At 62.0% G+C, this 115343-nt stretch carries 102 protein-coding genes, 1 tRNA gene, 1 other RNA gene and 3 pseudogenes (2 of these 107 cut by a window edge); 61 read left to right on the forward strand and 46 right to left on the reverse strand.

Annotated elements, in window-relative coordinates:
* From fumC to ssrA, 3 genes are all read right to left on the reverse strand, one after another.
* Positions 1-186, reverse strand: the 5' end (the start) of a protein-coding gene (fumC, locus tag AC0L27_RS11945) for a class II fumarate hydratase (protein ID WP_473319289.1). 1287 nt of this gene lie to the left of the window's left edge; 186 of the gene's 1473 nt are visible here — the first part of the coding sequence; it begins with the start codon at positions 184-186; the stop codon falls past the left edge of the window.
* Between the two features lie 87 nt (positions 187-273).
* On the reverse strand, positions 274-789 hold the full coding sequence (locus AC0L27_RS11950; RefSeq protein WP_275173488.1) for an SspB family protein: 516 nt from the start codon (positions 787-789) through the stop codon (positions 274-276).
* A gap of 114 nt (positions 790-903) precedes the next feature.
* Positions 904-1269: a transfer-messenger RNA gene (ssrA, locus tag AC0L27_RS11955) on the reverse strand.
* A gap of 84 nt (positions 1270-1353) precedes the next feature.
* Between ssrA and AC0L27_RS11960 the strand changes: the two genes are divergently transcribed.
* The 11 genes from AC0L27_RS11960 (at position 1354) to AC0L27_RS12010 (ending at position 11051) form a co-directional block, all read left to right on the forward strand.
* Entirely contained in the window at positions 1354-1971 is a 618-nt protein-coding gene (locus tag AC0L27_RS11960; protein ID WP_473319121.1) for a chromate transporter, read from the forward strand.
* Positions 1968-2498, forward strand: a complete 531-nt coding sequence (locus AC0L27_RS11965) for a chromate transporter (RefSeq protein ID WP_354205459.1) — start codon at positions 1968-1970, stop codon at positions 2496-2498. The genes AC0L27_RS11960 and AC0L27_RS11965 overlap by 4 nt, the downstream gene beginning before the upstream one ends.
* A 95-nt stretch (positions 2499-2593) precedes the next feature.
* The gene (locus AC0L27_RS11970; RefSeq protein WP_354205461.1) at positions 2594-3355 is read left to right on the forward strand and encodes a tripartite tricarboxylate transporter TctB family protein; all 762 of its coding nucleotides are present in this window, start codon (positions 2594-2596) and stop codon (positions 3353-3355) included.
* A gap of 7 nt (positions 3356-3362) precedes the next feature.
* Complete coding sequence (locus AC0L27_RS11975) at positions 3363-4928, forward strand: tripartite tricarboxylate transporter permease (protein ID WP_275173492.1); 1566 nt, start codon at positions 3363-3365, stop codon at positions 4926-4928.
* A 223-nt stretch (positions 4929-5151) separates the two neighbouring features.
* Positions 5152-5946: a thymidylate synthase gene (locus AC0L27_RS11980; protein WP_473319124.1), complete on the forward strand. Its 795-nt coding sequence runs from the start codon at positions 5152-5154 to the stop codon at positions 5944-5946.
* A gap of 5 nt (positions 5947-5951) precedes the next feature.
* The gene (locus tag AC0L27_RS11985) at positions 5952-6437 is read left to right on the forward strand and encodes a GNAT family N-acetyltransferase (protein WP_275173493.1); all 486 of its coding nucleotides are present in this window, start codon (positions 5952-5954) and stop codon (positions 6435-6437) included.
* Positions 6437-6946 (forward strand): dihydrofolate reductase, encoded by a 510-nt coding sequence (locus AC0L27_RS11990; protein WP_354060671.1) that lies wholly within the window; start codon positions 6437-6439, stop codon positions 6944-6946. The genes AC0L27_RS11985 and AC0L27_RS11990 overlap by 1 nt, the downstream gene beginning before the upstream one ends.
* A gap of 153 nt (positions 6947-7099) precedes the next feature.
* A complete protein-coding gene (hflK, locus tag AC0L27_RS11995; RefSeq protein ID WP_275173495.1) occupies positions 7100-8236 on the forward strand; it encodes an FtsH protease activity modulator HflK in 1137 nt (378 codons plus the stop codon).
* On the forward strand, positions 8233-9129 hold the full coding sequence (gene hflC / locus AC0L27_RS12000; protein WP_275173496.1) for a protease modulator HflC: 897 nt from the start codon (positions 8233-8235) through the stop codon (positions 9127-9129). Before hflK ends, hflC begins: the two co-directional genes overlap by 4 nt.
* A 71-nt stretch (positions 9130-9200) precedes the next feature.
* Entirely contained in the window at positions 9201-9407 is a 207-nt protein-coding gene (locus tag AC0L27_RS12005) for a DUF2065 domain-containing protein (RefSeq protein ID WP_275173497.1), read from the forward strand.
* A 144-nt stretch (positions 9408-9551) separates the two neighbouring features.
* Entirely contained in the window at positions 9552-11051 is a 1500-nt protein-coding gene (locus tag AC0L27_RS12010) for a Do family serine endopeptidase (RefSeq protein ID WP_473319129.1), read from the forward strand.
* 122 nt (positions 11052-11173) lie between these two features.
* Here the strand turns inward: AC0L27_RS12010 and serB are convergent, their stop codons facing one another.
* Positions 11174-12079, reverse strand: a complete 906-nt coding sequence (gene serB / locus AC0L27_RS12015; RefSeq protein WP_473319131.1) for a phosphoserine phosphatase SerB — start codon at positions 12077-12079, stop codon at positions 11174-11176.
* Positions 12080-12090: 11 nt separating this feature from the next.
* Here serB and miaA point away from each other — a divergent pair, with 11 nt between their 5' ends.
* The 11 genes from miaA to AC0L27_RS12070 all read left to right on the forward strand — a co-directional run bounded on the left by miaA (position 12091) and on the right by AC0L27_RS12070 (position 23905).
* The gene (miaA, locus tag AC0L27_RS12020; protein WP_473319133.1) at positions 12091-13047 is read left to right on the forward strand and encodes a tRNA (adenosine(37)-N6)-dimethylallyltransferase MiaA; all 957 of its coding nucleotides are present in this window, start codon (positions 12091-12093) and stop codon (positions 13045-13047) included.
* 330 nt (positions 13048-13377) lie between these two features.
* Positions 13378-15153, forward strand: coding sequence for an acetolactate synthase 3 large subunit (locus AC0L27_RS12025; RefSeq protein ID WP_027570800.1), 1776 nt, complete (start codon positions 13378-13380; stop codon positions 15151-15153).
* 152 nt (positions 15154-15305) lie between these two features.
* Entirely contained in the window at positions 15306-16289 is a 984-nt protein-coding gene (locus AC0L27_RS12030) for a threonine dehydratase (protein WP_473319134.1), read from the forward strand.
* Positions 16290-16312: 23 nt separating this feature from the next.
* Entirely contained in the window at positions 16313-16855 is a 543-nt protein-coding gene (gene ilvN / locus AC0L27_RS12035; protein ID WP_027519532.1) for an acetolactate synthase small subunit, read from the forward strand.
* Positions 16856-16858: 3 nt separating this feature from the next.
* The gene (locus AC0L27_RS12040) at positions 16859-17548 is read left to right on the forward strand and encodes a class I SAM-dependent methyltransferase (protein WP_473319136.1); all 690 of its coding nucleotides are present in this window, start codon (positions 16859-16861) and stop codon (positions 17546-17548) included.
* A 66-nt stretch (positions 17549-17614) separates the two neighbouring features.
* Complete coding sequence (locus AC0L27_RS12045; protein WP_473319137.1) at positions 17615-18505, forward strand: EamA family transporter; 891 nt, start codon at positions 17615-17617, stop codon at positions 18503-18505.
* 7 nt (positions 18506-18512) lie between these two features.
* Complete coding sequence (locus AC0L27_RS12050; RefSeq protein ID WP_473319138.1) at positions 18513-19115, forward strand: LysE family translocator; 603 nt, start codon at positions 18513-18515, stop codon at positions 19113-19115.
* 147 nt (positions 19116-19262) lie between these two features.
* Positions 19263-20282, forward strand: coding sequence for a ketol-acid reductoisomerase (ilvC, locus tag AC0L27_RS12055; RefSeq protein WP_148740630.1), 1020 nt, complete (start codon positions 19263-19265; stop codon positions 20280-20282).
* 473 nt (positions 20283-20755) lie between these two features.
* Positions 20756-21607 (forward strand): SDR family oxidoreductase, encoded by an 852-nt coding sequence (locus AC0L27_RS12060; RefSeq protein WP_473319140.1) that lies wholly within the window; start codon positions 20756-20758, stop codon positions 21605-21607.
* Between the two features lie 62 nt (positions 21608-21669).
* Positions 21670-21960: a DUF1330 domain-containing protein gene (locus AC0L27_RS12065; RefSeq protein ID WP_018454346.1), complete on the forward strand. Its 291-nt coding sequence runs from the start codon at positions 21670-21672 to the stop codon at positions 21958-21960.
* A gap of 232 nt (positions 21961-22192) precedes the next feature.
* Complete coding sequence (locus AC0L27_RS12070; RefSeq protein ID WP_275173505.1) at positions 22193-23905, forward strand: sulfatase-like hydrolase/transferase; 1713 nt, start codon at positions 22193-22195, stop codon at positions 23903-23905.
* Positions 23906-24076: 171 nt separating this feature from the next.
* Here the strand turns inward: AC0L27_RS12070 and AC0L27_RS12075 are convergent, their stop codons facing one another.
* Complete coding sequence (locus AC0L27_RS12075; protein ID WP_473319141.1) at positions 24077-25636, reverse strand: glycine betaine ABC transporter substrate-binding protein; 1560 nt, start codon at positions 25634-25636, stop codon at positions 24077-24079.
* Positions 25633-26415 (reverse strand): ATP-binding cassette domain-containing protein, encoded by a 783-nt coding sequence (locus AC0L27_RS12080; protein ID WP_473319143.1) that lies wholly within the window; start codon positions 26413-26415, stop codon positions 25633-25635. Before AC0L27_RS12080 ends, AC0L27_RS12075 begins: the two co-directional genes overlap by 4 nt.
* A 132-nt stretch (positions 26416-26547) precedes the next feature.
* Here AC0L27_RS12080 and AC0L27_RS12085 point away from each other — a divergent pair, with 132 nt between their 5' ends.
* Positions 26548-27366, forward strand: coding sequence for an ABC transporter ATP-binding protein (locus AC0L27_RS12085; RefSeq protein ID WP_354205489.1), 819 nt, complete (start codon positions 26548-26550; stop codon positions 27364-27366).
* Entirely contained in the window at positions 27366-28151 is a 786-nt protein-coding gene (locus AC0L27_RS12090) for an ABC transporter permease (protein ID WP_473302147.1), read from the forward strand. The genes AC0L27_RS12085 and AC0L27_RS12090 overlap by 1 nt, the downstream gene beginning before the upstream one ends.
* Positions 28152-28190: 39 nt before the next feature.
* On the opposite strand, the gene AC0L27_RS12095 is transcribed toward AC0L27_RS12090, so the two are convergent.
* The gene (locus AC0L27_RS12095; RefSeq protein WP_247288096.1) at positions 28191-28640 is read right to left on the reverse strand and encodes a cupin domain-containing protein; all 450 of its coding nucleotides are present in this window, start codon (positions 28638-28640) and stop codon (positions 28191-28193) included.
* 137 nt (positions 28641-28777) lie between these two features.
* Here AC0L27_RS12095 and AC0L27_RS12100 point away from each other — a divergent pair, with 137 nt between their 5' ends.
* The 9 genes from AC0L27_RS12100 to AC0L27_RS12140 all read left to right on the forward strand — a co-directional run bounded on the left by AC0L27_RS12100 (position 28778) and on the right by AC0L27_RS12140 (position 39544).
* The gene (locus AC0L27_RS12100; protein ID WP_275173510.1) at positions 28778-29803 is read left to right on the forward strand and encodes an ABC transporter substrate-binding protein; all 1026 of its coding nucleotides are present in this window, start codon (positions 28778-28780) and stop codon (positions 29801-29803) included.
* A gap of 29 nt (positions 29804-29832) precedes the next feature.
* Positions 29833-30537 carry an NUDIX hydrolase gene (locus tag AC0L27_RS12105; protein ID WP_473319145.1) on the forward strand — a complete coding sequence of 235 codons (705 nt, stop codon included), beginning with the start codon at positions 29833-29835 and terminating at the stop codon, positions 30535-30537.
* A gap of 95 nt (positions 30538-30632) precedes the next feature.
* Positions 30633-31943: an ABC transporter substrate-binding protein gene (locus tag AC0L27_RS12110; RefSeq protein WP_473319147.1), complete on the forward strand. Its 1311-nt coding sequence runs from the start codon at positions 30633-30635 to the stop codon at positions 31941-31943.
* Between the two features lie 31 nt (positions 31944-31974).
* On the forward strand, positions 31975-32745 hold the full coding sequence (locus tag AC0L27_RS12115; RefSeq protein WP_275173513.1) for an ABC transporter ATP-binding protein: 771 nt from the start codon (positions 31975-31977) through the stop codon (positions 32743-32745).
* The gene (locus tag AC0L27_RS12120; protein ID WP_473319148.1) at positions 32745-33449 is read left to right on the forward strand and encodes an ABC transporter ATP-binding protein; all 705 of its coding nucleotides are present in this window, start codon (positions 32745-32747) and stop codon (positions 33447-33449) included. The genes AC0L27_RS12115 and AC0L27_RS12120 overlap by 1 nt, the downstream gene beginning before the upstream one ends.
* A gap of 13 nt (positions 33450-33462) precedes the next feature.
* Positions 33463-34344: a branched-chain amino acid ABC transporter permease gene (locus tag AC0L27_RS12125; RefSeq protein ID WP_354205495.1), complete on the forward strand. Its 882-nt coding sequence runs from the start codon at positions 33463-33465 to the stop codon at positions 34342-34344.
* Positions 34341-35360, forward strand: a complete 1020-nt coding sequence (locus tag AC0L27_RS12130; protein WP_473319291.1) for a branched-chain amino acid ABC transporter permease — start codon at positions 34341-34343, stop codon at positions 35358-35360. The genes AC0L27_RS12125 and AC0L27_RS12130 overlap by 4 nt, the downstream gene beginning before the upstream one ends.
* The gene (locus AC0L27_RS12135) at positions 35320-36270 is read left to right on the forward strand and encodes a polyphosphate kinase 2 family protein (protein WP_473319150.1); all 951 of its coding nucleotides are present in this window, start codon (positions 35320-35322) and stop codon (positions 36268-36270) included. The genes AC0L27_RS12130 and AC0L27_RS12135 overlap by 41 nt, the downstream gene beginning before the upstream one ends.
* Positions 36271-37213: 943 nt before the next feature.
* Positions 37214-39544, forward strand: coding sequence for a mechanosensitive ion channel domain-containing protein (locus AC0L27_RS12140; protein WP_473319151.1), 2331 nt, complete (start codon positions 37214-37216; stop codon positions 39542-39544).
* A 675-nt stretch (positions 39545-40219) separates the two neighbouring features.
* Here the strand turns inward: AC0L27_RS12140 and AC0L27_RS12145 are convergent.
* Positions 40220-40537, reverse strand: coding sequence for a hypothetical protein (locus tag AC0L27_RS12145; protein WP_275173519.1), 318 nt, complete (start codon positions 40535-40537; stop codon positions 40220-40222).
* Positions 40538-40869: 332 nt separating this feature from the next.
* On the opposite strand from AC0L27_RS12145, the gene AC0L27_RS12150 reads away from it, so the two are divergent.
* From AC0L27_RS12150 to AC0L27_RS12165, 4 genes are all read left to right on the forward strand, one after another.
* Complete coding sequence (locus tag AC0L27_RS12150) at positions 40870-41868, forward strand: Bug family tripartite tricarboxylate transporter substrate binding protein (RefSeq protein WP_354060717.1); 999 nt, start codon at positions 40870-40872, stop codon at positions 41866-41868.
* A gap of 266 nt (positions 41869-42134) precedes the next feature.
* Positions 42135-43787, forward strand: coding sequence for an NAD-dependent malic enzyme (locus tag AC0L27_RS12155; protein ID WP_473319153.1), 1653 nt, complete (start codon positions 42135-42137; stop codon positions 43785-43787).
* Positions 43788-44026: 239 nt separating this feature from the next.
* Positions 44027-44542: a septal ring lytic transglycosylase RlpA family protein gene (locus tag AC0L27_RS12160; protein ID WP_473319154.1), complete on the forward strand. Its 516-nt coding sequence runs from the start codon at positions 44027-44029 to the stop codon at positions 44540-44542.
* A 113-nt stretch (positions 44543-44655) separates the two neighbouring features.
* Complete coding sequence (locus AC0L27_RS12165) at positions 44656-44811, forward strand: hypothetical protein (RefSeq protein ID WP_167358282.1); 156 nt, start codon at positions 44656-44658, stop codon at positions 44809-44811.
* 21 nt (positions 44812-44832) lie between these two features.
* On the opposite strand, the gene AC0L27_RS12170 is transcribed toward AC0L27_RS12165, so the two are convergent.
* The 3 genes from AC0L27_RS12170 to AC0L27_RS12180 form a co-directional block, all read right to left on the reverse strand.
* A complete protein-coding gene (locus AC0L27_RS12170; protein ID WP_247358856.1) occupies positions 44833-45138 on the reverse strand; it encodes a hypothetical protein in 306 nt (101 codons plus the stop codon).
* Between the two features lie 89 nt (positions 45139-45227).
* Entirely contained in the window at positions 45228-45500 is a 273-nt protein-coding gene (locus AC0L27_RS12175; protein ID WP_106946928.1) for a hypothetical protein, read from the reverse strand.
* 129 nt (positions 45501-45629) lie between these two features.
* A complete protein-coding gene (locus AC0L27_RS12180) occupies positions 45630-48320 on the reverse strand; it encodes a flavin-containing monooxygenase (RefSeq protein ID WP_473319156.1) in 2691 nt (896 codons plus the stop codon).
* A 226-nt stretch (positions 48321-48546) separates the two neighbouring features.
* On the opposite strand from AC0L27_RS12180, the gene AC0L27_RS12185 reads away from it, so the two are divergent.
* Together AC0L27_RS12185 and AC0L27_RS12190 are read left to right on the forward strand one after the other, a co-directional pair.
* Positions 48547-48756, forward strand: coding sequence for a hypothetical protein (locus AC0L27_RS12185; protein ID WP_275173525.1), 210 nt, complete (start codon positions 48547-48549; stop codon positions 48754-48756).
* A gap of 80 nt (positions 48757-48836) precedes the next feature.
* A complete protein-coding gene (locus tag AC0L27_RS12190; RefSeq protein ID WP_473319157.1) occupies positions 48837-50294 on the forward strand; it encodes a carboxylesterase/lipase family protein in 1458 nt (485 codons plus the stop codon).
* 17 nt (positions 50295-50311) lie between these two features.
* On the opposite strand, the gene AC0L27_RS12195 is transcribed toward AC0L27_RS12190, so the two are convergent.
* A complete protein-coding gene (locus AC0L27_RS12195; RefSeq protein ID WP_027519499.1) occupies positions 50312-50491 on the reverse strand; it encodes a hypothetical protein in 180 nt (59 codons plus the stop codon).
* A 156-nt stretch (positions 50492-50647) separates the two neighbouring features.
* On the opposite strand from AC0L27_RS12195, the gene AC0L27_RS12200 reads away from it, so the two are divergent.
* Entirely contained in the window at positions 50648-51445 is a 798-nt protein-coding gene (locus AC0L27_RS12200; protein WP_473319159.1) for a DODA-type extradiol aromatic ring-opening family dioxygenase, read from the forward strand.
* 157 nt (positions 51446-51602) lie between these two features.
* Here the strand turns inward: AC0L27_RS12200 and AC0L27_RS12205 are convergent, their stop codons facing one another.
* The 3 genes from AC0L27_RS12205 to glgC are packed head-to-tail and all read right to left on the reverse strand — an operon-like array spanning position 51603 to position 54613.
* On the reverse strand, positions 51603-51851 hold the full coding sequence (locus AC0L27_RS12205) for a SemiSWEET transporter (protein ID WP_473319160.1): 249 nt from the start codon (positions 51849-51851) through the stop codon (positions 51603-51605).
* Positions 51852-51869: 18 nt separating this feature from the next.
* Positions 51870-53354: a glycogen synthase GlgA gene (gene glgA, locus AC0L27_RS12210; RefSeq protein WP_473319162.1), complete on the reverse strand. Its 1485-nt coding sequence runs from the start codon at positions 53352-53354 to the stop codon at positions 51870-51872.
* A complete protein-coding gene (glgC, locus tag AC0L27_RS12215; protein WP_275173549.1) occupies positions 53351-54613 on the reverse strand; it encodes a glucose-1-phosphate adenylyltransferase in 1263 nt (420 codons plus the stop codon). The genes glgA and glgC overlap by 4 nt, the downstream gene beginning before the upstream one ends.
* 345 nt (positions 54614-54958) lie before the next feature.
* On the opposite strand from glgC, the gene AC0L27_RS12220 reads away from it, so the two are divergent.
* Positions 54959-55429, forward strand: coding sequence for a hypothetical protein (locus AC0L27_RS12220; RefSeq protein ID WP_473319165.1), 471 nt, complete (start codon positions 54959-54961; stop codon positions 55427-55429).
* Between the two features lie 204 nt (positions 55430-55633).
* On the opposite strand, the gene AC0L27_RS12225 is transcribed toward AC0L27_RS12220, so the two are convergent.
* Positions 55634-55813 carry a hypothetical protein gene (locus AC0L27_RS12225; protein WP_473319167.1) on the reverse strand — a complete coding sequence of 60 codons (180 nt, stop codon included), beginning with the start codon at positions 55811-55813 and terminating at the stop codon, positions 55634-55636.
* Between the two features lie 199 nt (positions 55814-56012).
* Here AC0L27_RS12225 and AC0L27_RS12230 point away from each other — a divergent pair, with 199 nt between their 5' ends.
* Complete coding sequence (locus tag AC0L27_RS12230; RefSeq protein ID WP_473319170.1) at positions 56013-59084, forward strand: ATP-binding protein; 3072 nt, start codon at positions 56013-56015, stop codon at positions 59082-59084.
* A gap of 5 nt (positions 59085-59089) precedes the next feature.
* Here AC0L27_RS12230 and AC0L27_RS12235 read toward each other — a convergent pair whose 3' ends face one another.
* Complete coding sequence (locus tag AC0L27_RS12235; protein ID WP_473319173.1) at positions 59090-60184, reverse strand: catalase family protein; 1095 nt, start codon at positions 60182-60184, stop codon at positions 59090-59092.
* A 440-nt stretch (positions 60185-60624) separates the two neighbouring features.
* Between AC0L27_RS12235 and AC0L27_RS12240 the strand changes: the two genes are divergently transcribed.
* From AC0L27_RS12240 to AC0L27_RS12250, 3 genes are all read left to right on the forward strand, one after another.
* Complete coding sequence (locus AC0L27_RS12240; protein ID WP_473319177.1) at positions 60625-61467, forward strand: CmcJ/NvfI family oxidoreductase; 843 nt, start codon at positions 60625-60627, stop codon at positions 61465-61467.
* Between the two features lie 106 nt (positions 61468-61573).
* Positions 61574-61885: a septal ring lytic transglycosylase RlpA family protein gene (locus tag AC0L27_RS12245; RefSeq protein ID WP_085350223.1), complete on the forward strand. Its 312-nt coding sequence runs from the start codon at positions 61574-61576 to the stop codon at positions 61883-61885.
* Positions 61886-61934: 49 nt separating this feature from the next.
* Entirely contained in the window at positions 61935-63104 is a 1170-nt protein-coding gene (locus AC0L27_RS12250) for a Gfo/Idh/MocA family protein (RefSeq protein ID WP_473319179.1), read from the forward strand.
* Positions 63105-63320: 216 nt separating this feature from the next.
* On the opposite strand, the gene AC0L27_RS12255 is transcribed toward AC0L27_RS12250, so the two are convergent.
* From AC0L27_RS12255 to AC0L27_RS12300, 10 genes are all read right to left on the reverse strand, one after another.
* On the reverse strand, positions 63321-64631 hold the full coding sequence (locus tag AC0L27_RS12255; RefSeq protein ID WP_106945503.1) for an ABC transporter substrate-binding protein: 1311 nt from the start codon (positions 64629-64631) through the stop codon (positions 63321-63323).
* 156 nt (positions 64632-64787) lie between these two features.
* Positions 64788-67304 carry an excinuclease ABC subunit UvrA gene (gene uvrA / locus AC0L27_RS12260; protein ID WP_473319180.1) on the reverse strand — a complete coding sequence of 839 codons (2517 nt, stop codon included), beginning with the start codon at positions 67302-67304 and terminating at the stop codon, positions 64788-64790.
* A 172-nt stretch (positions 67305-67476) separates the two neighbouring features.
* On the reverse strand, positions 67477-68718 hold the full coding sequence (locus AC0L27_RS12265; protein WP_473319182.1) for an ABC transporter substrate-binding protein: 1242 nt from the start codon (positions 68716-68718) through the stop codon (positions 67477-67479).
* A 40-nt stretch (positions 68719-68758) separates the two neighbouring features.
* A complete protein-coding gene (locus AC0L27_RS12270) occupies positions 68759-70240 on the reverse strand; it encodes an ATP-binding cassette domain-containing protein (protein WP_473319184.1) in 1482 nt (493 codons plus the stop codon).
* A complete protein-coding gene (locus AC0L27_RS12275) occupies positions 70240-71166 on the reverse strand; it encodes a branched-chain amino acid ABC transporter permease (protein WP_219683503.1) in 927 nt (308 codons plus the stop codon). Before AC0L27_RS12275 ends, AC0L27_RS12270 begins: the two co-directional genes overlap by 1 nt.
* A gap of 1 nt (position 71167) precedes the next feature.
* Entirely contained in the window at positions 71168-72043 is an 876-nt protein-coding gene (locus AC0L27_RS12280) for a branched-chain amino acid ABC transporter permease (protein WP_027570854.1), read from the reverse strand.
* A 104-nt stretch (positions 72044-72147) separates the two neighbouring features.
* Entirely contained in the window at positions 72148-73389 is a 1242-nt protein-coding gene (locus AC0L27_RS12285; RefSeq protein WP_354060756.1) for an ABC transporter substrate-binding protein, read from the reverse strand.
* 252 nt (positions 73390-73641) lie between these two features.
* Complete coding sequence (locus tag AC0L27_RS12290) at positions 73642-74661, reverse strand: NAD(P)/FAD-dependent oxidoreductase (RefSeq protein ID WP_473319188.1); 1020 nt, start codon at positions 74659-74661, stop codon at positions 73642-73644.
* 92 nt (positions 74662-74753) lie between these two features.
* Entirely contained in the window at positions 74754-75938 is a 1185-nt protein-coding gene (locus AC0L27_RS12295; protein ID WP_473319189.1) for a calcium-binding protein, read from the reverse strand.
* 212 nt (positions 75939-76150) lie between these two features.
* Positions 76151-77374 carry an SMP-30/gluconolactonase/LRE family protein gene (locus AC0L27_RS12300; RefSeq protein ID WP_275173756.1) on the reverse strand — a complete coding sequence of 408 codons (1224 nt, stop codon included), beginning with the start codon at positions 77372-77374 and terminating at the stop codon, positions 76151-76153.
* 278 nt (positions 77375-77652) lie between these two features.
* On the opposite strand from AC0L27_RS12300, the gene AC0L27_RS12305 reads away from it, so the two are divergent.
* The 5 genes from AC0L27_RS12305 (at position 77653) to AC0L27_RS12325 (ending at position 82234) form a co-directional block, all read left to right on the forward strand.
* Positions 77653-77913, forward strand: a complete 261-nt coding sequence (locus tag AC0L27_RS12305) for a hypothetical protein (RefSeq protein WP_473319191.1) — start codon at positions 77653-77655, stop codon at positions 77911-77913.
* 437 nt (positions 77914-78350) lie between these two features.
* Complete coding sequence (locus tag AC0L27_RS12310) at positions 78351-79913, forward strand: 2-isopropylmalate synthase (protein ID WP_354060765.1); 1563 nt, start codon at positions 78351-78353, stop codon at positions 79911-79913.
* A 223-nt stretch (positions 79914-80136) separates the two neighbouring features.
* Complete coding sequence (locus AC0L27_RS12315; RefSeq protein WP_275173760.1) at positions 80137-81141, forward strand: TRAP transporter substrate-binding protein; 1005 nt, start codon at positions 80137-80139, stop codon at positions 81139-81141.
* A 192-nt stretch (positions 81142-81333) separates the two neighbouring features.
* Positions 81334-81969, forward strand: a complete 636-nt coding sequence (locus tag AC0L27_RS12320; protein ID WP_473319194.1) for a Spy/CpxP family protein refolding chaperone — start codon at positions 81334-81336, stop codon at positions 81967-81969.
* A gap of 189 nt (positions 81970-82158) precedes the next feature.
* Positions 82159-82234, forward strand: a tRNA-Lys gene (locus AC0L27_RS12325).
* A gap of 261 nt (positions 82235-82495) precedes the next feature.
* On the opposite strand, the pseudogene AC0L27_RS12330 reads toward AC0L27_RS12325, so the two are convergent.
* A pseudogene (locus AC0L27_RS12330) lies at positions 82496-82651 on the reverse strand (transcriptional regulator); the annotation flags it as partial.
* Positions 82652-83165: 514 nt separating this feature from the next.
* Between AC0L27_RS12330 and AC0L27_RS12335 the strand changes: the two are divergent.
* On the forward strand, positions 83166-84893 hold the full coding sequence (locus tag AC0L27_RS12335; RefSeq protein WP_473319195.1) for a cache domain-containing protein: 1728 nt from the start codon (positions 83166-83168) through the stop codon (positions 84891-84893).
* A gap of 168 nt (positions 84894-85061) precedes the next feature.
* Complete coding sequence (locus tag AC0L27_RS12340; RefSeq protein WP_354060771.1) at positions 85062-86015, forward strand: ABC transporter substrate-binding protein; 954 nt, start codon at positions 85062-85064, stop codon at positions 86013-86015.
* A 285-nt stretch (positions 86016-86300) separates the two neighbouring features.
* On the opposite strand, the pseudogene AC0L27_RS12345 reads toward AC0L27_RS12340, so the two are convergent.
* The 5 genes and pseudogenes from AC0L27_RS12345 to AC0L27_RS12365 all read right to left on the reverse strand — a co-directional run.
* Positions 86301-86644, reverse strand: a pseudogene (locus AC0L27_RS12345) (SAM-dependent methyltransferase); the annotation flags it as partial.
* Positions 86645-87813: 1169 nt separating this feature from the next.
* Positions 87814-88026 carry a hypothetical protein gene (locus tag AC0L27_RS12350; RefSeq protein WP_275173764.1) on the reverse strand — a complete coding sequence of 71 codons (213 nt, stop codon included), beginning with the start codon at positions 88024-88026 and terminating at the stop codon, positions 87814-87816.
* A gap of 3300 nt (positions 88027-91326) precedes the next feature.
* Positions 91327-91536 (reverse strand): hypothetical protein, encoded by a 210-nt coding sequence (locus AC0L27_RS12355; protein WP_275173765.1) that lies wholly within the window; start codon positions 91534-91536, stop codon positions 91327-91329.
* Positions 91537-91749: 213 nt separating this feature from the next.
* A pseudogene (locus AC0L27_RS12360) lies at positions 91750-92103 on the reverse strand (SOS response-associated peptidase); the annotation flags it as partial.
* A 168-nt stretch (positions 92104-92271) separates the two neighbouring features.
* On the reverse strand, positions 92272-92604 hold the full coding sequence (locus tag AC0L27_RS12365) for a hypothetical protein (RefSeq protein ID WP_473319197.1): 333 nt from the start codon (positions 92602-92604) through the stop codon (positions 92272-92274).
* 110 nt (positions 92605-92714) lie between these two features.
* On the opposite strand from AC0L27_RS12365, the gene AC0L27_RS12370 reads away from it, so the two are divergent.
* Genes AC0L27_RS12370 through AC0L27_RS12380 form a run of 3 tightly spaced genes read left to right on the forward strand, consistent with a single transcriptional unit; the run spans position 92715 to position 93813 of the window.
* Positions 92715-92930: a hypothetical protein gene (locus AC0L27_RS12370; RefSeq protein WP_275173767.1), complete on the forward strand. Its 216-nt coding sequence runs from the start codon at positions 92715-92717 to the stop codon at positions 92928-92930.
* A complete protein-coding gene (locus AC0L27_RS12375) occupies positions 92930-93355 on the forward strand; it encodes an NUDIX domain-containing protein (protein WP_473319198.1) in 426 nt (141 codons plus the stop codon). Before AC0L27_RS12370 ends, AC0L27_RS12375 begins: the two co-directional genes overlap by 1 nt.
* Positions 93352-93813, forward strand: a complete 462-nt coding sequence (locus AC0L27_RS12380) for an arsenate-mycothiol transferase ArsC (RefSeq protein WP_275173769.1) — start codon at positions 93352-93354, stop codon at positions 93811-93813. Before AC0L27_RS12375 ends, AC0L27_RS12380 begins: the two co-directional genes overlap by 4 nt.
* 380 nt (positions 93814-94193) lie before the next feature.
* Here AC0L27_RS12380 and AC0L27_RS12385 read toward each other — a convergent pair whose 3' ends face one another.
* Positions 94194-94352: a hypothetical protein gene (locus tag AC0L27_RS12385; RefSeq protein ID WP_275173770.1), complete on the reverse strand. Its 159-nt coding sequence runs from the start codon at positions 94350-94352 to the stop codon at positions 94194-94196.
* A gap of 181 nt (positions 94353-94533) precedes the next feature.
* Here AC0L27_RS12385 and AC0L27_RS12390 point away from each other — a divergent pair, with 181 nt between their 5' ends.
* Positions 94534-95064, forward strand: coding sequence for a hypothetical protein (locus tag AC0L27_RS12390; protein ID WP_275173771.1), 531 nt, complete (start codon positions 94534-94536; stop codon positions 95062-95064).
* 191 nt (positions 95065-95255) lie between these two features.
* Here the strand turns inward: AC0L27_RS12390 and AC0L27_RS12395 are convergent, their stop codons facing one another.
* The 8 genes from AC0L27_RS12395 to AC0L27_RS12430 form a co-directional block, all read right to left on the reverse strand.
* Entirely contained in the window at positions 95256-95543 is a 288-nt protein-coding gene (locus tag AC0L27_RS12395; RefSeq protein WP_473319200.1) for a DUF7662 domain-containing protein, read from the reverse strand.
* A gap of 135 nt (positions 95544-95678) precedes the next feature.
* Positions 95679-95975 carry a hypothetical protein gene (locus tag AC0L27_RS12400; protein ID WP_354208751.1) on the reverse strand — a complete coding sequence of 99 codons (297 nt, stop codon included), beginning with the start codon at positions 95973-95975 and terminating at the stop codon, positions 95679-95681.
* Between the two features lie 484 nt (positions 95976-96459).
* Entirely contained in the window at positions 96460-97053 is a 594-nt protein-coding gene (locus tag AC0L27_RS12405; RefSeq protein ID WP_473319202.1) for a DsrE family protein, read from the reverse strand.
* Positions 97054-97087: 34 nt separating this feature from the next.
* The gene (locus AC0L27_RS12410) at positions 97088-97648 is read right to left on the reverse strand and encodes a hypothetical protein (RefSeq protein ID WP_473319204.1); all 561 of its coding nucleotides are present in this window, start codon (positions 97646-97648) and stop codon (positions 97088-97090) included.
* A complete protein-coding gene (locus tag AC0L27_RS12415) occupies positions 97645-98664 on the reverse strand; it encodes a TAXI family TRAP transporter solute-binding subunit (RefSeq protein ID WP_473319205.1) in 1020 nt (339 codons plus the stop codon). The genes AC0L27_RS12410 and AC0L27_RS12415 overlap by 4 nt, the downstream gene beginning before the upstream one ends.
* 124 nt (positions 98665-98788) lie before the next feature.
* Entirely contained in the window at positions 98789-100246 is a 1458-nt protein-coding gene (locus AC0L27_RS12420) for a coiled-coil domain-containing protein (RefSeq protein ID WP_473319207.1), read from the reverse strand.
* Positions 100247-101619: 1373 nt separating this feature from the next.
* Positions 101620-101913 (reverse strand): hypothetical protein, encoded by a 294-nt coding sequence (locus tag AC0L27_RS12425; RefSeq protein WP_473319209.1) that lies wholly within the window; start codon positions 101911-101913, stop codon positions 101620-101622.
* A 679-nt stretch (positions 101914-102592) separates the two neighbouring features.
* The gene (locus AC0L27_RS12430) at positions 102593-102808 is read right to left on the reverse strand and encodes a hypothetical protein (RefSeq protein ID WP_473319210.1); all 216 of its coding nucleotides are present in this window, start codon (positions 102806-102808) and stop codon (positions 102593-102595) included.
* Positions 102809-103959: 1151 nt separating this feature from the next.
* Here AC0L27_RS12430 and AC0L27_RS12435 point away from each other — a divergent pair.
* Positions 103960-105081 (forward strand): serine/threonine protein kinase, encoded by a 1122-nt coding sequence (locus AC0L27_RS12435; protein ID WP_473319212.1) that lies wholly within the window; start codon positions 103960-103962, stop codon positions 105079-105081.
* Complete coding sequence (locus tag AC0L27_RS12440; protein WP_473319214.1) at positions 105068-106147, forward strand: nucleotidyltransferase family protein; 1080 nt, start codon at positions 105068-105070, stop codon at positions 106145-106147. Before AC0L27_RS12435 ends, AC0L27_RS12440 begins: the two co-directional genes overlap by 14 nt.
* A 133-nt stretch (positions 106148-106280) precedes the next feature.
* Here AC0L27_RS12440 and AC0L27_RS12445 read toward each other — a convergent pair whose 3' ends face one another.
* Positions 106281-106667: an H-NS histone family protein gene (locus AC0L27_RS12445; protein WP_473319216.1), complete on the reverse strand. Its 387-nt coding sequence runs from the start codon at positions 106665-106667 to the stop codon at positions 106281-106283.
* 710 nt (positions 106668-107377) lie between these two features.
* Between AC0L27_RS12445 and AC0L27_RS12450 the strand changes: the two genes are divergently transcribed.
* Entirely contained in the window at positions 107378-107746 is a 369-nt protein-coding gene (locus AC0L27_RS12450) for an H-NS histone family protein (RefSeq protein ID WP_473319218.1), read from the forward strand.
* Between the two features lie 69 nt (positions 107747-107815).
* On the opposite strand, the gene AC0L27_RS12455 is transcribed toward AC0L27_RS12450, so the two are convergent.
* The 3 genes from AC0L27_RS12455 to AC0L27_RS12465 form a co-directional block, all read right to left on the reverse strand.
* Positions 107816-109285, reverse strand: a complete 1470-nt coding sequence (locus tag AC0L27_RS12455) for an exopolysaccharide biosynthesis polyprenyl glycosylphosphotransferase (RefSeq protein ID WP_473319221.1) — start codon at positions 109283-109285, stop codon at positions 107816-107818.
* 105 nt (positions 109286-109390) lie between these two features.
* Positions 109391-111427, reverse strand: a complete 2037-nt coding sequence (locus tag AC0L27_RS12460; RefSeq protein WP_473319223.1) for a hypothetical protein — start codon at positions 111425-111427, stop codon at positions 109391-109393.
* 47 nt (positions 111428-111474) lie between these two features.
* Entirely contained in the window at positions 111475-113808 is a 2334-nt protein-coding gene (locus AC0L27_RS12465) for an AAA family ATPase (protein WP_473319292.1), read from the reverse strand.
* Between the two features lie 348 nt (positions 113809-114156).
* On the opposite strand from AC0L27_RS12465, the gene rfbC reads away from it, so the two are divergent.
* Positions 114157-114714: a dTDP-4-dehydrorhamnose 3,5-epimerase gene (rfbC, locus tag AC0L27_RS12470; RefSeq protein WP_473319226.1), complete on the forward strand. Its 558-nt coding sequence runs from the start codon at positions 114157-114159 to the stop codon at positions 114712-114714.
* A gap of 14 nt (positions 114715-114728) precedes the next feature.
* Positions 114729-115343: the 5' portion of a dTDP-glucose 4,6-dehydratase gene (rfbB, locus tag AC0L27_RS12475; protein ID WP_473319228.1), read on the forward strand. Its footprint extends 444 nt past the window's final position; 615 of the gene's 1059 nt are visible here — the first part of the coding sequence; it begins with the start codon at positions 114729-114731; the stop codon falls past the right edge of the window.

Consider the following 115343-nt stretch of genomic DNA (forward strand, 5'->3'; position numbering starts at 1 on the left):
GATGCGAAAATTCTGCCGCGAGCGTTCGGTCTGCGCCCCCCAATAACGATCGGCGAGGACCTCGATGGGGCCGAAGCTGTCGGTCTCGGTGCGGGTCGCCGGGCGTGAGGAGCTGTCGGTCTTCGAGCGGGCGGCCTTCGAGCGGGAAGTCTTCGAGAGTGAAGTTTTGGCCATGAGCACATCCATTCCGCCGCGCGAAATGCCACGCGGCCTCTTCATGTGCCTCTATATAGGGAGTTTGGCCGCCTGCGACGGGCGCCAGTCCGATCTAGATCATTTCTTGCGGAAACGATCCAAGCGCACGACTTCGGCGCCGCCCTGGTTCGGAGCCGCCGGCTCTTCGGCGCCTTCCGCAGGTTCAGTGGCAGGGGGCACCGCGACCGCTGACGGGGCGGGAGCGGCCGGCAATGTCTCGGCCGAGAGGTCGGCGACATCGGAGGTGTCGAACTGGAGGCCGAATTTCACGGACGGATCGAGGAAGCTCTTGATGGCGCTGAACGGCACGATCAGCCGCTCCGGAATGCCGCCGAAGGACAGGCCGACCTCGAAGCGGTCCTCGAGCACGGTCAAATCCCAGAACTGGTGCTGCAGGATGATCGTCATCTCTTCCGGGTATTGGGCCAGCAGCCGTGAGGACAATTTCACGCCGTCGGCCTTCGACACGAAGGTGATGAAGAAATGATGCTCGCCGGGCAGTCCTTGGGACGCGGCGTCGGTCAGCACCTTGCGCAACACGCCGCGCAGTGCGTCGCGGGCCAGCACATCGTATCGGATATGATCGGTCGCCATGGTGGTCCTGTTGCATTCCAGGAGCTGGGCCCTGTCGGCCCGACTCGCCAAGCCGCAATAGTACCGCGCCTGACGGGTCAGCAGGAGTCCCCGCGGGGTAGGAAATAAGAGGTAAGTGGAGGCTTCTGTTGCCAGGTGCCTCCGAACCCCGCCTAACGGAGCTTAACCCGTTAGGACTTCAGAATGGTCTTTCAAACTGCGTTACGCAGCCTGAGCAACCGGAGCAAAGTTGTCGTTGGCAACTATTGCATAGCCCGATAACGGCGGAACAATACCGAGAAAAAGAACGCCCTTTACGCCCTCGTCGATCCTATTTCGCCCCCGCCAAAGCCCGCCTCAGGGCCAGCCCGCTGGTGGGCTTTGGTGGAGGCGCCGGGTACCGCCCCCGGGTCCGAATGGTTTATTGCGACGACCGTTTATTTCCATAGCCGGCGAACCGGCACTCCCAATATAGGGGGCAAAGGTTTCAAATAACAGGTGTTTCGAGCGATCATTCCGAGGTTCCCTTTGGATAGGTTCCCGACAGGCTTGGCCGCGCGTCGGCCGGCGTTCTAAGCTCCTGACATGTCCGAGGATTCCGCACCGGCCGCCCAACAACCAGTTCAAGAGCCGGACTGTCCAGCCACCAGCGCCGTTCCGCCGGGCTTGCTCGCGCTGTTCTTGGCCTTTGCCAGGATGTCGCTGGCGGGCTTCGGCGGGGTTTTGGTGTTCGCCAGGCAGGCCATCGTCGAGCAGCACCGCTGGATGACGGCGGACGAGTTCAACGAGACTTTTGCGCTCTGCCATTTCCTGCCCGGGCCCAATATCGTCAATCTGTCCATGGTGTTCGGCGCGCGGCTGCGCGGGATCGCCGGAGGCATTGCCGCCTTCGCAGGGCTGTTGCTGCCGCCCACGCTGATCATGACGGTGCTCGCGATCATCTACGCCCGGTTCGGCGATGTGGAGGTGCTGCGCCGCATCCTCGCGGGCATTTCCTGTGCGGCCGTCGGCCTCTTGATCGCGGTGGTCTTCCGGATGGCGACGCCGTTGCTCAAGCGGCTGGACGCCGTCGCGCTCATCCTGATGCTGGGCGTATTCCTCGCCATCGGCGTCCTTCGCCTGCCGCTCCAGATCGTGCTTTTGGTCGCGATTCCCGTCAGTATCGGCACTGCCTTTCTGATGGGGCGGAAGGTAGCAGCATGAACGCGGAGAACCCGATCTGGGCGCTGATCTCGACCTTCGGCCTGATGTCGCTGTTCGCGGTCGGCGGCGCCGCGGCGGCGGTACCCGAGATGCACCGCATCGCGGTCGATGTGCATCACTGGATGACCGATAAGCAGTTCGCCGACGCCTATGCGATCGCGCAGCTGTCACCAGGTCCGAACGTGCTTATCGTCACGTTAATCGGCTATGCCGTCGCCGGCATCCCCGGCGCGCTGGCGGCGACCTTGGCCATGTGCCTGCCCACCGCGCTGCTTGCCTATTATGTCAGCCGGCTCCTCAATCGGCCGAGCCAATCGCGCTGGCCGGGGCTGATCCAGGCTGCACTGGTTCCGCTCTCGATCGGCTTGATGGCGGCGAGCGCCCTGATCCTGGCCCAGTCGACCGATCGCACGCTTGCTGCGCTGCTTCTGACCGCGACGGTTGCAGTGGTCGCATCCATCTCGCGCATCAATCCACTATGGATTTTGCTGGTCGGGGGCTTGTTGGGTTTTGCTGGCATTGTGTAATGAAAATGGCTAGGCAGTGATCCGGGCGGGGGGATCGATTTCCAGCCGATTAGAACAACAGTGCTCGTGGCTTACGGGTCGCGGAGGAGACATGCATGGCCGATACGCTGGGCCACTCGGCGACAGCCAACCGAAACACCTCGGTGGTGATCAGCTTTTGTCTGCTGGCCATAGCGCCGCAGATTTTCGAATTCATCTGGTCGTTCGGGACGATCGTTGGCTGGGGCGCCGGACGCGGCCCGGCCACCGTCGTGATCAGCCACGCTACGGCGCTGCTCGCGGGCGCGCCCGGCGCGTTGCTTGGAGCGGTCGGCGGTGACACCAAGAAGGCGTCATCCGATGTGCTGCTGGCGCTGATCTATTCCTATCCGATCTTTGCGGTGGCGATTCTCACGATCTTCATGACGATCAGGTCGGCGCAGGACTATGTCGGCGGGATCGTGCTGATGGCGCTCGCTTTGTTCGCACTGTGGGCCTCCAGCGATTTGCAGGGGATGCGCGGCTTCTCCTTTGGCGCCGGCACGGCGCCGCGGATGTTTGGCGGGCTGCTCGTCGCACTTGGCGCCGGCATCGCGTTGACGGGACTGCTGACCGACGGGCCGGGCATGGCGCACTATGCCTGGCGTGGGCCGCTCTTCGTGATGGTCTCGATCGTCTTCTTCGCACTGGCGATTCGTCCGCTTGGGGTGGTGGTTACGGCGTTCGCAAGCTTCATGATCGCGGCGATGGGCACGCATGAGACGCGCTGGGTCGAAGCGCTCATCGTCGGCGCCTGCCTAACGCTGGGCTGCGCGGTGCTCTTCCCCTACGTGCTAGGCCTGCCGATGCCGATGTTCCCGCGCTTCCTGGTTCAGTGAGGGTGTGATGTTCGATCTCTTCCACAATCTGGGCCTCGGTTTCGGTGTGGTGTTTCAGATCTCGTGGTGGTCACCCTGGTGGCTCTACGGTCTGTCGCTCCCGATCTCGATCAATATTCTCATGTGCCTGATTGGTGCGTTGGTCGGCACGCTGGTCGGCGTGCTGCCCGGTATCGGCACCGTCGCAACCGTGGCGATGCTCCTGCCGATCACGTTCGGATTGCCGCCGGTCGGCGCGCTGATCATGCTCGCCGGCATCTATTATGGCGCCCAGTACGGCGGCTCCACCACCTCGATCCTGGTCAATATTCCCGGTGAGGCGACCTCGGTCGTCACCGCAATCGACGGCCACCAGATGGCAAAGCAAGGCCGTGCCGGCCCGGCGCTGGCGATCGCGGCGATCGGTTCGTTCTTCGCCGGCTGCGTCGCGACCGTGCTTATCGCCGTGCTCGGCGCGCCTCTGACCAAGCTGGCACTGGCGTTCGGTCCGGCCGAATATTTCTCGCTGATGGTGCTCGGCCTGATCTTCGCGGTGGTGCTGGCCAAGGGCTCGGTGCTGAAAGCGATCGCGATGATCGTGTTCGGCCTGATGCTGTCGATGGTCGGCTCCGACATCGAGACCGGCGCCTCGCGGATGGCGTTCAACATTCCGGAGCTTGCCGACGGTCTCGGCTTTGCGACGGTCGCGATGGGCGTGTTTGGCTTCGCCGAGATCATCCGCAACCTCGACGCCGGCGCCGAGATGAACCGCGATCTCGTGCAGCAGAAGATCACCGGCCTGATGCCGACCAGGAAGGACCTGATCGACTCGACGCCTGCGATCCTGCGCGGCACCGTGCTCGGCTCGATCCTCGGCATCCTGCCGGGCGGCGGCGCGGTCATCGCGTCCTTTGCGTCCTACACGCTCGAGAAGAAGATCGCCAAGAACCCGTCGCGGTTCGGCCGTGGTGCGATCGAGGGCGTGGCGGCGCCGGAAAGCGCCAACAATGCCGCAGCGCAGACCTCCTTCATCCCGCTGTTGACGCTCGGCATCCCGCCCAACGCCGTGATGGCGCTGATGGTGGGCGCGATGACCATCCACGGCATCGTGCCCGGTCCGCAGGTGATGCAGAAGCAGCCGGAGCTGGTCTGGGGCATGATCGCCTCGATGTGGATCGGCAATCTGATGCTGATCATCATCAACCTGCCGCTGGTCGGAATCTGGGTGCGGCTGTTGCGCGTCCCCTACCGGCTGATGTTCCCCTCGATCGTGATCTTCTGCGCGATCGGCATCTACTCGGTGAACAACGCGCCGGTCGACGTCATCCTCGCAGGCGTGTTCGGTCTGGTCGGCTACTGGCTGATCAAGCACGATTTCGAGCCGGCGCCGCTGTTGCTCGGCATGGTGCTCGGACCGCTGATGGAAGAGAACCTGCGCCGCGCGTTGCTGATCTCGCGCGGCGACTGGAGCGTGTTCCTGACGCGTCCGCTGTCGGCCGTGCTGCTCGCGATTGCGGCTTTCCTCCTGGTGCTCACGGTGCTGCCCGCGTTGCGTGCCAAGCGAGACGAGGTGTTCACGGAATCCGAAAACTAAGGAGCGCCGCGCCTGCGGCGCGCGCCGGGGCTCGAACCCAAGCCGGCAAGTTGGCCAGCAGGATCAATCTGATAGACGAGGGGCGGGACGCTGAGTTCCGCCCCTTGTCGTTTGCACCGGGAACGCTCACTTTTCCGGGTATAATGCGTATGGATGGCGAATCGCCGCTGTCGCAGCGCGGGGGCGGCCGCTAAATTCGCCGCCTCCCCAAAGGCTCACGCACATGCACCAGTATCAGGACCTGCTCGAGCGGATTCTTTCAGACGGCGCCGAAAAGACCGACCGGACCGGCACCGGCACGCTCTCGGTGTTCGGCCATCAGATGCGCTTCAACCTGTCCGCCGGTTTTCCGATGCTGACCACCAAGCGCCTGCCGCTGAAGGCGATCGTGCACGAGCTGTTGTGGTTCCTGAAGGGCGATACCAACATCAAATATCTGCGCGACAACGGCGTCACCATCTGGGACGAATGGGCCGACGCCAATGGCGATCTCGGCCCTGTCTACGGCCATCAGTGGCGCTCCTGGCCCGCGCCGGACGGACGCAGCATCGATCAGATCGCGAACGTGGTCGACATGATCAAGCGCAATCCGGACTCGCGCCGCCTGATCGTCTCGGCCTGGAATCCGGCCGAGGTCGACAAGATGGCGCTGCCGCCGTGCCACTGCCTGTTCCAGTTCTACGTCGCCAACGGCAAGCTGTCGTGCCAGCTCTATCAGCGCTCGGCCGACGTGTTCCTCGGCGTGCCCTTCAACATCGCCTCCTACGCGCTGCTCACCATGATGGTGGCGCAGGTCACGGGCTTGAAGCCCGGCGACTTCGTGCACTCGTTCGGTGACACCCATCTCTATTCCAACCATCTGGAGCAGGCGAAGCTCCAGCTCACGCGCGCGCCGCGGGCGCTGCCGGTGATGCGGATCAATCCCGATGTGAAGGATATCTTCTCCTTCCGTTACGAGGACTTTGAGCTCGTCGGCTACGATCCGCATCCGCACATCAAGGCCGCGGTCGCGGTCTGACGCCGATGTCGCTCAACATCCGACGTGTGCGTCCCGGCGAGGCCGGGCTTGTTCTCGCTTTCATCCGCGAACTCGCCGAGTACGAAAAGCTCTCGCACGAGGTCGAGGCGACCGAGGCGATGATCGCCGACGCACTGTTCGGCGAGCGGCCGCAACTCCATTGCGCTCTCGCCGAGTGGAATGGTGAGGCGGTCGGCTTCGCGGTGTGGTTTGCGAATTTTTCGACGTTCAGCGGCCGCCACGGCATCTATCTCGAAGATTTGTATGTGCGGCCGTCGCATCGGGGCAGGGGCCTCGGCAGGGCGCTGCTCGTGCACCTCGCCAGGGAATGCGTCGAGAACGGCTGGTCGCGGCTGCAATGGGCGGTGCTCGACTGGAACGCGCCGTCGATCGCGTTCTACAAATCGCTCGGTGCCGTCATGCTTGATGACTGGACGCTGTGCCGCGTCACCGGTCCGGCGCTGACGCGGCTTGCCGGGAGCGCGTCCTGATGGAGATCGTCTTCGTCGTCGCGATCGCGGAGAACGGCGTCATAGGCGCCGGCAACGCGATGCCGTGGCGAATGAAATCCGACATGGCGCGCTTCAAGGCGCTCACGATCGGCAAGCCCGTGATCATGGGCCGCAGGACCTTCGAATCCCTGCCCCGGCCGCTTCCGGGCCGCACCAATATCGTTGTCACGCGCGATGCGGATTACCGCGCCGCTGGCGCCATCGTCACCACATCGACCGCCGAGGCAGACGCCATCGCGCGCGGCGATGCCCTGCGGCGTTCGGTCGCCGAGATCGCCGTGATTGGCGGTGCCGAAATCTACCGGCAATGGCTCGATCGCGCCGATCGCCTCGAAATCACCGAAGTGCATGCCCGCCCCGAAGGCGACACGCATTTCGACATCAACAGGGCGGAGTGGGATGAGGTTGAGCGCATCCGTCATCCTGCCGGCCCCCACGACAGCGCCGACTACTCCTATGTGACATATCGTCGGCGGGTGGGCCATTAACCGCATTTGCCAATGTTAACATTGACTTTTCTGCCCCCGAGCTTAGCTCGGAGGGCGGCGAGCGCTGCGTTGTAAGGGACCTGCCTGTCCCCTATAAAGCCGGACCGGACAAAGCGGGCGGGGGCAATTTCACCCTGCCGAGGAGAGCGTCGAATGCCGTGGAAGAATCAGGGCGGTGGCCCATGGGGCTCGGGTCCGAAGGGACCATGGGGCAACGGCCCGCAACCGGTCGGGCCCAGGCCGCCGGATCTGGAAGACCTTCTGCGGCGCGGCCAGGATCGCCTCCAGCAGATCATGCCGGGTGGCTATTTCTCCGGCATCGGCATCACGCTGATCGTGCTGCTCATCGTCGCGTTCTGGCTGCTGTCGGGCTTCTTCCGGGTGCAGTCCGAAGAGCTCGGCGTCGTGCTGCGCTTCGGCAAGCATGTCCGCACCGTCGAGCCCGGCCTAAACTACCATCTGCCCTATCCGATCGAGACGGTGCTGCTGCCAAAGGCATTGCGCGTTTCCACCATCTCCATCGGCATGACGCTGATCGACGATCCGGCGCGGCGCGGCCGCTCCATTCGTGACGTGCCGGAAGAGAGCCTGATGCTGACCGGCGACGAGAACATCGTCGACGTCGACTTCACGGTGCTCTGGCGCATCAAGCCTAACGGCGTCGGCGATTTCCTTTTCAACATCCAGAATCCCGAAGGCACCGTGAAGGCGGTTGCCGAGAGCGCGATGCGCGAGGTGATCGGCCGCTCGCAGATCCAGCCGATCCTGACCGGCGCGCGCAACGTCACCGAACAGGGCGTGCAGGAACTGATCCAGAAGACCCTGGACAGCTACGGCGCCGGCATTCAGATCAGCCAGGTGCAGATGCAGAAGGTCGACCCGCCGGCTCAGGTGATCGACGCCTTCCGCGACGTCCAGGCGGCGCGCGCCAACCTCGAGCAGCTGCAGAACGAGGCGCAGACCTATGCCAACCAGGTCGTGCCGCAGGCACGCGGACGTGCGGCGCAGATCATGCAGGCCGCCGAAGGCTACAGGGAGCAGACCGTCGCCGAGGCCAAGGGCCAGAGCTCGCGCTTCCTGAAGGTTTACGAGGAATACAAGAAGGCGCCCGACGTGACGCGTGAACGGATTTATCTGGAGACGATGGAGCGCGTGCTCGGTGGCTCGGAAAAGCTGATCTATGACGGCGGCCAGTCGGGCCAGGGCGTCGTGCCTTATCTGCCGCTCAGCGAATTGACGACCAAGCGGCCACCTGCAGCCGGCCAGCAGACGACCGGAGGCAACCGATGAGATCTCCAGTTACAGGCATCGCCACGCTGCTCGGCCTCCTGCTCGTCGTGATCGTGGGCTACATGTCCCTGTTCACGGTGGCGCAGACCGAGCAGACCATCGTGCTGCAGTTCGGCAAGCCCGTCGACGTCGTCACCGCTCCCGGCCTGCACTTCAAGGCGCCGTGGAATTCGGTGATCAACATCGATAAACGCATCCTCGATCTGGAGAACCCGTCGCAGGAAGCGATCGCGTCCGACCAGAAGCGGCTCGTGGTCGACGCCTTCGCGCGTTACCGCATCAAGGACGCGTTGCGCTTCTATCAGAGCATCGGCTCGATCCAGGCCGCCAACATCCAGCTCACCACGCTCTTGAACGCGGCGCTGCGCCGCGTTCTCGGCGAGGTGACCTTCATCAACGTGGTCCGCGACGACCGCGAGAAGCTGATGCAGCGCATCCGCGATCAGCTCGACCACGAGGCCGACGGCTACGGCATCCAGGTCGTCGACGTCCGGATCCGCCGCGCCGATTTGCCCGAGCAGAACAGCCAGGCGGTCTATCTGCGCATGAAGACGGAACGCGAGCGCGAAGCCGCCGAGTTCCGCGCGCAGGGCGGCCAGAAGGCACAGGAGATCCGCTCCAAGGCCGACCGCGAGGCGACCGTGATCGAGGCGGATGCAAGGTCGCTGGCCGAGCAGACGCGCGGCGTCGGCGATGCCGAGCGCAACCGTCTGTTCGCCGAAGCCTACGGCAAGGATGCGGATTTCTTCGCCTTCTACCGCTCGATGGCGGCCTATGAGACCGGGCTGCGCGCGAACGACACCCGCTTCCTGCTGCGGCCGGACTCGGATTTCTTCCGGTTCTTTGGTAACCCGTCCGGCAAGACGGCGACTACGACGCCAGCGAAGCCGTAAGCGAGACAAGGGCGGCAGGTCTGGCCGCCCTTCGTCCAGACAAGAACAGCACAACGGGAGGTTCCAATCCGATGAGGTCCATTGCGTTCACCGACTTCCTCATCGGTTTGGGCATCCTGTTCGTGCTGGAAGGCTTGATGTTCGCGGCGAGCCCGGCCTGGATGCGCAAGGCCATGAAAAGCGCGATGGCCACGCCGGACAATATCCTGCGGGCGGTCGGCATTGGTTCGGCCGTGGCCGGCCTGATCCTGATCTGGGTTATGCGACGTCCAATTTAACCGTCGCACCAACGCCAAAGTGAAGGCGAGGGACCGGTTTTCGCCTTATTATCCGGGTCTTGAGGCCCGTTAAGGTCCGCGCTTGCGCCGTCCCCCCGTTCGAGCGCAGTCTTGACGTCGAATCCTTGTTTCCTGGAGATCACAATGACCGCTGCCACCATTGCCCCGACCCGTTTGCGCTTAGGGCTGGCCGCGCTCGCCGTGGGCGTTTTCAGCGCACTCGGCACACCGGCCTATGCGCGCGGACCGGATGGCATCGCCGACGTCGCCGAAAAGGTGATCGACGCGGTCGTCAACATCTCGACCTCGCAGACCGTCGAAGCCAAGGGCGGGGGCGGCGGCAATGCCATGCCGCAATTGCCGCCCGGCTCGCCCTTCGAGGAGTTCTTCGACGACTTCTTCAAGAATCGCAAGGGTCCCGGCGGCGGCAGCAAGGGCGGCGAGAACGGCCCCGCGCCGCGCAAGACCAACTCGCTCGGAAGTGGCTTCATCATCGACACATCAGGCGTCGTCGTTACCAACAACCACGTCATCGCGGATGCCGACGAGATCAACGTCATTCTCAACGACGGGACCAAGATCAAGGCCGAGTTGGTCGGCGTCGACAAGAAGACCGACCTTGCCGTGCTCAAGTTCAAGCCATCGAAGCCGCTGGTGTCTGTGAAGTTCGGCGATTCCGACAAGCTGCGCCTCGGCGACTGGGTGGTCGCGATCGGCAATCCTTTCAGCCTCGGCGGCACCGTGACGGCCGGTATCGTCTCGGCGAAGAACCGTGACATCTCCTCAGGTCCCTATGACAGCTACATTCAGACCGACGCCTCCATCAATCGCGGCAATTCCGGCGGTCCGCTGTTCAACCTCGATGGCGACGTCATCGGCGTCAACACGCTGATCATCTCGCCCTCCGGCGGCTCGATCGGCATCGGCTTCGCCGTACCGTCGAAGACGGTCGCGGGTGTCGTCGACCAGCTCCGCCAGTTCGGCGAATTGCGCCGCGGCTGGCTGGGCGTGCGCATCCAGAGCGTCACTGACGAGATCGCCGAGAGCCTGAACATCAAGCCGCCGCGCGGTGCGCTGGTTGCCGGCATCGACGACAAGGGCCCGGCCAAGCCGGCCGGCATCGAGCCCGGCGACGTCGTCGTCAAGTTCGACGGCAAGGACGTCAAGGACCCCAAGGATCTCTCTCGCGTGGTCGCCGACACGGCGGTCGGCAAGGAAGTCGACGTCGTCATCATCCGCAAGGGTCAGGAGGAGACCAAGAAGGTCACGCTCGGCCGGTTGCAGGATCCCGAGAAGGTGCAGGCCGCAGTGAAGACCGACGAGCCCGCGCCTGAAAAGACTGTGACACAGAAGGCGCTCGGCCTCGATCTCGCGGCGCTGAGCAAGGATCTGCGTGCACGCTACAAGATCAAGGACACCGTCAAGGGCGTTGTCGTCACCAATGTCGATGCCAATTCGGATGCCGCCGAGAAGCGCCTCTCTGCCGGCGACGTCATCGTCGAGGTGGCGCAGGAGGCCGTCTCCAGCGGCGCCGACATCCAGAAGCGGGTCGACCAGCTCAAGAAGGACGGCAAGAAATCGGTGCTGCTGCTGGTGTCGAACGCCGACGGCGAGCTGCGCTTCGTGGCGTTGAGCGTGCAGTAGGCGCGCTCGCTTTCACCTCTCGTCGTGGCCGGGCTTGACCCGGCCATCCACGCCTTGCCACGCGGACGGGCGTGACGTGGATGCCCGGGACAAGACAGGACATGACGGCGGAGAGGAGGACGCTAAGCCTCCACAAACTCCTCGCGCCGATACCCCTGCGCATACAGCAGCGCGGTGAGATCGCCATGATCGATCCGCGCCGCTGCAGCCGCGGCTACCGCGGGCTTCGCATGATACGCCACGCCCAGTCCCGCCGCCTGGATCATCGCGAGATCATTGGCGCCGTCGCCGACCGCCAGCGAGTCGACGTCGTCGAGATCGAACGACTCCATCAGATCCACCAGGGTCGCGAGCTTTGCCGCGCGGCCCAAAATCGGCTCCTTCACCTCGCCGGTGAACTTGCCGTCGCGGACCACGAGCTCGTTGGCGCGGTTCTCCTGGAAGCCGATCCTGGTGGCGACCGCGCTGGTGAACAGCGTGAAGCCGCCGGAGACGAGACAGGCATAGGCGCCATGGGCGCGCATGGTCGCGACCAGTTCGCGGCCACCCGGCGTCAGTGTAATGTGCTTCGCCAGCACCTCGTCGACAGCACTGGCGGGGAGGTCCTTGAGCAGCGCAACGCGCTCACGTAGCGCCGGCTCGAACTCGACCTCGCCGCGCATCGCGCGTTCGGTGATGGCGGCCACATGGGCCTTCACCCCGACGAAATCGGCGAGCTCGTCGATGCATTCCTGGCCGATCATGGTGGAATCCATGTCGGCGAGAAAAAGCTTCTTGCGCCGGAAGCCGACTGGCTGCACCACGATGTCGATGGGCAGGTCGCCGCGAAGCTCGCGGAGCCGCTGTTCGATGGCGTGACGGTCGCCTTCGAGGTTACTGTCGGCGCCGAAGGGGATATCGACTGCAACCCCGTCGAAGAGCCAGTGCGCGGGAGCTGCCTGAGGCAGCACGGCGCGGGCGCCGTCGACGATGGTCGAGTCGAGCGCGGGATTATTCGGGTTGCAGATCAGCGTGGCGACGAGGGACATTTGAGGTTTTCGTGAGCGAGGGGCAAGTCGGCAGAAGGCATGTTGGCAAGGCGGTGCTTATCGCAGGCCCGACCGCCAGCGGCAAGTCGGCGCTGGCGCTGGAGCTTGCGCTCGCTGCGGGCGGGGTCGTGATCAATGCCGATTCCATGCAGGTCTACCGCGACCTCCGCATCATCACCGCGCGTCCCACAGATGGCGACGAGGCGCAGGTGCCTCATCGCCTGTACGGCCATGTCGATGCGGCCGTGAATTTTTCGGCTGGTGCCTGGGTGAGCGACGTGGCGAAGGCGCTTGAACAGGCGCAAGCCGAAGGCCGCCTGCCGATCTTCATCGGCGGCACCGGGCTGTACTTCAAGGCGCTGACGGCGGGCCTTTCCGTGGTACCGCCAATTCCCGCCGAGGTGCGCGAGGACGTTCGGGCGCGGCTGGAGCGGAACGGCGTCGAGGCGCTGCACGCGGAACTCGCAGCCGCCGATCCTCGAGCCGCCGAACGATTGAACCTGCGCGATCGCACGCGCATTGCGCGCGCGCTCGAAGTGGTCGAAGCCACCGGCCGTTCGCTGCTGGACTGGCACCATGAGGGCCAGCCGCCGCTGCTGCCGAAGGACAGTTTTCGCGCCGTGTTCATCGCCCCCGAGCGCGATGAGCTCTATGCCCGCATCGACGCCCGCTTCGACGCCATGCTGGGCGCTGGCGCGCTGAAGGAGGTCGAGCGTCTCGCCGCCCGAAATCTCGATCCGCTGCTGCCGGCGATGAAGGCTCATGGCGTGCCGGCGCTGATCCGGCATCTGCGCGGAGAGCTCAGCCTGGAGCAGGCGGCCACCATCGGCCGCGCCGACACCCGCCACTACGCCAAGCGGCAGTTCACCTGGTTTCGGCACCAATTGCCCGAATTCGAGTGGGTGAAGCCGGAGGAGACGACGGGCTGGCGGGCGGCGATGGTGAATGCGGCACGGGGCTCCGGCTGACACGCTTTTGTGCCTCGGGTCGCGAATTTACCTCTCGCTCAACCCCGGGAACACCGCTACACTGGCAAAATCGCGCGGGAACGGCCGCATTGCCTTGACATCGGGGCGCCGGCCGCTATGTTTCGCGCAACCTTTGGGAAGCCGGGCACCTGCCATGCGTAACATTATTACCAAACTCCTTATCTCCGTCGTACCCAGGCACACCGCCGGGGGTGGCTAGCTGCCATCCACATGACAGGCGGTGTGCATGGGTCCCTCTTCGGGGCCTTTTTTATTTCCCGAACCCGAGACGAACGAAGCCGCTGACAACAGCGCATCCGGAGCAAGCCAATGAGCGACAAGAGCCACGATCCGAACCAGATGACCGGCGCCGCGATGATCGTCCGCGCGCTCATTGATCATGGCGTGACCGACATTTTCGGCTATCCCGGCGGCGCGGTGCTCCCGATCTACGACGAGATCTTTCAGCAGAGCGAAGTCCAGCACATCCTGGTCCGCCACGAGCAGGGCGCGGGCCACGCCGCCGAGGGCTATGCGCGTTCGACCGGCAGGCCGGGCGTTGCACTGGTGACCTCCGGCCCCGGCGCCACCAACATGGTGACGCCGCTCACCGACGCGCTGATGGACTCGATCCCGCTGGTCTGCATCTCCGGCCAGGTGCCGACGCATCTGATCGGCAACGACGCGTTCCAGGAATGCGACACCGTCGGTATCACGCGCCCCTGCACCAAACACAACTGGCTCGTGCGCGACGTCAACGATCTCGCCAAGGTGCTGCACGAGGCGTTTTACGTTGCGACCACGGGTCGACCCGGCCCGGTGCTCGTCGACGTGCCCAAGGACGTCCAGTTCGCAACCGGCACCTATCATCCGCCGCGCAAATCCGACGTGCATCGCTCCTACGCGCCGCGGGTGAAGGGCGATGCGACGCAGATCCGCAAGGCCGTGGCGCTGCTCGCAGGCGCCAAGCGCCCCGTGATCTACAGCGGCGGCGGCGTGATCAATTCCGGCCCCGAGGCAACCAGGCTGCTGCGCGAATTGGTCGAGGTCACCGGTTTCCCGATCACCTCGACCCTGATGGGCCTCGGCGCCTATCCCGCGTCGGGCAAGAGCTGGCTCGGCATGCTCGGCATGCACGGCACCTACGAAGCCAACATGACCATGCATGATTGCGACGTCATGCTGTGCGTCGGCGCGCGCTTCGACGATCGCATCACCGGCCGCGTCGACGCGTTCTCGCCGGGCTCGAAGAAGATCCACATCGACATCGACCCGTCCTCGATCAACAAGAACATCCGCGTCGACGTGCCGATCATCGGCGACTGCGGCAACATCCTCGGCGACATACTCCAGGTGTTCAAGGCGGAGGCGAAGAAGCCCGACATCAAGGCGTGGTGGCAGCAGATCGCGCAGTGGCGCGCCCGCAACTCGCTCTATTACAGGAAGAGCAACGACGTCATCCTGCCGCAGCATGCGATCCAGAGCCTGTTCGAGGCGACCCGCGGCAAGGACACCTACATCACCACCGAGGTCGGCCAGCATCAGATGTGGGCCGCGCAGTTCTACGGCTTCGAGGAGCCGCATCGCTGGATGACCTCGGGCGGTCTCGGCACCATGGGCTACGGCTTGCCGGCCGCGGTCGGCGTGCAGGTTGCCCATCCCGACAGCCTCGTCATCGACATCGCGGGGGATGCCTCGGTGCAGATGACGATGCAGGAGATGTCGACGGCGGTGCAGTACGAGCTGCCGATCAAGATCTTCATCCTGAACAACCAATACATGGGCATGGTGCGGCAGTGGCAGCAGCTGCTCCATGGCAACCGCCTGTCGCATTCCTACTCGGAGGCGATGCCGGACTTCGTCAAGCTCGCGGAAGCCTATGGCGGGGTCGGCATCCAGGTGCACAAGCCCGGCGATCTCGACGGCGCCATCCAGGAGATGATCTCGGTCAAGCGCCCGGTGCTGTTCGACTGCCGCGTCGCGTCGCTGGAAAATTGTTTCCCGATGATTCCCTCCGGCAAGGCGCACAACGAGATGCTGTTGCCGGAGCAGGCGAATGACGAAGCCACCGCAAAGGCGTTCGCCGGCGGCAAGGCGCTGGTGTGAGCGTGATCGTCACAAATTCCGCTGTCATCGCCCGGCTTGACCGGGCGATCCAGTACGCCGCGGCCTCTCGATCCCCTCGGGGGCCTCTGGAATACTGGATCCCCGCCTTCGCGCGGATGACAGTCGCGAGAGATGGTTGATGGGAAGGTAAAATGTCCGACCTGAAGGAGCTCGAACGCGCACATGCGATCGTGGGGCAGGCGGTGCCGGCAACGCCGGCGCACGCCTGGCCGCTGCTCGCCGAGCGGCTCGGCACGCAAGTTCTGGTCAAGCACGAGAACCACACGCCGACGGGCGCCTTCAAGGTGCGCGGCGGGCTCGTCTATCTCGATCGGCTGAAGCGCGAACGGCCGAACATTCCGGGCATCATTTCGGCGACGCGCGGCAATCATGGCCAGAGCCTCGCCTTTGCGGCGAGCCGCCATGGCGTGCCTGCCGTGATTTATGTGCCGCGCGGCAATTCGGCTGAGAAGAACCGGGCGATGAAGGCGTTTGGCGCCGAGCTCGTCGAGCATGGCGAGGACTTTCAGGCCGCACGCGAGGAAGCCGGACGCCACGCGCAGTTTGCCGGGCTGCACATGGTGCCGTCGTTCCATACCGACCTGGTGCTGGGCGTGGCGACCTATGCGCTCGAATTGTTCCGGGCCGCGCCGGATCTCGACGTCCTCTATGTGCCGATCGGGCAGGGCTCGGGCATCTGCGGCTGCATCATGGCGCGCGATCTGCTCGGCCTGAAGACCGAGATCGTCGGGGTGCAGTCGACCGAGGCGCCGTCCTACGCGCTGTCGTTCGCGGCGGGCCAAGTCGTGACCACCGAGACCAGCAACACGCTCGCGGACGGCATGGCGACGCGGATTCCCGATCCGGAAGCGCTCGCCATCATCCTCAAGGGCGCCGCGCGTATCGTCCAAGTGACGGACGATGAGATCGCGCTCGCGATCCATGCGCTCTGGACCGACACCCACAATCTCGCCGAAGGCGCCGGTGCCGCAGCGCTTGCCGCGGCGCTTCAGGAAAAGACCAAGCTACAGGGCAAGCGCGTCGGTCTCGTGCTGTCCGGCGGCAATATCGATTTCGATCTGTTCCGCGGTTGGGTCGGAACGGATGCGCCGGTCGCTCGTCGGGCGACGGCGTAACGACGAGAATGAAGGGGACGACAATGAACCAGCCCGCATCCGCCTATTTCATCGAGGAGCGCCACGACCCGAACGAGACGCACACGCTTTCGGTGCTCGTGCAGAACGAGCCCGGCGTGCTCGCGCGCGTCATCGGCCTGTTCTCGGGGCGCGGCTACAACATCGAGAGCCTCACGGTCTCGGAGACCGAGAGCCAGAAGCATCTCTCGCGCATCACCATCGTCACCACGGGTACGCCGATGGTGATCGAGCAGATCAAGCATCAGCTTGACCGCATGATCCCGGTCTATCGCGTCGTCGACATGACGCTGACCAAGCGCTCGATCGAGCGCGAGTTGGCGATGGTCAAGGTGCGCGGAGAGGGCGAGCATCGCGTCGAGGCGCTGCGGCTGGCGGATGCGTTCCGCGCCCGCGTGATTGACGCCACCACCGAGAGCTTTGTGTTCGAGATCACAGGCAATACCGACAAGATCAATCAGTTTATCGACCTGATGCGTCCGCTTGGCCTCGTCGAAGTGTCGCGCACCGGTGTTGCCGCGATCGGTCGCGGGCCTGAAGGAATGTGAGCCATGCTGGCGCGCGACTGGTATTACAACGAGCGGAACCGGATGGGGATCGGGCCTGCGGTGGCCTCGATCTACGACAGTCATGACGATGCCGATCTACGGGCGCGCGCCGCGCTGAAGATGCTTGGCGTCCAGCGCGGCTGGCGCATTGCCGACATCGGTTGCGGCAACGGCGTGCTCGCGACCGAGGCTGCGCTGATGGGCGCCGAGGTCGACGCCATCGACATCTCGCCCGCGATGCTGGCGCTCGCCGAGATCTACGCGCGCGACCGCAAGGCGCCCGTGCGCACGCAGTCCGCCGGCCTGCTCAGCTTCGCCTACCGGCCGGAATCCTATGACCTGATCGTCAGCGAGTTCACGCTGCACCATCTGCCGGATTTCTGGAAGGCGGTGGCGATGTCGCGGATCTATCGCGCGCTCAAGCCCGGTGCCACCTTCTATTTGCGCGACATCGTCTACGCCTCGATGCCCGATGCCGTCGAGCGCGACGTCGATCAATGGGCCGACTTTGAGATCAAGAACCACGATGTTCCGCGTGAAAGCGTCGTCACCCACATGCGCGACGAGTATTCCACTTTTGGCTGGGTCATGGAGCGGATGCTGGCCGACGTCGGCTTCACGCTGGTCTCGGCCGATTACCACGCCCCGATGCACGGCACTTATCTGCTGCGGAAACCCAATTCTTCCACGTAAGGCCGGCAAGCGGCTCGACCAGAACAACAAACAGGGCTGCACGACAGAGCAGAACCGGGAACGACAATGAAGCCGGCCGACATCCTCATCGCCATCCTGGTGGCGATCATCTGGGGGCTTGCCTTCGTGGCGAGCCGGATCGCGCTCGACGAATTTTCGCCGGAGCTGATGACGGCGATGCGCTTCGCCATTGCGGCGGTCCCCTGCCTGTTCATTCGTAAGCCGAAGGTCGCCTGGTCGCTGCTGATTGCGATCAGCTTCACGCTCTTTCTCGGCCAGTTTCTGAGCCAGGCCTACGGCATCGCCCATGGCGTGCCGGTGGGGCTTACCAGCGTCGTCGTGCAGAGCCAGGCGCTGTTCACCATCGGCTTTGCCGCGATCGCATTCGGCGAGCGGCCGACGCCGGTGCAGACGCTGGGCATCGTCATCGCAGCAATCGGTCTTTTGATGATCTGCGGCACGGTCGGCTATGATTTCAGCGTCGGTGCGTTCGCCGTGCTGATGATCGCGCCGGTCAGCTTTGCGGTCGGCAATATCCTGTTGCGCGGCGCCCGCGGCGTGCCGATGTTCGATCTGTTCGCCTGGTTGTGCCTCGCCACCGCGGTCCCGCTGTTCGCGCTCACGCTGGTCGTCAATGGACCGACGCCGACCTGGCAGTCGCTGATCCACATGTCGCTCACCGGACTCATTTGCCTGCTGTTGATCGGCGGCATCTCCACCAGCATCGCCTATTGGCTGTGGGGCCGGCTGCTGCGTGACTATCCCCCCGCACAGGTGGTGCCGTTCGCGCTGCTGGTGCCGTTCGTCGGCTCGGCCGCGTCCAGCATCGTGTTCGGCGAGCGGTTCGGTCCGCTGCGCCTCGCCGGCATGCTCACAGTGATCGGCGGTATCGCGGTGATGGTGCTGGCGAAGCGCCCCCAGGCGGTACTCCACAAAACACAGCCGAAGGCCGCGTGAGGTGAGCATGTCCCAATCGCTGCTGTATGGCTTCCTCGCCTTCATGGCCGTGATGTATTTCACGCCTGGGCCGAACAACATCATGTTGCTGTCCTCGGGGCTGACCTATGGCTTCCGGCGCACCATTCCCCACATCGCCGGCGTCGTTATCGGCTTCGCCTTCATGATTGCAGCGGTCGGCCTCGGGCTTGGCACGGTGTTCTTGGCCTATCCGATCCTGCAGACCATCTTGAAATATGCCGGCGCCGCCTACCTGCTCTACCTGGCCGCCGTGATCGCTTTCTCGGGTCCGGCCAAGCCGGGCGAGGGAGACGGCCGCGGCCCGATGACCTTCCTGGGGGCCGCCATGTTCCAATGGATCAACGCAAAAGGCTGGGTGATCGTGATCGGCACTATCACCGCCTATGCGGCTATCGCCCAATTCCCGCTCAACATCGCGATCCAGACCTTGATCAGCCTGCTCGTCGGCACGGTCTCGACGGTGGTCTGGGCCTTCTTCGGCACCGCCCTGCAGCCGGTCCTGACCTCCGTCCGGATGGTCCGCGCCTTCAACGTCCTGATGGCGATCCTGCTGCTGGCGTCGCTCTACCCCGTGGTCATGGATGCATGATGCCCCAGTTTTCCATGCAGAAACGGGTTTCCCAGGGGGCCGAAAATGCTCTAGACAGCCCCCGAAATCCGCAAATTTCACCATCCGAGACCTGACTGACAAGACCTGACCAACGGCCGATTCCGGCCCCTGAACGAGGAAACGACCATGCGTGTTTATTACGATCGCGACGCCGACCTGAACCTGATCAAGGGCAAGAAGGTCGTCATCGTCGGCTATGGCAGCCAAGGCCACGCCCATGCGCTGAACCTGAAGGATTCCGGCGTCAAGGAAGTGGCGATTGCGCTCCGCAAGGGTTCGGCCTCGGCCAAGAAGGCGGAAGCTGCCGGCTTCAAGGTGATGGAAGTCGCCGAGGCCGCCAAATGGGCCGACCTGGTCATGATGCTGACCCCGGACGAGCTCCAGGGCGACATCTACCGCGAGCACCTGCACGACAACATGAAGAAGGGCGCCGCCCTCGTCTTCGCGCACGGTCTCAACGTCCATTTCAACCTGCTCGACCCGCGCGCCGATCTCGACGTTCTCATGATCGCGCCGAAGGGCCCCGGCCACACCGTGCGTTCGGAATACCAGCGCGGCGGCGGCGTGCCCTGCCTGATCGCGATCGCCAAGGACGTCTCGGGCAACGCCCACGACCTCGGCCTGTCCTACGCCTCTGCCGTCGGCGGCGGCCGCGCCGGCATCATCGAGACCACCTTCAAGGAAGAGTGCGAGACTGACCTGTTCGGCGAGCAGGTTGTGCTCTGCGGCGGCCTGGTCGAGCTGATCAAGGGCGGCTACGAGACCCTGGTCGAAGCCGGCTACGCCCCGGAGATGGCCTATTTCGAGTGCCTGCACGAAGTGAAGCTGATCGTCGACCTGATCTATGAAGGCGGCATCGCCAACATGAACTACTCGATCTCCAACACCGCCGAGTACGGCGAGTACGTCACCGGTCCGCGCATCGTCACCGACGAGACCAAGAAGGAGATGAAGCGGGTTCTGAACGACATCCAATCCGGCAAGTTCGCCCGCGACTGGATGCTCGAGAACAAGGTCAACCAGACCTCGTTCAAGGCGACCCGCGCCAAGCTCGCCGAGCACCCGATCGAGGAAGTCGGCGCCAAGCTGCGCGACATGATGCCCTGGATCAAGAAGGGCGCGCTGGTCGACAAGAGCAAGAACTAAGGCGCGGTCGTTCGGATGCGGCGTATCGGTTACGCCGCGTCCGGACACGCGATCGAAAACACAAGCTTCGCTCGCCAAACCAATTCTTAAATCTTCGCGACTATATTCGAGCGAGATCGCAGCCGGCGATCTCGCTCTTTCTGTCTCGCGCGAAGCATTGCTGCTTCATTCAAATTCTTCGCGAGCCGAAGTGCTTCCTGAGCACGAAGAACTGACGCTTAAACCACATTCTTGGTCTGGTGTTGTTTCTCAGGTTTTTTCGGAAGCTCCCGATCCTCAAAAGCCCAGCGTCTTCAGGGTCAAGGATTCCGCTCTTCATCCATATCTTCATGATGCAATCAATCTCGCGTCGCGACGTTCGCGCCTCGCTTCACCTTAAGAACTGACATCTGCGGCGTCTCCTTGACCGGTGGCGGCATTGCGCGCCGGCCCCTTTCCCTTGCATGATCGCGGGAGCTCTTGGGGGGAAGACCATGCGATCCGTTGTCATCACCGGCGCGTCCACCGGCATCGGCTGGGCCATTGCTAAATTTCTGGTCGGGCGCGGCTATCGCGTTTTCGGAAGCGTCCGCAAGCAGACCGATGCTGATCGGCTCACGGGCGAGTTCGGTACGAACTTCACGCCGCTGCTGTTCAACGTCACCGACGAGGCGGCGGTCCTCGCGGCTGCGCGAAAAGTCCGCGAGGCGCTGAGCGGGGAGACGCTGGCCGGTCTCGTCAACAATGCCGGCGTCGCGGTCGCCGGTCCCGTGCTCGAGCTGTCGGCCGATGATTTCCGGCGCCAGATGGACATCAACGTCATCGGCCCTGTCATCGCGACGCAGGCTTTCGGGCCGCTGCTCGGCGCCGACCCCTCGCTGAAGGGGCCGAAGGGCCGGATCGTGATGATCAGCTCGGTCGCCGGCAAGAACGGCAATCCGTTGTTGGCGCCTTACTGCACCTCGAAGCACGCGATTGAGGGATTGTCGGAGAGCTTGCGCCGCGAATTGATGCTGTTCGGCATCGACGTCATCATCGTCGCCCCTGGCGCAGTCAAGACGCCGATCTGGAGCAAGGCCGAGCAGATCGATCTCTCGGTCTACCAGAACTCGCCTTATCTGCCGGCGTTGAATAAGGTCATGACGTTCATGATGAAGCTCGGCGAGACCGGGCTGCCGGCCGAGCGGATTGCCGAGGTCGTTTTGGAGGCGCTCACCGCTGAGAGGCCCAAGGTTCGCTACCAGATCACGCCGGACCGGATGCGACATTTGATGACGGCTACGCTGCCCAAGCGTGTGGTCGACCGCATCATCGCCAAGCGGCTCGGGCTGCTGCCGCAGGGCTGAGCCTCTGAGGTGAGACCATTGCCAGACAGGTGATCGATTTTTGATCGTGGGAGCGTCTTGAGATGCCGGCTTATGTGATCTTCGACGTCGAGATCAGGGATTTGCAGCAGTACCAAAGCTTTATGTTGGGCGTGAAGCCCGCCCTGGAGGCCGCTGGAGCCAGATATCTGGCGCGCGGGGGCGCCCACAAGGTTTACGAGGGAGATTGGCAGCCCCGCAGGATCGTTCTGCTGGAATTCCCATCCGTCGCAGCCTGGGAGGCGTTCTACACAGGCGCGACCTACCAGGGACTCAAAGCGGTCCGGGACGCTTGCAGTTCTGCCCGCCTGGTCAGCGTCGAGGGCCTCGACTAGACGGCAAGTCGGTTCTGGACTGCGGGATTTGCCCTGGGGACGAATTGGGCGCGGAGACCAACCGGCTTCCGCTAACATTAAGCGAAGGTCGGATCGCGACACGCGTTGCTTGTCCGTGACCGTTCAATTACAGTTTTATGACACGGTGCAGGCCTTCCGGCTGCGCCGAACGCCGCAGGCCCGGTCAGCCGGCTCGGCATCACCGTGCCGGACCAGCAGTTGCGTGTCGTCGATGGCGTCCGCGCCCAATCCAGGTCCTTCTGCCACGACCGCCGTACTGGCGAGCGTCGCCGCGCTCGGCATCTGGCGGCTGCTCGCCGTTGCGGCGCCGCATCTCGCTGCGCTCGTCCTGATGTACGAGACCGAGACGGATTTCGGCGCACGGCTCTCCTTCGTGCTGGCCTGGGGCATCCTCAACTTCTTCTGGATCACACTGCTGCGGCGGCCGGCGCTCTCGGGTGCGCTGTCGCTGACCCTGGTCGTGGTGCTGGTGCTGCTGTCACGGCTGAAGCACGACGTCGTGCAGATGACGGTGAACTTCATCGACCTGATGATGATCGACCGCGACACGGTGGCGTTCCTGTTCACGATCTTCCCGAATTTGCGCTGGTCGGTGATCGGGGCCGGCCTCGTCACGCTGCCGCTGATGTATGCGCTATGGTGGCTCGACCCATTCCGCATCCGTAGGCTGCCGGCGCTCGCCTGCAAGCTCGCCTGCCTCGCCGCGCTGGTCGGCTATTCGCTCTATCATCCGGACGAGGCCTGGCGCGGCTATTACGACGACGGCTATCTCTCAAAGTTCTTCCGCTCAGGCGTCAGCGCGGTCTCCGACTTCGCGCAATACGGCTTCATGGAGTCGACGGCTTCGACCAACGAACGGCTCAACATGCCGCTGGTCGATGCCTGCCATCCCGCCGGCCGGCGGCCGAACATCATCATGGTCCATGATGAATCGAGCTTCGACATCCGCGCTGCGCAGGGCATTAAGGTGCCGCCGGGCTACGGCAGCCATTTCAAATCCTGGGACGGCAAGGAGCGCGCGTTTCTGGCCGAGAGCAATGGCGGGCCGAGCTGGTTCACCGAATACAATGTGCTCGCGGGGTTGTCGTCGCGCTCGTTCGGCCGCTTCGCCTACTTCGTGACCCGCATCGCGACGGGCCGCGTCGAGCGTGGCCTGCCGCTGGCGCTGCGCCGCTGCGGCTACGATACGATGTCGCTCTACCCCGCCCATGGCGGCTTCATGGCCGCGCGCAGCTTTCAGGTGACGACCGGCATCGAACGCTTCCTCGATTCCAAGGATCTCGGCGCCAAGGATGTCGAGCCGGATAGCTTCTTCTACGACAAGGCGCTCCGGCTGATGGGTGAGCGAACGCCGAACAAGCCGCTGTTCACCTTCATCTATCTCGGCGCCAATCATTTCCCCTGGGAGACGCGCTTCCGCCCGGATCTGCTGCCGAACTGGCGCGCACCGGGCAATGTGCCCTCCATCGACGAATATCTGCGCCGGCAGGCGATGAGCGCCGAGCAATACAAGGCTTTTCTCGCGAGCCTGAAGAAGAAATTTCCCGGCGAGCCCTTCCTGATCGTGCGCTACGGCGATCACCAGCCGGAATTCGCGCCTGCTATCCTCGAGCCTGGGCTCGACGAGGGCGCTCTCGGCAAGAAGCTCGACGCCTACGACCCACGTCTTTACGCGACCTACTACGCGATCGACGCCGTCAATTTCGAGCCGGTGAAGAGCGAGGCCGTGATGGACACGGTCGATGGCCCGTATCTGCCGCTGGTCATCCAGGAAGCTGCCGGCATCCCGCTCGATCCGTCCTTCGCTGAGCAGAAGGAGATCATGCTCCGCTGCAAGGGCATATTCTACGGTTGCAAGGACGGGGCCGAAGCGCGCCGGCTGAACCGGCTGCTGATCGATGCGGGGATGATCAGAGGGTTGTAGCGTCTCTCCAACGTCGTCCTGGCGAAGGCCAGGACCCATACTGCGTGATTTATCGTTGGCAAAATGTGTTGGTTCCAACGAAATCGTGGTGGGCTATCGGACTTCGACAATTGCCTTGTGGGGTAATGGGTCCTGGCCTTCGCCAGGACGACATCGAATGAATGGCGCGGCTTACCGCCCACCCACCTTCTCCCACAGCCATTTCGCCACCGCATCCGGCGACGAATTCGCGTCATTGCCGGCGGCGCGTAAATTGGCTTCGCGCATGGTCGCGATGTCGATCTTGCCGAGCAGCGGTTTCAGTGCGGCCTGCAACCGTTCGTCGCCGGCCCGCTTCGGGGCCAGCAGCAGGATGGCGTCGTAGGGCGGGATCGCGTGCCTGGGATCGTCGAGCGCAACGAGATCGTATTTTGCGATCAGCCCGTCGCTGGTGTAGCCCGCAATGACATCGACCTCGCCGCTGGCAACGGCCGCATACATGAAGTCCGGCTGCATCTGGCGCTGGGCGCGGAACGAGAGGCCATAGGCCTTTTGCAGCGCCGCCCATTCGGGTCGCGAGAAGAACTCATAGTCGCCGGCGATCGACAGGGTCGAAGCATGCGCGGCGAGATCGGCGATGGTGCGGATGCCAAGTGCCTCGGCGCGCTTCTTCGGGATCACCAGCGCATAGGCGTTCTCGAATCCGAGCTCGCCCAGCAGGGTGATGTTCTCCTTCGCAAGCGCCGTTTGCAGCTCCGCCAGCAGCTCTGCGCGCGGCTTGATGTCCGTGCGGTGAAGCTGATTGGCCCAGAGCGTGCCGGAGTAATCGACATAGAGATCGATGTCGCCGGCTTTCAAGGCCTCGAAGATCACGCTCGAGCCGAGACCGGATCGTGCGACGGCGGAGAGACCGGCGGCCTGAAGCCGGTCCCGCATCAGCGCCGACAGCACATACTGCTCGGCAAACGTCTTGGCGCCGACGACATAGTTCTGTGATGAGCGCCCCATCGTCGGCACCAGTGTCGCGACGACCAGTGCCGCGATTCCGGCCGCGCCAAGCGCTGCACGCGCGCGGCTGCGCCAGCGTAGGCCGCTTTCGATCAGGCCGAGCAGTTGATCGACGGCGAGTGCCAGCAGGGCCGAGGCAAAGCAGCCGAACAGCACGAACACCCAGTTCTGGGTCTGGAGCCCGGCAAAGATGTAATTGCCGAGGCTGGTCTGCCCGATCGGGGTCGACAGCGTCGCGGTGCCGATCACCCACACTGCGGCGGTACGGATGCCAGCCATCATCACCGGGAGAGCCAGCGGCAGTTCGACCATCACCAGAGACTGCGGTGCGGTCATTCCGACGCCCTTCGCGGCCTCGATCAGCGCGGGATCGATGCCGTTGAGGGCGGTGATGCCATTGCGCAGCACTGGCAGCATCGAATAGAGCGCCAGCGCCAGCATCGCCGGCAGGAAGCCGAAAGCGGAGAAGGAGACGCCGAACCAGGCCAGCGTTACGGAGGCCGCGAGCAGCAGGAGCGGATAGAACAGCGCGAGCAGCGCCAGTCCGGGCACCGTCTGCACGATGCTGGCGAGCGCGAGCAGCACGGCGCGCGGCGTGGGGCGGTTGCGGGTCAGGATCGCCAGCGGCAGGCTGACCATCAGGCCGAGCGCAAGTGCGGCAAGACTCACCCGGACGTGGTTGCCGAGATAGTCGGGCAAATGCCCCAGCGCCTCGCCCCAGCGCGGATCGGTGAAAAGGCTCATGCCGCCCCGCTCTGTGGCAGCAGCGCGTTCAATCGCTCGACCTGGCGACGCGGCGTCCGCAGCAACTCCAGCACGTAGGCGTCTTTGCTGTTCGAGAGCTCCACTGGCGTGCCCTGCGCCAGCAGCTTCCCGCCGCGCATCACCGCGATGCGGTCCGCGAGCAGGATCGCTTCCGTCATGTCGTGGGTGATCATCACGGTGGTCAGGCCGAGCTTGCGGTGCAGCTCGCGAAAATCGTCGCCGAGTGCATCGCGGGTGAGGGGATCGAGCGCGCCGAATGGTTCATCCATCAGCACGATCCGGGGCCTTGCCGCAAGCGCCCGCGCCACGCCGACACGCTGGCGCTGGCCGCCCGAGAGCGCATCCGGCAACCGCTCGCGATGCGCGGACCGGTCGAGCTGCACGAGTTCGAGCAACTCATCGACCCGCGTTGCGATATCCGCCGCAGGGACGCCGAGCAGTTTTGGCGTGATCCCGATATTGTCGGCGACGCTCAGATGCGGGAACAGCCCGCCGCTCTGGAAGACGTAGCCGATGCGGCGCCGCAGCGCGACCGGATCTACAGACTGCACGTCGTCGCCCTCGACCGTGATCGCGCCGCCATCCGCCTCGATCAGGCGGTTGGCGAGCCGCAGCAGCGTCGTCTTGCCCGAACCCGAGCCGCCGACGACGGCAACAAACTCGCCTTCGGCGATGTCGAGTGACACATCGTCCACAGCCTTGAGCGCGCCGAAGCTCTTGGTGACGTGGGCATAGCCAATCATCGGGCTGGATCGCATCGGGCGGGGCTCACTGCGCTAACCCGCCCGTGGGGCAGGGGATGACGAGGCCCATGCGTAGCACGCTTGGCGGCTTGATTGAACTTGGCTGCGCGAGCGGCTAAGGCATCGGGCCAAGTTCGGAGGGAATACATGACGACGCTTACGGCGGTGGCGCTGGAAGATGCCAAGGTCGCGTTCCGGCTGGGGGACGAGCGGGTCTATACGGCGGTGGAGAAGGCGAATCTGACGGTCGGAGAGGGCGAGTTCGTCGCCATCGTCGGCCCAACCGGCTGCGGGAAATCGACGCTGCTCAACGTCGCGGCCGGGCTGCTGAAGCCGGCTGCCGGGAGCGTCAGGATATTCGACCAGCCGCTTGCCGGACTGAACCGGGATGCCGGCTATCTGTTCCAGGCCGATGCGCTGTTCCCCTGGAAGACCGCGCTCGACAACGTCGCGATCGGGCTCGAAGTCAGCGGCACGCCGCGCAGCGAGGCGCTGCCGCGGGCGCAAAAGTGGCTGACCTCGGTTGGCTTGGGCGCCTTCGCCAACCGCTATCCTCACATGCTCTCGGGTGGCCAGCGCAAGCGCGTGGCGTTGGCGCAGGTGCTGATCCGCGATCCGAAGATCCTGCTGATGGACGAGCCGTTCGGGCCGCTGGATGCGCAGACCCGGCAGGTGATGGGCAACCTGCTGCTCGACCTCTGGAACGCCGACCGCAAGGCCGTGCTGTTCGTCACCCATGATCTGGAAGAGGCGATCGCGCTCGCCGACCGCGTCGTGATCATGTCGGCGGGGCCGTCCTCCCGCATCATCGGCGACTGGCGCGTGAGCCTGCCGCGCCCGCGCGACATTTTTGAAGTGCGGCTGGACAAGGAATTCCATGCGCTTCATCGCGAGATCTGGAGCGTGCTCAAGGACGAGGTCATGAAGGGCTATGCGCAGTCCACGCAAGCGGCGGAGGCGGTGTGATGTCGCGGCTGACGCTGCTCTCGCTGCAAGTGCTGGTCGCGGTGGTCTGCCTCGCGCTGTGGCAATTGCTGTCGACCGTGCCCGTGTTCGGCAAGATCCTGCTGCCGCCGTTCTTCTTCTCCAACCCGGTCGACGTCTTCGCCCAGATCGTCAAATGGTTCTCGTCCGGTGTGATCTGGAAGCATCTCGGCATCACGCTGACGGAATCGATCCTGGCCTTCGTGATCGGATCGACCGGTGGCGTGCTGATCGGCTTCTGGTTCGCGCGCCAGCCGCTGGTCGCTGCGGTGTTCGATCCCTACGTCAAGATGGTCAACGCTCTGCCGCGTGTGGTGCTGGCGCCGATCTTCGCGCTGTGGCTTGGGCTGGGCATCTGGTCCAAGGTCGCGCTCGGCGTGACGCTGGTGTTCTTCATCGTGTTCTTCAACGTCTATCAGGGCGTCAAGGAGGTCAGCCGCACCGTGCTCGACAACGGCCGCATGCTTGGCATGAGCGAGCGGCAGCTGATGCAGCACGTCTATTGGCCCTCGGCGCTGTCGTGGATGTTCTCATCCCTGCACACGTCGGTGGGCTTTGCCGTGGTCGGTGCGGTCGTCGGCGAATATCTGGGATCGGCGGCGGGGCTCGGCTATCTCATTCAGCAGGCCGAGGGCGTATTCGATGTCGCCGGGGTGTTCGCCGGCATGTTCGTGCTGTCGGCCTTTGTCATTCTGATCGATTTTGGTGTGACGCTGGTGGAGCGGAGACTGCTGGTCTGGCGCCCCACCGTGGACGGACGCGGCTAAGTCGCAAGGGGCCCGCACGGCGTGCGAGCCCCGGATCGATCAATCCAGCAACTTGGTGTCGTCGGGGGCCTGCGGCGGCGTCTTGATCGCGATCGCCTTGACCTGTCCGCTGATCGGCTTGGTGCCGCCATGCGGCGTCCCCTTCGGGATGATGACGAGATCGCCCGGCTTCACCGTGACCTCCTTGTCGCCGAACCAGATCGTGCCGGTGCCCTCCAAAATATACTGGATCTCGTTGGTGTTGGGATGCATGTGCTTGGGCACATTGCCGACCTGGATCGAGATGGTGGCGCCGTCGGCACTCGCGAACATCTTGGAACGGAAGCCGACGGCGTTGGCGTTCCCGAGCGCGTCGCCCTCCATCTCGCCAGTGTGGATGATCTGCGGAGTGATATTCTCCGCGGCCAGCGCCGGCCGCAGCAGGTGGGTTGCGCCGCATCCGGCGGCAAAAGCGGTGGCGATCGACAGTCCGATTGCAAGGCGATTCATGGATGATCCTCCCCATCAAGAATTGTTCTTGTGGGCTCATGCTATTGCGCCGAAAGGCCGATGGCCAGCGCCTTCGGTCCTGCTTCTCAAGCCAGTCCGGCTGCTCTATGGTGCCGCCAGCCGAACGGAGGAAACCAATGAAGAACACGATAGCCAGGCTCGCGGGCGCGCTGCTCGCGCTGACGCTCACCACCGGTCTCGCGGCGGCGCAAAGCAAGGTTACCATCGCGATCGGCGGCGGCTCCTGCCTGTGCTACCTGCCCACGGTGCTGGCCAAGCAGCTCGGCGAATACGACAAGGCGGGTCTCAATGTCGAGCTCGTGGACCTCAAGGGCGGCTCGGACGCGCTCAAGGCCGTGCTCGGTGGCAGCGCCGACGTGGTCTCCGGCTATTTCGACCATTGCGTCAACCTTGCGGCCAAGAAGCAGGAGCTTCAGGCGTTCGTCGTCTATGACCGCTATCCCGGCCTCGTGCTGGTGGTTTCGCCCTCGCACACCAACGAGATCAAGTCGATCAAGGACCTCGCCGGCAAGAAGGTCGGCGTCAGCGCGCCCGGCTCCTCCACTGACTTCTTCCTGAAGTATATGCTGAAGAAGAATGGCGTGGATCCCGCCAGCACCGCCGTGATCGGCGTCGGCCTCGGCGCCACTGCGGTCGCCGCCATGGAGCAGGGCCAGATCGACGCGGCCGTGATGCTCGATCCATCCGTGACCGTGCTCCAGGGCAGCCACAAGGATCTGCGCATCCTCTCGGACACCCGCACGCAAAAGGACACGCTCGAGACGTTCGGCGGCGAATATCCGGGCGGCGCGCTGTACTCGACCGCGGCCTGGGTTGCCGGCCACGAGAAGGAGACGCAGGCGCTCACCAACGCGATCCTGGGCACGCTCGCCTGGATCCACTCGCACTCGCCCGAGGAGATCATGGCGAAGATGCCGGAGGAGACGGTCGGCAAGAACAAGGACCTCTATCTCGCGGCACTCAAGAACACGATCCCGATGTACTCCGAGACCGGCAAGATGGACCCGAAGGGCGCTGACGCCGTGCTCGCGGTGTTCAGCGTCGGATCGCCCGACGTGGCGAACGCCAAGATCGACGTCAGCAAGACCTTCACCAACAAGTACGTCGAGCAGGCCAAGAAGACCACGGGCAGCGCCAAATAACCGACGCGAAGGCGTGGTCATCAGGCGTCATGACGTCACCAATCATTCATCGGGTCACGACGCTTGAACTTGCCGTGCGGCCGATCGTCTGGGCGTTCGCGGAGGAGCGGCGCGCCGAGATCGCCGCGCATTTCGCCGAGAAGCAGCGCGAGCGGCCAAAGCTCTGGAACGGTCGCGTCCTGCTCGGGCGCGATGCAATGTTCACCGACGGCCATCTCGCCGCGACCTATTTCGAGACCGATTTCGCGAGCTTCCTCGCCTGGCGCGACTGGGGCTTTCCCGACAAGGCCGTGTTCAACGGCTTTGGCATGGGCGCGCTGCGCACGTCCGACGGCGCATTCGTGATGGGCGAGATGGCGCAGCACACCGCCAATGCAGGCCGGATCTATTTCCCCTCGGGGACGCCCGATCTCGACGACGTCAGGGGCGACACGCTCGACATTCCCGGCAGTGTGATCCGCGAACTCGAGGAAGAGACCGGCCTGACCGCGACCGACTATCGGGTCGAGCCGGACTGGCACTGCGTCGTCACTGGTCCCGCGATTGCAATGCTGAAAATTATCAACCTGGACATGCCGGGTGATGTGGCGCGTGCGCGGATCGAAGCCAATCTGGCGGGCGAGGCCGAGCCAGAGCTCTCGGCAATCCATCTCGTGCGCGACATGAGTGATCTCACGCCGTCCATGCCGCGATTTGTCACGGCCTTCGTCGAGCAGCAGTTCGCGTTGCGCTGATGCGCGAGGCTTGACATCGCTGCGCTCAGCCCATGTGATGGGCAAAATTGCAAACCTAAAAAGAATGCAATGCACAATCGTCCAGGGAGGTTTTGATGCGCGTGCGCAGGGCTGCCCGTTTGGTACGTGGGCTGTTGGTCGCGATTTCAGCGACGGGCTTGGCAGTGTCCGCCCACGCTCAGGAAAAGAAGATCAAGATCGGCGTCGTTTTCGATTTGACCGGGCCTCTCGCCGGCGGCGGCTCTGAGCTCGGCTATATCGGCGCAAAGATCGTCCTTGACCATTTCGCCAAGACCGGCGTCGAGGGTTACAAGATCGAAGCGGTCTACGCCGATGCGCAGAGCAAGCCTGACATCGCGATCAACGAATCCGTCCGCCTGCTCGAGCAGGAAAAAGTCGACATGGTGCTCGGCTTCTTCTCCTCGGCGCAATGCGTGCCGGTCGCCGCGCGCGTCGAGCAGCTCAAGAAGTTCATGTGGATGACGACCTGCATCTCGTCGGCCGTGTTCAACGAGAAGGGTTACAAATACGTCTTCCGCCCGCAGGCGAGCGGCGACCAGTTCGGCATGATGACGATGGATTTCATCGCGCAGAACGCCAAGGCGAAGTTCGACAAGGAGCCGAAGGATCTGCGCGTCGCCATCATTCACGAGGACGGCGCCTATGGCGTCGATGTGTCCAGGGGCAACGAGGCCGGCGCGAAGAAGGCGGGCTTCAATGTCGTGATGAAGGAGGGCTATTCGGCCACCGCGCCTGACCTCTCTGCGCTGGTGACCAAGTTGAAGCGCGCCAAGCCCGACGTCATTTTCCACACCGGCTACAACCCTGATATCACGCTGCTGCTGCGTCAGGCGCGCGAACAGGGGCTGAAGTTCGGCGCGCTGATGGGGCACGGTGCGGGTTACGGCGTCTATGAGAAACTGAAGGAAGGCATGGGCGCGGATGCCACCTACATCTTCAACACTGACCCGATCTCGATCTGGCTTGCCAACCAGAAGACCATGGATCCCAAGCTTCCGCCTGTGATCAAGATGGTCGGCGAGGAATTCGACAAGATCCGGCCCGGCGTCGCAATTCGCTCGGCGCATGTCGGGATCGGTGCGTCCAACACCTATGTGTTCATGAATGACGTGCTGCCGCGCGCGATCAAGAAATATGGCGGGGTCGATCCGGATGCGCTGCGCAAGGCTGCGCTCGACACCGATATTCCCGAAGGGGGCACCATGCTCGGCTTCGGCGTCAAATTTTACGGCGAGGGCACGCCGATGGCCGGACAGAACGAGCGCTCGTTCCCGGTCGTGATCCAGTACATCGACGACAAGTCCTCCGTGGTGTGGCCCAAGAGCCAGGCGCAGCGCGAGGCCGTGCTGCCGCTGCCGAAGGGCACCACCTACAGCAACCAGTAGCGCCAATGCGCGCAGAGAGGAGAGCGGGACGGTGCTGGAAGTCAGCGGGCTGGTGAAGCGGTTTGGTGGCTTCACCGCCGTCAACAATGTGTCGTTCAAAGTCGATCAGGGCGAGATCCTCGGCCTGATCGGACCCAATGGCTCGGGCAAGAGCACGATCTTCAATATGCTCTCGGGCACGCTGGCGCCGACGTCCGGTTCGATCCTGTTCGGCGGCTCCGAGATCGCAGGCCTTCCGCCGCACCGGATCATCAACAGCGGCATCGGCCGCACCTTCCAGATCCCGCGGCCGTTTCGTCGCCTGACGATCTTCGAGAACGTCGCGCTCGCCGGATTTTACGGCCAGGGCCGCCACAGCCGTGCCAGGGCCGAGGAGGCGGCCGAGCGATCGCTGGCGATGGTTGGCTTGCCGACCGATCGCCATGCCAGCGTCGATGGCCTCGGTGCGGCCGGCCTGAAGAAGCTCGAACTGGCGAAAGCGCTCGCCACCGCGCCAAAACTTCTGCTGGCCGATGAGAGCCTCGGCGGCCTCGACGAGGCCGAGATGGGGCAGGCGGCCGACATGCTGCGCAACATCCGCGACGAGCTCGGTATCACCATCATCTGGGTCGAGCACATCATGGGCGTGCTGATGCGCGTCGTCGATCGCGTGATGGTGCTCGATCACGGCGAGAAGATCTCGGAAGGTTTGCCGAGCGCGGTTGCGGGCGATCCCCGTGTCATCGAGGTCTATCTCGGCACCGACGCCGAGACCACGCAGGCCGCGGCCGCCGCAGCGCGCCGCCGCGCGGGGGTGCAGTGATGCTGGAGCTCCGCGGCGTCAATGCCGGCTATGGCACGTTCCAGGCACTGTTCGACGTCGATCTCGACGTGAAGGCGGGTGAGGCTGTCGGCGTCATCGGGCCGAACGGGGCCGGCAAGACCACCTTGATGCGCGTCATCTCCGGCCTGATCCGTCCCTCGCGTGGGTCGATCAGAATGGAAGCCGTCGACGTCGTGGCCACGCCGCCGCACAAGATCGTCAGCCTCGGGATCGCGCATGTGCCGGAGAATCGGCGGCTGTTTCCGCAGCTCTCGGTCGACGACAATCTCAAGATGGGCGCGTTCATGAAGGAGGCGCGCGACCACTACGCCGAACGGCTGGACGTGGTGTTCGAACTGTTTCCGCGCCTGAAGGAGCGCCGCCACCAGATGGCCGGCACCATGTCCGGCGGCGAGCAGCAGATGTGCGCGATCGGCCGCGCGCTGATGTCGAATCCCAAGCTGCTGCTGCTCGACGAGCCGTCGGCGGGGCTCGCGCCAGTCGTGGTGCAGCAGGTGTTCGAGCTGGTGAAGCGGATCCGCGCCAGCGGGCTGACCGTGCTGATCGTCGAGCAGAATGTGCAGCAGGTGCTGCGGGTGGTCGATCGTGCCTACCTGATCGAGGCGGGCACGATCAGGTCCTCAGGCACCTCGGCCGAGATGCTGGCAAGCGACACGGTCAAGGAAGCGTATCTCGGGGTGTGAGGTTCATGCGGGCATGCAAGCGTTTTTAGACATTTTCGACATCTACCTGCTGGAGGCCGTGATCAACGGCATCCTGCTCGGCGGCGTGCTGGCGCTGCTCGCGCTCGGGCTCAATCTGATCTTCGGCGTCATCGACGTGACCTGGATCTGCTACGCAGAGCTGGTGATGATCGGCATGTACGCCATGTATTTCCTGGTGCAGTATTACGGCATCAGCTATTTCCTCGCCGCGCCGCTCACCATCCTGCTGGTCGCGGTACTCGGCGCGGCGCTGCATTACCTCGTGATCGCTCCGCTGCTCACTGCGCCGCCGATCAACCAGTTGCTCGCGACCGGCGGGGTGCTGTTCGTGCTGCAGAGCTTTGCCACCGTCGCCTTCGGTATCGACTTCCGCAACCTCGGCATCCGCCTGCCGGTGCTCGCCTTCGGCGAGATGAATTTCAGCTACGCACGACTTCTGTCCTTCCTGGCTGCGCTGGTCGGCATGGTCGCGGTCTATCTGTTCATGACGCGGACCTTCACCGGCACCGCGATCCGGGCGATCTCGCAGGACCGGCAGATCATGGCGCTGATGGGCGTCGACACGAAGCGGATCTATCTCATCACCTCCGCGATCGGCGGGGGGCTGGCCGGGCTCGCCGCCTGCCTCCTTGTGCTGCAATATGACGTGCATCCCTTCGTCGGCCTGTCGTTCGGGCCGATCACTTTCCTGATCTGCGTGCTCGGGGGGTTAGGCAATTTCATCGGCGGCTTCATCGCCGCCTTCGTGTTCGCCGAGATCATCTCGCTCGGCGGCCTGTTCTCCGATCTCGAATGGGGCTACGTGCTCGCCTTCGCCTTCTTCATTGTCATGATGTTCATCCGGCCCGCGGGCCTGCTCGCGAGGCGCCGATAATGGGGCGGGGACGACTTGCAGCTTGGGCGGTGGGATTGGCGGCGCTGGTCGCGCTGCCTTTCATCTATCGCGATCCCTATCATCTGCACATCCTGGTGCTGATCCTGATCTGGTCGTTCGCCTATACATCCTGGTCGATGATGGGGCGGTTCGGCCTGGTCTCGCTCGGCCATGGCGGGTTCATGGGGATCGGCGCCTATGTCACCGCGCTGCTCTGGAATCACCTGGGATGGTCGCCCTGGATCGGCATCCCCATCGGCATGGTCGCAGCCGGCGCGCTGGCGCTGATCGTCGGCTATCCCTGCTTTCGCTTCCGCATCACCGGGCACTATTTCGTGCTGGTGACGCTCGCGCTCTCCGGCATCGTGCTCCAGGTCATCACGGCGACGCGCGACTACACCGGCGGCTCGCTCGGCTACACGCCGAACCGGGCCGCGGGCAACAAGCTCTGGGCGCTGCAATTCGACGACAAGATCACCTGGTACCTGATCGCGCTCGGAGTCTGGCTGTTCGGCATCGTGGTCTGGCACTGGGTCGACCGCAGCATGGCCCGCTATGCGCTGGAGGCGATCTCGGAGGACGAGGACGCCGCGGCGGCCGCCGGCGTCGACGTGACCGCGGAGAAGCTGAAGATCACGCTGCTCAGCGCGCTGATGACGGCGCTCGCCGGTGCGATCTACTGCCAGTACCAGATGTTCATCACGCCAGACACGGTCAGCGGCATCGCGGTGTCGCTCCAGATGGTGTTCGCGGCCATCGTCGGTGGCCTGTTCGTCTCGCTCGGCCCGACCTTCGGCGCCATCATCACGATTATGCTGGCAGAGACCCTGCGCATCGGCTTTGGCACCAAGGCGGTCGGCTGGGACAATCTCGTCTACGGCGTGCTGCTCGTGCTTTTCATCATATTCCTTCCGAAGGGCATCCTTGGTAGCTTGCTCGACCGATTGAAGCCGCAACGCAAGGTGCCCCGCGCTCATGAGCAAGAAGCAGTCCAAATCGCTCGCCCAGGAACTTGACCGCTACGTCACGCCCTTCCACTACGATGGCTCGGGCAAGTTTCATCTCAAGGACCACAACACCGACGAGAAGGGCGACCTCGACAAGGAGAAGGCGCAGGAGATTCTCGAGGCCAACAAGAAGCGGCTGATCGCGTTTCAGGAGAAGCTCTACGCCCAGGACCGCTGGTCGGTGCTGATCGTGTTCCAGGCGATGGACGCCGGCGGTAAGGATTCGGCGATCAAGGCGATCTTCGAGGGCATCAATCCGCAAGGCTGCGCAGTCAGTGCCTTCAAGGCGCCGAGCAGCAAAGAGCTCGACCACGACTTCCTCTGGCGCCACGCGGTCGCGCTGCCGGAGCGCGGCCATATCGGCATCTTCAACCGCTCCCATTACGAGGAATGCCTGGTGACGCGCGTGCACCCGGAGATCCTCGCCAAGGAGAAGCTGCCGCAGAAGGTCCTCACCAAGAACATCTGGAAGGAGCGGTTCGAGGACATCTCTGCGTGGGAGCGCTATCTCTCGCGCAACGGCACCGTGGTGCTGAAATTCTTCCTCAACCTGTCCAAGGACGAGCAACGCGAGCGCTTCCTCGACCGGCTGGAGGAGCCGGCCAAGCAGTGGAAGTTCTCGATGGACGACATCAAGGAGCGCGCGCTGTGGCCGCGCTATCAGGCAGTTTATCAGGACATCGTCCGGCACACGGCAACGCCGCATGCGCCGTGGTATGTCGTGCCGGCCGACCACAAATGGTTCGCTCGCGTCGTGATCGGGTCGGCCATCGTCGCGGCGCTCGAAAAGCTCGATCTGCGCTTCCCCCGCGCCGACAAGGCCTCGCTGGGCGAATTCGACGAGGTTCGCAAGGCGCTGGAGAAGGAGGAGAAGGCGGACAAGAAACAAAAAACGCGAAAACAACCCCATGCACAGTAGCCGGGGATAGCGAAATCAATGACTTGAAGGCCAGCTCGATCGATTGCGGATTTGTCGAAGCGGTTTGACTCGTCGGGCAAAACAGGGGTATGATGTCATCATCCCCAATCCCTCAGTACCCACGCGCCAACCCGTAGCAGACGCGCTCTACATTTGCGGGAAGGGCAGTCTCGTAACTCGTCCACTTCTCGTGTTTCGGCAGCGGTGAATCCGTCGCCCTGGAATGGAACGCGCCCTCAAATGTGATTTGCGCGCCATTGATCTTGCTTGACAGTCTTGCGTCACGGGAGGACCATCCCAATGGTCGCAAACAAGCGACGCGCAACGTCCACATCAAGAGCAAGGGGAGGTCTATGACACCACCTCCGCAGAACCAGCCGCGTTAAGTGCGATGGAGCTCGTTCGGACTATCGCATAGCGGCAGAAACGCGAACGGCACGCCGGGCCAAGGTCTAGTGGGCTGCATCAGTGTGGCATAGCCCCTACCTGCCCGGCGCTGTACTCTGCATCAGATCGATTGCATCACAGCGATCATGTCGGATGGCCGTAACAAGGCCGCCGCGCTTTTGACATCCTGCTTCTCTCCTCCTCCTCATCGCGTCATTCCGGGCCGACTCCCGGAATGACGCAGGGCGATCGCATATGACGTCTCGGCGGCGCCTGAGCGAGCGCCCTCGTCCTTCGAGACGACCGCTTCGCGGCCTCCTCAGGATGAGGCTCAACTGCATCAATCTGCATTGAAATGCTGCCGCATACTCTTCCCTCGGCTTGAGTCCACGGTTCCCGCTTCCTGCACCGCGGCAAATGCCAAGAGAATGTCGCCTCATTGGCCAACTTCCGACACAGCGCCCGGGCGAATAGCGTCGATCCGACATGATGCATGTGCTTCGGCGGTGACGGGCCCGACGTCGCCGTCGCATTCATTTTTCCCAGGGAATCCCTCGTGTCGCATAAGCTTGCCTCTGCGCTTCTCGCCGCGCTCTTGATCGCGATCTCCTCTCTCTCCAGCACCCGCGCCGCGCCGCCTGCGCCGACGGCAAACAGCGCTGCCGCGTTGTCGCCCGATGAGGCCAAGCGGGCGCTGGAAACGCTGCAGGACGACAAGAAGCGCACGCAGATGATCGACACGCTGCGCGCGATCGCCAATGCGTCCGGTCCACAGCAGCCTGTGCCCGAGCCAAAATCGCCGATCCCGCTCGCGGCCGACGGCCTCGGTGCGCAGCTCATGCTCACCGTGTCTGAGGAGATCGGCGAAATTTCGCGAGACGTCGCCGATATGGCCAGGACGCTCACGCATTTCCCGGCGTTCTATTACTGGATCGTGCGGACCGCGAACGATCCCGCGGCCTACAATCTCCTGATCGAGATCGCCTGGAAGCTCGGTCTGGTGTTCGGCTGCGCCTTTTGCGCCGAATGGGTGATGTTCCGTCTGATCCGGCGCCCCGTCGTGTTCCTGGAAGGGCGCATGCCGCAAACGGCGCGTCTGCCGGTGCAGGTGTTGCCCATTGCCGATCCGCCGTCATCGGTCGCCGATGTCACCCCCGCGCCCGAACTGCACAGGCGCCGCCACAGCCTGGCGCGGGCTTGGCAAATCATGCTGCGGCTGCCCCTCGTGCTGGGACGCTTCCTGCTCGAGCTGCTACCCGTGTTGGTCTTTGTCGGCGTCGCCACGGCGCTGCTCGGCACCGAGATCGGGGAGCCCACCACCGTCCGTCTCGTGATCCTCGCGGTCGTCAACGCCTATGCGTTCTCGCGCGGGCTCATCTGTGTGGTCCGTGTGCTGGCGGGACCGTTCGGCTTGTTTCCGGTCAAGGCCGAGACCGCTGCCTATATCGAGATCTGGGCGCGCCGTATCGTCGGTGTCGGCGTCTCCGGCATCGCCTTTGCGAATGTGGCGCTGCTGCTCGGCCTGCATCGCGGCGGCTATGCCGCGCTCCTGCGCATGGTGATGCTGGTCGTGCATCTCTTCATCGTCGTGATCATCCTGCAATGCCGCCGCCAGGTCGCCGAAGCCATCCGCGCGCCGGCCGACCGGCAGGGGATCGCGGCGGGACTGCGCAACCGCATTGCGGGCGGCTGGCATTATCTCGCCATCGCGCTCGACCTGGCGCTATGGGCCGTGTGGGCGCTGAACATTCGCAACGGCTATTCGTTGCTGCTGCAATATTTCGTCGGCACCATCGCTGTGGCGCTGATCACGCGTGTCGCCATCATGCTGACGCTCGGCCTGATCGACCGCGGCTTCCGCATCAAGCCGGAAATCCTCCAGCGCTTTCCAGGCCTCGAAATCCGCGCCAATCGCTACCTGCCGCTGCTGCGCAAGATCGTATCTGGCGTCATCGCCTTCATCGGTCTGGTGGCCGTGCTCGAAGTCTGGGGCGTCGACGCCATCGTCTGGTTCTATGGCGGCCAGATCGGCAGCCGGCTGATCTCGGCGGTGGTGACGATCGGACTTGCCGTATTCATCGCGGCGGCGATCTGGGAAGCCAGCAACGCGCTGCTGGACCGCCAGATCAACACGCTGTCGCGCGACGGCCACTATGCCCGCGCCGCGCGGCTGCGGACCTTTCAGCCGATGCTGCGCACGGCCTTGCTGTGCGTGATCGCCACCGTCGTCGGCCTCACGGCGCTCAGCGAGATCGGCGTCAATGTCGCGCCGCTGCTGGCGGGCGCCGGCATCGTCGGCATCGCCATCGGCTTCGGCTCGCAGAAGCTGGTGCAGGACCTCATCACCGGGCTGTTCCTGCTGCTGGAGAACACCGTCCAGGTCGGCGACAGCGTCAGCGTGTCGGGGCTATCGGGCGTGGTCGAGAACGTCTCGATCCGCACGATCAGGCTCAGGGCCGGCGACGGTGCCGTGCACATCGTGCCGTTCAGCGCGGTCACGACCATCACCAATGCCAGCCGCGGCGCCGGCAATGCGTCCGTCAGCGTCAACGTCGCCTACAAGGAGGATACCGATCGCGCCGGCCAGATCCTCAAGGAAATCGTCGACGAGATGCGCCGCGAGGTGGAATTCCGCAGCCTGATCCGCGGCGATCTCGAGCTCTGGGGCATCGACAAGGTCGACGGAGCCATGGTGTCGATCGTCGGCCAGATCCGCTGCACCGAGGCCGGCCGCTGGCCGGTGCAGCGCGAATTCAACCGCCGCATGAAGCAGCGTTTCCAGCACAACGGCATCGAGGTCGCATCCGCCACCCAGACCATCCTGATGCACATCGCGCCGCCGGCCGATAGCGCCGCTCATCTGACGCCGCGTCGAGCGGCAGGATAGGGCGTGCACCCCTAAACGTCGGCTTACCAATCCAAAGCGGAAGTCTCCCACCCTGCGTGTGATCGGCGGCTCGTGACCCGAAGCGGATATCCCTGCAGGGATAACGTCAGCAGGCAAGAGCCGACGATCTATTCCTGTATCTTCAACCTTTTGTTAGCTTCGGTTCAATTTGGGAGATGACCCAGTTTGCTGAAGGATGGCAAAATCACGGATTATGACGGGGTGGCTGACCATAATAAAATCGATCGGCGGGTTTGTCGCCGGTTGGGGCGCCTGCGTATTAGTAGCTTGGATAGGGCTTGCCCAGCTGTGCAACTGGTACACGACAGGAGGACTGCTCGTCTCGTTTGGACGCGGGGTGGACAACCTCCGCCACTGGCAGATCATCACTTATGAAACTCACCCTATAGGCTTGGTTGCGCATCTCGCTCTTTGCGTGATGATGGCTGCATTGGGACTGGCGTTGTGCGCAGGGCAGCTTTTGGTAATTCGAAGATGGTGGCTGAATAAACCGAAACCGACCCGTGAGTGACGTCGTCGCGGCTGGCATCCCTGTTAGATGATAGCCGATGTCGGCTATTGGCCCGTACCCGACCTCGCGGTGCATCCGGTCGAAGGTCGCTTGTGACCCCAAACGGACATTTGGACTCGCCGCCGACGTGAGCGCTAACGGCTCTATTTTGGAGCGCCGGTCTGATTACCCGAACCGGTGGTCTGTTCGCTTTCCGGCCGGCCCGGAGGGTGCGCAGAAGCGCCCGGCTTGTCTTGATCTGCCACGAACCCGGACTGTCCGGAATTGCGTGTCTTGAGCCCCTTGTCTGCATCACGCTGCATCTGCTCGTTGGGCTCGCTAGTCTTGAGCCCACTGTCTACACCACGGTGCATCTCCTCCTTGGTTTGCTCACTAGGTGCGGCCTTTTGCTGTTGGGCCACTGCTTGGAAGGCAATCGCGCTTCCGGCAACGACTATCATCGCGAGAGTTGTTGTTCGCATGCTTTCCTCCAGTGTGTTGCCCCGTCTCCCTAAACGCGCGGACTTCCCAGTGTTTCCTAGTTCCGATTGCTATTTCAAAAGTACGCCGAACGATCGGATTGGATGGGCTCAAAATGTCGCCTATTGGCCCAACTCGGACCTAGGGTGAGGTGCGCCAACACGGCCGGTATCGGAGGCAGGGCGGACCTCACACGAAGTGCAGCGCGAGTTTATGAGTACATGTCCTAAGCGGTCCGGCATCATTTCCGGCTTGCCTCCATCCGTTCGACAGCGTTCACTCCAGCTCCAGCCCGCTGACAACATGCGGGCGACAAAAAGGGTGGGAGAGATTGATGCGGGGGCGGTGGGTTGGACTGCGCGGTCATGTGATCGTCATTTGTGCGTTGCTCGGAAGTGCAGCGTGGACTGCTCCAGCGAGAGCGCAGCCGTTCCCATCGCGCCCCATCACTCTCGTGGTGCCGTTCGCGGCGGGCGGTCCGACCGACACGCTGGCGCGCATCCTGTCCGAACGCATCGCCGCCGAATTGCACGCGACGATCGTGGTCGAAAACGTGGCGGGCGCCTCCGGCAGCATCGCCGGCGCCCGCGTGGCGCGCGCAACGCCTGACGGCACCACGATCACGATCGGCCATTGGGGCACGCATGTGCTCAACGGCGCGATCTTCAAGCTGCCCTATGACGTGATCGCAGATTTCGAGCCGGTCGCGATGATCGCGATGGGCACGCAGCTCATCGTCGGCCGGAAGTCGCTCGAGGCCAACAATCTGAAAGAGATGATCGCGTGGCTGAAGGCCAACCCCGGCAAGGTGACTGCCGGCACGGCCGGCGCCGGCACGGGTGCCCACGTCGCCGGTGTCTTCTTCAAGGAGAGAACCGGCACCGACTTCCAGTTCGTGCCCTATCGCGGCGCGGGGCCCGCCATGATCGACCTCGTGGCCGGGCAGATCGACATCATGTTCGATCAGGCCTCGAACTCGCTGCCGCATTACAAGAACGGTGCGATCAAGGCGTTCGCGGTAACGTCGCCGACGCGGCTCGCCTCCGCACCCGATATCCCGACGGTCGACGAAGCGGGGCTGCCCGGTCTCTACATCTCCTACTGGCACGGCATCTGGGCACCGAAGAACACGCCGAAGGAGATCGTCACGAAGCTCAACGCGGCCATCGTCACCGTGCTTGCCGATCCCGCCGTCAAGCAGCGGTTTGGCGAATTGGGGCAGGAGATTCCTCCGTCCGATCAGCAAACGCCCGCAGCGCTCGGATCCTTCCAGAAGGTCGAGACCGAGAAATGGTGGCCGATCGTGAAGGCCGCCGACATCAAGGCTGAATAATACCCTCCTCATCCTGAGGAGCCCGCGGAGCGGGCGTCTCGAAGGATGCGCCGCGGGCGAGATGGGGCCTGCATGGTTCGAGACGCGCGAAGACGCGCTCCTCACCATGAGGAGCGGGAGCGTTACGGCATTAACCTTTGCCCGTCACCAAAACCTCGCTGCGGTGCGGGATCACAATCATTGCCGCAGTTTTCTGCGTCCTTGATCTCAGGTGAGCGCTGGCCGACAATGCCCGCCCTTCAATAAGAAACTCCCTGGGGGAATTCGTGAATAGACCTGCTCGGGTCAGCGCCCATTCGACATCGTCCGATTCCGTGCACGGCATGGCGCTGCTGCGCGATCCCCTGCTCAACAAGGGCACCGCCTTCACCGCGCAGGAGCGCGACGATCTCGGGCTGCGCGGGCTGCTGCCGCCGTGCGTTCTGACGATGGAGACCCAGGTCGAGCGGGTGCTCGTGAATCTGCGCACGCTGCCGACCGATCTCGAAAAATATGTCGCGCTGAATGCCTTGCATGACCGCAACGAGGCGCGGTTCTTCCGCATCGTCGTCGACAATATCGACGAGATCCAACCGATCATCTACACCCCGACGGTCGGGCTCGCCTGCCAGAAATACGGCCTGATCTTCCAGCGTCCACGCGGCATGTTCATCTCCTCGCGCGATCGCGGCCAGATCGCCGAGATCCTGAAGAACTGGCCCTATCCGGCCAAGCTGATTGTCGTCACCGATGGCGAACGCATCCTCGGCCTCGGCGATCTCGGCGCCAACGGCATGGGTATTCCGGTCGGAAAACTCTCGCTGTATTCGGCCTGCGCCGGCGTGCATCCCGAAACGTGCCTGCCGATCGTGCTCGACGTCGGGACCAACAACGAAGAGCTCCTGAAAGACCCTTATTATCTCGGCTTGCGCGAGCGGCGGCTCACCGGCGAGGCCTATGACAGCTTCGTCGACGAGTTCATGGTCGCCGCGCGAAAGATCTTTCCGGGTGTGCTGATCCAGTTCGAAGATTTCGCCAATCATTCGGCATTCAAGCTGCTGCACAAATATCGCGACGAGGCCTGCGTCTTCAACGACGACATCCAGGGTACGGCTGCGGTCGCGCTCGCCGGCCTCTTTTCGGCCCTGCGCGTCAACGGCGGCAAGCTCAGGGATCAGCGCATCCTGTTCCTCGGCGCGGGCGAGGCCGCGACCGGTATCGCCGATCTCGTGACGTCCGCGATGATGGCGGAGGGCGTCTCCGAGGCGGAAGCGCTCCGCCGCAACTGGCTGGTGGATTCCCGCGGCCTCGTCGTCGGCGGACGCGAAGGCCTGTCCGGTCACAAGCTCCGTTATGCCCATGCCGACCAGGCGCCGGTCGCCGACTTCCTTACCGCGATCAGGACGCTGAAGCCGACGGCGATCATCGGTGTGGCCGCGGTCGGCGGCGCCTTCACGCCCGATGTGCTCAAGGCGATGGCCGAGCTCAACGAACAGCCGATCGTGTTCGCGCTTTCCAATCCGACCTCGAAGGCCGAATGTTCGGCGGAGGACGCCTACCGCTACACCGAGGGCCGCGCGCTGTTTGCCTGCGGCAGTCCGTATGACCCGGTCAAGCTCAATGGCCGCACCTACGTGCCGCGCCAGGGCAACAACTCCTACATCTTCCCGGGCGTCGGCCTCGGCGTTATCGCCAGCCGCTCGCGGCTGGTGACGGACGAGATGTTCATGGCGGCCGCCCATACGCTCGCCGATTGCGTCGGCAAGGACGATCTTGCGCAGGGCAGCCTCTATCCGGCGCTGCCGCGCATCCGCGAGGTCTCGGTCCGTATCGCCGCCGCCGTCGCCGACGTCGCTTTTCAGCGCGGGCTCGCGGACGGACCCGCACCCAATGATGTGAAGGGACTGGTGCAGTCCCAGATGTACGAGCCGCAATACTGACGCTTACATTCACGCCGGACTCGCGGAGGCGGCTCCTCATCCCACCCTCTCCCCGCAAGAACGGGGGAGAGGAAGTGAGAGAGGTGCTCGCGAGAGAATCTGTCTCGATTCAGGACAAGCCAGTGTGGTGGAATCGTCACAGCTAAACGCGAAACGGCTGCGGCCTCAGGCGCGCTTTCGTTCCGACAAGGTTCTGCCCTCATTGCCCGCCGAAACTCGGGGCATTCGGAGGGCGCATCATGTCTTGCTTTGCACGTGCCGAAAATGCCCGGATTTCGTTGGCAACCCTGTGCCGGGTACTGCTCGCCATCATCGGCGCGGCGTCGCTTGCGGCGTGTGCGCAATCGCCGGTCGGCCGCCAGAAGGCCGATCTGGCCGGCACGAGCCGGCAGGCCATCGTCGAGCGTCCGCACAGGGTGGCGGCGCTGCGTCCGCGTCCGATCAGCCGGGCGCGCGTCCCCGACGGCGCAAAGCAAAGCGTCTCGCATGGTGTCGCCAGCTTCTATTCGGATACGGAGACGGCGAGCGGCGAGAGGTTCGACAAGAATGAATTGACCGCGGCCCATCCCAGCCTGCCTTTCGGCACAAAGCTGCGCGTCACGGACGTTTCGTCCGGTCGCTTCGTGACCGTCAGGATCAACGATCGCGGGCCGTATGTTCGCGGACGCGTGGTCGACATCTCTCCCTCCGCGGCCGAGGCGCTGGGCATGGTCGACAAGGGTGTCACCAATGTCCGGCTCGATGTGGTGCAATAATTTGCAGCTATATCGATCCGAAACGCTGTGCTTAACCGGCTGTTAGCCGCCTCCAGCCACCATGGATACCCAAACATTGGGGACTCCAGATCTAAGCTCTTGGGAGGCGGCGTTTGAACACGATCCAGTATCTCGAAGATCAGGCTACACGCGCCGAGCGGCTCGCCAAGCGGATCACGGATACATTGACGATCGAAAAGCTCCTGACCTTCGCAGGCGAACGCCGCCGCGAGATCGAGGTCATCGCCGGCAAGTACCGACGCGCCTGATACTCATCACACCATGCGCGCTCAGCTATGGCTCTCGACGAAGTCGCTGAGATAGTCGGGCAGGGTCATGCCATCGATGTCGCAGCGCGCCCGAATCTCGCCGGCAACGTCGGTCGAGATATCCTTCATCCAGTGCTCGAGCGTGTTGAACGAGATGACCTTGACGGGGTCGTTGAAGCAGCCCGCGACGAGTTCGCCAATCGTGGCGTCGAGATCGCTTCGCTCGACACGGATTTCAGTCGCCTTGTCGAGGCGGTCGATCACCACGAACAAGGTCTGGTCTGCGCCATAGGGCACGACCGGGGCTGGTACGCCGGCTTCAAGCATGTGAGGCACTCACGCCTTCGCTTCCGATCACCATCAACGGGAAAAACCGGAAGAAGGTTCCTGCGCTCAGCCGGTGCTTTCTGCGAAGATCAGAGAAATTCGCGCAGCCGCGCCAGCTCGGTGATGTGCTCAGGCGAGAGGATGTCCGTCACCAGCGGCGGCTGCGCGATCGTGCGGATCTCATAGAGATGCCTGGTCGCCGCCGGCTTCGCCATGAACGCCGAGATGCATTCGTCGAGCGTGCCCTCGATCACCTGGTAGGACGCCCTGTCCGATCGCCGCTGGTTCGCAAGCGATGGCCATTTATGCAGCACCGCAAGGACACCAAAATCGACCTTTGAATCCTCAACCACGTCCCCCATCGTCCTGCCTCACGCAAAAAGAACCCCGGCACACAAGCCTGCGTGCCGGGGCCTACACCCATTACTGCATCTCAATGCCACAGCACCAAACGCGATGACCGGGAAATAGTTCCCGCCAATTATTCGCTTTCAGCTCGCGGCCGCCGCGATCCTGTGTCCCGGATTGGTGCGGCCGTGGCTGGTCTCATCGCCGCGGCCGACCTCGGGCGGAAGCCCGGCCAAGCGCCGCAAGGCCTCGGCCATCTGCACCCGGCCCGGCGCGCCGGTGATGATCACGTCCACCATCGTGAAGGACGAATGGAAATGACCGCGGGCGCGCAGCTGCTCGACCGGGACGCCGGCGGCCGCCATCGCCTCGGCATAGGCGATGCCTTCGTCGCGCAGGGGGTCGAATTCGCAGGTGACGACGAAGGCCGGCGGCAGGCCTGCGACCTTGCCGCGGAGCGGCGAGACGCGCGGATCGGTGCGGTCGGTCGGCGAGCAATAGAGGTCCCAGAACCAGTACATCAGCGAGCGGGTCAGGAAATAGCCGGTCGCATTGTCGTTGTAGGAGGGGCGGTCGAAGGTGCAGTCGGTGACCGGGCAGATCAGGAGCTGACCCGCAATATCCGGCCCGCCGCGATCGCGTGCAAGCTGACAGGTGACGGCGGCGATGTTGCCGCCGGCACTCCAGCCCGCGACCAGCACCGGGCCCGGCCTGCCGCCGAGCTCGGCGGTGTGCTCGGCAATCCAGCGCGTCGCCGCATAGCCGTCTTCGGCCGCGGCCGGGAAACGATGCTCGGGCGCATGACGATAGCCGACGCTGACGAGCATCATGCCGGTCCGCCGTACCATGTCGCGGCAGAACGGTTCGTCCGATTGCTCGTCGCCGAGCACCCAGCCGCCACCGTGGAAATAGACCACGACCGGATGCGGTCCCGGCGTTGTCGGCCGGTACACCCGGTAAGGCAGGGGACCGTCGGCGCCGGGCAGAGTGCCGTCGATGATGTCGCCGATCGGCCGTCCCGCCGGGCGGCCCTTGTTGAACTCGTCGACGAAGGCGCGAGCGCCGAGCGCGCCCATCGACTCGATCTGTGGGAGATTCAGCGACGCCAACAGGTTCAGCACCAGCCGCACATCCGGCTGCAGGCGCACCACCTCGCCGTCATTGCATTGCGCGGCGACATCGGGGCCGGTCAGCTTGAAGCCGAGCATGCCGCGGCTGACCACCTCGTCACAGATGCTGCGATAGGGACCGACGCCGCCGGTGTAGGGCATCAGGCCCTGCACCTTGCCGGGCACGTTGGCGCCCGTGTACCAGGTGTTGGCGAGCCGGTGCAGCGTCACCATCGAGCAGTCGGCCATGTGCCTGTTCCAGCCGGCCTGCGCCGTCTCGGTCGGCTCGATCGTGGTGAAGCCGGCGTCGCGCAATGCCTTGAGCCGGTCGACGACCCAGTCGACATGCTGCTCGATCGACACCGCCATGTTCGACAGCACCGACGGGCTGCCGGGCCCGGTGATCATGAAGAAGTTCGGGAAGCCCTCGACCGTGAGCCCGAGATAGGTCTGCGGCCCCTGCGCCCAGACGTCGGTGAGCGATCTGCCGCCACGTCCGGTGATCGGATGCACGGCGCGGATCGCGCCGGTCATGGCGTCGAAGCCGGTCGCGAACACGATCACGTCGACGTCGACGCTGCGCTTGGCCGTGGTGATCCCACTTGTGGTGATCGTCTTGATCGGCTCCTGGCGCAGATTGACCAGCGTGACGTTCGGCCGGTTGTAGGTCGCGTAATAGTTCGTATCGAGGCAGGGGCGTTTGGCGCCGAACGGATGATCGTCCGGCATCAGCGCCGCGGCGGTCTCGGGGTCTTTGACGGCGGCGCGGATCTTCTCGCGGATCAGGTCCTGGATGATCTTGTTGCCGTCGATGTCGACCGCCTGGTCGGCCCAGAGCTGGGTCAGGATGTGGACGAGGTCGCCGGCCGCCCAGGCGCGTTCGAACCGCTCACGGCGCTCGGCATCGCTTAATTGCCAGCTTACGACCGTTTGCTGCGGATAGGGGACGCCGGCCATCGACTGGCGCGCCTGCTCGCGATAGGCCGCGCGGTCGCCTTGCAGCAGGCTCATGCGATCGGAAGGCGCAGGGCCGTTATGCGCCGGCAATGCGAAATTCGGCGTGCGCTGGAACACGGTCAGGTGTGCGGCCTGCTCGGCGATCAGCGGGATCGACTGAATGGCCGACGATCCCGTGCCGATCACCGCGACGCGCTTGCCGGCGAGATCGACGCCGTCATGCGGCCAGCGTCCGGTGAAATAGACCTCGCCCTTGAAGTCCTTGACGCCGTCGATCTCCGGCGGCTTCGGCGCCGAGAGGCAGCCGGTGGCCATGATGTAATGGCGGCAGGAGACCGGCGCGCCATTGTCGGTGGTGAGCTGCCAGCGTTCGGTCGCCTCGTCCCATTTCGCTTCCGTGACCTTGGTCTTGAAGCGGATGTCACGCCTGAGATCGTAACGGTCGGCGACGAAGCCGAGATAGCGCAGGATCTCGGGCTGGGTCGCGTATTTCTCGGACCAGGTCCAGGCGGTTTCGAGATCCGGATCGAAGGTGTAGCTGTAGTCGATGGTCTGGATATCGCAGCGCGCGCCGGGATATCGGTTCCAGTACCAGGTGCCGCCGACGTCGCCGGCTTCTTCGAGGCCGACTGCCGTGAGGCCGGCCTTGCGCAGCCGGTGGAGAAGGTAGAGGCCGGCAAATCCGGCGCCGACCACGGCAACGTCGACCTGCTGGCTGGTTCCGCGCCCCGCGTCAGAGGCACGCGCAGCAACCATTGCATCAGGCATGGCATTTCCTCCCGTGTGTTTTGTTTTGCCGGCAGGCTATCGCTGCAGGTTCGGCTTGTCATCACGCCATGTGCAATCTTCGGTAGCCATTTGCGGCGTCATCATGGCCGCGTGAATGTTGCGGCAGCACACGCATCGCGATGCACAAGAGCCGTGATTTCCCGGGCTAATCAGGGTCGATCCATCTGTGTATGCTCTTGTTTTGCCACGCGTGCCGACGGGCGTCATGACAGAGTTGAGTGAGCGGACCAAAGCGAACATGGACGTCGTCCTGGAGGAGACGTGCCGCCAACTGCCGCACGGCGGCGATCACGACAGCCGCAGGTTCATCGCCCAGCGGCTGATCGAGGCGGCGCGGTCCGGTCACACCACGCTCGGTGAACTCGGCATCATCGCACGGCACGCACTGGCGGAGCTTGTCGCCAAGGGGAGCTAGGCGCGGCCGCGACGCTTGCCTCGCAGCGGGCCACGGACATAACCTGCCTAAACCTTTTCGCGCATCGAGATGCTCCGAAGATGCGGTCCGTGTTCGCGCTGTTTGCGACGTCTCTCGTCCTCTGTTGCGCCGGCTCGGCCGCGGCCCAGCCGGTTGGCCAGTTTCCATTTGCGCTGACACGTGAAGGGCAGATGCTTGGCGCCGTCGAAGGCGAAGTGGCCTCGTTCAAGGGGCTGGCCTATGCGGCCGCGCCGATCGGGCCGCTGCGCTGGCGTCCGCCGCAGGCTGCGCCCGAGAGTTCGGAGATGCGCACCGCCTATGCCTATGGCGCGCCGTGTCTTCAGCCGTCGCTGCCGGGATCGAGCGAGGATTGCCTTACGCTGAACGTGTTCCGTCCGTTCGGGGTCGATGGCCCGCTGCCGGTGATGCTGTTCATCCACGGCGGCGCTTTCGTCAGCGGCACCGCGAACGATCCGCTGTTCGACGGTGCGAGGCTCGCCCAAGCTGGCGTCATCGTGGTGACCGTGAATTTTCGCCTCGGCGCGTTCGGCTGGCTCACCGATCCCGCGCTGTCGGAAGACGGCTCCGGCAATTACGGCCTGATGGACCAGATCGCGGCGCTGCATTGGGTCCACGACAACATCGCGGCCTTCGGCGGTGATCCGAACAATGTCACTCTGTTCGGCAGTGGCGCAGGCGCGACCTCGATCGCGCTGCTGATGCTGTCGGCGCAAGCGCGCGCGCTCTTTCAGAAAGCCATTCTGCAATCGATTCCCGGCCGTGCGCGCCTGCGTTCGGCACAAGAGGCCGAGATTGTGGGCCGGCAATTCGTGGCGGCGTTGGGGCGACAGGCCGATTTACGCACAGCCGAGCCGCGAGCTCTGCTTGCCGTCGAAAAACATCTCCTGGAAAAATCGCCGCGCAGCTTCGCGCCGACGATCGACGGAAGTCTGGTGAGCGAGGACGTCGCCGCAGGCTTCGCGGCCGGACATGAGAGCCGCATTCCCCTGATCATCGGCTCGAACGACGACGAGACGGGTTTCGACGAGCTGGATCTCCGGGAGGAGCTGGCGTCGTCAGGTACCACCAGCGATGAACTGCGCGGGCTCTATCCCGACCTCGCCAGACCTTCCGTCCGCGCGGCAAGATTCTACACCGACAGGGTCTTCTCCGAGCCGGTGAGATTGCTGGCACGCCTGCATGCCGCCAGCGGTGCGCCGACCTTTCGCTATCGCTTCGCCTATGTGCCGGAGGCACGGCGCGCAAACCCCGAGGGCGGTCACGGGCGAGAATTGCAGTTCATCTTCGGCGTCGAAGGCGTGCCCGGTGCGGGCATCCTGTCACGAGCCGATCGCGAGGTCGCAAATCGCATGCGCGCCTACTGGATCAATTTCGCCAAGAGCGGCGATCCCAACGGTGCGGACCTGCCGCATTGGGATGCGGCCGCAGACAGCGATCGCCTGCTGCTGATCACGAACGATCGCATCGCGAGCGGAGACGACCCCTGGTCGGAGCGCCTGGACCGGTTCGGGCGTTAGGGCAGGATGAGTTGGACTTAAGCCGCGAGTTCGACGCGCGGCGCCGGGCTCAGCCGGTCTTCCTCCAGATAATCCATCGCGCCGTCCTTCTCGACGGCATAGAACTGCTGGCCTTCCTTCGACCTGTAGGCTGCGCGAACGACGCCGCGACGGCCCTTGTCACTGTTGACGACGTCCCCCAACGCAAACTTCTTCATTTCACGTCCCTGGCTGCTGGCCGACTCCTTCGGCCACGCCCGGGATTCTGGGCGGAAAATCGTTAACGTCTTGCTAACCATACGGGTTTGCCTATGCTCGCGACCGATCGCGCGGGCAGCTCGCACGCGCATGTTGCCAATGACGAGCCTGAGCCCATGGTGCGATTTCCGACCTTCTTCCTGTCCCATGGCGGCGGTCCCTGGCCGTTCATGGAGGACAGGCGGGTGCAATATGCGAAGACCGCCGAGGCGTTCGGCCGGCTGCCGCAGCTCTTGCCGGAGAAGCCCAAGGCCGTCCTCGTCATCACAGGACATTGGGAGGCTGACGCCTTCACCGTGTCCACCTCGGCGCATCCGCCGATGGTGTACGACTATCACGGTTTTCCCGAGCACACCTATCACCTCAAATATCCGGCGCCGGGCCGGCCCGAGCTCGCCGCGGAGGTGAAGGCGCTGCTCACGCGCGCGAGCGTCGATTGCCGGGAGGATCCCAACCAGGGTTTCGATCACGGCACCTTCGTGCCGCTCGGGCTGATGTATCCGAACGCCGACATGCCGATCGTGCTGTTGTCGCTGAGATCGAGTTACGATCCGGCCGAGCACATCAAGGTCGGGCAGGCGATTGCCTCACTGCGGGACGAAGGCATTCTGATCGTCGGCAGCGGTCTCACCTATCACAACATGCGCGGATTCGGCCGTGCCGAGTCGAAGCCGGTCTCGTATGATTTCGAGGCGTATCTGAACGAGGCGATCAGCCACAAGGACGCGGCGCGCCGCAACGCGATGCTGGTTGACTGGGAGAACGCACCGAGTGCGCGTCTCGCGCATCCGCGTGAAGATCATCTGCTGCCGCTGATGGTGGCCGCCGGCGCTGCCGGCAGCGACGCGGGCAAGCGCGTCTTCGTCGACGAGGTCGCGAATGTCGCGATGGCATCGTATGTGTTCGGAGGGTGATCTTCCTTCTCCCCTTGTGGGAGAAGGTGGCGCGAAGCGCCGGATGAGGGGTTCTTTCTGCGAGTCCAACTGTCGTATGAATTCGCGGAGACAACCCCTCACCCGTCTCGCCGCTTTGCGGCGAGCCACCCTCTCCCACAAGGGGAGAGGGTGATCATCACCCGTATTTCAGCTTCATGAACAGGATGCCGCCGGCGAGCACCATGGTGATGGCGTTGGCGGCGACGAGGGGCGCATCGCCCGACAGCAGGCCGTAGACGAGCCAGAGCGCCAGCCCCAGCACCATGACCAGGAACATGCCGAGCGAAATATCGCCGGTGGAGCGGGTCTTCCACACCTTGATGGCTTGCGGCGCGTAGGCCACGGTGGTGCAGGTCGCGGCGGCAAAGCCGATCAGCTTGATCACAACGGGTCCATGGCGGCTCTATAGCATTGATTCGACGATGGTCGCGCCGCAGGCACGCGCCGTCACGAGATCGCGATAGAGTGCGGCATAGTCACCGGCGCGGTTGCGCCAGGACACGTCGGTCGCAAGGCCGCTCAGTTGCAGCCGGCGCCAGGTCAGCTTGTCGTGGAAGGCGATGTTGGCCTTGCGCAGCGTGCCGGCGAGGGCATCCGCGGTCACTGGGCCAAACTTGAAGCCGGTGGCATCGTGGCCCGATTTATCGGCCTCGCCGATATCGACGATGGTATCCTCGAGGCCGCCGACGCGCGAGACGATGGGCACGGCGCCGTAGCGCAGCGCGCAGAGCTGGGTCAGGCCGCACGGCTCGAACCGTGATGGCACGATGAGCGCGTCGGAGCCGGCCTGGATCAGATGTGCCATGATCTCGTCATAGCCGATCACGACCCCGATCCGGCCGGGGTTCGCCCGCGCAACGGCCTGATAGCGATCCTGCAGATCGCGGTCGCCGCTGCCGAGCAGCGCGAGCTGCATGCCTTCGCGCAAAACGGTCGGAATGGCCTCGAGCAGGAGATCGAGCCCCTTCTGCCAGGACAGGCGACTGATGACGCCGAGCAACGGCGCTTCGTCCGAGGAATCCAGATTGAACTGTTGCTGGAGCACCGCCTTGTTCGCGGCCCGATGTGTGAGGTCCTCCGTGCCGAAGCGGTAGGCGATGTGCGGATCTTCTTGCGGATTCCAAACGGATACATCGATGCCGTTGAGGATGCCGCTCAGCACGTTGGCGCGGGCGCGAAGCAGACCGCCGAACCCCATGCCGCCCTCGTCGCTCTGGATCTCCTGCGCATAGGTCGGCGACACCGTGGTGATGCGATCGGCGAATTGCAGGCCGGCCTTCAAAAAACTGATGCCGCCGAAATATTCGAGATCGTTGACGCCATAGGCGCGCAAGGGCAGGCCAATCGAACCGATCAGGTCGGGCGCGAACTTGCCCTGATAGGCCATGTTGTGGATGGTCATCACGGTGGCCGGCCGCGGGCGGTTGTCGTAGTGCAGATAGGCTGGCGCGAGCCCGGCCTGCCAGTCATGGGCATGCACCACGTCGGGCACGAAGGCGGGCGCGAGGCCGTGGCCGATATCGGCCGCGATGCGCGAGAGCGCGGCGAACCGCACGCCATTGTCCGGCCAGTCCAAGCCTTCAGGCGTCACGTAGGGGTTGCCGGGCCGCGCGTAGAGATGCGGCACGTCGAGCACGAACAGCTCGAGGCCGTCATGCGAGCCGGCGAGCAGACGTCCGGGTCCGCCGAAATAATCCGGCCAGCGCCGGATTTCGTCGGCTCCCCCCAGCACCCGCATCACGTCGGGATAGCCCGGCATCAGCGTGCGCATCTCGACGCCATGCGCCTTCAGCGCGATCGGCAGCGCGCCCGCGACATCGGCGAGGCCGCCGGTCTTGACGATGGGATAGACTTCGGAGGCGACCGCGAGGACGCGAACAGGCGTCATGTATTGAGCCTGTCGAGCATCGGCTGGGTAATGAGCGAAATGCCCTGCTCGGTGGTGCGGAAGCGTCTTGCATCCAAATCGGGATCTTCGCCGACGACGAGCCCTTCCGGGATCTCGACGCCGCGATCGATCACGACGTTCTTCAGGCGCGCGCCGCGGCCGACATTGACGTAGGGCATGATCACGGCGTTCTCGACATTGGCGTAGGAGTTGACGCGCACGCCGGTGAACAGCAGCGAGCGTCGCAGCGAGGCGCCGGAAATGATGCAACCGCCCGAGACCAGCGAGCTCACGGCCTGGCCGCGCCGGCTTTCCTCGTCGTGGACGAATTTTGCCGGCGGTGTGATCTCCGAATAGGACCAGATCGGCCAGGCGCTGTCGAACAAATCGAGCTCGGGCACCACGTCGGTGAGGTCGATATTGGCGGCCCAATAGGCGTCGACCGTGCCGACGTCGCGCCAATAAGCACGGGGGTCGCTACCGGAGCGGACGCAGGAGGTCGAGTATTGGTGCGCCATGGCGCGGCCGTTCTTGACGAGATAGGGGATGATGTCCTTGCCGAAATCGTGGTTGGAGTTCGGGTCCTCGGCGTCGCGCTTGAGCTCCTCGAACAGGAATTTCGCGTCGAACACGTAGATGCCCATGCTGGCGAGCGAGACGTCCGGCTTGCCCGGCATAGGCGGCGGGTCTTTCGGTTTTTCCAGGAACTCTTTGATCCATCCGTTCTCGTCGATATGCATGATGCCGAAGCCGGAAGATTCCTGACGCGGCATCTCCAGGCAGCCGACGGTGACGTCGGCGCCGCTGTCGACATGCTGGCGCAGCATCACCTCGTAATCCATTTTATAGATATGGTCGCCGGCGAGAACCACGATGAAGCGGCAGGCGTGGGATTCGATGATGTCGATGTTCTGGTAGACCGCATCGGCCGTGCCGACGTACCACATGTTTTCGGAGACGCGCTGGCTCGCCGGGAGGATGTCGAAGCTCTCGTTGCGCTCGGGACGGAAGAAGTTCCAGCCCATCTGAAGGTGCCGGATCAGGCTGTGCGCCTTGTATTGGGTGGCCACCGCGATTCGACGGATGCCCGAGTTCACCGCGTTCGACAGTGCGAAATCGATGATGCGGGATTTTCCGCCGAAATAGACCGCGGGCTTGGCGCGCCGGTCGGTCAGCTCCAGCAGCCGGCTGCCGCGTCCGCCGGCCAGGACGAACGCCAGCGCCTGACGGGCAAGCGGCTCGGGTCTCGCGGCACTCATGTCATTCTCCCACAACTCTGGCGCTCGCGAGAAGCCTCCCGGCCGCGCACATTTGGAACCGATAGTAACGGCACGAATAGTAAATCGGGAAGGTGGTTGTTGGTTGCGAATGCGCCGGAAGCTTAATGCTTTGCCGCGGTGATCGGGCCCCAGGCACCGTCTTGCTGGTGTCACACGCGGCGAGGTGGTCGAGCCCGTCGGGTACCGGTTGATCACAATGGAGGCATGCGTCTTGTGCGGTGCACGCAAAATCGAGGCCGAATTTCTGGCTTTGACCTTGCGCCAGGATGCCCGATCATGGGCTGCGTCCATGTCCAAGCAAAATGTCAGACAGGGAGTAAGACGATGACGATCTGGAAAACGGCAATCGCCTGTTCGCTGGCCGTCGCGGTGATGGCCGGCCAAGTCGAGCGGGCCGCCGCGGGCCCGATGCCGACAAATGTCGCGACCATGAAGGCCGCGGTCGGCGATGATGTCACGCAGGTGTATTGGCGCGGCCGAGGTTTTGGATGGGGTATTGGCGGCCTCGCAGCCGGCGCGATCATCGGCAGCGCCATCGCCAGCAGCGCCTATGGCTACGGCTACTATGGCGGTGGTCCATATTACGGCGGCTACGGATATCCGGGGCCGGCTTACGGCTATGCGCCTGCCTATTATGGCGGCTATGGACCGAGTTACGCCTATGGACCGGGCTACGGTTATGGCGGCTATTACGCGCGTCCGCGCTATTACGGCTATCGCGCCTATCGTCCATATTACGGTCCGCGGTACGGCTACTACCGGCCGTACCGGGCCTATCACCGCGCGTATTGGTGATCGATCAAACGGGTGGACCCGCACGCCGCAGGTCGACGATACTGAAAAGATTTGAGGGCCGCTGTACGCAAGCGGCCCGATCGGCTTGCGCGCGTTGAACCCGGTGATGCGGCACGACGAGCCGGCCATGCCCGCCCGCGACAATGCCGATGCAGATCGCGGCGATGATCGCGATCTCGATGCACCATTCGAGCGGTCCCGAGCTCATGGCAGCGCGATGGTGTTGGTAAGATCGAACTCGGACAGGCCCGGGCCGCGGCACGCGAGGTAGATGGCGAGGAGGAAGATGCGGCTGAGGACGGTGACGCCTAATATGCCCCTCACGTCGTAATGACGAATGGCAAAAGCGAGAGGCGGGATCGCCAAATGTTTTATAATGCTCATGGCTAACTCCTTGCCAAAATTCAGGCATCGACTGCCTGTCGACTGAAATGACAGCGTGATGAAAAGGCCGTCCGACGCCTTCGGCGTCTCTAAATGGACAGGCCAATGCTAGTGCCGGCGCAGGGCGCAGGTCTTTATCGTGTCCTTACATTTGGCTGAGCTTTCCCTTAAGATGGGGGAGCATCCGGGGGTCGGAGCCGTGCGTACAGACGCGCTTGCCTTTGGTGAATTCCGCCTCGACCGTGCCAACGCGCTATTATGGCGAGGCGGGGAGCGGATCGCGTTGGCCCCGAAGCCATTCGAGGTTCTTTGCCATCTTGTCGGTCGGCCCGGTGAACTCGTCACCAAGGAAGAGTTGCTCGACGCGGTCTGGTCCGATCTGCACGTCAGCGAGTCGAGCCTCGCCGTTGCCGTGAACGCGCTACGCTCGGTGCTCGGCGACGACAGACAATCTCCCAACTACATCGAGACGGTCACGCGGCGCGGCTATCGCTTCATTGCGCCGGTCGCGACCGCCGAATTGCCTGCGATCGAGCGGGCGGCCGAAGAGGAGGCGGCGTCCGCCACGGAGCAGGTGGTCGATCGACGCCGGCACTGGAGGGTCGGGCGCACTGGGCCACTCGATACGCTGGACGAGGCGTTGCAACTTGCTCGTACCGGACAGCGTCAGGTCGTCTTCATCACCGGCGAGGCCGGGATCGGCAAGACCACCCTATTGCAAATGACGCTCGACAGGATGAACCAGCAGGGACTGAGCGTGCTGCACTGTAGCTGCAACGAGTTGTTCGGCACCCATGAGGCCTTTCTTCCGCTGATCGGAGCGCTGAACGAGTGCTGCCGTCGAACCGATGGAGCATCGCTGCTGACTGCGATACGCGAGCACGCGCCGACCTGGCTCGCGCAAATGCCCGGTTTCCTCGGCGAAGCAGACCGGGCCGCATTCCAGCATGAGGTCTTCGGCGCAACCCGGGAGCGCATGCTGCGGGAATTTGCCGATCTCATGGAGCATCTCGCCGTCAGCCGACCATGGGTGATCATCCTGGAAGATCTGCATTGGAGCGATTTCGCCACCGTGGATGTGCTCTCCCGGCTTGCGCGCCGGGATCGGAGGGCTTCTATCCTCGTGCTGGCCACCTATCGGCCGATGGAAGTCGCCGTCGGCGGACATCCTATCCGTGCGGTTCACCAGGACTTGCGGATTCACGGACACGCCACCGAGCTCGCGCTCGATCGGCTAACCGGCACCGACGTCGAACGCTATCTTTCGCTGCGTTTCAACTCGGCCGATTTTGCCAGAGAGCTGGTCGAGCGCATCTTCGCGCGAACCGGCGGGCATCCTCTGTTCGTGTCGTCTCTGCTCGACCATCTCGTGGCGCAGGGCGCGCTGGTCGAGCACGAGTTGGGCTGGCGGCTGGTCAGCGAAGACGCGGCCTCGCATGACAGCATGCCGCGCGATCTGGAAGGAATGATCAAGCAGCAGATCGATCACCTCACCGTGGACGAGCGCTGCCTGCTTGAGGTCGCCAGTGCGGCGGGAGCGGAGTTTTCCGCGCTCCATATCGCCGGTGCGCTGGACCGTCCCGTGCTGGATGTCGAGCAGATGTGCGAGGACCTGGCGCGGACCGATCGCATTATCGTCGTTGCCGGCATGACTGAGTGGCCGAACGGAGGTGTCTCCGGTCGCTATGCGTTCCAGCACGCGCTTTACCAGGAGATCCTCTACCAGCGGCTCGCGCCGGCGCGCCGCATGAAAACCCATGCGCTCCTTGGGGCGGGGCTCGAGCAGGGCTATGGGCCGCAGGCTGGGGAGATCGCCGCCGTTATTGCGCGCCACTTCGAACTGGGCCGCGATTTCCCGAAAGCGATGCATTATCTTGGCGCGGCTGCCGAGGGCTCGGCGCGACGGTTCAGCACACGGGAGGCCGCCAACTACCTGTCCCGCGCTTTGGAACTGGTGCCGCATCTGCCGCCGGAGTTTCGGGTGACGACACGTCTGAAGTTGCTGCTTCAGCGCGCCTGGGCCTGGCGGGCCAGTGGGGATTTCCTGAATTCCCTGCAGGATCTCAGCGCAGTCGTCGCGCACGCGGCGGAGAACGGGCACGTGCGCGAAGAGGTGAACGCACTGGTCGATCTCAGCAGATTCTGTCTTTACGTCGATCGACGCCAGAGCCTGCCTGTTGCCGAACAGGCTCTTGTCAAGAGCAGGGCGATCGACGACGCCGCGTTCAGCGCGCTGGTCCAGGGGAACGTAGCCAATTTGAAGCTGATGCTCCGCGGCTGGGATCGCGAAAATGCGGACCTTGCCGAGCGTGCGTCAGCATTGATCACCGGAGAGCAGGATCTGAGCATGCGGCTGCGACGCTGCTCGATGGAGATGGTGCTGGAGTTCCTGCGCGCGAATTATCCGGCCTGCTGCGATGCGACGAGCCGGGGAAAGGAGCTCGCCCGCCTGGTCGGTGACGTCTATCTGTTCGTACTCTACGAATCGGTCGAGGCGTTTGCCCAGATTTATCTCGGCGAATGGGGCCGGGCGCAACGAAACCTCGTCTCCGCGTTGGCTATCTCGGAGCGGAATGCAAATCCGCAGGCCGTCGCGCTGTGTCATCTCGCGATCGGATGGCTGTATTCGGAGGCGGAGGAATATGGCAGCGCGTCACGGCGTGCGGAGGATGCGCTCGGCCCGATGATCGAGGCCAATCCGTTCACCTTCTTCGTCGGCAGGAATTTGCTGGCGCGAGCTTATGTCAGGATGGGCGACCTGGCTCGGGCGCGGCAGCATCTCGATGCGATGGAGCGGCGAATGGAGGTCGATCGGGTGCCGATGGAGTCGCTGGTCATCCCCCATTATCTGCTGACTTGCTGCGACTATTGGATCGCGATCGGCGATCTGGACCGCGCCCAGAGTTCGGCCCGCCAGTTTCATGAGGTGACGAGCGCGGCGCCCGACCGGCCGTTTCTCGCGCTGTGCTACGAGGCCATGGCGAGAATTGCGATCCTGAAGCAGGATGCGCAACTCGCCGGCCAGCATTTGTCGACGGCCATTTCGATCGTCCGCCATGCCAGGTTGCCGCATGCCACGTGGCGGGTTTATCGCACGACAGCGGTGCTCTATGGGAGCCTTGGACAAGCGCAAAGGGCTGCCAAGTGGCGGGGCCGCTCCTGCCAGGTGATCGCATCGCTGGCAGAGACGCTTGATCCCGGCGATCCGCTGCGGTCGGCATCCTTTTTCGACGCAGACCGGCACACCGGGCCCGACATTGCGGGACGGTGATCGGCTCAATCCGGCAGGTCCGCGATCTCTCGCGGTTCTCCGGGCCGTTGCTTGACCCTGAATTGGTTTTGCTGCTGCCGCAGCGTGCGGGAGGCACTGTAGGCATCCCTGCGCAACCGCATGATCGAGCCGAGCGGCTGATGCGCGGCGAGACATCGCCATGGATCGAACGAAAGCACCTCGTCGGAATAGACGCGACGCGCGGGGCTGTCGGCGGTCTGGCGCGGAAGCGTGATCTTGCCGAGTGCTTGCGGCGGCGCGACGTCCTCGGGCCAGTCGATCGAGGCATCTTCGATCGGTGTTCGCTCCAGGTCGGTGCAGAGCTGGGCAAACAGTTCGTACTCGGCCGCATTGTCCTTGAAGAAGGCAGCGACGCTGTTCAGCACGGCATCATCGGCATCGTGGCAGGGCTGGCCGGTGAGTTGGCGAACCGAGGCCGAGATCGGCACCAGGCGAAGCCTTGCGATATAATCGCCAAACCGCAATGCTCCCTCCGTGTGAAAGGTTTCTCCGAGAATGTTGCTGCCGGCATCACCGAGCGCTTTCAAGACGATCGGGATCGGAATGCCTGTTCTGTCCGATGCGGCGACCAGCACGCGCGCGAGAAAGCCTATGGGTACGTACGCCAGATCAGGCAGGAACAGGGTGCGCTCGACCTGGTGCTGTGCGCGCATATAGGCCATCGCATCCGCGAAATAGCTGGGGTGATTGACGAGCAGGAGATCCTGGTTCGTCGTATCGTCGTCGCCGAGCGCCTTAGTCCCAGTCACGCCCAGGACCTTGATGGCAAACCCCCGTGGCGAACGTACGCGATCGCTCCTGTTGAATGCGGTGGAGAGGCGGACGATGATCGGGAAGTGGCCAGCCTGCTTGAACAGGCCCTGGCGCAGGTGATCCGGCAAATCGTCGTAGACGATCAGCTCGCCGCGGAGATAGCCGGCGCCCTTGGCGTGCTGCTGCCGGGTCCCATGCTTGTCGCTGTGAAAAGTGCGGGCGCTCGTCCGCGAGATCGAGGCAACGATCGCCTCGACGGCCGCAGCTTCCTCCGGCTGGATTTGTTCGACGGACGGATCGTAACGAAGATACTGACTGGCTGACATGGCGCTGATCTCCAGCCCGAAGGTCGCCTTCCCATTGCAAGCGTCGACGGCCGCAGGGCGCATCACTGTAAGCCCGTCCAGTCGGGATCGGCAATCCAAGAGCGGGCTGCGTTTGCCTGGACAAGCCGGGGATGAGGCATCCTGCTACCGACGAGATCACAGGATCGATGCTAGGCCGATGGCGGCTCGTAAGTCCTTATGAGCTCCTTATGTTGTCCTGATGTTTTCCTTAAGGCCGGTCGGACGAGGCACGAGATCTCACAAGGCTCTCAAGCATCCGTGAAGCGGATGGAGCGCATTCCAACCCGACAGGACTCCGCGAAACGTTCGTTCTGCGTTTCATGCCGACGACAAAACCCGCATTGCTATTTGCACGACCTCCCTTGCGTCACGCCCGGCCCCCTCAAAATCATAACGACGACCACATCGGGAGACCGGCCATGGGCCTGCAAGAAACAAAAATCGAGTCGCTTCCCTTCGTCACCGCTGAACTCAATTATCTCGCGCCGGTTTCGGGCAAGCCGCGCACCTACGCCTTCGATCCGCCGCCGGGTGAGCCCAAGAGCACGTCGTTGCCGGAGCCGCATCAGGTTCCGATCTTCGATGCGCGACTGATCGCCCATAATTTCTCGCTCGACCGCGAAGGCTTTGCGCTGGTGCGGCATCCGAACCAGGTGAAGGACTTCTCCAACGAGGAGGAAATCAAGGCGGTCTACTATCCCGCCGTCGAGGCCTTCCTGCGCGCAACGCTGAAAGCCGACCGCGTTGTTGTCTTCGACCATACCGTGCGCAGGCGCGTCGAGGGCGCTGCGGACATTCGCGACGGTGGCCCGCGTCAGCCGGCAACGCGCGTCCACGTCGACCAGACCGCGGCCTCAGGCGCCAACCGCGTGCGCGAGCATCTGCCCGATGAGGCCAAGGAGCTGCTGAAGGGCCGCGTCCAGGTGATCAATCTGTGGCGGCCGATCCGCGGCCCGTTGCGAGATTCGCCGCTGGCGATGGCCGACGGCACGACGGTTGCGCCCGACGATCTCGTCGCCTCCGACCTGATCTATCCGAACCGTCGCGGCGAGACTTATTCGGTGAAATACAATCCGAACCATCGCTGGTTCTATTTTCCCGAGATGACGACGGATGAGGCGCTGCTGCTCAAGTGCTACGATTCCGCGACCGACGGCCGCACGCGCTTCGGGCCGCACACGGCTTTCGTCGATCCGACCACGCCGGTGGATGCGAGGCCACGCGAAAGCATCGAGGTTCGGACGCTCGTGTTCCACAAGTAGTAACAATGTGTGATGGCACTGCCGGGCGCGGCCCGGCAGTGGCTGAGGAACCTAGGGGAACCAACGAACGTTTCTGCGCGGGGCAGGGCCAACCGGGAGCGGTGCCGTGCGAGCGCAGACCACGTTATTTTCTTGCCTTGCCACTTTTTCGCTTTCTGCTGTTTCCTTTGCCCACGCCGAAAGCGGGCTTGCCTCCTATTACGGATACGGAAAAGCCGGGAAAGGCGAGCTGACCTGCGCGCACCGGACGCGCCCGTTCGGAAGCGTGCTGAGGGTGTCCTACGGCAGCCGCTCGATTCAATGCCGCGTCAACGATCGCGGCCCCTTCATCCGCGGCCGGATCGTCGATCTCTCGGTGCCGGCCGCTAAAGCGCTGGGCATGATGAGCGCCGGTGTGGTGCGGGTCTCGGTGGAATAGACCCGCCGGCGCGCTATAGTGCTGCCCAAAGCATGGGTCAGGGGGCGCTATGGCCAAGATCAAAGTGGGACTCGTCGGCTGCGGCTTCGTGTCGGAGCTGCATATGTATGCGTTCCGGCGCGTCTATGGCGTGGATGTCGAGGTCGCGGCGGTCGCTGCGCGCGGCGACCATGTCGTCGAATTTGCGCAGCGCCACCAGGTCCCGCGGGTCCATCGCAGCTTCGCCGAGCTGATCGCAGACCGCGAGCTCGACGTCATCGATATCTGCACGCCGCCCAATCTGCATGCGGGGATGATCGTCGCCGCCATGCAGGCCGGCAAGCACGTGATCTGCGAAAAGCCGTTCGCCGGCTATTTCGGCCGCGACGGCGACCGGCAGCCGATCGGCAAGCATGTGCCGAAGGCGCTTATGTATCAGCGCGTGCTGGAGGAGATGGACGCCACGCGCGCCGCGATCGAGCGCACCGGAAAACTCTTCATGTATGCCGAGGACTGGATCTACGCGCCGGCCGTGACCAAGACCGCGGAGATTTTGAGAGCGACCAAGGACAAAATCCTGTTCATGAAGGGCGAGGAGAGCCATTCCGGCTCGCATGCGGCCCATGCCGCGCAATGGGCGATGACCGGCGGCGGCTCGCTGATCCGAATGGGCTGCCATCCGCTTTCCGCCGTGCTGTATCTCAAGCAGGTCGAGGCCAAGGCGCGCGGCGAAACCATTCGCGTCGCCAGCGTCAGCGGTGACGTCGGCAACGTCACGGCCGTCCTGAAGCCGGAGGAGCGCACCTACATCAAGGCCAATCCTGTTGACGTCGAGGACTGGGGCACTCTGACTGCCACCTTCTCGGACGGCACCAAGGCCACCGTGTTCTCCGGCGACATGATCATGGGCGGCGTGCGCAATCTGATCGAGACCTACACGTCAGGCGGCTCGCTGTTCGCCAACATCACGCCGAACAATCATCTGATGAGCTACCAGACCTCCGAGGAGAAACTCGCCTCCGTCTACATCACCGAGAAGGTCGACCGCAAAACCGGCTGGCAATATGTCTGCCTCGAAGAGGAGTGGACGCGCGGCTATCTCCAGGAGATCCAGGACTTCATGGAATGCGCCGCGACGGGGCGGCAGCCGCTGTCGGATCTGGCGCTGGCGTACGAGACGATCAAGGTGAACTACGCAGGCTATTGGGCGGCGGAGGAGGGACGACGGGTGGTGTTGTAGGGGCGTGATGAACTCACTGAGCTAACCGCAGGCACGCTGCCAATCCTTCTCCCCCTTGTGGGAGAAGGTGGCGCGAAGCGCCGGATGAGGGGTTGTCTCCGCGGATTCAAATGAGAGATGGATTCGCGGAGACAACCCCTCACCCGTCTCGCCGCTTCGCGGCGAGCCACCCTCTCCCACAAGGGGGAGAGGGTGCACCGTCTGCGCGGCTTCAACCTACGTCCCGTAAGTCGACCCCTTCGGCAGCGGAAACACCGGGTCTTGCGTCCTGATGTTCGTCGGCCACACCACCGAGATGTGCTCGCCGGCATTCTGCATCACGACCGGGGTCGAGCGCTCGTTCTGGCCCGAGAGCGGCGTGCCCGGGGGGAAGAATTTGACGCCATAGCCCTGGATGGTGCCACCGGCGGGAATGTCGACGTCGAGTGCGGCCTTGCGAATGGCCTCGGGCTCGAAGCTCCCGTATTTCTCCTTGGCGACCGGCAGCACGTTGTTGAGCAAGATCCAGGTCTGGTTGAAGCCCATCGAGCAGTGCGGCGGCACGTCGGTGGCGCTGGTCTTGGCCTGGTAGCGCGAGACCATGGTCTTGGTGAGGTCTCCGATTCCAGGCGCAAGCTTGGAGGCATCGAGCAGTTGCGCCGGCACCGGATCGATGTTGCAGAAATTGTCGATGTCGGGGCCGAAGGTTGCGCGCAACTTGTCGAGTTGGCTGTAGCCGGCGCCCGCGCCGAACAGCATCTTGAAGCGCAGGCCACTCTCGCGGGCCTGACGCAGGAACAGGGTGATGTCGGGGTTGTAGCCGGCATGCGAGATCACATCGACCTTGGCGCGCTTGAGCTTGGTCACGAGCACCGAGAGGTCGGGCGCGGAAGCCGAATAGCCTTCGCGCATCACCACCTGGATGCCCGCCTGCTTGGCATAGGCCTCGTCGGCCGCCGCGACGCCGACGCCATAAGGGCCATCCTCGTGGATCAGCGCAACCTTGACGTCCTTCGGATCCATGCCGAGCTTGCCTTGCGCGTGCTCGGCGACGAACCCCGCGAAGGCCTGGCCGTATTGATCGGAATGGATCTGCGCGCGAAAGACGTATTGCAGGTTCTTGTCCTTGAACACGGCGGTCGAGACCGCGGTCGTGATCCAGAGGATCTTCTTCTGCTGCTCGACCTTCGCCGCCATCGGCACCGCATGCGCGCTGGAATAGACGCCGTTGATGATGTCGATCTTTTCCTGGCTGATCAGCCGCTCGGCCTCGTTGATCGCCACGTCGGCCTTGCTCTGCGAGTCCGCCGCAACAGGCACGATCTTGGTCTTGCCGCCGATGCCGCCCTTTTCGTTGACGAGGTCGATGGCGATCTGGGCACCGACCGAGGAGGCGACCGAGCCGCCGGCGGCGAACGGACCGGTGAGGTCGTAGATCAGGCCGATGCGCAAATTCTCGGCTTGCGCCTGGGCCCGTGTCCAATCGAGGCTGAGTGCGGCGGCCGCGGCCGCCGAGCTCTTCAGCAGCTGCCTGCGTGAAGTCGGCATTCTATCCTCCCTCAAAAACCGTCTTATGATTTGGTCTTGTTATTCTTTTTCGAAGTATGGGGAGCGGGGCGCCGGAAAGTCAACATGGCGAAAGTCGGGGGCCGGCCTCCGCGTCGCAGAACGCAATTGCGAAATGGGCCGCGACGAGATCGCGCGCTACTGTTTCAAGCGACGGGCGAGATAGCTGGCGGTCTTCCCGCCGGCTTCGGCGACCTCTCGCGGCGTCCCCGACGCGACGATACGGCCGCCTTCGTCGCCGGCGCCGGGACCGAGGTCGATGATCCAGTCGCTATGAGAGACGACATCCATGTCGTGCTCGACCACGACCACGCTGTTGCCGGCATCCACGATGCGCTCGAGCTGGGCGATCAGCCGCTCGACATCCCTGGGATGAAGACCGGTGGTCGGCTCATCCAGCACATAGAGTGTGTGACCGCGTTGCGGCCGCATGAGCTCGGTCGCGAGCTTGATGCGCTGGGCTTCTCCGCCCGACAATTCGGTGGCGGATTGGCCGAGGCGGATATAGCCGAGGCCGACCTCGCGGACGACCGATAGCGACCGGTTCAGCGTTGGATCTCCGCGGAAGAATTCGAAGGCCTCGTCGACGCGCATCGCCAGCACATCCGCGATGGATTTCCCGCGGATATTCACCTCCAGCGTCTTGTCGTTGTAACGCGCGCCCTTGCAGGTCGGGCAGGGTGCGTAGACGCTGGGCAGGAACAGAAGCTCGACGCAGACAAATCCCTCGCCTTCGCAGGTGCTGCATCGGCCTTTCGCGACATTGAACGAGAAGCGCCCGGCATCGTAGCGGCGGGATTTTGCCTGCGGCGTCGCGGCGAACAGTTTCCGGACGTGGTCGAACAGGCCGGTATAGGTGGCAAGGTTCGATCGTGGCGTGCGGCCGATCGGCTTCTGATCCACCACGACGAGGCGATCGATCTGGTCGAGGCCGGCGGCAATCTTTCCGCCCAATGTCTCGACGGTGGGTGCTGCCAGGCTGTCGTCGTCCGCGTCCGCGGCCCGTGTATGGCCGAGATGCTCCGCCACGGCATCGACGAGGAATTGGCTGATCAGGCTCGATTTGCCGGAGCCCGATACGCCGGTCACGCTGGCGAGAACCCCCAGCGGGACATCGACGTCGAGGCCGCGAAGATTGTTGCGGGTCACACCCCGGACTTTCAGATGCGCCTTCGGCTCGCGGCGGACCGTCGGCGGCGGCTTTCGTGGATGCGCGAGATAATGGGCGGTTCGCGATTGCGCGACCTGCCCGAGCCCTGCGGGCGGTCCGCTGTAGAGGATGTTGCCGCCGCCTTCGCCGGCGTCCGGCCCGACGTCGACCAGCCAGTCGGCATGCCTGATCACCTCGATCTCGTGCTCGACCACGAAGATCGAATTGCCCGCGTGCTTCAGCCGGTCCAGCGCCCGCAGCAGCGCCTCGGTGTCGGCGGGATGCAGACCTGCCGACGGTTCGTCGAGCACGTAGACGACGCCGAACAGGTTGGAGCGGACCTGTGTCGCAAGTCGGAGCCGCTGCAACTCGCCCGGCGACAGCGTCGGTGTGCTGCGTTCGCAAGCGAGATAGCCAAGCCCAAGGTCGAGCAGGACGGCCAGTCGCGCCGACAGATCCTCGCAGATCCGCCTGGCGACGATGGTCTTCTCCGATGCGCCATCCGTCGCAGCCTTTGCGAACGGCTTCATCAACTCCTGCAGCTTCTTGAGCGGCAGATGAGACATCTCGGCGATATCAAGGCCGTCGAACTTGACCTTGAGCGCCTCTGGCTTCAATCGCGTGCCGTGGCAGGTCGGGCAGTCCTGGGTGATCATGAATTGCGCGACGCGGCGCTTCATCATCGCACTCTCGGACTTGGCATAGGTCTGCATCACGTAGCGCTTGGCGCCGGTGAACGTGCCCTGATAGCTCGGCTCCTCCTTGCGGCGAAGAGCGCGTTTGACCTCGGCCGCAGTGTAACCGGCATAGACCGGAACGGTCGGCTGCTCCTCCGTGAACAGAATCCAGTCGCGGTCCTTCCTGGGCAGCTCACGCCAGGGCTTGTCCACGTCGTAGCCCAGCGTGGTCAGGATGTCCCTGAGGTTCTGTCCCTGCCAGGCACTCGGCCAGGCCGCGATGGCGCGCTCGCGAATGGTCAGGGTGTCGTCGGGTACCATGGACTTTTCGGTGACGTCGAGCATCCTGCCGATACCGTGGCAGGTCGGGCAGGCGCCTTCCGGCGTGTTCGGCGAGAACGATTCCGCATAGAGCATCTTTTGTCCGCGCGGGTAATCGCCGGCACGGGAATAGAGCATCCTGAGCAGGTTCGAGATGGTCGTCACGCTGCCGACGGACGATCTCGTCGTCGGGGCGCCGCGCTGCTGCTGGAGCGCGACGGCGGGCGGCAGGCCTTCGATGTCGTCGACCTCCGGGATTTGCATCTGGTGGAAGAGGCGCCGCGCGTAAGGCGACACCGATTCCAGATATCGCCGTTGCGCCTCGGCGTAGATCGTCCCAAAGGCGAGCGAGGATTTCCCGGACCCCGACACGCCCGTGAACACGACGAGGGCGTTGCGCGGAATGCTGACGTCGACGTTCCTGAGGTTGTGCTCACGCGCGCCGCGCACGCGAACGAAGCCGTCGTCCTGCACCAGGCCATCGGGTTGTCTTGGTCGGTCGTCCATCTGGCTGCTCCGGCCCACGCATGGAAGGTAACGGCAGGATCGCAGGATGGGTCCACCGACGCCAGCGTACCGGTTGCGTTCTGCACAAAGCGAAGGCCCGTCGCGGTTGACGCGACGGGCCTTGCAAGGGTGATGGGCGCTCGGTACCGAGCCCGATGCGCTGCCTGACGTATTACTGCGACAGCTTCACGAAGCTCGGGAACTTCAGCTTGCCCTCCGCGATCTTCTCCGGCCAGACCACGACCTGCTTGGAGTCCTGCCACTGGAAGACCAGACCTGACACGGTCGTCGGACCGGACTTGATGCCGTGGGTGAACTCGTCGTCCTTGCCGTAGAACTGAATGCGGCCGATCGTGCCCTCGTAGTCGGTCTTTTCGAGTTCAGTGACCATCTTGTCGGAATCGGTCGAGCCCGCACGCGTGATCGCCTCCGTAATGAAGTAGACCTCGTCATAGGCGGTGTAGCCGGTATAGGCCGGCGGCGAGCCGAACTTGGCCTTGAACGCCGCCGCGAACGGCTTCGTCTTGGACGTCACGGCGACGTCGGGCGTTGCGACCGCCAGCGACGGGACGCCGTCGGCGGCGCCATTGGTGTCCTTCCAGAAGGTCGGGCTCAGCGCCTGCGCGCTGATGCCGAACATCGGAATCGGCACCTGCTGGTTCTTCCACTGCACCGTCGGCTGGACGCCGACATGCGAGATGCCGGTGACGATCACGTCCGGCTTCTTGGCTTCGATGTTGTTGAAGATCGGCGTGAAGTCGGTGGTGTCAGGTGAGAACCGCACGTGCTCGACGACCTTGAGGCCTGCTTTCGGAAGACAGGCCTCGTAGCCGACGTCGAGAGGCTTGGTCCAGGCGGCGTCCTCGCTCATGATCGCGACCGTCTTGAACTTGAGCTTGTCGACCAGCAGATCCTTGGCGGCGTCGCAGACGAGCTGGGCTTGCGCTGCCGAGGTCAGATAGCCGTGAAAGGTGTACTTGTTCTTCTCGTAGTCGTTATGGATCGCCTTGGTGATCTCGTTCGAGGCGGCACCGGGGGTGATCAGTGGCATCTTCAGCCGCGCCGCCCAGGGTTCGAGCGCCAGCACGACTTCACTGATGTAGCTCGCAATCACGGCCGAGACCTTGTCCTCGCTCACCGCGCGCTGGAAGGCACGCACCGAGTCGGCCGAGGAGCTCTTGTTGTCGTAGGTCACGATCTCGACCTTGCGGCCGAGAATGCCGCCCTTGGCGTTGATCTCGTCGGCGGCGATCTGCGCGCCGCCGGGCGTCGCGGCACCGGCGATCGATTGCACTTCAGCGATGACGCCGATCTTGATTGGATCCTTCGATTGCGCGTAGGCGGGAGCGGCAAGGCACAACGCGAGCGCGGAGGCGAGGAGAAAGCTGCTGCTCGGATTCGTCGATGGTCGCATGGTCGTTTCCTTTCGTTTGTTTCTTGTTGATGCTTCCGAACTAAAGAAAATCGGCGCCGGCCTCCGCGGCGAAGCGGCCGGGATCGCCCTCCCAGACGATCCTTGCATGTTCAAGCACATAGACGCGGTCGGCATGCGGAAGCGCGAAGGTCACGTTCTGCTCGCCGAGCAGCACCGTGATCGACGTCGTCTGCCGCAGCCTCGTCAGGGCCTTGGACAAGAGTTCGAGGATGACGGGGGCGAGGCCCAGCGTCGGCTCGTCCAAGATCAGGATCTGAGGCTGCATCATCAGCGCGCGGCCGATCGCCAGCATCTGCTGCTCGCCGCCGGAGAGCGTTTGCGCCATCTGGCCCTGACGCTCTTTCAGGATCGGAAACAGCTCGAACAGCCAGGCAAGCTGTGCCGCGCGCTTGTCGTCGGCCAGATGTTGCCCGCCGAGATCGAGATTTTCCCGCACGCTCATCTCGCCGAACAGCTCGCGCGATTCCGGACACTGCACCAGGCCGCTCCGCGCGATCTTCGCCGGCGTCGTGCCGCGCAGCTTCTCGCCGCCGCGCACGATCTCGCCGCTATAGGGCAGGAAGCCGGAGATGGTGTTGAACAATGTGGTCTTGCCGGCGCCGTTGAGGCCGACGATCGAGACGAACTCGCCCTCATGGACGTGGATCGAGACGTTCTCCAGCGCCTGCGCCTTGCCATAGAACACGCTGACGTTCTCGACCTGGAGCAGCGGTACCTTGTCCTTGAAGCTGGTCTCGGGCCGCGCATGGGTCTCGATGGCGCCGCCGAGATAGACCCGCCGCACCGTCTCGTTCTTCATGACGTCCTCGGCCTTGCCGGTGACGATTTCCTCGCCGAGATACATCGCGAGCACGCGGTCGACCAGCGCCGCGACACTCTTGACGTTGTGGTCGACCAGCATCACCGCGCGGCCCTCGTCGCGAAAACTGCGGATCAGGTCGGAGAACACGTCGACCTCGGCCCGCGTCAGCCCGGCAAAGGGCTCGTCCACCAGCACGACCTTCGGATCGCGCGCGATCGCCTTGGCGAGCTCGAGCCGGCGCAGGTCGGCGAAGGGCAGCGTCGGCGGGCGGCGGTTCATCACGTTGCCGAGGCCGACGCGGTCGGCGATCCATTTGGCGCGCTCGACCAGCGCCTTGTCCGGAAACAGCATGAACAGGCTGTCCGGCAGCAGCGCGACCATGATGTTCTCCAGCACGGTCTGCCGGTTCAGCGGCCGCGAATGCTGGAATACCATGCCAAAGCCCTTGCGCGCGATCTTGTGCGCGGGAAGGCCGGCGACGTCCTCGCCCTCGAAGATCACTTCGCCTGATGTCGGGCGCTCGATGCCCATCACGCTCTTCATCGCCGTCGATTTGCCCGAGCCATTCGGCCCGATCAGGCCGAAGATCTCGCCGCTATTGACCTCGAAGCCGAGGTTCTTCACCGCCGTCAATCCGCCGAAGCGCTTGGTCAGGCCGCGGACTTCGAGCACGGCCCTGTTTGAAGATCGCATATCCATCACGAGCGCGCCTCACGCGAGAGGGCCGCCCCGAGGAAGCCGCCGGGGAAGAACAACACGACGAGGAGCGCGACCGCGGAGACGATGAAGGTCGCGAGCTCGCCGGTGGGCCTTAAGAACTCGCCGGCGACGATCAGGAAGATCGCGCCCAGCGCCGCGCCAAGCACGGTGCGCCGGCCGCCGAGCACGGCGGACACGATCACGTTGACGCCGACTGCGACGTCGACGACGGTGCCGACCGAAGCGGTGCCGAAATAGAACACCAGCAGCGCGCCTGATAACCCCGAGAAGAACGCGCTGACGATGAAGGCGGCGAGCTTGTGCTTGACGATGTTGAACCCGAGCGCGCCGGCCTGCACCGGATCCTGGCCGCTGGCTTGCAGCACCAGGCCAACAGGCGATTGCGACAGGCCGTAGAGGATCGCCGCCGAGATCGTCATGAAGCCGAGTGCGATCCAGTAATTGACACCGGCGTTGATGGAGATGACGTCGGGGATGGTCAGACCGATCTCGCCGCCGGTGAGGTCGGCAAACACCACGATGAAATTCTGCAGCATCAGCACCGCGACCAGGGTGGTCAGGCCGAAATACGGTCCGCGCACCCGGAGCGCCGGCAGTGCCAGCACGAGGCCGGCGATGACGGAGGCGAGCGCGCCGAGCACGATGCAAGCATAAACCGACCAGCCGAATTGGGCATTCAGGATGCCGGCGGTGTAGGCGCCGACGCCGATCAGGAAGGTCGGCCCGAAATTGACCTCGCCGGCGAAGCCGAACAGCAGGTCCCATGCCATCGCGAACACGCCGAAATAGAAGGCGACGGTGAGAAGCCCGAGCACGTAGCCGGAGACGTAGAGCGGCAGCGTCGCCGCGATCACGACCAGCGCGAGCGAGATGAAGAACAGGCGGGTCGTAAAGAAGCTGGCCATCTCAGCGCCTCCCCAGAAGGCCCTGGGGCCGGATGTACATCACGAAGACGAGCAGCAGCAGCGCCGGAATGGTGCGGTAGGCCGGCGAGATTAGATAAGCCGTGAGCGTTTCGAGATAGCCGACCACGAAGGCCGCGATCAGCGAGCCGGAGACGCTGCCGAGACCGCCGAGCACGACGATCGAGAACGCGCTCGCGGTCAGCGGTCCGACGCTGTAGGAGCTGACGCCGAGGAACATCCCGAGCAGCACGCCGGCGATGCCGGCGAGGATGCCGTAGATCGCCCATACCACGACGTAGATGTTGGTCAGCTCGAGGCCGAGCAGGGTGACGCCGCGCGGGTTCATCGAGGCCGCCAGCACCGCCTTGCCGGTGCGGGTGCGGTTCACCAGGAGCCACAACAGCGCGATGACGAAGCAGCACACGATCGCGGTAAAGATCTCGTTCCTGGGCGTGCGCACGCCGAGAATTTCGACGACGCCCTCGACGATCGGCAGCACGGTCTTGGCGTTGTTGGTGAAGAAATAAGCGATCACCTCCTGGATCATGATCCCCCACAACAGCGTGCCGGTGAGGACGAAGATCTCCTTCTCTTCATTCGGGATGCGCCGGGAGTCCTGGATCGGCTTCACCACCGCGAAATAAGTCGCGAAGGATGTGAGGAGGGCGACACCGACGCCGATCAGTGCGCCGGCATAGGTGCCGACATTCAGGATGCTGGCGGCGGCCCAGGCCGCCACCGCTGCCGCCACCATGATGGCCCCGTGGGAGAGATTGAGGACGCCGGAGACGCCGAAGATCAGCGTGAAACCGGTGGCACCGAGAGCATAGAGAGCGCTGATGGCAAAGCCATCGATCAGAATCTGGAAAGCACGCATCTAGGGTTGGCAATCTGATTGATGAGAGACGATGTTGCTGGAGCCACGTGCGGCGGGAGCCGCATGTGGAAGCTCCCGGGAGCTGGTCCCGGGAGCGTGTCCCGCTAGTTCGAGAGCTTGATGAAGCTCGGGAACTTGATGTCGACCTTGGCGACTTCCTTGGGCCAGACCGCGCTCTGCTTGCCGCCCTGCCATTGCAGCATCAGCCCGGTGATCAGGCCCTTGCCGTATTTGATCGAGTGCGTGAACGGATCGTCCTTGCCGTAGAACTGCACGCGGCCGATCGTGCCTTCCCAGTCGGTCTTCTCCAAGGCATCGACGAGCTTGTCGGCGTCGGTCGAGCCGGCGCGCTTCACGGCGTCGGCGATGTAGTAGACCTCGTCATAGGCGGTGTAGCCGGCATAGGAGGGGTAGTTGCCGAACTTCTTCTTGAAGGCTTCGGCGAACGGCACCGATTTCGGCGTCACCGCGACGCCTGGACCGGAGACACCCTGGTAGAGCACGCCTTCCGCCGCCTGATTGGTGTCCTTGCCAAAAGTCTCGTTGGTGGCCTGCGAGGCGATGCCGAACATCGGGATCGGCACCTGCTGGTTCTTCCACTGCACCGTCGGCTGCACGCCGACATGCGAGATGCCGGTGATGATCACGTCGGGCTTGGAGCCTTCGATCTTGTTGAAGATCGGCGTGAAGTCGGTGGTATCGGGCGAGAAGCGGATGTGGTCGAGCACCTTCAGCCCGATCTTGGGCAGGCATTCCTGGTAGCCGACGTCGAGCGGCTTGGTCCATGCGGCGTCCTCGCTCATGATGACCGCGGTCTTCATGTGCATCTTGTCGACCAGCAGGTCCTTGGCGCCGTCGCAGACAGAAAGCGCCAGCGCGGCGGAGGTCAGATAGCCGTGGAAGGTGTACTTGTTCTTCTCATAGTCGGCATGCACGCTCTTGCTGATCTCGTTGGAGGCTGCACCGGGCGTGACGAACGGCGTCTTCAGCCGCGAGGCCCAGGGCTCCAGCGCCAGCACGACCTCGCTGATGTAGCTGGCGATGACCGCGTTGACCTTGTCCTCGTTCACCGCGCGCTGGAACGCGCGCACCGAATCTGCCGAGGACGAGTGATTGTCGTAAGAGACGATCTCGATCTTGCGGCCCTCGACGCCGCCATTGGCGTTGATCTCGTCGGCGGCGAGCTGTGCCGCCTGAGGGATGGAGGCGCCGGCAATCGCCTGCGCTTCCGCGATCACACCGATCTTGATCGAGTCGGCCGCGAGTGCCGCGCCTGAGGTCATCAACACAACGGCCGCGGCGGTACCGAGTGTTATTCGCAACGCAACAGAGAGCGGTTTCTTCATCTTGTTCTCTCCCTTAACAGGCCTCTTATGAGCCATTATGCGCGCGACTATACCGGCGGAGACATTCTCGGCAAGTGAAACCGCGTTCAGGATTGTGAGGCACGGACTAAAGTCTAGCGCTGCGCAAATAGCTGGCAGGAAAGCTGCCGGACCCGTTTCACGCGCAGTCATGCAGATTTCGTTGGTAGGCATGCGCAGCTATCGCACGCGCGCGGCAACCCAATCGTTGGATTGCGATGCCGTCGCGTCGGCTCAGCGCGCTCGCAGCAGCGATGGATCGAGCGGCTCGAGGCGGGCCGGATCGAATGCCGAGATATCCACGTTGCGCGTCGCACCTTCCGCGATCAGTTGCGCCATGGCCTCGCCCGTGGCGGGCGCATTCAGGATGCCCCACACATTGTGCCCGGTCGCAACATAAAGACCTTCACTTCGCGGCACCTTGCCGATCAGCGGCAGGCCGTCCTGTGTCACCGGCCGGAAGCAGGCCTGCCGCGCAATGATTTTCTCGGCGCGAAACAGCGGCGACAGCCGCTCGGACATGGTCTGCAGGCGCGCGATCGCATCGTGGTCGGGCGTCACGGCAGCGGGATCGAGCGGAAGCGGCGCGATGTCGGAGAGCGCGGTGATATGCGTGCTGCCGTCAGCGCGAGGAAAGACCTCGATCGACACGGCACTGCCATTCTCTTCAGACTCCAGAAACAGCGCATCGGCCGGCACATCCGTGCCGGTGTCGTACACGATGCTCGGGCTGCGCTGGCCGTAGACGGCGGGCAGGCTCATCCATTGCGCCGCGAGTAGCGACCATGGTCCCATCGCGATCACGACCGCGTCCGCCTCGACGATGCGGCCGTCGACCTCGACGCCCGTCGCGGTCGTGCCGTCCGCATCGCGCATGATGCCGGTCACCTGGCCGGTGCGAAGCTCGGCGCCTTGCGCGAGCGCCGCGTTCATCACGGCTGAGGTGAATTTTCTGGGGTGAACGATCGCAGTGGTCTCCATCGTGCCGATGCGCTGCGCGATGATGACGCCGTTGCTGAGCCAGCCGAGCGCGGACGGTGCATCCCGGCGCGGATGGCCATCGGCGGCAACGAAGCCGCTATAAGCGGTCATCGGGCGATAGCCCCAATCGCCTGCGATCTGTTCCGGCAGCTGCGCATGAATCGCAAAGCTCCGTCGCGCCAGCGCATCAAGCGGCGAGCCGTCGCACCAGTCGCGCGCGAGGAAGCCGCCCGCCTTGCCTGACGCCGCGGCCGCGACGTCTGTCCGCTCCACGACGATGATTTCGATGCCGCGGCGGCGGAGAAACCAGGCGTGCAGGCTCCGATCACGCCGCCGCCGCAGATCACAACGCGCATGAATTCTCTCTACACAATGAAATCCTTCGCATGGAGGTCCGGGGTATGGACCCCCGCCAGCGTGATCGTATCGGTCGCGGTCAGGTGGATTACCGCGTTTCCCGTGCTGTCATCGCTGATCAGGCTTTTCAGCGCCGCCCAATCTGCGAAGCCGTAATCGTGCAAATTGATCACGTCATGCTCTCGCGCCGTGCTGCCGACCGCCTTGTTGCCCTGGTCGAAATCGTTGATCACGTCCAGACCCGAATTTTGGTCGAAGACGAATCTGTCGTTGTTCGGTCCGCCCCAGAGCTGGTCATTTCCGCCACCGCCATTCAGCATGTCCTTGCCGCCCGTGATCGAGCCTGCCGTGAACGGGGCGTAGGTCCGTGCATCGCCATACAGCAAATCGTCGCGGCTGCTGCCGTGGAGGATATCATCTCCGCCATGCGCATTGCCTGACATGTTCAAGGCATCCCCGACGAGCACGATGGACGTGGAGTCCGGGTTGCCCTCGACCGCCGCGATCAGGATATCGTTGCCGCCGCGGGTATCGTCGCTCATATAGCCGGCGTCTCCGACCAGAGACGCGCCTCCGGATTGGGCGGTAGCACCGACGGTGTAGATGAGGATGTCGTTGCCGCCGCGCGCATCACCGCTCAGGGAGACGAGAGCGTCGCCCGATATCGAAGCGCCGCCGTAAATGCCGACCTGGGTCACGCTGAGGATATCATTACCGCCTTGCGCGTGATCGCTCATGGAACTGCCGGAGTCTCCGCTGAACGTCCCGGACGATCTGTTTCCCATCGATGCCGTGACGACGTCATCGCCGCCCCTCGTGTCGGCCGACATGGCGCTCTCGGCATCGCCAGAAATGCCGAGAGTCGCGTAGATCGATGAGGACGCATCGACATCAAGTACATCGTTGCCGCCATGGGCGTCGCCGGACATCGCTTGCGCATCCCCGTCCAGGATCGCGTAGTCGCCGAAGCCTGTGACGGTCGCAGCGAGATGGTCGTTTCCTCCGTGAGAATGTCCTTGCAGGGTCTGGTCGTCGCCAACGAATGTCAGGACCGCGTTGCTCCCCTCGACGGTCGCGATCATCTTGTCGCTGCCGCCCCGGCCGTCGTTCGGCAGGCCCGGGTCTCCGAACTCAGTCACGAATTGCTGGTTCCCAACGCTGACGATGATGGTGTCGTTTGGCATACGGCGCATCGCGCAACTCCCGGTTCAAGTCGGACGCGGGAACGAAGAGCATCATGCCTCGCGCCGCGTTGCGGCCCTGCCGCGCGATTCAATCTTCGTTGGATTGATGGCGGAGATTTGCCCGAGGCGTAGCTTGATTGCGATCAGGGAACCACGGGCGCCGGCGATCCATGCCGGCGATCCATGCCGACGTCCATGCTTGCGATCTCGCGCGCGGGGGCTCAGCCCGGGCCTGCGCCTTGCGTGGCGGTGTACACCGCATAGAGCGATTGGCTCGCGGCCATGAACAGGCGGTTGCGCTTCGGGCCGCCGAAGCAGACGTTGCCGCACACTTCGGGCAGCCGAATACGGCCGAGCAGCTTGCCGTCCGGCGACCACGTCGTGACGCCGCTGTAGCCGACGGCACGGCCGGCATTGCTGGAGGCCCAGACATTGCCGTTGACGTCGCAGCGCACGCCGTCCGGCCCGCACTTCACGCCGTCGATCACGCACTCGCTGAACCGCTTATGGTTGGTGAGCTTGTTGTCGGCGCCGACGTCGAACACGAAGATCTCGCCCTTGCCGCCGGGACCGGTGTCGCCGGGTCCCTTGCCGGTTGAGACGACGTAGAGCTTCTTGAAGTCCGGCGAGAAACATAGCCCGTTCGGATCGGGCACCTGCTCCTCGGTGACGACGAGATCGACACGGCCGCTGGGATCGATGCGATAGCAATTGGTCGGCAGCTCGCGCTTGCCCGGTGCGAAGCCGGCCGGCTGTCCAATCCGCGGATTGAGCTTGCCGCCGGAATTGCTCGGACCGCCCGCGGCGTCGGGCTCACCTTCGTAGAGCTGGCCGCCATAGGGCGGATCGGTGAACCAGTAGCTGCCGTCGGGATGCGCGACGACGTCGTTCGGCGAGTTCAGCTTCTTGCCGTTGTAGTTGTCGCAAAGCACGGTCGCGGTGCCGTCATGCTCATAGCGCGTCACCCGCCGGGTCAAATGTTCGCAGGAGAGTTGACGACCCTGGAAGTCGAACGAGTTGCCGTTGGAGTTGTTGGACGGCGAGCGGAACACGCTGACGCGACCGTCGTCTTCGCTCCAGCGCATCTGCCTGTTATTGGGAATGTCGCTCCATAGCAGATAGCGGCCCTGTGCACTCCACGCCGGGCCTTCAGCCCACAGCAAGCCCGTATAGAGACGCTTGATCGCCGTGTTGGGCTGCGCGAGATCGTTGAAGGACGGATCGACCGCGATGACGTCGGGGTCCCAGAAATAGGTGGTCGGCGCGCCGTTGGGACCGAAATCGCGTGGCGGGGTGGTGATCGTCGTCGGCGGCGCGGCCGGCCCGGTCTGGGCCCGCGCGGAGCCGGCGCCGGCCATTGTGGCGGCGGCGCCGAGCGCGAGCCCCTGAACGAGCGTTCGTCGTGAAAGCGCAGCATCCTGGTCACGCTGCTTTTGGCGTGTCATCGCGTCCTCCCGATCATATTCGGCTAGCCGGTTGATCCGGCCGAGCAGGGCAAGGTTAGTCCGGTCCGATGACGGTTGCGAGGGGGAGGTACGCATCCTCAGCGAGATCGGGGTGGCAAAAGCGCTGCAACATCGAACATGGAAACGACAAATTCGTCCGGCGGGATCGGGTTTACCGGAGCTGCCTTTGGGACATTGCCAAGCGGGGGAAATGTCAAGCCTTGACCTCCTGCGCGATGCTGGCAGAACGTCGTTCGGGGTGAAAGTCGGAGTTTACAGTGGCTGTCGTCGTACTGGTTTTGCTGCTCGGGATTGCATTTGCAGCCGGCTATTTCGCCCGCGACCACGTCTCCCGCAAAAGGCGAGCCCAGGCGCGCCGCTGGCGTGAGTACAGCGAGCCGGATTGGCTCAGTGCCAACGCACCGGCCAATACCAACGAGATCGCCATCGCCGGCAAGGCTGCGCCGGTCGCCAACGGCGAGCTCGGCCAGATGCTGAACCGCTGGGAGAGCAGGGCTCGCGCTCGCCGTACGGCGTAGCTCGACGGTCTCGCCTGGGTCCAATCGGCCAGACACACCGGCACCGGGTCCTTCCGCGCATCCGGCCGTGCGATCATGTCAGCCCTTCTGTCCATCTTTTGGCGTTGCAGTTGCTGCCATTTCTCGTCTAGAAACGGCACATCGAGCCTCCCGGCAACCAACCGTCAACGGTTTTGACCGAGGATTTGAGGGCTCAAAGGGTCTGGCAATGCTGATTCGCGGCCAAATCGATGGGATTTCGGGGGAGGTGGCTCTGGCCGCCGCCACGATCCCGGCCGCACTGCTGCCCACCCTCCTGATTGGCGGGCTTCTTCTTACTTGCCCCTGAGGGCCGGCTGGGCGTCATGCGCCTGGGCGCTCAGGGGTTGGTCGAGATCACCGGACACCTCAAGCGCCCAGAAGACTGTCGGCGCAAAAGCTCAAAAGGAATTTTCGAAATGGCCTCCGTGAACAAGTCCGATAAGGACCGCGTCATCATTTTCGACACCACCCTGCGCGACGGCGAGCAGTGCCCCGGCGCCACCATGACCTTCGAGGAGAAGCTCGAGGTCGCCGAGATGCTGGATGATATGGGCGTCGACGTCATCGAGGCCGGCTTCCCCATCACCTCCGAAGGCGACTTCCAGGCGGTCAGCGAGATCGCCCGCCGCTCCAAGAACGCCATCATCGCCGGTCTGTCCCGCGCCCATCCGGCCGACATCGACCGCTGCGCAGAGGCGGTGAAATTCGCCAAGCGTGGCCGCGTCCACACCGTGATCGCGACGTCGCCGCTGCATATGCGGGTGAAGCTGAACAAGACCCCGGAGCAGGTGCTCGAGACCTCGGTTGCCATGGTCGCGCGTGCCCGCAACCAGATCGACGACGTCGAATGGTCGGCCGAAGACGGCACCCGCAGCGAGATGGACTATCTGTGCCGCATCGTCGAAGCCGTCATCAAGGCCGGCGCCACCACGGTGAACATTCCGGATACCGTCGGTTACACCACACCCGACGAATACACCCACTTCATGAAGACGCTGATCGAGCGCGTGCCGAACTCGGACAAGGCGGTGTTCTCCGTGCACTGCCATAACGATCTCGGCATGGCGGTGGCGAACTCGTTGGCCGGCGTGATCGGCGGCGCACGCCAGGTCGAGTGCACCATCAACGGCATCGGCGAGCGCGCCGGCAATGCCGCGCTGGAAGAGATCGTGATGGCGATCAACGTCCGCAACGACAAATTCCCGTTCTGGAACAAGATCGACACCACGCAGCTCACCCGGGCCTCGAAGGTGGTGTCGGCGGCGACCTCGTTCCCGGTGCAGTACAACAAGGCGATCGTCGGCCGCAACGCGTTCGCGCATGAGAGCGGCATCCATCAGGACGGCGTGCTGAAGGACGCCTCGACCTACGAGATTATGCGGCCCGAGATGGTCGGCCTGAAGCAGTCTTCGCTGGTGCTGGGCAAGCATTCCGGCCGCCATGCCTTCGTGCACAAGCTGGAGGAGATGGGCTACAAGCTCGGCCCGAACCAGCTGGAAGATGCGTTCACCCGGATGAAGGCGCTGGCCGATCGCAAGAAGGACATCTACGACGAGGACATCGAGGCGCTGGTCGACGAGGAAATGGCCGCTTCGCACGACCGCATCAAGCTGACCTCGCTGACCGTGATCGCCGGCACGCATGGCCCGCAGCGCGCGACCATGAAGCTCGACGTCGACGGCCAGATCAAGATTGAGGAGGCCGAGGGCAACGGTCCGGTCGACGCGGTGTTCAACTGCATCAAGCGCCTGGTGCCGCACGAAGCCAAGCTCGAGCTGTACCAGGTCCACGCAGTGACCCAAGGCACCGACGCGCAGGCCGAAGTCTCGGTCCGGCTGTCGCATGAGGGACGTGCGATGACCGCGCGCGCGGCGGATCCGGATACGCTGGTGGCCTCGGCCAAGGCCTATCTCGGCGCGCTGAACAAGATCGTCATGAAGCGTCAGCGCGACACCGTGACGACTGCGGCGGCGAGCTGACGAACGAAGTTTGTCATTCCGGGGCTCGCGAAGCGAGAACCCGGAATCTCGACATTCCGGGTTAGGTCCTAACGGACCTCCCCGGAATGACTCTGCATGTGGCGGCGAATACCTGCCCTGCTAAGGGCCAATAGCGGCTCCGCCTCCCAGCCGCTATTGATGCAACCGGCATAAGGACAGGCCACCCGCGCGACGGGTGGCCCAAACAACAAAGGGAGAGATTATGCGCATCTTCGCGATCGCTGCGTCCATGGCGGTCCTGGCACTTGGCTTGACCGGGCCGGCATCGGCCCAGTCGCCCATCATCATCAAGTTCAGCCACGTGGTGGCTACCGACACGCCGAAGGGCAAGGCGTCGGAGAAGTTCAAGGAGCTTGCCGAGAAGTACACCGGCGGCAAGGTCAAGGTCGAGATCTACCCGAACTCGACGCTTTACAAGGACAAGGAAGAGCTCGAGGCGCTCCAGCTAGGCAGCGTGCAGATGCTGGCGCCGTCCAACTCCAAGTTCGGCCCGCTCGGGATCCGCGAGTTCGAGGTGTTCGATCTCCCGTACATCCTGCCTGATCTGAAGACGCTGCGGAAGGTGACGGAAGGTCCGCTCGGCGCAAGGCTGCTCAAGCTGCTGGACTCCAAGGGCATCACCGGCCTTGCCTATTGGGACAACGGCTTCAAGGAGATGAGCGCCAACAAGAAGCTGGTGACGCCGGCCGACTATCAGGGCGTCAAGTTCCGCATTCAGTCCTCGCGCGTGCTCCAGGCCCAGTTCAAGGCGCTCGGCTCGCTGCCGCAGGTGATGGCGTTCGGCGAAGTCTACCAGGCACTTCAGACCGGCGTCGTGGACGGGCAGGAGAACACCTGGTCGAACATCTATACCCAGAAGATGCACGAGGTGCAGAAGTACATCACCCAGACCAACCACGGTTATATCGGCTACGTCGTGATCGTGAACAAGAAGTTCTGGGACGATTTGCCGGCCGACATCCGCGACCAGCTTACCAAAGCGATGAAGGAAGCGACCGACTTCAACAACACGCAGTCGCAGAAGGAGAACGAGGACGCGCTCGCCGAGATCAGGAAGAGCGGCAAGAGCGAGATCATCAAGCTCACGCCGGAGCAGGACGAGGCGATGCGCAAGGCGATGGAGCCGGTCTACAAGGACGCCGCAGGTCGCATCGGCCAACCGCTGATCGACGAGTTCCAGAAGGAAGCGAAGGGCACGACGAACTGATTTGACCGGACGATGATGGGGCTTCCGTGCGGGCACGGAAGCCCCTTTTGTTGCGAATGATTTCCGATTGCGACTGAACGAAAATTCAGGAGCGTTACATCTTGGAAAGGACGCGCTCCCTGTCCAACTTGTAAGTTGCGCGTAAGCCGCGCTGCGCCCATCCTCACGACATCCTTCCAGAGGAGAGTTCGCATGAGGAAGTTCACCATCGCCGCCATCGCCGTGCTCAGCATCGCCGGCTCGGGCGCGGTCTATGCCCACTATCATCGCCCGTGGATGCACGATCACATGCGCCACATCCGCATGAATCCGGAAGACCGCGCCGCCATGGTCGACGCGCGGATCGCCGCCGTGCATGCCGGGCTGAAGCTCAACGCCGACCAGGAGAAGCTGTGGCCGCCGGTCGAGGCCGCCGTGCGCGACTTCGCCAAGCTGCGCATCGACCGCGCCAATGCGCGGATGAATGCCGGTGCCGGCGATGCCGGCAAGGACGCTAATAAGGACGCCAACAAGGATGCCGACAGGCCGGAGGATCCGGTCGCGCGCCTCCGCCGGCGCGCCGAGGACATGGGGGCGACGTCGGCGGCCCTGAAGAAGATCGCCGATGCCGCCGATCCGCTCTACAAGACCCTGGACGAGGGCCAGAAGCGGCGCCTCGCCGTGCTGACCCGCCACCGCGGCCCGTTCGGCGGCGGCGAAGACGGCCCGCGCCACCACTTCATGGAGCGTGGCATGGACCGCATGATGGAGCGCGGCATGGACCACTTCCACCGTGACCGTTTCGACCGCGACGGCGGCCCGGACCGGGACCGCGAGGGCCGGCTCTGAGCCTGCAAGGGCTGCCGCGATCAACCCTGGCGAAGCCGCTGGAATCCAGCGGCTTTTCGCTTTCTTGGGGGACGTGGGCGAACCCTTGGCATACCCTTGGCATACCCTTGGAAAACTTGCGTGCCATCGCTTGCCAGACCCGGATCGCTTTGCTAAACGACCGGCCTCGCAAGGCTTTAACCGCCTTTCGGGCGCATAGCTCAGTTGGTAGAGCAGCTGACTCTTAATCAGCGGGTCCCAGGTTCGAGCCCTGGTGCGCCCACCAAAAGAAAATACTTATTTTCCAAGACCTTCGCGGAGTGGTCGCCGAGAGCAAAATGGGTCTCGTGCGACGTTTTCCAAATCGACCGCATCGCCAGCGCGGCACGACTTCTCCTCCGTTTTGTATCTACCCGCTCGATAGAGCGTGCAGTCCGAATGGTACAGGCCGATTGGCCGCTCAAGTGGAATAGGATATTAGGGCGAGCACACGGACGATCTGTGCGGGCCGTCCGTACGGAGTAATCGTCCTGCGAACTGTGTGTGTTTACTCGGTCATCAGGGCCGGGCTCGGCAGCGCCGTGATCGACTTCACCTTCTCCATCGCAAAGCGCGAGGTGACGCTTTTGAGCGGCACGGCGTTGATCAGCTTCTTGTAGAACACGTCGTAGCACTGCATGTCGGGGATCACGACGCGCAGCATTGGGGCGTTGGAGTGCCAATTGGCAATCCCGGTTCTTGATCGGTAGTTCCCGTTGTTGGATTGGTATTTGCATTCGGGGCAGCAGCCGACGGGCTCGCTGGCGCGCCCGAGTTCGCCATACTCGCTGCTCCCGCGCCCGAAGGAGATGTTGCGGCCGAACCTCCCGTACCCGTATCGTCATTGAAGTCCGTTTCGGGTCACAAGCGGCGAGCCTAGACGAGCCTTCTCATGTCCGACTATGCCCGTTGCGATGGTCTGGCGATCCTCCGGTGCTAGAGGCCGGAATGCAACAGTCGTGTTTTGTCTCTTTGGTGCGGATGATCGACTGGGAAGGCATGGCGCACGCTGTGCGCCTGTTCGATACGCGGACGCCGCCCAATCGGCTGTCACGGTCAGTGCGTTAGGAGGGACCCCGGTGTTGCGAAATCCAAAGCTTAAATGAACTTCGCTGGGGAGAGAGCGACATGTTATTCTGATCGATAGTCTCTATTTTGATTGTACAGGAGACCGGATCATGATTTCTCAAGATCGGTTTCGCAGCCTCTTTCCTAAATATTTGCTCGCGCTTTTCGTGGCTGTCGCAATCCCGCTAGCCTTCAACGGCGTTATCGAAGGGTGGTTCGGCTATCGCGATCAGCGCGCGAGGCTTGACCAGTGGCTTGGTCTCCAATCAGCATCTGCGGCTGCCGAAATACACGATTTCATCTACGGTGTCACAACTCAGCTTGGATGGCTGGTTCAGCTTCCGTGGACTGAGGAGCCCGACGAACGCCGGCGAACCGACGCGTTGCGCCTCCTTCGCCAGGCGCCCGCCATCACCAGTCTTACGCTCCTCGACGGCAATGGTCTGGAACGTCTCTACATCTCTCGGATCGGCCTCAATCGAATTGAGAGCCGCGCGGATCGATCAGCCGATCCCGCCTTGGCTGGTGCCCGGGTAGCTCAGGTCTGGTTTAGCGAGGTCAGCTACAATCGAGGCTCCGAACCGTACCTGACGGTGTCGATTGTCGGCAATCGACCGGCTGTCGGTGTTGTCGTCGCCGATGTCAACCTTAAGCTGATTTGGGACGTGATCTCCGCGATCAAATTTGGAAAAACCGGCTACGCCTTCGTTCTGGACCGATCGGGCCGCCTAATCGCCCATCCCGACATCAGCCTCGTTCTGCGCGGGGCGGAAGAAGCAACCTCCGAACCTTTCCGCGCTATACGCGACGCTATAGGTCCGGGGCGGGGTTTCGCAACGAGCCGGGATGCACAGGGGCACTATGTTGCTGCCAGCGCGGCTCCCGTACAGGGTCCCGATTGGACCGTCGTGGTCGAGCAGCCCCTATCTGAAGCTTACGCGCCGCTCTATGCCGCCCTATGGCGGACCGTCATGCTTCTGGCAATGAGCAGCATACTCGCAGGCATTCTGGCCTATGTACTGGCGGACCGGATGACGGTGCCGATTAAATTGCTCGAGGAGGGCACGGAGAGGATTGGTGCCGGGTCCTTTGACCACCGCATCTCAATCCACACCCGGGATGAGTTTCAGCGTCTTGCAAACAGTTTTAACAGAATGGCTTCCGAGTTGGAGCAGGCACAACAGCACCAGGAGCGCATAGCCAAGCTCAAGCGTTTCCTTGCCCCCCAGGTCGCCGATCTCGTCGATAGAGCTGGCGACGACAGTGTGCTGGACGGCCGCCGTACGGAAGTCGTCGTTGTGTTCTGCGATCTGAGAGGTTTCACCGCGTTTTCAGCAGGAGCTGCGCCTGAAGAGGTCATGAGCGTACTGTCGGAGTACTATGAAACCCTCGGCAGGGTCATTGCGGAATTTGAAGCAACGCTGATTAACTTCTCTGGGGACGGGCTGATGGTTTTGGTGAACGCACCAGTCCCCATCGAAGAGCCCGCCTTGAGAGCAATCGATCTCGCCGTCGACATGCAGAGGAACGTGCAAGCCCTGATCGCCGGCTGGCGATCGCATGGCTACCACGTTGGTTTCGGAGTCGGCCTTGCTAGCGGGCCCGCGACAGTCGGCCGGATCGGCTACAAGGACCGGCTCGACTACACTGCCATTGGCAGTGTTGTGAATCTCGCTGCCCGACTGTGCGCATCTGCCGCAGACAAGGAAGTTCTGATCGACGCCGAAGTCGCAGCAGCCGCCAAGGGCAAACGGCCCCTTGAGGAGCTTGGGGACCGCAAAATCAAAGGATTCGACGAAGCTATTCCGATCTTCGGGATATCCTTCAGCTGTCTCTAGCAGAGCCTGACCGCCGGATGCCTGCACAATCTCGTCGAGGACTGTCTGGGCATTCAGGGCTATGCTGTGGCAATCGGCCGACGGCAGCGGATCGTAGCCATGAGGTGCGCCAACTCCAGAGCGGTAACGCTACGAAGACGTGCCAAGCGGCGTGATGTCCTGCTTCTGATGGCAGGTATTGCGACGTGGACAACTAAATCGTTTGCGCAGAAACCCTCCTTGCCCGTCATTGGCTATCTTTGTCCAGAATCGCCCGAGCTCTTTGCCACTCGACTTCAGGCTTTTCAGCAGGGGCTTGGAGAAGCCGGCTTTGTCGAGGGCCGCAATGTAAAAATCGACTATCGATGGGCCCGCGGTGAGTATTCCCGATTGCGTGCGTTGGCAGCCGAACTGGTCGCCCGCAATGTGGATATCATCGTAGCGCCTGGGGGCGCTCCCGTGGCACTTGCCGCGAAAGCTGTGAGTTCGACCAAGACCATCGTTTTTGAGATGGGCGGCGACCCCGTCCAGCTACAGGTGGTCGATAGCTTGTCCCGGCCGGGCGGAAACATGACGGGAGTTTCGAGCCTGAGTGTCGACGTCTCGCCAAAGCGGCTTGAACTTATGTGCGACCTGGTGCCCACGGCGACGAAACTGACGGTTGTCGCCAACCCGACAAGTCCGACCGCACAGTCACAATTACAGAAGCTTCACGCAGCTGCAGGCACCTTGGGCGTTCGATTAGATATTTTGGACGCAAGCAAGGAGGATGAGTTTGAAACGGTGTTCGATACCGTGGCTAAGGACACGGCAAGTGGACTTGTATTTACCTCCGATCCCTACTTTGCCTTTCGCAGTTCGCAGTTGGCTTATCTCGCGACAAAGTATCGTGTGCCCGCGATCACACAGACCCGAGACTTTCCCGTTGCTGGAGGTTTGATGAGCTATGGAGGAGATTTCATGCAATCGCATCGGCGCGCGGGGCTCTATGCTGGAAGGGTACTGTTGGGGGAGAAACCTTCTGATCTTCCAGTCCAACTCGTTACGAAGGTGGAACTCGTTATCAACTTGAAGGCGGCCAAACTGCTAGGTCACGCGTTCTCCTCTGCATTCGTTGCCGGCGCAGATGAGGTGATCGAGTAAACTACGCGGTCCGGCTGTCGTCGGCTCTCATAGACTATCTTGGACGGCTAATTGTTCGTGTCACCTCACGAAGTAGACCTTGCGCCGCTCCGAGCTACAGTCAGCATGAGCCAACGTGGCGATCTGCCGAATTCACACAAGCAAGCCTCTGAAATAAAGACCGTCCGACGACGGTCTTTATTTCGACAAGTTGTTCCAGCCAGGCGATGCGTAGACGGTCTACTTGCCGTCGACGGACTATCGCCCGGGATTTCGGCTGACCGGAGACTTGGCGCGATCAGCTGGCTAAGGTCGCGCTTCAAGAATCATGTTGAAAGGGGTCTCCGTAGCCCGACGCACGCTCGAGAACCCGCCACTGTGGATGACTTCGCGCAATTTTGCTTCACCCGCCTGTGCACCAAGAGCTGCGCCAACCTCTAGAGATCGTGAAGTAGGCTGGCAGATCATGGTCGAGCCAGCGTAGTAGAGACGCCCGACCGGGTTCATATCTGCTCCAGAGTATCGCCTGCCATCGGCTCAACAATCATCCAGGTCCCATCGGATTTCAGCGATTGACGAATGTGAGCGGCGGCGCCGGCCGGGTCTCCCATGTCATGCAGACAATCGAAGCAGGTTACGAGATCGAAGTCTTAGGACGACTTGTGTCGGTGCTGTCGCCGTCATGGCGTATCAAGACCGATCGACTGCAGTAGGTTTCCGTCCACTCAGCGGGCGGGGCGGCGGACGCTTTGGCAAGATGATCCCGCAACACGATGGAGTGGTCACAGGCGACCGTACTGCATCCTTGGCGCGCCGCTCTGCAATTTTGATTTTGGATCGAAGGTCTTCGAGTTCTGAGAACTTAGAAGCGATTTCGTTCAATCGCTGGGCAAATCGGAATTTGTGGAAATTCTGCAAATGCGCCTCCCATCACGCCATTCTGAAAAATTCACTAAGAGCGGCGAGGCGGATTAAAGCAAGTGATCTGTAAAGCTATCGGTCCTGCCACCGCTCGCGCTGCTATCAGTTCCGAAAATGGAACTGCAGTTTGTCGCGCGCCATTGGGCCCCTCGATTTTAGCAACATGCGCAGAGCTTCAATGTGAAGCCTTCCCTTCGCATCGCTTGTAGAATTGCTCCACGCTGGCTCAGCCAAACCTTACGGGGAAAGCAGGGAACTACGAAAGGCACGTGGCAATTGCGAGAATGACGTCGGCGCCGAAGTCTCCCGAATACATGGAAACCAGAAATCCCGCGCCGAGAGCAGCTACAATCACTTTGAGCGTCATCATTTGACATCCCCTCTTAAGTCGCGAAGACAAATATAGGCTCGGTCTGTTTCCGGGGTGCTTCGGGGCTTCAGCAAACGGTTTCGTTCACCGAGGTGTTATCAACCGGGGCCTAAGAGGATTCTCGGCTGACTATGCCCTGGGGGTAATCGAGCGTAGCCAAACGGAAAGCAAAGAGGCCCCCGCCGAAGACAATCAGCGCGCTCCAAGCGCTGATGTTATCCGGGCGCCGATAATGCAAGGCCGACAAGCGACGACAACGAGGCGCCTGGGTACTTGGCGTCATATGAAGGGCGCGCCTCGCAACTCTCAAAAATTGGGAAGACGCCACTAGCTCGCTAGCGAACGTGGTTATTCCAGTGCGGGCGGAGCAAAGGAACAAGGCACGCGAAGCGAGAGTTTGTGATCGTTTGCATGCACGGGAAGCAAAGCCGAGCGTGCGCTCCAGACGGTGCACGCTGGCGGGCCGGCACCCGCTTTGATCACGTGTACCAAATTGGGTACACGCTCAGGCGGCGATTTTCGGCGCTTTCACCGCTCCAATTCCTTGATGGCGTCCTTTAGCAGTTCGAGAAGCCGGATTTCACATGCCCCCATGACGAACTGATCGGCGTCGTCAGGCACGACGATCTGCCCCTGCACGTGTCCATCGTGGGATTGGATGATGAAGTCTCGGGCCTTGCACGCTTCGTTGCGGACGTTCGTCATCGCCTCAAGCAGGCCCCATTCGATTTTGACAGCCATTGCTAACCCTCGCTCTTGGGGGCACGCGCGTGAGCTACCGTGAGTCATGAGAGTTGAGAAGCGGCAAAGCCGGCAGATCGATCGGCTCGCCCGGAGGTCGATCAACTCTGTTCGCTTTCGTCCGCTGACGAGGACACCGATATAGCCGGCACCCACCAGTAGGGTCCCTGCGATCATCAGCTAGTGGGGAAATGAAGGACATGATCCTGCCCTTGAATACAGGCGCTATGACAAACCTATCAACCATTTCGTGATTGTACAAATCAAATATTTAATTTATTTAATTGGTGTATTGAAATGTCGATTGTGAAATATTAAATGTGCGGGGTGCACTTCAGCACAGGACCTTCCGACCAGCACCCCTATGATCGCGGGCTGGGTGCGCCCCCTGCGCCGCGTCCTCCGCCAAGTCGGCCGATCGACGCCGGGCCCGAGGCCGCGAACGACAACACGGGCGCCTGGCCTCTGCTATCGTTTCCTGATGGCTGGTACGCCACCTGCTGAGTTGGACGCAGCGTCTGCCTCTATGCTCGGCAACCGGCAAAGCGGGCACCTGGCCGGACCGGGCTGAGCCTGCCCGGCGTGGCCCGCATGTCTTCGAGGCATTGCTGAACCACCTGCCCGCCAAGTTGGTGCGCGCACCTACGACACCAACGCCTACTTAGCTCAACCGAGCCAGCGAAGGTTAAACAGCGTCCCATTGGAGGGGTCCTAAGGCCCGCGATTGCAACCCAAGATTCCTAGCAGTCGTCGTCCCAACATGACATAATGATTCTTATTTGCGTTTCGGAGGGAAAGCCCGATGCGCTTGGCATTGCCTTATCTCGGAATTTGTCTCTGCGCGTCACTCGCGGCGTGGTTCTCCTTCACGCTGATCTATTGACCGAGCAGATCATCGCCAGTTGACAGCAGCCCCATGTAGGTACCGCTCTCATGCAGTTCCGGCCAGCCCGACGGCGCACCTGATGCCCGCGGCGTGGCCTGACTTGCCCGCGACTGTCATGCCAGTTCGGGACGATATGCACAGATCCTGCAGCGCTGCATGCCGAGCAGACCAGGCGCACGCCGACGCGCGACCACGGCTGATCCTGCGGGAGCGTATCGAACCGCACGTCCACCCTGTGCGATCGCAGCGGCCGTTCAGGCATCGATATTGCAAGTCATATGGCCGTCGGCGAGCCATTCCGCAGGGCTGTGGGGCGGAGAATGGCCTGCCCATTTCGTGTATCGGCGAGTGCGCGTGCCGCCATCCGAGCGGCATCCCAAGTGGCGCGCAAATTATCGATTCCTAGTAGCTCGGAACGCGCTCAAGCTACCGCTTGTCGTAAGTTGGGAAAAGTTGCTTGAAGCTCTGACGGTTTACGCTGGCAGGTGACCTCAGAACCCCGGTAGTCGAATCCGCCGCAAACGAAGCGCGGCTCGATATCCGACAAGCGGACATCGTCCGGCCAGCGATCGGCGCTGAGAGCAACGTTATGACCGCAATGGGAATAGACCAGGACGCCACGCAGGCCATTTCCGCGCATCTGGCCGAAGGTGATATTGATCGGCCGGACGTCGGCGTGTGGCGGCGGACGGAGCGGGACATGCCGCTATCAAAGCGGCATCCTAGTTACCTCGCAAATCATCGAATCCTAGTTGGTCGAGGCGCCCCCGCGAGCTACTGCGCGTTGTGGGTTGAAAATGGGCACGTGTGAACTAACTCACAAGCGACGAGCGCGCGGGCTGCTACAAAGGCGTCATTGCTTGATCAATTCATTTGAGAACACCCCAGTGCTCCCTCCAAGGCACTGGGGTTTTTCATTGGATCAGGCATAAAGCCGACCGCCACCGATCCGCACCCGCACGGGGCTGACCACCTATTGATCGTCAGGGCCTGCGTGAGTCTGATCGGCCGCATGGGGCAGCATCAGCACGATATGGACGAGCTCGCGTGCATGGAGCGCATCTGCCCGGTGTTGGCGGAGCAGACAAGGGTGCCGGCGAGGGCCGGTGCACTGCGCGAATTGGCTGAAAATCACGGCCTCAAGGTTGCGAAGAGGACCGTGATCAGGATCGTAGATTGCTCCCGGCGCAGGCGGAAAAGACGAGCCATTCGGGCGGTTGACAGGACACCCCTTCCGCCCCACTGGTTGTCCACGCAAACCGTAGGACGGATCTCGCACGGCACGCAAAGTCCAAGCCGCTTGCGGTCGAAGCGGCGGCAACTCCACGATTTGAACGTACGGTGGGGCAGGGGAGTGAACGTTTCTTTGATTGGCTCCAATCGGACGCCGATTGCTGAAGCTAGCTCAAACTTGCCCATGATGGACTGGACCGAGTTCAAATTTTCCAATTGGTAGAAGGCGGCGTGTGCACGACGTGTGCACCGAAAGATCAAGAAAAATCTAACAACGGCAAGCTTTAGCGGTTGCTCCGAAGCGCGTTGTAAAGGGGACGCGAGGGGATGTGGTCGAATCGACGTGAAAAGCCGCGTACTGCAATCCAAAAGCTACACTCGCTCATGGGAAACGGAGAATGGACAAGCTCTTCGTATTGATGTCGGAAAGGGGCTCGCTTGGTTCGGTACGAGAACAAAGTATCGAAATGTCGGGATTCGAGTCCCTCTCCCGCTACCACGTATCCCCCACTATTGCGGTGGGCCTCAGAAAGACCTCCCCGCCTTTTAGTGTGGCGAGCTTGCCTTTCACTTCGACCTCGAAGCCTTTCCAAGCCCCCTTTAGAGGGACGGTGACGCTGTGAAGTTCACTCCCTTCAGGGCAGTCGAGCTGCACAGTCTCCACGCTCGTTCGCTAACGCAGGCTAAATCGGGTTCCGGTCACTCCTCGGGGGTCTGCTGCCCCGCGTCTGGCCGTCGCTGCGATTGAGTGCTCGGCGGCGATTGCAATGCAGGCACAGACGAGGCGCGTCGCTCCGCCTCTTGGACTTTATGCCGGAGATCTTCCAGATCTGACAGTTGGGAAAAGAGGTCGTTCAACCGTTGGACAAGAAGGATCGAGCGATAACCTTGCATCAACGCCCTCCTGAGGCCTGCAGTTATCCCGACAGCAAAAGGACCCCAGCTCCAGGGCGGTGAAGCTGGGGCTGTTAAGCTGCCTTGGCGAAGGCAGCCGCCCCTTTGGGGGAGGGGCACGGGAAAACTTGGCAATCGGCAAGTCGTTCCTAGCCAAAAAAATGAGCCCCAGCTCCGGTTCAATGGGAAGAGCTGGGGCCCGGCTGGATTGAATTACCCACTTGGGGGATGGCATTGGAAAAATTGGTAATCGACGAGCCGTTCCAACTGCCATGCCGCCAAAAATGTTAGCGGCCTCTGTCGTCCTTGCCGTTGGGGCTGCCATCGCCGCCGCCGTTACCCCAGCCATTGTTGCCGTGGACCGCGCTCGCACCCGATTTAGCAATCGCATCGGACGTGAGGGAAGTGGAGAGCAGTAGCGTCATGGATGGAGGTGTCACGGCAGCGAACTTTCCGCAGGTCTTCAGAAATTCGCGGCGGTCGTCCTGGTCAGGCATGGGTTCTCTCCGGGGCTGGCAGAAGATTAAATACCTTAAATTCAATTAAATCAATATCCTATGTTAATAGGCTCGTCACGAAGTACGACCATAAGATTCGGCACCAGGTGTTCGCTCTTCGCTACTCCCATCATGGAGCCGAGCCCATCAGCCCCGCCGCGAGGTAAAGGATATATCTAGCCGCGCCTGGCGAGTAGCCAGTCGCGCTGTTTCCTCCGCGTTCGGCTCCGTGGAAAGTAACACATAGAGCTCGTTCGTGGTCTCGCCTCCCACCCTTGACCTCCCTGCCCGACGTCCAATTGGTCCAGATGTCGGCAAAGCACAGTGAGGGGCGGGTCTCGTCTCCGGCTACGGCGTTGTTGAACTCGCTGAACGACCTGAACGGCACCACACATCGGTGCTCCGGAGCCGGCCATCGCGTCCAAAGTTTGCTTTTCACGTTGCCCATGTTGGTGGTCCAGAATCCGGCTCCATCCAGAGCAATTCCTTGAAGTCGACCGCTTGCCCGTGGCCTCCAGCTTCCGCGGCTCGCTTCATGGTCGCCTCCATGAGCTCGTGCGCCGAGGAGTGGTCAATCGATAGGCGGTCTCGACCGATCGAAAGCGCGACTGGACGACTATAAATTAGATTGAAATTCCAAATTGAATTTGGTTTAATATAGAAAATTAAATCGAGGTTGTATTTTCGAGGTTTGAGATCATGCCTCATTCTCCGTCCATCGTGCCCCATCCATATTCACGTGACGTCTATCTTGTGCTTGAGGATTTCGGAGGTGGGCTCGGACGTGCCTGGAGCGAAACCTCCGAAGACGACGTTGGTCGAGCGACGCTGATGCGCCAAATAATGGAAGGCCAATACAAGCATCCTGCTCGGATCGTAGTCTTCAACACGGTAGAGGGCTGGTCCCGTGATGTAACTGTAGAGATTGCAGATGAACTGCGCCGGTGTTTTGTCGAGTTCGATGACATTGCCCCAGCCGCGTTGGAATTCATCGAGAGAGTTGGAAGGAGTTGATTGTGGTGCCCGCCCGTACCTTAGTTGCGCTAATCTCACCAGTTTATCAGACATGAGGATGCTGCGGCAGCACGAACGAACAAGCTACCTCGGCGAGGCGTGAGACGAGCCTGGTGGGGTATAAGGCCAGCCCGTTATTATGTTTGATTGTGTTTGGAGCTGCCATGTCGGTGGGTTGGGATCGCGCTGTTGAATGGGACGGAAAGGTCCTCACGGGTTGGGTGGTCGTAAATGGCGTGGCCACCAAAGTGACTGCGGACCGAGCGACGATCCATGCCCGTGCTGCAGGGTTTAGCGATGCGCTTAGCTGGGAGATTAAGCGCTTTCGGACGGAAATCTTTGAAAAGCTGATGCCATTCTTCGTTCGTCAGGACAGTTGATGGCAAGCTATGACCTTGCGCGTTCGGGTTTTTCCGCAGTGATGGACAACGTCGGACGCCTTCCTCATCTGCGAGATGACAAGCGTGGTACAGCGCAGCCAGGAAAGAGTTCATTTTTCGGTGGCCGAAGGGAACAGGGCGACACGCACCTCCAATCCGTCGTTCGCAAAATCGCTGAAGAAATCGGCATAATGATCCCGCCAGAACATTTCCAGTATTTAGCGCGGTTTGACATACCTCACTCGGAGAATATCGCAGTGTTTGAAAAGGCGTGTATTTCCTTTTCGCGCGGCATAAACGGATCCGCGCCGGATACTGCGGAAAGTGAGCCGTTGATCGTTGAGGCCGAGGAGGTGGCGGCATTCGAGACAACTCACGTCTCTTGCGGCCGTCGTGGTCCACCGTTTCCTGGCCTCCCGCAATGACTGATGGCTGCAAGCGGGTTCTTTTTCTTTGTACTGGCAACTATTACCGCAGCCGGTTTGCGGAGGAACTATTCAATCACCTTGCTGAACAAGAGGAATTGCCTTGGCGAGCATTCTCCAGAGGCGCTGCCGAAAGGGGGGCGCCGGAGAACACGGGATCCATCTCCCGCTTTGCGCTCGAGGCGTTGCAAGCACTGGGAATTAGCCCGAGCAGGGCTGATGAACTTCCGCAGCCGTGCACCTTAGCTGACTGCCGGCAAGCAGATATCGTCATAGGATTGAAAGAGGCGGAGCATCGATCGATGGTCGAACGCCGCTTTCCGGCCGTCGCGGATCGGGTCCTATATTGGCAAGTGGACGATCTCGACGTCGCCGAGCCCGGCGATGCCCTGCCACACCTGGAGCTAATGGTCGCGAACCTGATCGCTATGTTGCGAACGGACGACCCGCGGTCCTAAAGGCCTGCCGGCGAGCCCGAGGCAGGAACGGTAGGAGGCGCGGGGCAGCCTCCGCTCGATGGCGAGTCGTCAAGGTCCACGTTCATAGTCGCCAGGATGTAGCCGAAGGGTGACGCAAGGCATTCAGTTCCTCGACCTCGCTCTCCATCCGTGTTCCCCATGCGGAATCGTTGCGGTGATCTCGACGTCATTGCCCGCCGACACGCGCCAGGCTGCCACCCCGAAGCACAAGGTCAGGGTCAGGGCGAGGGCAAGCAGAAGCATAGAGACGAAATGGCTCACGCGCGTGTACCCGCAAATCTGAAACCAGTTGAGAGCGTGCACAGAGGCCCGATTCGGAAAATGCAGACGATCTGACGCATCGGCCGTTTTCCCCATCCTTACACGGGGCCAAAAGCGCTCACGATCCCGATCGTGATCGGCACGAGCGCGACCACCACCCACAAAGCGGGCGAGTTGGAGGACAGGCCAACGACCAGTATCAAAACACCGATACCCACGAGGGCCGCTGAGATTGCGTAGGCGACTGCCTTTTCCATCTGTCGATCCACGACAACAAGGGATCGGTCGCACAAGCAGGACTCGAGGCAAATCGAAACGTTCCTTTCTCGATTTAATTCGGTTTCAAATTCTATTTAATTCGGTTTTTGCGACTTAATTTCGCCAAATTAAAAGGCGCTTTCTGCGCACTGGGGCAGGGCTATTAACCCGGAGTCCTGCATGTTCAATCGAGTAGTCGTAGCTTTGGTGCTCGTTTTTGCGACATCCATTTCTTCTGAAGCGCGCCCCTTGCGCGCCGCTTCGCCACCAGAATGCAACGTGATTATGCCGTGCGACTTTTCATCTTCGCTGGTGCAGGCGCAGAGATATACGAGACCGGCACCGCGCCTGCAGCGAAGTGCCGTTGCTAGCCTACGGATGTCTGTGGCCAGCTCAGGGGCCTTAACTAGTGAGATCGTCAGCGGTCGTCCGGCCGGTTGCCCTCGCTCGTTCTGCGGATGTGGTGCGGCGATACGAGTGTTTGGTCGGGTAGTACCGGAACTGAACCTCGCAGCCAATTGGCTGCGCTTTCCCCGCACCTCGCCAGCACCGGGAATGGTTGCCGCGCGACGTGGACACGTCTTCGTCCTTGAACAGCACATCGCCGGTGACATCTGGAAGGCGTACGATGCCAACTCAGGTGGGCACGCAACGCGAATTCACCCGCGCTCCCTGCGAGGGTACACCATCGTCAACCCTCATGCGGCCTAGGGCCATCGCGCAGCGTTCCCATTAGATTTTTCTCGCCACGTTCCGGAGCATTCGGCTCGCGGCTTCCGCCCAAAAAAAGGGCCGCAGCGGTTTTCGCTGCGGCCCTGAAGTGGCAACTTGATTCTGCGCCGGCTTGTTCTCGCAGTTTGTCCCGAACACCGAGGTTGATAGGTCCGCCATCATGGAAAGCTTCAATGCAGCCAAGGCGTTCCATGACGATCATTGGTGTTCACTTCAGAACGATAGAATTCGACGATGCGGTGCTTCATTGAGACCCGGACACGATAACCAGCGGATATCCACGCTCTCGCTTGAGGACCTGCTCTCTTCAGTGTGCTCCACCACGCAGTGAAGGTGTAGGCCGATCTCGGCAGAGGCTTCCCCAAGATCGCTTCAATTTCTGAAAAGGTCAGGCGGAGACTTTGACCGTTCTCCGTTCGGAGCCTTTCATGCAATGGCTGGTACATCGACCTCGGCATGCGAGCACTATGTCGACAAAATGGGCCGGCTGCCCGGCATTAGAATAGCAGTCTGGTGCATATAGAGCGCAGAGGCAAAAGGCATTATCATTCTGGTCTGCAAGACCTCGCGGAGCCTGACGCAGCGATGTCTCTTCAGTGTTCCCTTAGCTCTAGGTCTCTCAGCAGCACGTGGAGAAAGTCGCTGGCGTGGTCATAGCGTTTACGACCATTCACGATCTTGCGGGTGCGCTGCTCCAGTGTGTTGGCGATGGCTTCCGCGCCGGGTAGATCAGCCTGGTGCGACCACTGCTGTAGCAGCCGATCCGGAATGTCTTGAGCGGATCCAAACAGCTTCAACACACAATATTCGCCATCGTGCTTGCGATCAGCTTTCACAGAAAAAGCGAATAACCCTCGAAAGGTATTACGGGAAACGGCAGGTTTTGCCATTGACATCCCCCAACGTAAAATCGACTCGATTTAAGTCTAGAAATCTGACGCGTTAACAAAATAAAATCCAGTGGAATTTAATCGCTTGCGTTCGAAAAAGAGGTCATCAGAACTGACGTAAATCGAAGCACCGTGTGTCACAGCTCGCGCCGTCCTGCGTCTCCGATACCCTACGCTGCTACGGGACAGTCGACCTTAGCAGGCGGCCGGGTAGGACGGGCGGGCCAAGGGCTGCCCCGCAAATTGCTACCAGACCTCGCAAGTGACTGAGACGAACCGATGTTCGCTCAACCCTCTCCCGAAGTCGCTCTCGTGCGCATGATCAGACAGTCGGTCTGGCGCTGCCCGGTGAATAGCGCGCGATAGATCTGTCCCCGATCGAGGCCAGTTCAATTTTGCATCGGCTGCGGCGACCCACTCGATCGGAGTGGCGCGACCGCAGGCCGGCACCTAGCCGCTCGATAGGCATTGTCTGGTCGCCATTTTATGGTTTGACGTAGGTCCATCCCTGCTCCTGCAACTGCATCACCCTAACGACGCCCGACCTCACCACTTGGGCTTGGGCAACGATCGGAATGTCTTTGTTTTCGGCCTTTTGCATTTTCTCTTGCGTGTTTCCACAGGCTTTGAATGATACTTCCGGCGTGCTCAGAGCCATTTCCTCAATTCGCGCTTTCACCGGCGACGTGTCATCGCGGAGCATATGGAGGCCGGGGCCGAAGGTAATCACCTCAACTTTCACTCCTTCACCAACCTCATTGTAGTATTGCGCGACGTTGAGTGCGTTGTTCAATGCAAGATTCATTGACGCGGAGTCGCTTGTGTTGACCTGAAGGATTAAGCGGTGCTCTTTCTTGGCAGCAGACGATGGCGCGATGCGCGCCAGCTCAAATTGTTTTGGCGTCGCGGTCCGCGCCGATGAATTCGCGTGCGTTCTTGCCACGCCATGTGTTGAGGCTGCAGGCAAACTAGGTGCCGGGAGCAGGCGAGCCTCCTGTGCCGCGGAACTAGACAGCCCGACCAGGAGCGAGATGATTGTCGCGATCATCGCTGTGATAATCTTCGGAAATTTGGGCATTGTGTTGTTTCTCCAAGCAAGCTGAGGTTCATGATCAATTGTTAGGCTTCGCGATCGCGCGTGGCCATTTGCATGTTGCCGCCAATTTTGCACGCACGCTCTCGATACCATCGAGAGCGAACACTGCACCGGCGCCGGTCCCCGTTCGGCGTGACACATGCACGGAAAGTGCGCTGTGGCCGGGGATCGATTGCAACAGGCGAACGACATCGCTTTCAAGCGCGACACCGCGCGCTGACGTGATTGTCGAGACCTGAAAAGGTGGATCATCATTGATGCGCAGGGAAAGGGTGTAATCCTCGCGGCGGCCCGAAAGGCCGGCTCCGTCAAGCAACACTTCGGTCAGGCCGCTGCGACAGCGTATCGACAGGCTCATTGCTGCGTCGGAACTGCCCCCTTGAGATGGTAGTGTAGCCTTGATGATCGATGAATAATCAACTGGCGAGGTGGTCTCGCTGACGATCCACGCTCCGGCTCCATTTGCGGACCGATCAGAGACGCGAACCGGCGCCATAGGGTCTTCGGCGCCTCGGGGCCGAGCGAGGTCATTTGCGATCGCGAGCGTCACGACGAGAGCGATCAGGGTGAACGTCATTGTGTCGCCTGGCTCGAACGCGGCAGACGATCGAGCCAGGCCTGCGCCGCGGGAAAACGCGTCAGGCCAGGGACCGTCGCCGCCAAGTTGATCGACTTCCATTTCGGATCGAAACCGGGCTCCTGCAGCTTGTTGATCCGCGAAAACAGGCGGTCGACAAAGCGCGCCACACGATGAAAGCGAATGGATTTGGTCGGCCAATTGAAAGCGACCAGCACGGTCGGAACGGCAATAGTTGTCACGCGTTCCCCCTGCCTGATCAAGTTCGGGTAATCAGCTGCGTCCAGCCAAGATGGCAGATAATAATCTTCAAACTTGCTCTCGTAGGGGACAGGCAAGAACTTGAAGCCGGCATCCCAGCGACCACGTATGAATGCATCCACCGGCTTTGATGTTATGAAAACGACGGCGGCCAGCTCACCCCTGCGCATTTGTTCCATCGCAACCTGATGTGGGATGAATGCCTTATCGACCTCGATCCCCAGCCGGCTGAAGATCAGCGGGCCCGAATAAGCTGCGGCGGTACCTTGGGTGTTGAAATTGACCTTCTTTCCGACCAGGTCACTCAAGCTCTGAATTTCGGGCCTGACGAATACGTGCAGTTCAGATGGAAACAGGTTGAGCACATAGGTGATCCGTCGCTGGATGTCCGGCACTTGGCTCTTGTACTCGTCAAGTGCGTCGGAATTGATGATTGCTGCATCAATGCCCCGCAAATACAGCAGCGAATTGACGTTTTCGGTTGCGCCACGGGTCACGATGGGCAACACGTGGAGGTCCGTTCCATCATCGGCCACTCGCGCCATTTCCGCGGCAAGCCGAATGGGAGCTCCTTCCAGCAGACCTCCGGCAATTCCAACAGTCCAATCGTTCATGGCCGCAATTTCCGCCCTTGCATGATCCGCACGCGCCCGCGGAGTCTGCTGGGCCATTGCTAGGCAACAGCCCATGATCAGAAGCGGAGCGGCTATCACGATGAGGAGAAACCAAGAGCGTATTCCAACCAGCTGCTTCATCGATCCGGCTCCCCTGGGAACGTCTATTCTGTTTTGTCCGCTGCGCTCTTCACTTCGACACGTAAGTTTAAGTTCGATCTGCCTAGTTGATACAGCGCACGACCATTTGTCTGCACCGATGCTGCTAACGACCAAGTGCGTCGAACCGCTCCCTTGCTTCCTTGACCCCTCCGGCTGCTGCTCTGGCGTAAAGCTCTCGCGCCTTGGACGTGTCGCCGCGCGTTCCGCTCGCGCCCCATTTTGCAAGCAGGCTCGGATCATACGTTTCGGCGAGCGCGAAACTTGCCGGTGCGCTCCCTAATTCAGCAGCACGCTCCAGGACAACTCGTGCCGCGCCAATGTCGCCTTGTCGAAGCAATCCGGCTGCGCGAGCGATCAATCGCACGAGCTCGGCGGCGTTTTCGTTCCCGAGAACCGGGGATGGCGCCTTTGGCTCAGCTGGTATCATCACGAGTTCTCGCGGAGTTTGCTCGGGCGCGGGCTGCGGCGACCCCGGCAGCAGTGTCCTGAGCAGCTCCCCTGTCGGCGAAGTGCTGGCTCCGCCTTCATCCGCCGCCCCCTCGGGTAGCCGCGGTCCGACATTCGGGCGTGCTGCGGCAAGTTCTTGCTCACCTCCGCTAGGTCGATCGCTTTCTCGCTGAAGCTCCTCTTTCAACTGTTCGGCTCGATCATCGTCTGCTGCGGCTTGCGCTTCATACGCGAAGAGTCTGGAACGCGCCCACGAGAGCTCTTGCGCCCGTGCATCTGCTTTTTCCTGCTCTTCCTTCAATGCGAGCTTCAGTTTAGCCGAGGTATCCTCGGTCGCTCGCTTGGTCTGCGCCGCTTCTTCTGTCGCCTTCGCGATCTGCCAGGCACGGCTGTCGAGCTCGATTCGCATCGTCGCGAGCGTCTCCTCCAGCTGTTTGGTACGATCGTGCTCCTGTCGCAGGCCCGCCTGTACCTGAGCCTCCGCTGCCTCTTTTGCACTGATCTCTGCGGCTTGTCTGGTTACCTCTGCCGACTGGATCTCCAGGTCGTGATAAGCGGCTGTCAGATTCTGCTCCAGCCGGTTTGCCCGATCTTTCTCCCGCTCGGCAGCTTGTTGCAGCTCTCTCGGATCACTCTGTGCCCGGCGTTCGGGTTCGCGACCCTCGGTGCCGATTTCGCGGCTTAGCCGTGCCTGCACTTCGAAATCGTTGCGCGCCTTGAAAAGTTCCCGTTCCAGACGCTCCGTGTGCAAGCGCTCCTCCCGGAGCGATTTCTGCAGCTTATCAGTTTCATTCTCGGTGGCCTCCGCAATGCTGGTCCATTGCTCGCGTGCATGCTGCAACAGCCCCAGCACGGTATCCTGCTCCCGTCGGCATGTTCGAAGGTCAGCAGCAAGGGCCTGTATCCTCTCCTGTTCTGTGGCGAGCACTTGCCGCGATCGCTCGGTATTGCTGATTGTGGCTTGTGCAAGCTTCAGGGGTGTCGTGTCGGCAGATGGTTTCAGCCGCGCCGCGCGCCACCCTCCCGAGCCGGTCGCGCCGCGCAAGTGCGTCGCCATGACATGGGCGTCGCTCGCCGGCCGGTTTGGCTGCTGCGCGAGAACGGGTATGGTCAAAACCGATATTACCGTCAGGACAGTCGGTGCAACCCACGCCGACCTTGTTGCGCAGGTGCGCGCACAGCTACGAACACAATCCGAGGCAATCCACACGTCTGCGCGGCGAACGGGCGATCCAAGGCCCGACCCTGCCTGCATCGGCGCTTGTGCCCACATCCGCGACATTAATGTGTCAATCCGTTTCCCAATTGCTATTTACCCATAGGCAAAAATAAACCATATTATACTTTATTCAATGATTTATATCGTAATTTAATTTTCGGCCGATGCGGCCGGTCGCTTGAGAAGGAGATCGTCCAATGCTCCACCGAATCCCTTCGCTGATCGTTGCGACTATCACGAGCGTATCTGTGCTGGCCCTGGCCCAAGCAGGCGGCGCAGTGGCGGGCTCCGCGGGTGCCGGCACTGGGACGGGCACGGGGAGCGCCAACACTGGTGGGTCAGCTCCGTCCGGCATGGGTACAAATGCGAGCAGCGCCAACCCTGCTCCATCGGCGCCTCCAGGAATGGGGACACGAGACGTTGGTACCGGTGCAAACCTGAACCGCACCAGTCAAACCAACAGCCCGGACGTTCAACCCGCCACGTCGAAGTCGCGGGCGGCGGCGCAGGCCAAAAGAAATGCCGGCGCTGGCCACGCTCAAAATGGTCTGCCGATCGGAGCTATTGGCACCGGCACGAGCAACGAGGAGCAGATGATCGTTGGACCGTTACCTAACCGAAAAATACCGGCAGCGAAGGTCGACGGAAATATCGCTGGAATAGTTGGTAGGGGCTCCGGCCTTTCGGACCAGGTGAGCCGGCCGCGCGCCGCTCGAGCTGGGGAAAAAAGTGCTGGACGCCAAAGTGCAAGTCCAACGGCGAACGACAGTTTCGCATAAGCGCATTCCCGACCCAGAAAACAGAACTCGGTAGTCTGAGCGGACCGAGCCGGGCAGCCGAGCGCGCTTTGACGTCCCTGCTCAGGTCTGCGAGCCGCGAGACGAAGGCGCCGGCAGGGCTTGGTTCTCCATGGGGCGCCTTGAAGAGGACTGACGCCCGGCACACGGCCGAGCGGGATTTGGGCTAAGCGAGAGCATTCACGCGGTTATGCGAGCGCTCGATTCCGCGGCATTCGGATCATGTTCGATCGGTCGGAGCGAGGAGCCAGCCGTGCATTGTTCGAACGGCTCGCGAAGCATGTCATTAGCCAAGTGCTCCCAGAACTCAGCTTCGGCGAGAAGCTTCCAGCTTCGATCAGGATGATGCGCAGAAGTCTGTCGGCACAGCGACGCCATCGCGCGCAAGCGGCGTACGGTCTCCATCCACTCCTCCCATTGGTTTTTCTCTGACCTTATTTCCTGTTTTGCGTCGAATTAATTATGATTATATCAGATAACTAAATTTGCCTCCATGGCGCGACTACTGAATTGATTTGGCGTGAACGACTTTCGCTTTGCTTTCAAATTGTTTTTCAGATGAAGCGCTGCTTCATAAAACCTAAAAACAGATAAAAAGCCGGGGCTTAAACAACGCAGGTGCGGGACATGATCCGCAGCATGCCGCTCGTGGATGATCTCGGTCAGAGCCGGAAAGGGACGCCGGATCAAGTGCAGCACTTTTCCTGGCACAGAGCCTTCACTCGCATCGGCCTGCCTTGAAACTCCGCTGCGCGCACGCCTCATCGGGGAGCGATCGGGCGGCTTGAAGCTGTGCCAAGGGGTTATCGGAGGCTTCAAGGTCGATCCGTAAAACGATCGTCTTCGAGTTCGCTAAAATTACGCGCGCCGCTCGCCATCATTGGATCCGCGTGCGGCAACTCGTCCCAAACCGGGGCCTACGCATCCGTGACGCCGGCCCTAGTCTCGCTCTTTCTCCGCGGCTTCGCCCTTCCGCCCTTCGCACTTGCTCTCGTAGCCTGTGCAACTGGGCAAGCAGGCTAACGAGTTCCATCGCCGTTTGACGCAGGACAGCCAAGCGGCTGCAAACCCCACTACTCACTACAATACCCCCAAACAGGCCCTTGCAGGATCAGCGATCGGAATCGTTAGTTTGCGCCGATCTGCCGGTGTGACGCTTAACTTACGGTTCATGAGGGCGTCAGTTCGCTTTACGACGATAGGCCAAAATATTTCGCATCCCTCCAGTAAGCCCTGGCAGAAATAGCCGCCGAGACAGGAATTTAGAGGAACGCTACGCCATGATTGAGCGCATCCAGTCCGTACCAAGATTAGCTCCAGCCGGTGCGGCAGCCATGCCGCAACAGATCAACTCCGCACACGCGGCGTCAAATGAGGCGGTCGGCCTAAATTCGTGTAATGCTAGTCAGTTCGGCTCCGCGTCTGTACCGAAGCCCGCTACGCATCAACACAGCGGCGCTTCCTCGAATATCTCCCTGGGCCGCACGACCGGCTCATCGACCCAGGCCTCGCGAGCGAACCAGCTGTGATTGGCGCGACACACCGGGCAGCGAGTATTGCCATAAAACACAACGCTCCGCAGGAAAGCCTCACGGTCCGACCTAATACCAGTAGGAATCGCGCGACCGGTTTGCGGACATTTGACCATGATCATTCCCATGCGAGCCTCCCTAGGAAATTATTATTCGTTGTCGAACGAAAGAGAACCGGCCGGCTGGAGTGCGTCGTCATCTCAGTGTGGGTTACTTGGGGGGCATCGCACACTGGGAGTGCTTGTTCGAGCAGGGCGGGTTGCTCGTGACGACGTTTTTCCAACCGGCCGGATCGCTGCTTGAGCGATTCCTTGGACGCCGCCGCTCTTTGGCTCGGCAGCGCGGGCGTTGATTATTCGTCTCTCGAAAGCTCCTGGGGCGCCACTGAAAATCGGCGAATCTGAGCGGGTGGGAGTTTTGCGCGTGCTATGCCGCTCGCGACGAAGACGATCATGTCGCCCGTGATGGGCAAATTGGCTAATTCGATCACCGGTTTCACCCCACTCTCGTCAGCGAATATTCGTCGTTAGGATTTAATCCTGCAAATTAAGCCTTGCGCTGTCGGTCTGGTTTGCGACTCTCGTCAAGTTCTATTTTTTGCTGTCCCGCACGCAGGAGGCCAAGATCATCGCGGCGATTCTGCGACGCTGTTCTCGGTCGGCTGTTATTTCGACGCAGGGCCCGCTTCTTGGTATTTGAACGGTTGCATCCGGTTCAAACATGAAATAAATATTTATTATATTGAGATCATATAAATCTCGTTGTTAATTGTTGTCAATGACGTAAGCTGTTTTCGTCATTTTTTTGGTCGGAGGAGACGATGCGGGAATCAGTCCAGAAGAAGCGCAACTCCACCTCGGCTGCGAAGCAGTTGGCTCAAATGCGCGAGAAACTAGCGAGTATCAGCGAGAGGGAGCACGTTCTACGAGAGCGGAGTGCTGCTCGCGAAGTTTACCGCTATCTGCTGGACTCTCACCGGTTGACCGCGCCGGCGACCTTTCTCGGAGGACAAGTGTTGAATATTTCTCCATCTGGGGTGAACGAGGGTGGTCAGCTGGCGGCATGACCCGGGGCCGTACGGTCATTCGAAACGAATCCCAGTCAGGCGATGTGCCGCCGCACTGAAGGTGGATTTGCACCGCTGTAGCACGGCGATCAAGCCGAATTTTCTCGGCAACTGCAGCTCGTTTGAACGCGCCGCGGACAGGACATTGCAGGATGTTGTCGCCACCGCGTCGACACGGCGGCGAAACAGATATCGTTGCTATCGGGCATAGCCATGCTGGAAAAAACATCGGCAGAGATGGTGTTGAGACCCGCCGCGGGTGCAGTCTTCGCGCTGGTGGACGGTCGATCAGTGCTTTTCAGCGAGACAAGGCAGAAGCTCTATGAGTTGGACCAGCTAGGGGCATTCATTTGGTGCAAGTTGGCACAAGGTGCTTCTTTGGAAGACGTCCATCAGGAGCTGGGGCAGCTAGGCATTGGCGAGCGCGCAGCGCGCGAGTTCACGTGGCAGGCGATGAACGTCTGGATCGATCGAGGGGTGCTCGATCTCGACTGGCGAATGTCGGCCGATTGTGCCTTCTCAACAGTTCTTGCTCAGCGCAGGATCAGCGTCCGGGCTGCAAATCGGGAGCTCTCGCAACAGTTGATCTCGCTATTTTGTGTTACGGACGACAGCGGCGAGGAGGAGGAGGAGGATATTGCGATCGAGACAATGATGCTCGGCGACCGAGTATTCTTCCGCGGGAATGACGCGAACATCCAAAGATGCGAAGCCGCAGCTCTGGCCCCTACAATCAAAGCTCACATCACCGAGCGACTTATCCGAAGCAATCAGTGGGCTTTCGCGCTCCACGCCGCTTCTCTTGCAAAGTACGGCATGGGCTTGCTGCTGTGCGGCCAACCGGGAGCCGGCAAGTCGACTCTTGCACTAGAACTCGTAGACGCTGGATTTCAGTATGCCGGCGATGACGTTGCGCTGATTGGGGCTGACGGAACGATCTGCGGCATCCCATTTGCCCTCACCCTCAAGCAGGGATCGTGGCGGTTGCTATCCCGACTGTATGGCGATTGGAACGACGTGACGCACCGCCGGTCCGATGGCGCCGAAGTGCGGTATTTGCCGATTCCGGATGCGCACAATGGGAGCCTCTCTGCCAACTGGATCATCTTTCTTAACCGGGTTGCAAGCGGCCCTGTCGAGCTGACCCCCCTGGATCAGCTTGATTCAATCAAGCGGCTCATTGAGGGCGCGTTTGCCGCAGACGGGAAGCTGTCGCAGTCCGGCTTTTTCGCTTTGAAGCGGATTGTTGCGGGCGCACGATCGTTCCAACTTATCTATTCGGAATCGGCGCAGGCTCGACAGCTGCTGATGGACTTGTGCAATGACAAGACATAGTGCGGCACTGACAAGCCTTTGCAACTGCTTGCGAGGCTTGCCGCCCGTCGAAGTGGAGTGGACCTCCGTCATCGGGCTCGCAAACCAGACGTTGACGACGCCTGCGCTCATTGACTTCGTCGATCAATTTGCATCGGTGTTGCCGGACGACGTGTGCACCTATATCCGCCAGATCCATCGCCGAAACGTGCTGCGCAACGACCGGTTGGCCGGTCAATTGGAAGAGGCGGTCATTGCGATGAACGGCCGGGGAGTTACGCCGGTGTTGCTCAAAGGTGCGGCAACGCTAGCCACAGCACCCGTCGAGCGGCGAGGAGTTCGGCTGATGTGTGATCTGGATATTATGGTCATGCCGGACGAGGCTGAAAGAGCAGTCACCGCTCTGCGCGCGATTGGCTATCAAATTCATGAGCGGACCCCTCCCAACAGCAAGAGATGGTATGTCGAGTTGAACCGGCCCCGGGATGTCGGAACCATTGATCTGCAGCAGGGCGCTTCAGACCCGGCGTACTTTTACCGTGGCCCGGGAAATGCTCTGAACCATTGCGTCCCTGCGCGCTTGGGGCGGGGGAGCGCGTATATTCCCACGCCCACGTACCGAGCGCTTATGTTGATCATCCACGATCAGTTTCAAGACTTTGGTTATTGGCTCGGTGACCTCGATCTGCGACATCTTCTTGAATTGCGAGATCTGAACGGTTCCCTCGGGGGCGTCGATTGGAGTGAGCTCACCTCTCATATCTCGGGCGGATTGATGAAGAACGCAGTCGAAACCCAGCTGCTTGCTCTCGCTGCGCTGCTTGGGGTCGAGGTCCCGCACTCGATGCGCTGCCGACTGATTCCTCGTCTGCAGTTCATGCGACAATTGATCCAAGCACGCTTTCCGGCCACACGTGTGCCATTCCTCGCAATGACGGTCTTGGACCTCAGAAATTACCGGAGGAGGGTGACCTCTGGCGACGCGCAAGCCGGCATGCGCGGGCGTGGATTGTGGTCTGTGCCAAGAGGGTCCACTTTACAGTTTCTGTTGAGCGCGACCACGACGGTTCGTGCCGGAAAAGTTTAAGGCCAGTAACAACACACGAGCGCCTTCGGGGGGATTGGAGATTCCTCAACGGAACGGATTCCATCAGCCGCCTCCAGAGGGCGCATTAGGTGGGCAGATTTCCGGAATCCTCAGGCCAAACATTTGTGCAGTGCTAGGAATGCCCTTGACCACCCGCATTCCGACCAGGCGACTCGTCGTTCTCGCGAATCCTGAACTCTTCGAGCGTGTGCCCCGATTGGAGCGCGGCAACGAGCCAGCGAGGCTGTTTACCGCGTCCCGACCAAGTCTCTGTCGGGCGGAGTGGATTGAAGTATTTTGGCACGACTTTTGGGTATTTGCGTCGCGGCGGCTCGCTTGTTCCGGCGCTGGCGGCCCGGCTTTCAGCTTCACCGAATTGATCCGGCTGGTTGAGTTGTGCAAGACGTTTTTCGAGCTCTCGCTTCTCGACTGTGATCTTTTCGGCAAGTATCTTTGTCAGCTCTTCGTGAAGGAGCCAGAGTTCCTCAAAGTCCATGGCTTCGAGATCTTGCCGCCGCATAGCATTCTCGTCACCGTTTGACTGACGCCTGATCCAACTGTCGTTCTCAGCTGACGAGCACATCATTGCCCGAACGCCCAAATAACGATGGACCAAAGCCAGTGCTTCAAATCGACGCTACAATAAATAAATAGTATATTATTTAATAATTATTGCTAGGGGTATTTTATTAAATGGAGATAGGCAGATCAACGACTTGCTGCAAAGCAAGAAAGGGGAGTATCTCAATCGAGTTCCTCTCGGCGTCTTCGACTCGGAGCATCCTTCCCCGGCTGCACCCTCGGACATTCGGGACCTGAAGCTCAAATCGAGTTCAGGCGGGTAGCGCTGAGGGACATTGAGTTCGTTGGCGCTCCGCGCATATCCGAAGGCTGCAATATCGAGATTGCCAGAACAAAGGACAGCCTACGCCAACCATATTCATCGAGAATATGCTTCGCGGGTGACGCGTCGGGCGCTTGATGCGATCCCGTCATATCAGTTCGCTTGAATGGTTCCACGGCTGCCCGCTGGGCGTGTGAAATTTACCCCTCCGCGATTAAATTATGCGGATAGCCCATTGTTTTGGCTTGATTGGCTGTTGCGACGCGGTTATCTGGAATGCGGATTTAAGTCCGGTTCCATACACTTTGTTGGGTAAATCGAGTTCACCATCTTGATTAATGTCGATCTGGGGCATATTAAGTTTGGCGCAACTACAGGATGCGAGCATGCCAACTAAGAAACTCGAATTAGAATCAATGTCCCTTGACGATCTCTGGTCGCTTCATGAGGAAATTAGCGGGATCTTATCGGATCGGATTAAGGCAGAAAAGCACGAATTGGAGAAGCGCTTGGCGGTTCTCGGGGGCGGGGTGGCTGTTTTGGCGGACTCAAGCGGACCGGGAGTGTCTCCGACTGCCAAGGCGAGACGCAAATATCCGCGTGTGCTGCCGAAATACCGGAACCCCCAGACCTCCGAGACCTGGTCGGGGCGCGGCAAGCGGCCGCGGTGGTTGGTTGCTGCCGTGAAGTCTGGCCGGAGAATTGAGGACTTTCGCATAGGAGATGCAAGTCCGAAGCTTCGTCAGCGCGCGTAACCTGATCTGCACTGTTCGACGGGGTGGCTGGGGTTAAATGGCCGCCGCAGTGCCCGTGATCCTGTGGGCCTAATAGGCGTTGCGTCCCCGCAGCACTTCGAGGGGAGTTCGCAGCAGGATTACGAGATCAAGCCGAAGGCTCCAGTTGTCGATGTACCAGAGATCGTATTGTACGCGTGTTTCGACCGTGATGGCTGTGGGGGTTGGACCGCGGCAGCCATGGACTTGGGCCCATCCGGTCAGTCCTGGCCTGACCCTGCGGCGCAGGGCGTAGTTCCGCACGAGCTTGTCAAATTCTCCGTCGTGAGCCAAGGCATGAGGACGCGGACCTACCAGCGACATGCTGCCGTCGAGAACATTTAACAGCTGTGGCAGTTCATCGAAGCTTGTCCGACGCAGCCATTTGCCGACGCGGGTAACGCGTCGGTCGAGGCGATGGGCCTGAAGGATCGCGGGTCCGTCCTCGAGTACATGCATCGTCCGGAATTTGCGGATCAGGAAGATCCGGCCATTAAAACCACAGCGTTGTTGTCGAAAGAATATGGGGCCGGGCGAGTCCAGCTTGATTGCAAGTGCGGCCAGCACAAGCAGCGGGGCAAATATCGTCAAGGCGAGCGCGGCGCAGAAAAGATCAATGATTCGTTTGGTCGCACAGTCCAGCTGGGTAAGCGGCCCACGCTGGAGTTCCACGCAAACCGCACTTCCAAGGCTTCGCGTAGGGTGTCGAAGCAATTCGGAGGTCGTACCGACCGGCACGAACACAACCGGCAGCGGCAACACCCGCAAGTCGGCAACGAAGGCCCGAAGTTCGGGCCATCGCTCCGGGTTCGCTTCCACCACCACTTGGTCGAGCTCGGAGCTGCGAATGTAGTCGATCACGCGAACCGTGAGCCGCCTTCGACAGGCAGGACCGAAGCCGATTGGGGGCAAGCTGAACCGGCCTCGGACACAATAGCCATGCATCGCCAGCGTTTCAGACAGTCCGGCGTTTTTCGATAGCGGCTGGTCGCTGACCAGAACAATGTTTGTGCTGGCAAATTTTCTGCCGCTCAGGCCCTTCCCGAGAAGCGCTCTCACTCCCCACCGCTCGGCCATAAGCAAGCCCAGGCCCAGGACAGCGAAAAGTGTGCCCGCTTGGTGAGAAGAGCCCGAACCAATTGCAAAACCGTACCCGGCCCATATCAAGAACAACAATGACGCCCATGCAATCCAGACGGCGCGCATCTGACTTCGCAGGACGAGGAGCTCGGCCGGCCGATAAAGGCCGTGCGTCTTCAAGAGGCAAACGAGACATGTTGCGCTGACTAGCGCCAGGCCAAGTGCGTTGCTTAAGTCGCCTGCAGCCCATCCACTCTGAGCTTGGCTCACCCACATCGAAACGACGCTAGCAAAAAGAATGGTCGCAATATCCGCACAGAGCGCCACGTATTCGATCGAGTCGTACCGGAGGGGCCATTTGTGCTGGCGGGATAGTGACGGCCCGGGACTGACACGATCCGTAACCTCCCGATCGGGGAAATGTCGGTTCACGAAATTCATTGTCAGGACACCTGCGGTTAATATTTAATATATTATTAATTAATCCGATCTTTCAAGAGAAAAAATACTCGTTTGGCTATTTAATGTGTCGCACTGCTCGGAGACCTATCGAGATCCCTGTCGGGAATTCCGCGCGCGCATGCTGTCGAGGTACGACGGATCCAGCTCCGAAATCAGGTTCTCGAGATAGACCTTCCCGTCGGCTGAGGCTAACCGGTATGCAGCCACAAGCGCCGGCCTGAGGGCAGGCCGATGCGTAACGATGAAACTGACGTCGCGCTTGATCAAGTCACGGAATTCAAGCTCCCATACCACAGCGTCTGTGGCGAACGCGACGGATAGCCGTAACGGAAGCAGATCCAAATCATTCGGCGCGGTATAGTACGACATCTTGAGCATCGCTGCCGTCCCAGACCGGGTCAAATCATGCTTCGATGCCGCCGCGAGCATGAGCCAAATGTCGCCGCGAAACGGCGAAGAGCGTAATGCACGGGCAAACGCATTCGAAGCCACCGGAAGAGCCGTCTTTTGCTCGTCTGCGGATAATGCCGGATCCCAGCTGGATCTCGATTCTCCTCGGATCCATAGGTCTTCACGTGCTGCCGCAACTGAAGCCGGTTTCGAGATCGCATTCGGCCATGCGGCGGTCAATACGCCTGTCGGCAAAGAAGAATGACCACCGAGATACCAGGCGGGCAAGAGCATCCAAATTGCCTGCACGAGCAGTGTGATACCAAGAACCATCAGAGCAACGCGGGGCCAGGCGGTGACAAGCGCTGACGCGAATTTTGGACGAGATGCCGGAGCTGGACCGCCCATCCAATCTGAAGTCTCTTTCGATCCCGGGGATATGGCGTCACGGCGTGCGCCGGGGACGCTTTGACCCAACGCAAGTCCAAAAACCGCGGCGATCAAAAGTGATGCGCCCAAATCCAAAATTTCATGGTCGGCAAAGGCCAGTACCGTCAGTGTAATCGAAGCGCCAGCGCCCAAGGCTGGGTACACGTAATCGTAAGCTCGCGACAGAGACCGCCTGATCAGAATACAAGCGCCGAGCATTGCTACAACCACGAGACCGCAAAGGAACGCCCACCCCATATCCACAACAATTGCGGCGGCGGCCGTTGGCCTTTCTCGCAGCGCACCGCTTCCGATGTCCCGATAAATCGGCAAAAGAACGGCCGAAGCGCCTGCACCGGATCCCGCCGGTCGGACGTCCTGTAGCATCCGTTCTGTCGCGATCTGGCTGCTCGTTGACAAAGCGATCGTCAGATCGGTGTTCGTCCTGAACGGAATGACCGTCACGCTGGCAATAAGAAATATTACGGCGGTTGCGAGAACGCCAGCGGTACCCCACAAACCGAAGAACCACCTGCGAATTGCGAACACCGAGAGCAGGATTCCTGATCCGAGGAGCGCGGCAACGACGGCGGTCGAGTTGGCCCGAATGAGCAGCGCGGCCATGCAGACAGTCATTGCGATGATCGCGGCGGACAGAGCTGGGAGCGGGGCTGGCCCAATTGTTCCTGGCCGACTGCGGCGCCGAAATTGATCGACTGCGCGTATTGCCGTCGCGCAGGAGAGCAAGAGGCCGAGCACTGCGACGGTTGAGCCATCGGGCCCGGCGACACCAGCAGTTTCCTTACCGAACCACATAGCTGTGGTGATCGTGGCTATCAACAGCAGGATATGCAGGACTTGCGCTGCACGATATCGGTCAAGTGTGACGACGGCAGTGACAAGGGCAGCGGCGAGCACAGCGCAATACTGGGCGAACGAGAACATCGTCGCCCCGGTATCGACCGTGATTATTTCGGCGAGGGGTTCGTTCAAGGCCGCCGATGCAGTTGCCCAGATGGCATTGCCGAGCGTGCCCATAGGCATCGGCACTGCCTGTGACGCCATCCAGAGCGCCGGAGCCGCAAGCACAACGCCGAGACCAGGCCGGAGCAGCTTGGCGAGCCCGAGGGAGGCGGATGATGGAACGATCGCAACGACCAGCGCAGCCGTTGCAAGTACGAACGACGCCAATATCCTGATTTGCAGGCTTTCTGGCATTGCGAGCGCCGCGATGATCGCCACTAACTCGGCTAACATGACAAGCCGGATAATCATGTAAACACCATCTTGTGGTGCGGCCACTCCGCTGATCCGCTAGCCGGAGAACGTGGAGCCGCTACGAGACAGCCTTAAGACCCGGAAAGACCATAACGGATGTAGTGGCTATCATGATAGTAGTAGCTCCGATGTCCGTCATATCGAGCCATGGCCTTGGTATCCGTTTTGCTGAGAACCGCCCCAATCAGCGATTCGTGAATGTTGGGTGCCGTGTGCAATGCGTGCTGCACGACATCTATTTTGGTCCGGCCCCATTCAACAACGAGAATGTAGCAGTCTATTAGAGATGAAGTGGCTCGGACATCAACTAGCGGGGTCAGGGGAGGAAGGTCGACGATGACGTAGTCATAGTCAGCTCGCAAACGGTCGAACAACTTGCTTATCGCGTCGGCGCAAAGAATTTCGCTGGTGTGAAGCAGAGGTCCCCGCCGCACGGCGGGTAGAAATGCAAGATTGGTTGTCGGATCCCGCCAAATTGCGTCCGTGAGGGAGCGGCTGCCGTTTGCAACTTCGATGATTCCGGCGAGGGCTTTGGGCGCAAAGATAGCAGATAGCGAGGGATTCCTGAGGTCGCAATCGACGATGATGGCTTTCTTGCCCGTGTGCCCGATCAATTGCGCGAGCGAGGCAGCAATCGTGGTCTTGCCCTCATTCGGTAGGGCCGAGGTAATCCCGATGATCTGGGAGGAGATTTTTGCCGGATTGTGGTCGATGGCTAGCTTGATGGAGCGAATTGCCTCGGTATATCGAGAAAGCGGCATCCCGACCACGGTCCGATGAACTGCGGTCGGCGACGAAACTATCCGTTGCTGAACATCATCATCGGTTTGCTGGAGACGAACTGATGGCTTCGGGGATTTGCCGGCCGGTAGCAATGGGACCGAAGAAATGCAAGGCAATTCCAGCACGGTTTCCACTTGTGAAGAGGTACGAAAGACGCGGTCCATGACGTCTCTGAGCAGCGCCAAGCCGATGCCCAGCGCGAGACCGCCGAGGATCCCGAGCGTCAGCACCAACCTTGTCTTAGGCTTGCTCTTGCTCGGCGGCGGCGAAGCAGGAAAAACGACCCGCGTTTCCGAGATGGGGAATGTCTCCTGCTGTGCAGAGCCCATGTAACGCTGCAGGAAAGTCTCGTGCAAGCTCCGCAAGCCCTTTGCTCGGCTCTCCAGATCCTTGATAGTCAGCTCAGCAGAATTGACTGAACGGGACTGAGAGACGGCCTTGGCCAGCTGCTTTTCGATTTCTTCCTGCCGCTGTTTGGCGAACTCGAATTCGCTTCGGCTGACTTCGGCAAGTCTCTTGACCTCGTCGAAGATGGAGGCGCGAAATTCCCGGATGCGGTTACGGACACTGACAACCGCCAGGTGGTCGCGACCGACCCTGGCTGTCAACTCGGCCTCTCGCCGCGTGAGTTCCAGATATTGTTGGCGGAGCCCCGTAATGATCTGACTGTTTGTCGCATCGGCCCCGATAGCATCCAGATTGATCATCGGGGGCGGCTTTTGCGGATCGGAGGTAAGGAGAGATTCATACCGAGCCAATTTGGCCGTGGCCTCAGAGGTCTGGGCGCGTGCGGCAGCCAGTCGATTGTTGATTTCTGTGATCTGCCGCTCGTCGATGGGCTTTCCGTCCAAAGACACGATATTGTTCTGGGCCTTGTAGACATCGACGGCACGTTGTGCAGCGAGGGCTTGGTCACCGAGATCGCGCAGCCTCTCCTGCAGCCAGCTTGTTGCCCTGCGATTGGCATCGAATTTCGCATTGAGCTGGTCCGCAACATAGGTATTGGCTACCGCGTTGACGATCTCCGCGGCTCGGGCTGCGTTGCTCGAACTGAAATTGATTTCAATGACGTTGCTGAACCCGACACGTCCTGTTGAAAGCCGACTCAGAAATGCGTCTACGAGAGCGTCCGATGGTTCGCCCTTCGTATCGGGCGGGTCATCCTTCCTCGATCCAGTCGGTGCCCATGACCGAATTCGTTGCCAGAGCGACTGTAGAGATAGTCCTGACGCACTAAAGTCCGGATCGTCAGCCAGTTTCAACTGGTCGATGACCGCGACCGCAGTGGCCTTTGATCTCAGGAGCTGAAGCTGGGTCTCGATTTGATTGAGATCGAAAGCCGTCTCGGCGAGCAGTGATTGCTGCTGGACAAATAGGGGCCTTGGATTAGCCAACAGGATCTGAACCTGCGCCGTATAGGTTGGAGTCACCAAACGGAGATAGAGCATGCTGGCCGCAGTTGCGAGTGTAGCAGTGACAAGGATTACGAAATATTGGCGTCGTAGAAGCCCGACGCCGTAATTGATGACGTCGCTGATTCCTCCGCCGTCTGCCTGAGCGGGTTGAGCCAGGTTCACCGGCAGCCGCAGTCTGTCCGTGTGTTGAAGATTGTTCTGGAGCATCACGTACCTGTCCGACGATGGGGTCACGTTGGGGCCGCCCCGCCCGTAGACCAACGTTCAGGCAGGACGTCCGGGCGCCGGGTGATTATATACATTAAAAAAATCTGCTTGCCAAATTAAATAAATCATATATTAATTAGGTGGGATACAAATAAGGACGAGGCAGTCGCCCCGGCGCGGTGCCGACAAAACAGACGATATTTCCGTAGCTTGCAGCACATCGTATTTGGATCGAAAATAATGTGAGCGTTCAGAGGCGGATTGGCGGACGGAAAAATTAATTCTATCGATGATTATGGTCCGCTGCTTGAAACCCGATCGAAATTAAGGACCGGCAGGAGGTGCCTAATGCTGGAACTGCGATCCTTGGCTATCCCCGATGTCAAAGTAATTCGAGCAGATCGCATTTCCGACGGCCGCGGCTACTTCTGTGAGACCTTTCAGCGATCGGCTTTTGCTGAGAAGGGAATCTTGCATGACTTCGTTCAGGAAAATCAGTCCAGCTCAGATCGGATCGGCACGGTGCGCGGCTTGCATTTCCAGCGACCGCCTTTCGCCCAGGCCAAGCTCATACGGGTGTTGAATGGGGCCATTCTCGATATTGCCGTTGATCTCCGACGTTCATCGCCCGACTTTGGCAAGCATATCGCCATCCAGTTGGATAGCGAAAGCGGTGAGCAGGTGTTCATTCCGAAGGGATTCGCGCATGGTTTCTGTACGCTGCAGCCCAAGACCGTGGTCTTGTACAAGGTCGATCAGGTCTACGCGCCGAGCCATGACGGCGGCGTCTATTGGGCTGATCCCGCACTAGCGATCAAGTGGCCCGTCACACCGTCAGAGGCTCAGATATCGCCAAAGGACCAGATTTTGCCTACGCTCAACCAGCTTGCTTGCATTTTCGAATAGTGGAGATGAGTAGAATGCGTATCCTAGTGACCGGCGGAGCGGGCTTCATCGGTTCTGCTGTGTGTCGCCGTTTGGTGCTGCAGACCAGTGCCGCTGTGGTCAACATCGACAAGTTGACATACGCAGCCGACCTGACTTCGCTGACGAGCATCGAGGGGCTGGGGTCTTATGCATTTCTGCAGTCCGACATCTGCGATCGAGACGCTATGGATCTCGCGTTCGCCGACTACGAGCCGGATGCGATCATACACCTGGCCGCCGAAAGCCACGTCGACCGTTCGATCACCGGACCCGAGGCCTTCGTCAGCACCAATATAGTTGGTACCTACACGCTGTTGCAGGCGGCCAGGACCTACTACGAACGTTTGCCGCTTCCGCGGCGCAAGCAGTTCCGCTTCATCCACGTATCGACAGACGAAGTCTACGGGTCATTGGGCCCGGAGGACTTGTTTCGCGAGGACACGCCCTACAGGCCGAGTTCGCCATATTCGGCGAGCAAGGCGGCCTCGGACCACCTCGCACTCGCGTGGTTTCGAACCTACGGTCTTCCGGTCATCGTATCGAATTGTTCGAACAACTACGGGCCGTACCAGTTCCCGGAAAAGCTCATCCCGCTGACGATCATCAAT

Source organism: Bradyrhizobium sp. Ken51 (genome assembly GCF_055807435.1).

Coding starts and splice junctions, on each gene's coding strand:
- AC0L27_RS12225 (WP_473319167.1), bottom strand. CDS start 55,813: ATGAGCATTATAAAACATTTGGCGATCCCGCCTCTCGCTTTTGCCATT.
- AC0L27_RS12335 (WP_473319195.1), top strand. CDS start 83,166: ATGATTTCTCAAGATCGGTTTCGCAGCCTCTTTCCTAAATATTTGCTC.
- AC0L27_RS12435 (WP_473319212.1), top strand. CDS start 103,960: ATGCTGGAAAAAACATCGGCAGAGATGGTGTTGAGACCCGCCGCGGGT.
- AC0L27_RS12390 (WP_275173771.1), top strand. CDS start 94,534: ATGTTCAATCGAGTAGTCGTAGCTTTGGTGCTCGTTTTTGCGACATCC.
- AC0L27_RS12065 (WP_018454346.1), top strand. CDS start 21,670: ATGCCGGCTTATGTGATCTTCGACGTCGAGATCAGGGATTTGCAGCAG.
- AC0L27_RS11970 (WP_354205461.1), top strand. CDS start 2,594: ATGGCCGATACGCTGGGCCACTCGGCGACAGCCAACCGAAACACCTCG.
- AC0L27_RS12340 (WP_354060771.1), top strand. CDS start 85,062: ATGGCAGGTATTGCGACGTGGACAACTAAATCGTTTGCGCAGAAACCC.
- AC0L27_RS12280 (WP_027570854.1), bottom strand. CDS start 72,043: ATGCGTGCTTTCCAGATTCTGATCGATGGCTTTGCCATCAGCGCTCTC.
- AC0L27_RS12250 (WP_473319179.1), top strand. CDS start 61,935: ATGGCCAAGATCAAAGTGGGACTCGTCGGCTGCGGCTTCGTGTCGGAG.
- AC0L27_RS12440 (WP_473319214.1), top strand. CDS start 105,068: ATGACAAGACATAGTGCGGCACTGACAAGCCTTTGCAACTGCTTGCGA.
- AC0L27_RS11950 (WP_275173488.1), bottom strand. CDS start 789: ATGGCGACCGATCATATCCGATACGATGTGCTGGCCCGCGACGCACTG.
- AC0L27_RS12285 (WP_354060756.1), bottom strand. CDS start 73,389: ATGAAGAAACCGCTCTCTGTTGCGTTGCGAATAACACTCGGTACCGCC.
- AC0L27_RS12045 (WP_473319137.1), top strand. CDS start 17,615: ATGAAGCCGGCCGACATCCTCATCGCCATCCTGGTGGCGATCATCTGG.
- AC0L27_RS12375 (WP_473319198.1), top strand. CDS start 92,930: ATGGCAAGCTATGACCTTGCGCGTTCGGGTTTTTCCGCAGTGATGGAC.
- AC0L27_RS12270 (WP_473319184.1), bottom strand. CDS start 70,240: ATGGATATGCGATCTTCAAACAGGGCCGTGCTCGAAGTCCGCGGCCTG.
- AC0L27_RS12430 (WP_473319210.1), bottom strand. CDS start 102,808: ATGGGAATGATCATGGTCAAATGTCCGCAAACCGGTCGCGCGATTCCT.
- ilvN (WP_027519532.1), top strand. CDS start 16,313: ATGAACCAGCCCGCATCCGCCTATTTCATCGAGGAGCGCCACGACCCG.
- AC0L27_RS12395 (WP_473319200.1), bottom strand. CDS start 95,543: ATGCCGAGGTCGATGTACCAGCCATTGCATGAAAGGCTCCGAACGGAG.
- AC0L27_RS12050 (WP_473319138.1), top strand. CDS start 18,513: ATGTCCCAATCGCTGCTGTATGGCTTCCTCGCCTTCATGGCCGTGATG.
- AC0L27_RS12060 (WP_473319140.1), top strand. CDS start 20,756: ATGCGATCCGTTGTCATCACCGGCGCGTCCACCGGCATCGGCTGGGCC.
- AC0L27_RS12085 (WP_354205489.1), top strand. CDS start 26,548: ATGACGACGCTTACGGCGGTGGCGCTGGAAGATGCCAAGGTCGCGTTC.
- serB (WP_473319131.1), bottom strand. CDS start 12,079: ATGTCCCTCGTCGCCACGCTGATCTGCAACCCGAATAATCCCGCGCTC.
- AC0L27_RS12095 (WP_247288096.1), bottom strand. CDS start 28,640: ATGAATCGCCTTGCAATCGGACTGTCGATCGCCACCGCTTTTGCCGCC.
- AC0L27_RS12005 (WP_275173497.1), top strand. CDS start 9,201: ATGAGGTCCATTGCGTTCACCGACTTCCTCATCGGTTTGGGCATCCTG.
- AC0L27_RS12400 (WP_354208751.1), bottom strand. CDS start 95,975: ATGGCAAAACCTGCCGTTTCCCGTAATACCTTTCGAGGGTTATTCGCT.
- AC0L27_RS12185 (WP_275173525.1), top strand. CDS start 48,547: ATGACAGAGTTGAGTGAGCGGACCAAAGCGAACATGGACGTCGTCCTG.
- AC0L27_RS12150 (WP_354060717.1), top strand. CDS start 40,870: ATGCGGGGGCGGTGGGTTGGACTGCGCGGTCATGTGATCGTCATTTGT.
- AC0L27_RS12320 (WP_473319194.1), top strand. CDS start 81,334: ATGAGGAAGTTCACCATCGCCGCCATCGCCGTGCTCAGCATCGCCGGC.
- AC0L27_RS12010 (WP_473319129.1), top strand. CDS start 9,552: ATGACCGCTGCCACCATTGCCCCGACCCGTTTGCGCTTAGGGCTGGCC.
- AC0L27_RS12455 (WP_473319221.1), bottom strand. CDS start 109,285: ATGAATTTCGTGAACCGACATTTCCCCGATCGGGAGGTTACGGATCGT.
- AC0L27_RS11985 (WP_275173493.1), top strand. CDS start 5,952: ATGTCGCTCAACATCCGACGTGTGCGTCCCGGCGAGGCCGGGCTTGTT.
- AC0L27_RS12405 (WP_473319202.1), bottom strand. CDS start 97,053: ATGCCCAAATTTCCGAAGATTATCACAGCGATGATCGCGACAATCATC.
- AC0L27_RS12315 (WP_275173760.1), top strand. CDS start 80,137: ATGCGCATCTTCGCGATCGCTGCGTCCATGGCGGTCCTGGCACTTGGC.
- AC0L27_RS12235 (WP_473319173.1), bottom strand. CDS start 60,184: ATGTCAGCCAGTCAGTATCTTCGTTACGATCCGTCCGTCGAACAAATC.
- AC0L27_RS12385 (WP_275173770.1), bottom strand. CDS start 94,352: ATGGAAAAGGCAGTCGCCTACGCAATCTCAGCGGCCCTCGTGGGTATC.
- AC0L27_RS12025 (WP_027570800.1), top strand. CDS start 13,378: ATGAGCGACAAGAGCCACGATCCGAACCAGATGACCGGCGCCGCGATG.
- ilvC (WP_148740630.1), top strand. CDS start 19,263: ATGCGTGTTTATTACGATCGCGACGCCGACCTGAACCTGATCAAGGGC.
- AC0L27_RS12445 (WP_473319216.1), bottom strand. CDS start 106,667: ATGCGGCGGCAAGATCTCGAAGCCATGGACTTTGAGGAACTCTGGCTC.
- AC0L27_RS11980 (WP_473319124.1), top strand. CDS start 5,152: ATGCACCAGTATCAGGACCTGCTCGAGCGGATTCTTTCAGACGGCGCC.
- AC0L27_RS12275 (WP_219683503.1), bottom strand. CDS start 71,166: ATGGCCAGCTTCTTTACGACCCGCCTGTTCTTCATCTCGCTCGCGCTG.
- AC0L27_RS12040 (WP_473319136.1), top strand. CDS start 16,859: ATGCTGGCGCGCGACTGGTATTACAACGAGCGGAACCGGATGGGGATC.
- AC0L27_RS12145 (WP_275173519.1), bottom strand. CDS start 40,537: ATGCGAACAACAACTCTCGCGATGATAGTCGTTGCCGGAAGCGCGATT.
- AC0L27_RS12030 (WP_473319134.1), top strand. CDS start 15,306: ATGTCCGACCTGAAGGAGCTCGAACGCGCACATGCGATCGTGGGGCAG.
- AC0L27_RS11960 (WP_473319121.1), top strand. CDS start 1,354: ATGTCCGAGGATTCCGCACCGGCCGCCCAACAACCAGTTCAAGAGCCG.
- AC0L27_RS11965 (WP_354205459.1), top strand. CDS start 1,968: ATGAACGCGGAGAACCCGATCTGGGCGCTGATCTCGACCTTCGGCCTG.
- rfbC (WP_473319226.1), top strand. CDS start 114,157: ATGCTGGAACTGCGATCCTTGGCTATCCCCGATGTCAAAGTAATTCGA.
- AC0L27_RS12220 (WP_473319165.1), top strand. CDS start 54,959: ATGACGATCTGGAAAACGGCAATCGCCTGTTCGCTGGCCGTCGCGGTG.
- AC0L27_RS11990 (WP_354060671.1), top strand. CDS start 6,437: ATGGAGATCGTCTTCGTCGTCGCGATCGCGGAGAACGGCGTCATAGGC.
- AC0L27_RS12175 (WP_106946928.1), bottom strand. CDS start 45,500: ATGGGGGACGTGGTTGAGGATTCAAAGGTCGATTTTGGTGTCCTTGCG.
- AC0L27_RS12410 (WP_473319204.1), bottom strand. CDS start 97,648: ATGACGTTCACCCTGATCGCTCTCGTCGTGACGCTCGCGATCGCAAAT.
- AC0L27_RS12300 (WP_275173756.1), bottom strand. CDS start 77,374: ATGACACGCCAAAAGCAGCGTGACCAGGATGCTGCGCTTTCACGACGA.
- AC0L27_RS12370 (WP_275173767.1), top strand. CDS start 92,715: ATGTCGGTGGGTTGGGATCGCGCTGTTGAATGGGACGGAAAGGTCCTC.
- AC0L27_RS12100 (WP_275173510.1), top strand. CDS start 28,778: ATGAAGAACACGATAGCCAGGCTCGCGGGCGCGCTGCTCGCGCTGACG.
- AC0L27_RS12350 (WP_275173764.1), bottom strand. CDS start 88,026: ATGGCTGTCAAAATCGAATGGGGCCTGCTTGAGGCGATGACGAACGTC.
- glgA (WP_473319162.1), bottom strand. CDS start 53,354: ATGACGCCTGTTCGCGTCCTCGCGGTCGCCTCCGAAGTCTATCCCATC.
- AC0L27_RS12170 (WP_247358856.1), bottom strand. CDS start 45,138: ATGCTTGAAGCCGGCGTACCAGCCCCGGTCGTGCCCTATGGCGCAGAC.
- AC0L27_RS12190 (WP_473319157.1), top strand. CDS start 48,837: ATGCGGTCCGTGTTCGCGCTGTTTGCGACGTCTCTCGTCCTCTGTTGC.
- AC0L27_RS12380 (WP_275173769.1), top strand. CDS start 93,352: ATGACTGATGGCTGCAAGCGGGTTCTTTTTCTTTGTACTGGCAACTAT.
- AC0L27_RS12080 (WP_473319143.1), bottom strand. CDS start 26,415: ATGCGATCCAGCCCGATGATTGGCTATGCCCACGTCACCAAGAGCTTC.
- AC0L27_RS12415 (WP_473319205.1), bottom strand. CDS start 98,664: ATGAAGCAGCTGGTTGGAATACGCTCTTGGTTTCTCCTCATCGTGATA.
- AC0L27_RS12090 (WP_473302147.1), top strand. CDS start 27,366: ATGTCGCGGCTGACGCTGCTCTCGCTGCAAGTGCTGGTCGCGGTGGTC.
- AC0L27_RS12355 (WP_275173765.1), bottom strand. CDS start 91,536: ATGCCTGACCAGGACGACCGCCGCGAATTTCTGAAGACCTGCGGAAAG.
- AC0L27_RS12180 (WP_473319156.1), bottom strand. CDS start 48,320: ATGCCTGATGCAATGGTTGCTGCGCGTGCCTCTGACGCGGGGCGCGGA.
- glgC (WP_275173549.1), bottom strand. CDS start 54,613: ATGAGTGCCGCGAGACCCGAGCCGCTTGCCCGTCAGGCGCTGGCGTTC.
- AC0L27_RS12240 (WP_473319177.1), top strand. CDS start 60,625: ATGGGCCTGCAAGAAACAAAAATCGAGTCGCTTCCCTTCGTCACCGCT.
- AC0L27_RS12105 (WP_473319145.1), top strand. CDS start 29,833: ATGACGTCACCAATCATTCATCGGGTCACGACGCTTGAACTTGCCGTG.
- AC0L27_RS12200 (WP_473319159.1), top strand. CDS start 50,648: ATGGTGCGATTTCCGACCTTCTTCCTGTCCCATGGCGGCGGTCCCTGG.
- AC0L27_RS12255 (WP_106945503.1), bottom strand. CDS start 64,631: ATGCCGACTTCACGCAGGCAGCTGCTGAAGAGCTCGGCGGCCGCGGCC.
- AC0L27_RS12070 (WP_275173505.1), top strand. CDS start 22,193: ATGGCGTCCGCGCCCAATCCAGGTCCTTCTGCCACGACCGCCGTACTG.
- AC0L27_RS12465 (WP_473319292.1), bottom strand. CDS start 113,808: ATGCTCCAGAACAATCTTCAACACACGGACAGACTGCGGCTGCCGGTG.
- AC0L27_RS12120 (WP_473319148.1), top strand. CDS start 32,745: ATGCTGGAGCTCCGCGGCGTCAATGCCGGCTATGGCACGTTCCAGGCA.
- AC0L27_RS12195 (WP_027519499.1), bottom strand. CDS start 50,491: ATGAAGAAGTTTGCGTTGGGGGACGTCGTCAACAGTGACAAGGGCCGT.
- hflC (WP_275173496.1), top strand. CDS start 8,233: ATGAGATCTCCAGTTACAGGCATCGCCACGCTGCTCGGCCTCCTGCTC.
- AC0L27_RS12265 (WP_473319182.1), bottom strand. CDS start 68,718: ATGCGACCATCGACGAATCCGAGCAGCAGCTTTCTCCTCGCCTCCGCG.
- AC0L27_RS11975 (WP_275173492.1), top strand. CDS start 3,363: ATGTTCGATCTCTTCCACAATCTGGGCCTCGGTTTCGGTGTGGTGTTT.
- AC0L27_RS12310 (WP_354060765.1), top strand. CDS start 78,351: ATGGCCTCCGTGAACAAGTCCGATAAGGACCGCGTCATCATTTTCGAC.
- AC0L27_RS12110 (WP_473319147.1), top strand. CDS start 30,633: ATGCGCGTGCGCAGGGCTGCCCGTTTGGTACGTGGGCTGTTGGTCGCG.
- AC0L27_RS12450 (WP_473319218.1), top strand. CDS start 107,378: ATGCCAACTAAGAAACTCGAATTAGAATCAATGTCCCTTGACGATCTC.
- AC0L27_RS12160 (WP_473319154.1), top strand. CDS start 44,027: ATGTCTTGCTTTGCACGTGCCGAAAATGCCCGGATTTCGTTGGCAACC.
- AC0L27_RS12425 (WP_473319209.1), bottom strand. CDS start 101,913: ATGAGGCGTGCGCGCAGCGGAGTTTCAAGGCAGGCCGATGCGAGTGAA.
- AC0L27_RS12075 (WP_473319141.1), bottom strand. CDS start 25,636: ATGAGCCTTTTCACCGATCCGCGCTGGGGCGAGGCGCTGGGGCATTTG.
- AC0L27_RS12365 (WP_473319197.1), bottom strand. CDS start 92,604: ATGTCTGATAAACTGGTGAGATTAGCGCAACTAAGGTACGGGCGGGCA.
- hflK (WP_275173495.1), top strand. CDS start 7,100: ATGCCGTGGAAGAATCAGGGCGGTGGCCCATGGGGCTCGGGTCCGAAG.
- AC0L27_RS12135 (WP_473319150.1), top strand. CDS start 35,320: ATGAGCAAGAAGCAGTCCAAATCGCTCGCCCAGGAACTTGACCGCTAC.
- AC0L27_RS12125 (WP_354205495.1), top strand. CDS start 33,463: ATGCAAGCGTTTTTAGACATTTTCGACATCTACCTGCTGGAGGCCGTG.
- uvrA (WP_473319180.1), bottom strand. CDS start 67,304: ATGGACGACCGACCAAGACAACCCGATGGCCTGGTGCAGGACGACGGC.
- AC0L27_RS12295 (WP_473319189.1), bottom strand. CDS start 75,938: ATGCGCCGTATGCCAAACGACACCATCATCGTCAGCGTTGGGAACCAG.